The sequence below is a fragment of the Micromonospora sp. NPDC004551 genome (assembly GCF_040609975.1).
Lineage (GTDB): Bacteria > Actinomycetota > Actinomycetes > Mycobacteriales > Micromonosporaceae > Micromonospora.
In genome coordinates, this window is record NZ_JBEXLM010000004.1 from 1 (window position 1) to 115343 (window position 115343).

The 115343-nt window shown below is 72.8% G+C and carries 95 protein-coding genes and 1 pseudogene (1 of these 96 running past the window's edge); 59 read left to right on the forward strand and 37 right to left on the reverse strand.

Features of this window, described 5'->3' with window-relative positions; genetic code table 11:
- The first annotated feature begins 1145 nt into the window (after positions 1-1145).
- Positions 1146-1514, forward strand: a complete 369-nt coding sequence (locus ABZW14_RS06785; protein WP_355340947.1) for an ArsC/Spx/MgsR family protein — start codon at positions 1146-1148, stop codon at positions 1512-1514.
- A gap of 12 nt (positions 1515-1526) precedes the next feature.
- On the opposite strand, the gene ABZW14_RS06790 is transcribed toward ABZW14_RS06785, so the two are convergent.
- Positions 1527-1721, reverse strand: a complete 195-nt coding sequence (locus ABZW14_RS06790; protein ID WP_355341622.1) for a hypothetical protein — start codon at positions 1719-1721, stop codon at positions 1527-1529.
- Between ABZW14_RS06790 and ABZW14_RS06795 the strand changes: the two genes are divergently transcribed.
- Together ABZW14_RS06795 and ABZW14_RS06800 are read left to right on the forward strand one after the other, a co-directional pair.
- Positions 1720-2382 carry a hypothetical protein gene (locus tag ABZW14_RS06795; protein ID WP_355340950.1) on the forward strand — a complete coding sequence of 221 codons (663 nt, stop codon included), beginning with the start codon at positions 1720-1722 and terminating at the stop codon, positions 2380-2382. The two genes, ABZW14_RS06790 and ABZW14_RS06795, sit on opposite strands and share 2 nt — an antisense overlap.
- Positions 2383-2422: 40 nt before the next feature.
- Entirely contained in the window at positions 2423-2812 is a 390-nt protein-coding gene (locus ABZW14_RS06800) for a hypothetical protein (protein ID WP_091259936.1), read from the forward strand.
- 47 nt (positions 2813-2859) lie between these two features.
- Here the strand turns inward: ABZW14_RS06800 and ABZW14_RS06805 are convergent, their stop codons facing one another.
- On the reverse strand, positions 2860-4044 hold the full coding sequence (locus tag ABZW14_RS06805) for a histidine decarboxylase (protein WP_355340954.1): 1185 nt from the start codon (positions 4042-4044) through the stop codon (positions 2860-2862).
- A 243-nt stretch (positions 4045-4287) separates the two neighbouring features.
- On the opposite strand from ABZW14_RS06805, the gene ABZW14_RS06810 reads away from it, so the two are divergent.
- Complete coding sequence (locus tag ABZW14_RS06810; RefSeq protein ID WP_355340957.1) at positions 4288-5724, forward strand: hypothetical protein; 1437 nt, start codon at positions 4288-4290, stop codon at positions 5722-5724.
- Between the two features lie 81 nt (positions 5725-5805).
- On the opposite strand, the gene ABZW14_RS06815 is transcribed toward ABZW14_RS06810, so the two are convergent.
- Positions 5806-7266: an APC family permease gene (locus tag ABZW14_RS06815; protein ID WP_355340960.1), complete on the reverse strand. Its 1461-nt coding sequence runs from the start codon at positions 7264-7266 to the stop codon at positions 5806-5808.
- Positions 7267-7573: 307 nt separating this feature from the next.
- Here ABZW14_RS06815 and ABZW14_RS06820 point away from each other — a divergent pair, with 307 nt between their 5' ends.
- The 3 genes from ABZW14_RS06820 to pulA all read left to right on the forward strand — a co-directional run bounded on the left by ABZW14_RS06820 (position 7574) and on the right by pulA (position 14667).
- Positions 7574-8245 (forward strand): cellulose binding domain-containing protein, encoded by a 672-nt coding sequence (locus ABZW14_RS06820; protein ID WP_355340963.1) that lies wholly within the window; start codon positions 7574-7576, stop codon positions 8243-8245.
- 86 nt (positions 8246-8331) lie between these two features.
- Positions 8332-9027, forward strand: coding sequence for a cellulose binding domain-containing protein (locus ABZW14_RS06825; protein WP_355340966.1), 696 nt, complete (start codon positions 8332-8334; stop codon positions 9025-9027).
- Between the two features lie 141 nt (positions 9028-9168).
- Positions 9169-14667 carry a pullulanase-type alpha-1,6-glucosidase gene (gene pulA / locus ABZW14_RS06830; protein ID WP_355340969.1) on the forward strand — a complete coding sequence of 1833 codons (5499 nt, stop codon included), beginning with the start codon at positions 9169-9171 and terminating at the stop codon, positions 14665-14667.
- 80 nt (positions 14668-14747) lie between these two features.
- Here the strand turns inward: pulA and ABZW14_RS06835 are convergent, their stop codons facing one another.
- The 3 genes from ABZW14_RS06835 to ABZW14_RS06845 form a co-directional block, all read right to left on the reverse strand.
- Complete coding sequence (locus tag ABZW14_RS06835) at positions 14748-16718, reverse strand: hypothetical protein (RefSeq protein ID WP_355340972.1); 1971 nt, start codon at positions 16716-16718, stop codon at positions 14748-14750.
- A gap of 363 nt (positions 16719-17081) precedes the next feature.
- Positions 17082-19085 carry a hypothetical protein gene (locus ABZW14_RS06840; RefSeq protein WP_355340975.1) on the reverse strand — a complete coding sequence of 668 codons (2004 nt, stop codon included), beginning with the start codon at positions 19083-19085 and terminating at the stop codon, positions 17082-17084.
- A gap of 153 nt (positions 19086-19238) precedes the next feature.
- Positions 19239-20717 carry an aminopeptidase P family protein gene (locus tag ABZW14_RS06845; protein ID WP_355340978.1) on the reverse strand — a complete coding sequence of 493 codons (1479 nt, stop codon included), beginning with the start codon at positions 20715-20717 and terminating at the stop codon, positions 19239-19241.
- 111 nt (positions 20718-20828) lie between these two features.
- Between ABZW14_RS06845 and asnB the strand changes: the two genes are divergently transcribed.
- Complete coding sequence (asnB, locus tag ABZW14_RS06850) at positions 20829-22790, forward strand: asparagine synthase (glutamine-hydrolyzing) (protein WP_355340981.1); 1962 nt, start codon at positions 20829-20831, stop codon at positions 22788-22790.
- Positions 22791-22848: 58 nt separating this feature from the next.
- Here the strand turns inward: asnB and ABZW14_RS06855 are convergent, their stop codons facing one another.
- Positions 22849-23958 carry a lytic polysaccharide monooxygenase gene (locus tag ABZW14_RS06855; protein WP_355340984.1) on the reverse strand — a complete coding sequence of 370 codons (1110 nt, stop codon included), beginning with the start codon at positions 23956-23958 and terminating at the stop codon, positions 22849-22851.
- A gap of 333 nt (positions 23959-24291) precedes the next feature.
- Between ABZW14_RS06855 and ABZW14_RS06860 the strand changes: the two genes are divergently transcribed.
- A complete protein-coding gene (locus tag ABZW14_RS06860) occupies positions 24292-25221 on the forward strand; it encodes a carbohydrate kinase (protein ID WP_355340987.1) in 930 nt (309 codons plus the stop codon).
- A 10-nt stretch (positions 25222-25231) separates the two neighbouring features.
- On the opposite strand, the gene ABZW14_RS06865 is transcribed toward ABZW14_RS06860, so the two are convergent.
- Positions 25232-26452: a multidrug effflux MFS transporter gene (locus tag ABZW14_RS06865; RefSeq protein WP_355340990.1), complete on the reverse strand. Its 1221-nt coding sequence runs from the start codon at positions 26450-26452 to the stop codon at positions 25232-25234.
- Between the two features lie 81 nt (positions 26453-26533).
- Between ABZW14_RS06865 and ABZW14_RS06870 the strand changes: the two genes are divergently transcribed.
- Positions 26534-26980 carry a MarR family transcriptional regulator gene (locus ABZW14_RS06870; RefSeq protein WP_355340993.1) on the forward strand — a complete coding sequence of 149 codons (447 nt, stop codon included), beginning with the start codon at positions 26534-26536 and terminating at the stop codon, positions 26978-26980.
- Positions 26981-26995: 15 nt separating this feature from the next.
- On the opposite strand, the gene ABZW14_RS06875 is transcribed toward ABZW14_RS06870, so the two are convergent.
- Together ABZW14_RS06875 and ABZW14_RS06880 are read right to left on the reverse strand one after the other, a co-directional pair.
- Complete coding sequence (locus tag ABZW14_RS06875; RefSeq protein ID WP_355340996.1) at positions 26996-27826, reverse strand: MBL fold metallo-hydrolase; 831 nt, start codon at positions 27824-27826, stop codon at positions 26996-26998.
- Complete coding sequence (locus tag ABZW14_RS06880) at positions 27823-28227, reverse strand: hotdog domain-containing protein (RefSeq protein ID WP_355340999.1); 405 nt, start codon at positions 28225-28227, stop codon at positions 27823-27825. The genes ABZW14_RS06875 and ABZW14_RS06880 overlap by 4 nt, the downstream gene beginning before the upstream one ends.
- A 149-nt stretch (positions 28228-28376) precedes the next feature.
- Between ABZW14_RS06880 and ABZW14_RS06885 the strand changes: the two genes are divergently transcribed.
- Positions 28377-29489, forward strand: a complete 1113-nt coding sequence (locus ABZW14_RS06885) for a phosphatase PAP2 family protein (protein ID WP_355341002.1) — start codon at positions 28377-28379, stop codon at positions 29487-29489.
- Between the two features lie 22 nt (positions 29490-29511).
- Here the strand turns inward: ABZW14_RS06885 and ABZW14_RS06890 are convergent, their stop codons facing one another.
- The 3 genes from ABZW14_RS06890 to ABZW14_RS06900 form a co-directional block, all read right to left on the reverse strand.
- Positions 29512-30819, reverse strand: coding sequence for a PH domain-containing protein (locus ABZW14_RS06890; protein WP_355341573.1), 1308 nt, complete (start codon positions 30817-30819; stop codon positions 29512-29514).
- A 359-nt stretch (positions 30820-31178) separates the two neighbouring features.
- Complete coding sequence (locus ABZW14_RS06895) at positions 31179-31706, reverse strand: PH domain-containing protein (protein WP_355341005.1); 528 nt, start codon at positions 31704-31706, stop codon at positions 31179-31181.
- 21 nt (positions 31707-31727) lie between these two features.
- Positions 31728-31958: a hypothetical protein gene (locus tag ABZW14_RS06900; RefSeq protein WP_355341008.1), complete on the reverse strand. Its 231-nt coding sequence runs from the start codon at positions 31956-31958 to the stop codon at positions 31728-31730.
- A 240-nt stretch (positions 31959-32198) separates the two neighbouring features.
- Here ABZW14_RS06900 and ABZW14_RS06905 point away from each other — a divergent pair, with 240 nt between their 5' ends.
- The 7 genes from ABZW14_RS06905 (at position 32199) to ABZW14_RS06935 (ending at position 39225) form a co-directional block, all read left to right on the forward strand.
- Entirely contained in the window at positions 32199-33305 is a 1107-nt protein-coding gene (locus ABZW14_RS06905; RefSeq protein ID WP_355341011.1) for a MoxR family ATPase, read from the forward strand.
- Positions 33284-34276, forward strand: a complete 993-nt coding sequence (locus ABZW14_RS06910; protein ID WP_355341576.1) for a DUF58 domain-containing protein — start codon at positions 33284-33286, stop codon at positions 34274-34276. The genes ABZW14_RS06905 and ABZW14_RS06910 overlap by 22 nt, the downstream gene beginning before the upstream one ends.
- Positions 34273-35223, forward strand: a complete 951-nt coding sequence (locus ABZW14_RS06915) for a VWA domain-containing protein (protein ID WP_355341014.1) — start codon at positions 34273-34275, stop codon at positions 35221-35223. Before ABZW14_RS06910 ends, ABZW14_RS06915 begins: the two co-directional genes overlap by 4 nt.
- A 595-nt stretch (positions 35224-35818) precedes the next feature.
- Positions 35819-36523 carry a 3-oxoacyl-ACP reductase FabG gene (fabG, locus tag ABZW14_RS06920; RefSeq protein WP_355341017.1) on the forward strand — a complete coding sequence of 235 codons (705 nt, stop codon included), beginning with the start codon at positions 35819-35821 and terminating at the stop codon, positions 36521-36523.
- A gap of 23 nt (positions 36524-36546) precedes the next feature.
- On the forward strand, positions 36547-37314 hold the full coding sequence (gene fabI, locus ABZW14_RS06925; RefSeq protein ID WP_355341020.1) for an enoyl-ACP reductase FabI: 768 nt from the start codon (positions 36547-36549) through the stop codon (positions 37312-37314).
- Positions 37315-37378: 64 nt separating this feature from the next.
- Positions 37379-38410: a ferrochelatase gene (locus ABZW14_RS06930; protein WP_355341023.1), complete on the forward strand. Its 1032-nt coding sequence runs from the start codon at positions 37379-37381 to the stop codon at positions 38408-38410.
- Entirely contained in the window at positions 38359-39225 is an 867-nt protein-coding gene (locus ABZW14_RS06935; protein ID WP_355341579.1) for an HAD-IIA family hydrolase, read from the forward strand. The genes ABZW14_RS06930 and ABZW14_RS06935 overlap by 52 nt, the downstream gene beginning before the upstream one ends.
- 7 nt (positions 39226-39232) lie before the next feature.
- Here the strand turns inward: ABZW14_RS06935 and ABZW14_RS06940 are convergent, their stop codons facing one another.
- Positions 39233-40027, reverse strand: coding sequence for a hypothetical protein (locus ABZW14_RS06940; RefSeq protein ID WP_355341026.1), 795 nt, complete (start codon positions 40025-40027; stop codon positions 39233-39235).
- Positions 40028-40187: 160 nt separating this feature from the next.
- Between ABZW14_RS06940 and ABZW14_RS06945 the strand changes: the two genes are divergently transcribed.
- The gene (locus tag ABZW14_RS06945) at positions 40188-41000 is read left to right on the forward strand and encodes a DUF3097 domain-containing protein (RefSeq protein ID WP_355341029.1); all 813 of its coding nucleotides are present in this window, start codon (positions 40188-40190) and stop codon (positions 40998-41000) included.
- 242 nt (positions 41001-41242) lie between these two features.
- On the opposite strand, the gene ABZW14_RS06950 is transcribed toward ABZW14_RS06945, so the two are convergent.
- A complete protein-coding gene (locus tag ABZW14_RS06950; protein WP_355341032.1) occupies positions 41243-42556 on the reverse strand; it encodes a serine hydrolase domain-containing protein in 1314 nt (437 codons plus the stop codon).
- Positions 42557-42645: 89 nt separating this feature from the next.
- Between ABZW14_RS06950 and ABZW14_RS06955 the strand changes: the two genes are divergently transcribed.
- The 4 genes from ABZW14_RS06955 to ABZW14_RS06970 all read left to right on the forward strand — a co-directional run bounded on the left by ABZW14_RS06955 (position 42646) and on the right by ABZW14_RS06970 (position 47469).
- Positions 42646-43119: an NfeD family protein gene (locus ABZW14_RS06955; RefSeq protein ID WP_355341035.1), complete on the forward strand. Its 474-nt coding sequence runs from the start codon at positions 42646-42648 to the stop codon at positions 43117-43119.
- A 4-nt stretch (positions 43120-43123) separates the two neighbouring features.
- Entirely contained in the window at positions 43124-44230 is a 1107-nt protein-coding gene (locus ABZW14_RS06960; RefSeq protein ID WP_355341038.1) for an SPFH domain-containing protein, read from the forward strand.
- Between the two features lie 139 nt (positions 44231-44369).
- The gene (locus tag ABZW14_RS06965) at positions 44370-45164 is read left to right on the forward strand and encodes a hypothetical protein (protein WP_355341040.1); all 795 of its coding nucleotides are present in this window, start codon (positions 44370-44372) and stop codon (positions 45162-45164) included.
- A gap of 94 nt (positions 45165-45258) precedes the next feature.
- Positions 45259-47469, forward strand: a complete 2211-nt coding sequence (locus ABZW14_RS06970; RefSeq protein ID WP_355341043.1) for a transglycosylase domain-containing protein — start codon at positions 45259-45261, stop codon at positions 47467-47469.
- Positions 47470-47484: 15 nt separating this feature from the next.
- Here the strand turns inward: ABZW14_RS06970 and ABZW14_RS06975 are convergent, their stop codons facing one another.
- Positions 47485-48090 (reverse strand): thymidylate kinase, encoded by a 606-nt coding sequence (locus ABZW14_RS06975; RefSeq protein WP_355341046.1) that lies wholly within the window; start codon positions 48088-48090, stop codon positions 47485-47487.
- A 129-nt stretch (positions 48091-48219) separates the two neighbouring features.
- Between ABZW14_RS06975 and ABZW14_RS06980 the strand changes: the two genes are divergently transcribed.
- On the forward strand, positions 48220-48777 hold the full coding sequence (locus ABZW14_RS06980; protein ID WP_355341049.1) for a dihydrofolate reductase family protein: 558 nt from the start codon (positions 48220-48222) through the stop codon (positions 48775-48777).
- Between the two features lie 69 nt (positions 48778-48846).
- Entirely contained in the window at positions 48847-49656 is an 810-nt protein-coding gene (locus ABZW14_RS06985) for an RNA methyltransferase (RefSeq protein ID WP_355341052.1), read from the forward strand.
- Positions 49657-49693: 37 nt separating this feature from the next.
- Here the strand turns inward: ABZW14_RS06985 and ABZW14_RS06990 are convergent, their stop codons facing one another.
- Positions 49694-50968: a serine hydrolase domain-containing protein gene (locus ABZW14_RS06990; protein ID WP_355341054.1), complete on the reverse strand. Its 1275-nt coding sequence runs from the start codon at positions 50966-50968 to the stop codon at positions 49694-49696.
- Between the two features lie 55 nt (positions 50969-51023).
- On the opposite strand from ABZW14_RS06990, the gene ABZW14_RS06995 reads away from it, so the two are divergent.
- A complete protein-coding gene (locus tag ABZW14_RS06995) occupies positions 51024-52997 on the forward strand; it encodes a PucR family transcriptional regulator (protein ID WP_355341056.1) in 1974 nt (657 codons plus the stop codon).
- Positions 52998-53010: 13 nt separating this feature from the next.
- Here the strand turns inward: ABZW14_RS06995 and ABZW14_RS07000 are convergent, their stop codons facing one another.
- The gene (locus tag ABZW14_RS07000) at positions 53011-54360 is read right to left on the reverse strand and encodes a hypothetical protein (RefSeq protein ID WP_355341059.1); all 1350 of its coding nucleotides are present in this window, start codon (positions 54358-54360) and stop codon (positions 53011-53013) included.
- Between the two features lie 90 nt (positions 54361-54450).
- On the opposite strand from ABZW14_RS07000, the gene murD reads away from it, so the two are divergent.
- Together murD and ABZW14_RS07010 are read left to right on the forward strand one after the other, a co-directional pair.
- Positions 54451-55797 (forward strand): UDP-N-acetylmuramoyl-L-alanine--D-glutamate ligase, encoded by a 1347-nt coding sequence (gene murD, locus ABZW14_RS07005; RefSeq protein WP_355341062.1) that lies wholly within the window; start codon positions 54451-54453, stop codon positions 55795-55797.
- A 54-nt stretch (positions 55798-55851) separates the two neighbouring features.
- Positions 55852-56217 carry a hypothetical protein gene (locus ABZW14_RS07010; RefSeq protein WP_355341065.1) on the forward strand — a complete coding sequence of 122 codons (366 nt, stop codon included), beginning with the start codon at positions 55852-55854 and terminating at the stop codon, positions 56215-56217.
- Between the two features lies 1 nt (position 56218).
- Here ABZW14_RS07010 and ABZW14_RS07015 read toward each other — a convergent pair whose 3' ends face one another.
- The 3 genes from ABZW14_RS07015 to ABZW14_RS07025 all read right to left on the reverse strand — a co-directional run bounded on the left by ABZW14_RS07015 (position 56219) and on the right by ABZW14_RS07025 (position 58380).
- On the reverse strand, positions 56219-56779 hold the full coding sequence (locus ABZW14_RS07015; RefSeq protein WP_355341068.1) for a DUF6114 domain-containing protein: 561 nt from the start codon (positions 56777-56779) through the stop codon (positions 56219-56221).
- Between the two features lies 1 nt (position 56780).
- Positions 56781-57410, reverse strand: a complete 630-nt coding sequence (locus tag ABZW14_RS07020; protein WP_355341071.1) for a DUF6230 family protein — start codon at positions 57408-57410, stop codon at positions 56781-56783.
- A gap of 205 nt (positions 57411-57615) precedes the next feature.
- A complete protein-coding gene (locus ABZW14_RS07025) occupies positions 57616-58380 on the reverse strand; it encodes a TetR/AcrR family transcriptional regulator (RefSeq protein WP_355341074.1) in 765 nt (254 codons plus the stop codon).
- Positions 58381-58768: 388 nt separating this feature from the next.
- Here ABZW14_RS07025 and ABZW14_RS07030 point away from each other — a divergent pair, with 388 nt between their 5' ends.
- Positions 58769-59455 carry a Tat pathway signal sequence domain protein gene (locus ABZW14_RS07030; protein ID WP_355341077.1) on the forward strand — a complete coding sequence of 229 codons (687 nt, stop codon included), beginning with the start codon at positions 58769-58771 and terminating at the stop codon, positions 59453-59455.
- Positions 59456-59507: 52 nt separating this feature from the next.
- Here ABZW14_RS07030 and ABZW14_RS07035 read toward each other — a convergent pair whose 3' ends face one another.
- Positions 59508-60485 carry a hypothetical protein gene (locus tag ABZW14_RS07035; RefSeq protein WP_355341079.1) on the reverse strand — a complete coding sequence of 326 codons (978 nt, stop codon included), beginning with the start codon at positions 60483-60485 and terminating at the stop codon, positions 59508-59510.
- Between the two features lie 104 nt (positions 60486-60589).
- On the opposite strand from ABZW14_RS07035, the gene ABZW14_RS07040 reads away from it, so the two are divergent.
- The 4 genes from ABZW14_RS07040 to ABZW14_RS07055 all read left to right on the forward strand — a co-directional run bounded on the left by ABZW14_RS07040 (position 60590) and on the right by ABZW14_RS07055 (position 65155).
- Complete coding sequence (locus tag ABZW14_RS07040) at positions 60590-61447, forward strand: hypothetical protein (protein ID WP_355341082.1); 858 nt, start codon at positions 60590-60592, stop codon at positions 61445-61447.
- Positions 61448-61452: 5 nt separating this feature from the next.
- Complete coding sequence (locus ABZW14_RS07045; protein ID WP_355341085.1) at positions 61453-62256, forward strand: hypothetical protein; 804 nt, start codon at positions 61453-61455, stop codon at positions 62254-62256.
- A 104-nt stretch (positions 62257-62360) separates the two neighbouring features.
- Positions 62361-63668: an aspartate aminotransferase family protein gene (locus tag ABZW14_RS07050; protein WP_355341088.1), complete on the forward strand. Its 1308-nt coding sequence runs from the start codon at positions 62361-62363 to the stop codon at positions 63666-63668.
- Entirely contained in the window at positions 63665-65155 is a 1491-nt protein-coding gene (locus ABZW14_RS07055) for a CoA-acylating methylmalonate-semialdehyde dehydrogenase (protein ID WP_355341091.1), read from the forward strand. The genes ABZW14_RS07050 and ABZW14_RS07055 overlap by 4 nt, the downstream gene beginning before the upstream one ends.
- Here the strand turns inward: ABZW14_RS07055 and ABZW14_RS07060 are convergent.
- Entirely contained in the window at positions 65127-66500 is a 1374-nt protein-coding gene (locus ABZW14_RS07060) for an acyltransferase (protein ID WP_355341094.1), read from the reverse strand. The two genes, ABZW14_RS07055 and ABZW14_RS07060, sit on opposite strands and share 29 nt — an antisense overlap.
- Before the next feature lie 209 nt (positions 66501-66709).
- On the opposite strand from ABZW14_RS07060, the gene ngcE (ABZW14_RS07065) reads away from it, so the two are divergent.
- The 7 genes from ngcE (ABZW14_RS07065) (at position 66710) to ABZW14_RS07095 (ending at position 71837) form a co-directional block, all read left to right on the forward strand.
- Positions 66710-68128 carry an N-acetylglucosamine/diacetylchitobiose ABC transporter substrate-binding protein gene (ngcE, locus tag ABZW14_RS07065; RefSeq protein WP_355341097.1) on the forward strand — a complete coding sequence of 473 codons (1419 nt, stop codon included), beginning with the start codon at positions 66710-66712 and terminating at the stop codon, positions 68126-68128.
- Between the two features lie 61 nt (positions 68129-68189).
- Entirely contained in the window at positions 68190-69098 is a 909-nt protein-coding gene (locus tag ABZW14_RS07070) for a sugar ABC transporter permease (protein ID WP_355341100.1), read from the forward strand.
- A gap of 128 nt (positions 69099-69226) precedes the next feature.
- Positions 69227-70000, forward strand: a complete 774-nt coding sequence (locus ABZW14_RS07075) for a carbohydrate ABC transporter permease (protein ID WP_355341582.1) — start codon at positions 69227-69229, stop codon at positions 69998-70000.
- Positions 70001-70086: 86 nt separating this feature from the next.
- The gene (locus ABZW14_RS07080) at positions 70087-70629 is read left to right on the forward strand and encodes a hypothetical protein (RefSeq protein WP_355341103.1); all 543 of its coding nucleotides are present in this window, start codon (positions 70087-70089) and stop codon (positions 70627-70629) included.
- Between the two features lie 90 nt (positions 70630-70719).
- Positions 70720-71097 carry a glyoxalase superfamily protein gene (locus ABZW14_RS07085; protein ID WP_355341106.1) on the forward strand — a complete coding sequence of 126 codons (378 nt, stop codon included), beginning with the start codon at positions 70720-70722 and terminating at the stop codon, positions 71095-71097.
- 1 nt (position 71098) lies between these two features.
- The gene (locus ABZW14_RS07090) at positions 71099-71413 is read left to right on the forward strand and encodes a metalloregulator ArsR/SmtB family transcription factor (protein ID WP_154227616.1); all 315 of its coding nucleotides are present in this window, start codon (positions 71099-71101) and stop codon (positions 71411-71413) included.
- Entirely contained in the window at positions 71406-71837 is a 432-nt protein-coding gene (locus ABZW14_RS07095) for an SRPBCC domain-containing protein (protein WP_355341109.1), read from the forward strand. The genes ABZW14_RS07090 and ABZW14_RS07095 overlap by 8 nt, the downstream gene beginning before the upstream one ends.
- A gap of 72 nt (positions 71838-71909) precedes the next feature.
- Here the strand turns inward: ABZW14_RS07095 and ABZW14_RS07100 are convergent, their stop codons facing one another.
- Positions 71910-72902, reverse strand: coding sequence for a BadF/BadG/BcrA/BcrD ATPase family protein (locus ABZW14_RS07100; protein WP_355341112.1), 993 nt, complete (start codon positions 72900-72902; stop codon positions 71910-71912).
- A 153-nt stretch (positions 72903-73055) separates the two neighbouring features.
- Between ABZW14_RS07100 and ABZW14_RS07105 the strand changes: the two genes are divergently transcribed.
- From ABZW14_RS07105 to ABZW14_RS07145, 9 genes are all read left to right on the forward strand, one after another.
- Entirely contained in the window at positions 73056-74018 is a 963-nt protein-coding gene (locus ABZW14_RS07105; protein ID WP_355341115.1) for a MurR/RpiR family transcriptional regulator, read from the forward strand.
- Positions 74015-74764, forward strand: a complete 750-nt coding sequence (locus ABZW14_RS07110; RefSeq protein WP_091259558.1) for an SIS domain-containing protein — start codon at positions 74015-74017, stop codon at positions 74762-74764. The genes ABZW14_RS07105 and ABZW14_RS07110 overlap by 4 nt, the downstream gene beginning before the upstream one ends.
- A 25-nt stretch (positions 74765-74789) precedes the next feature.
- Positions 74790-76205, forward strand: coding sequence for an N-acetylglucosamine/diacetylchitobiose ABC transporter substrate-binding protein (gene ngcE / locus ABZW14_RS07115; protein ID WP_355341118.1), 1416 nt, complete (start codon positions 74790-74792; stop codon positions 76203-76205).
- A 22-nt stretch (positions 76206-76227) separates the two neighbouring features.
- Positions 76228-77169: a sugar ABC transporter permease gene (locus ABZW14_RS07120; protein ID WP_355341121.1), complete on the forward strand. Its 942-nt coding sequence runs from the start codon at positions 76228-76230 to the stop codon at positions 77167-77169.
- A 13-nt stretch (positions 77170-77182) separates the two neighbouring features.
- Positions 77183-78136, forward strand: a complete 954-nt coding sequence (locus ABZW14_RS07125) for a carbohydrate ABC transporter permease (protein WP_355341124.1) — start codon at positions 77183-77185, stop codon at positions 78134-78136.
- Positions 78137-78169: 33 nt separating this feature from the next.
- On the forward strand, positions 78170-79873 hold the full coding sequence (locus tag ABZW14_RS07130) for a bifunctional 3'-5' exonuclease/DNA polymerase (RefSeq protein ID WP_355341585.1): 1704 nt from the start codon (positions 78170-78172) through the stop codon (positions 79871-79873).
- 143 nt (positions 79874-80016) lie between these two features.
- Positions 80017-80610 carry a nucleotidyltransferase family protein gene (locus ABZW14_RS07135; protein ID WP_355341127.1) on the forward strand — a complete coding sequence of 198 codons (594 nt, stop codon included), beginning with the start codon at positions 80017-80019 and terminating at the stop codon, positions 80608-80610.
- 58 nt (positions 80611-80668) lie between these two features.
- Positions 80669-81436 (forward strand): hypothetical protein, encoded by a 768-nt coding sequence (locus ABZW14_RS07140; protein WP_355341131.1) that lies wholly within the window; start codon positions 80669-80671, stop codon positions 81434-81436.
- Positions 81437-81472: 36 nt separating this feature from the next.
- Positions 81473-81805, forward strand: coding sequence for a TfoX/Sxy family protein (locus ABZW14_RS07145; protein WP_355341134.1), 333 nt, complete (start codon positions 81473-81475; stop codon positions 81803-81805).
- Positions 81806-81812: 7 nt separating this feature from the next.
- On the opposite strand, the gene ABZW14_RS07150 is transcribed toward ABZW14_RS07145, so the two are convergent.
- Positions 81813-82688, reverse strand: a complete 876-nt coding sequence (locus ABZW14_RS07150; protein WP_355341137.1) for a LysR family transcriptional regulator — start codon at positions 82686-82688, stop codon at positions 81813-81815.
- Positions 82689-82761: 73 nt separating this feature from the next.
- Here ABZW14_RS07150 and ABZW14_RS07155 point away from each other — a divergent pair, with 73 nt between their 5' ends.
- Positions 82762-84126, forward strand: coding sequence for an MFS transporter (locus ABZW14_RS07155; protein ID WP_355341140.1), 1365 nt, complete (start codon positions 82762-82764; stop codon positions 84124-84126).
- Here ABZW14_RS07155 and ABZW14_RS07160 read toward each other — a convergent pair.
- The 8 genes and pseudogenes from ABZW14_RS07160 to ABZW14_RS07195 form a co-directional block, all read right to left on the reverse strand.
- Complete coding sequence (locus ABZW14_RS07160) at positions 84018-84926, reverse strand: amidohydrolase family protein (protein ID WP_355341143.1); 909 nt, start codon at positions 84924-84926, stop codon at positions 84018-84020. The genes ABZW14_RS07155 and ABZW14_RS07160 overlap by 109 nt on opposite strands.
- Positions 84927-84997: 71 nt before the next feature.
- Positions 84998-86146 (reverse strand): transposase, encoded by a 1149-nt coding sequence (locus ABZW14_RS07165; protein ID WP_355341146.1) that lies wholly within the window; start codon positions 86144-86146, stop codon positions 84998-85000.
- Between the two features lie 58 nt (positions 86147-86204).
- Entirely contained in the window at positions 86205-87014 is an 810-nt protein-coding gene (locus ABZW14_RS07170; protein WP_355341149.1) for a metal-dependent hydrolase, read from the reverse strand.
- 200 nt (positions 87015-87214) lie between these two features.
- The gene (locus tag ABZW14_RS07175) at positions 87215-88771 is read right to left on the reverse strand and encodes a protein kinase (protein ID WP_355341151.1); all 1557 of its coding nucleotides are present in this window, start codon (positions 88769-88771) and stop codon (positions 87215-87217) included.
- 61 nt (positions 88772-88832) lie between these two features.
- Positions 88833-88991 (reverse strand): annotated as a pseudogene (locus ABZW14_RS07180) (serine/threonine protein kinase); the annotation flags it as partial.
- 69 nt (positions 88992-89060) lie between these two features.
- Positions 89061-89198, reverse strand: a complete 138-nt coding sequence (locus ABZW14_RS07185) for a hypothetical protein (RefSeq protein ID WP_355341154.1) — start codon at positions 89196-89198, stop codon at positions 89061-89063.
- Between the two features lie 78 nt (positions 89199-89276).
- Positions 89277-90602 carry a glycosyltransferase family 4 protein gene (locus tag ABZW14_RS07190; RefSeq protein WP_355341157.1) on the reverse strand — a complete coding sequence of 442 codons (1326 nt, stop codon included), beginning with the start codon at positions 90600-90602 and terminating at the stop codon, positions 89277-89279.
- 131 nt (positions 90603-90733) lie between these two features.
- Positions 90734-92677, reverse strand: coding sequence for an amylo-alpha-1,6-glucosidase (locus ABZW14_RS07195; RefSeq protein WP_355341160.1), 1944 nt, complete (start codon positions 92675-92677; stop codon positions 90734-90736).
- A 42-nt stretch (positions 92678-92719) separates the two neighbouring features.
- On the opposite strand from ABZW14_RS07195, the gene ABZW14_RS07200 reads away from it, so the two are divergent.
- On the forward strand, positions 92720-95422 hold the full coding sequence (locus ABZW14_RS07200; protein WP_355341163.1) for a glucosidase: 2703 nt from the start codon (positions 92720-92722) through the stop codon (positions 95420-95422).
- Between the two features lie 37 nt (positions 95423-95459).
- On the opposite strand, the gene ABZW14_RS07205 is transcribed toward ABZW14_RS07200, so the two are convergent.
- On the reverse strand, positions 95460-96797 hold the full coding sequence (locus ABZW14_RS07205; RefSeq protein ID WP_355341166.1) for a hypothetical protein: 1338 nt from the start codon (positions 96795-96797) through the stop codon (positions 95460-95462).
- Between the two features lie 203 nt (positions 96798-97000).
- Between ABZW14_RS07205 and ABZW14_RS07210 the strand changes: the two genes are divergently transcribed.
- From ABZW14_RS07210 to ABZW14_RS07240, 7 genes are all read left to right on the forward strand, one after another.
- Complete coding sequence (locus ABZW14_RS07210; RefSeq protein ID WP_355341169.1) at positions 97001-97699, forward strand: HAD family hydrolase; 699 nt, start codon at positions 97001-97003, stop codon at positions 97697-97699.
- A 22-nt stretch (positions 97700-97721) separates the two neighbouring features.
- Complete coding sequence (locus ABZW14_RS07215; protein WP_355341172.1) at positions 97722-98513, forward strand: DUF4184 family protein; 792 nt, start codon at positions 97722-97724, stop codon at positions 98511-98513.
- 379 nt (positions 98514-98892) lie between these two features.
- The gene (locus ABZW14_RS07220; RefSeq protein WP_355341175.1) at positions 98893-99531 is read left to right on the forward strand and encodes a L,D-transpeptidase family protein; all 639 of its coding nucleotides are present in this window, start codon (positions 98893-98895) and stop codon (positions 99529-99531) included.
- A gap of 32 nt (positions 99532-99563) precedes the next feature.
- A complete protein-coding gene (locus tag ABZW14_RS07225) occupies positions 99564-100496 on the forward strand; it encodes a rhomboid family intramembrane serine protease (RefSeq protein WP_355341178.1) in 933 nt (310 codons plus the stop codon).
- Positions 100497-100589: 93 nt separating this feature from the next.
- On the forward strand, positions 100590-101372 hold the full coding sequence (locus ABZW14_RS07230; RefSeq protein WP_355341180.1) for a trypsin-like serine protease: 783 nt from the start codon (positions 100590-100592) through the stop codon (positions 101370-101372).
- 168 nt (positions 101373-101540) lie between these two features.
- A complete protein-coding gene (locus ABZW14_RS07235) occupies positions 101541-110231 on the forward strand; it encodes a DNRLRE domain-containing protein (RefSeq protein ID WP_355341183.1) in 8691 nt (2896 codons plus the stop codon).
- Positions 110232-111102: 871 nt separating this feature from the next.
- A complete protein-coding gene (locus tag ABZW14_RS07240; RefSeq protein WP_355341186.1) occupies positions 111103-112893 on the forward strand; it encodes a BTAD domain-containing putative transcriptional regulator in 1791 nt (596 codons plus the stop codon).
- A 97-nt stretch (positions 112894-112990) separates the two neighbouring features.
- Here ABZW14_RS07240 and ABZW14_RS07245 read toward each other — a convergent pair whose 3' ends face one another.
- The 3 genes from ABZW14_RS07245 to ABZW14_RS07255 form a co-directional block, all read right to left on the reverse strand.
- On the reverse strand, positions 112991-113266 hold the full coding sequence (locus ABZW14_RS07245) for a hypothetical protein (protein ID WP_355341189.1): 276 nt from the start codon (positions 113264-113266) through the stop codon (positions 112991-112993).
- Between the two features lie 47 nt (positions 113267-113313).
- Complete coding sequence (locus tag ABZW14_RS07250; protein WP_355341192.1) at positions 113314-113745, reverse strand: hypothetical protein; 432 nt, start codon at positions 113743-113745, stop codon at positions 113314-113316.
- A 183-nt stretch (positions 113746-113928) separates the two neighbouring features.
- Complete coding sequence (locus ABZW14_RS07255; protein ID WP_355341195.1) at positions 113929-114606, reverse strand: VOC family protein; 678 nt, start codon at positions 114604-114606, stop codon at positions 113929-113931.
- 267 nt (positions 114607-114873) lie between these two features.
- Between ABZW14_RS07255 and ABZW14_RS07260 the strand changes: the two genes are divergently transcribed.
- A protein-coding gene (locus tag ABZW14_RS07260; RefSeq protein WP_355341198.1) for an ABC transporter substrate-binding protein crosses the window boundary here: on the forward strand, positions 114874-115343 show its 5' portion. 817 nt of this gene lie beyond the right edge of the window; only the first 470 of its 1287 coding nucleotides appear in the window; its start codon is at positions 114874-114876; its stop codon lies off the right edge, out of view.

The following is a 115343-nucleotide window of genomic DNA, read 5'->3' on the forward strand; positions in this document are numbered from 1 at the left end:
TCGCGGCGATACCGGCAGCGGTCAGAACGGTGTTACGCAGCATGGTGTTGGTACGCATGATGAATCACGCCTTCCAATCGGGGGTTTCGCAGCACACGCCAGGGGGTGCGGGTGCCGCGGGGAAAGTCTGTGAAGGTGCCCGGCGATCAGTGACCTGCTCGGGCGGTCCGGGGGTGTAACCACCGGCGGCGGGGAAGGATTCCCTCGGCCTGATCCGGTGTCCCGGGGGATGTAACGACCGGCGGCCGGGGGTCATTCCCCGCTCTGCCGGCTCGGGCCGGTGGTGCGCGGCCCAGGGGATGTAACGACCGGCCGGGGCCGGCCATTCCGACCGGCACTACCTCGCCCGGGGGCGGGCTGCTGCGCCGGTCTGCCATGTACAACGACCCCGCCCCCGGCATGATTCCGCCGTGGCGGTGGCGCCGACCACCCGGCCGAAACCAGACACCGCACGCGAAAGTGTCACCACAAACCGGACACGCCCCGGGCTGAGGACCGGCGGGGCCTGGCGGGCCCACAAGGCCCATGGGGCCCACGGGGGGCCGGCTGCGCCCAGAAGGCCCACAGGCCGGCGGCCCCGGCGGCACCCACGGAGGCCATGCAAACCATGCGAGCGCGTGGGACTTATGGGGCCGGCGGGCGCCTACGGAACCACCGGGCCAGCCGGGACCAGTCGGGTCGGCGGGGCCGGCGGGGTCGCCTGGGCAGGCAGGCAGGCCTGCCGGGCCGGTGGCGGGGGCCCCGGGCCGGTGGCGAGGACCTGCTGGGACGGCGTGGGCCTGCGGGGCCACTGGCCACCGACCACCGTGTTGATCAAGAAGTTTGCGTCACGGCACCGCCGAATCCCGACGCAAACTTCTTGATCAACACCGAGCGGGTCGAGGCGCCAGGGCGGCGACCGAGGGCATCGGAGGGGCATGAGGGACATTGCTGACGCCGGCCATGCCGCCCGTCGGCCAATCCGTGTGCCGCTGCCCAGGCCGCCCGGACCGGAATGCGCCGCTGGTCGGACGGGGATCCGGTGGGTGGAACGTCATGGAGGTCTCCGGTGCCGGGATACCTCCATGGCGTTCCACTCGTGGCGAGGTCGACCGGGCGGGTCGGCTCCCGCCGGGTTCCACAGTGGGCGTGCCACCATGTCGGGCATGGAGATCTGGAACAACCCGTCCTGCTCGAAGTGCGCCGGCGCCCGGGCGTCGCTCGACGAGGCGCGGGTGCCCTACCGGCTGCGGGCGTACCTCACCGAGCCGCCGACTGCGGATGAGTTGACCGAGGTGCTGCGTCGGCTGGACGCCCGCGCCTGGGAGATCTGCCGCACCGGCGAGCCCGCCGCGACCGCGCAGGGCATGGCGGACTGGCCCCGTGACGACGCCACCGAGGCGCGCTGGGTCGCCGCGATGGTCGAGCACCCCGAGTTGATCCAGCGCCCGATCCTGCTGCTGGACGACGGCGGCGCGCTGGTCGGTCGTACCCCCGAGGCCCTGGACGAGGCGGTGCGCCGCAGCGGCCGGTGAGCCCCGTGCGGGTCAGAAGGACCGCTGGCCGGCCTTCGCGTGCCGCTCGCGCAGCCGGTCCCGGATCTCCTCCGGGGTGTACGCCCGGCGCCGCCGTTCCGCCCGCGCCACGACCACGCCGGTCGCCGCGACCCCGGCGAGGCCGGCCAGGCCGAGCAGCTTCCACCACCGCATCCGTTGCCGCTTCGGCATAAGGTGATCCTCCATGAGCATCAGCCTGGACGAGGCGGTGGAGCTGACCCGCACCGGTGACCTGTGGGTGTTCCGCGGGCGCAGCGTGCCGGACCGCGCCATCCAGCTCACTACCAACAGCCCAGTCAACCACGTGGGCATGGCCGTGGTGCTGGACGACATGCCGCCGCTGATGTGGCACGCGGAACTGGGCCGTTCGCTGCCGGATATGTGGACGGGCACCCACCAGCGCGGCGTGCAGCTGCACGACCTGCGGGACGCGGTGTGCGTATGGGCGAACCGGTACGGCCAGCGGGCCTGGCTGCGCCAGCTCGAACCGCCGGCCGGCGCCGCCATGGAGGAGGCGGTGCTGCGCACGGTGGCCCGCCTCGACGGCACCCCGTTCCCGTCCACCGCGCAGCTCGCCTGGCGCTGGGCCCGGGGCCGGGTGCCGAACCTGCGGCGCGGCCGACCCTCCATCGCCGACGGTGGCGGCGTGCCGGTCCGCGACCGGGCGCTGGAGACCGCGTACTGCGCGGAGGTGGTGGCCGTGACCTACGAGGCCATGGGGCTGCTGCCCGCCGGCCGGCGCCCCAACTGGTACGACCCGGGCCGGTTCTGGAGCGGCGACGACCTCGACCTGACGGGTGGCGCCCTGCTCGGTTCCGAGATCGAGGTACGCATCCCGCCCCGCTGACCAGGTTTGCCGGAGCCGCCGTCCGGCAATGAGGACCGGCGTGACGGCTTCCACAGACCTCGACACACTCGCCGACTTCTTCGACCGGTACGGCGTGGCGCTGACCACCGCCGACGTGCCCGCCATCGCCGGCTGCTACGCGCTGCCGGGGCTGGTGGTCGCCGACACGTACAGCTTCTCGTTCACCTCGCCGGCCGCCGTGGCGCTGAGCTTCGTCGGCGCGGCCCCCGACTACCAGGAGCGGGAACTGGTCGCGGCCCACGCGCTCATCGAGGACGTGCAGCAGGTGTCCGCGCTGCTCACCGAGGTGGCGGTGCGCTGGGAGTTCCTGGACAGCCAGGGTCGGGCGGTGCCCGGCGAGCGCTACCGCTACCTGCTGCGCGCCACCGACGACGGCCCGGCCATCTGCACCGTCATCCGGACCGCCTGAGGGTGCCGGTCGGCGCGCCCGTGCCGGCGGCGAGCCACGCCGTCGGCTCAGCGGACCAGCTCCCGACGGAGGCGGGGCAGGGCGTCGAGCCGCGTGCCGCCGGCCGCCACGTCGGCCACGAAGTCGTCGATGACCTCCTGGGTCACGCCGGGCATGCAGATCAGGTGGCTACGGCCGGCACTGCTGGCCAGCACCCACTTCGCCGTCACCGCCGGGGGCGGGGTCGGGAAGACCACGGTGAAGGCGTGCTCGTGCCGCCAGGCCGGCCAGCCCGCCTCGTTGAGTCGCTGCACCGCGTACGCGGCCAGCTCGCGGGCCCGCTCGGCGCGCTCCCGCAGGCCGTCGTGACCGAGGCTGCGGATCGCGTACCAGAGCAGCAGCGCCGGGTGACCGCTGCGCGAGCCGCTGATCGTGGTGTCCAGCGTGCCGGTGTAGTTGGCGGAGCGGGCGAGCTGCTGCTGGAGGCTGCGGCGGGTCAGCACCACCCCGCACGGCACCGGCGTGCCGAGGAACTTGTAGCCGGAGATGGAGAGGCTGTCGACGGTGGCGTCCAGCCGCAGCGTGGCCCGCCCGTCGGCCAGAGCGAGGGGGACCCCGGCCAGCGCCCCGTCGACGTGCAGGTGGTGGCGCACCGGCGTGCGGGCGAGCAGTTGCCGGATCCGTGGTACGTCGTCGGCGGCCTCGGTCATCGTGGTGCCGCAGGTGGCCACCACGATGGCCGGCCGGTCCCGGTGCCGGTCGACCATGCGGGCCAGGTCGTCGTAGTCCATCTCGCCGCGCTCGTCGGCGCGGACCACCACCGAGTCGAGGCTGAGGATGTCGACGGACTTGGGCAGCGAGTAGTGGGCCTCGGCGGAGTGGTAGACGAGCGCCCTGGGCAGCCGGGCCCGGGCCAGCCAGAGGCCGTAGAGGTTGCCCTCGGTGCCGCCGGAGGTGAGGTAGCCCCAGCGGTCGTCGGACGGGGCCCGGAACAGGTCGGCGAACCAGTCCAGGACCTCCCGCTCGTACCGTTTGGTGTGGTTGGCGCCGGCCGGGTCGGTCCACGGGTCGCCGATGTTGTTCAGCAGCGAGCCGAACAGGGGCGCCAGCGGGCTGTAGTCGATGTCGGTGGCGACCGGGAAGCCGACGTGCGTCGGCCGGCCGGCGGCCGCGGCCGAGCGGACCGCGGCGAGTTCGGCGAGGAGCTCCTCGGGACGCGAGACGGAACCGTCACGGCCTGGGTCGGCTGACAACACGGCGCTCCCTCGTCGTCCTCGGTGGACGCACAGAGTGGACCATGAGTTACGGAGAGCGGGCAAGCGTTACCAGCATGGTCACCAATTGTCCACAATCCGCCGGTGGCACCACTGTGGAGGGATTAGTTGACTGAGCGACCAATCAGTGGGCAGAGGTCGGAAATGCTTGCGGACAGTTGATAACCCGTGCACTCAGTGAAATCATCGGCCGGGCGAATTCCCGCTAGCCAGGAGCTGCCAGTGTCGCAGGATCACCCGTCTACGCCGTCGCGTCCGTCCTATGAGGACCCCTGGGCCGGCGGCGCGGCGGACCGGCCGGCGTACCCGCCGGCACCGCCCGCACGATGGGGCAGCCGCCGGCTCGCCGACGGCGCGGCCACCTCGGCGCCGCCCGGCCGGAGCAAGCCGGCCTACGGCCCGCCCGCCCCGCCGCCCCACGACTACGGCGTCCCGGACGCCGGCCGCTTCGTCGCCGGAACCGACCCCCTGTCGACGGCGACGACCGGCGGATACGGGCGGCCCGGCGCCCCCGGCCAGGGCACCGCCCCGGCCGGCGGCTTCGGCGGCCCCCCGGCCGGCGGCCCCCCGGCCGGCGGCCCCCCGGCCGGCGGTCCGACGGCCGGTGGTCCGGTGGGCGGTGGTCCGGTGGGCGGCGCCTACGGCACCCCGCCGGCCGGCGACTTCGGCGGACCAGCCCGCGGAGGCCGGTTCGCGCCGCCGGAGGCCCCGGGCCACGGCGCGGACGCCCGCAGCTTCCGGCTGGGCGCCCCGGTGGCTCCGGTCCACGGCAGCCCCGCGCCAGTGGCTCCCGTCCACGGCGGCCCCGCGCCCGCGGGTCCGGTCCACGGCGGCACCCCGTCCGCGGCGCCGGGCGGCTACCACGCGCCGGACACCTCCGGGTACGGGGTGGCCGGACCCGCCCGGGCGGCCTGGTCGCCGGGCGACGCGCCCGAGCCGACCACCGACGGCTCCCCGAACCCGGCGGTTCACCAGCAGATCCGGCAGGCGGTGGTGCACCGGGTGCAGTACGCGAACGCCCTGCACGCCTCGCACTTCTGGGACCTGCGCCGGACCAGTCCGGTCGGGCCGCACGCGTTGGTCTTCCTCTACGCCAGCCTGGACCCCCGGTTCGCCGACCCGCGCCGCCCCTACTACGAGATCAAGGCGGCCTCCCGGTTGTTCCGGGACGGCGAGGAGGTGCAGGACCTGCCGGCGCTGCTCGCCGAGCTGTGCGAGATCGCCGAGGGCTACCTGGCCGGAGGCAAGGTCTTCGACCCGGTGGCCCAGATGACCCAGGCCGGCGAGCCGATGCCCGCTGAGGCGCGCTATGTCGGCGTCTCGGTGTCCTCCCTGCTGGGTGGCGCCGACGAGGCCGGCGCCGCCCTGCCCGGCGTCGGCGGGATGGGCATCCCCGGCCGGAACCTGGTGGTCATGTCCGACGACAACCTGCTGGTGGTCGAGCGCCCGGCCCGGGCGCACGAGCAGGTCGTGGTGCACTCCACCGCCCCGCATTTCAGCGGCGGGGGCGTGGAGGTCCGCACCTGGCTCCCGCTCACCGGGGAGCAGCAGGTCAACCCCGCCTGGCGGTCGTTGCGGCACCTCAACCAGCTGGTCCTGGCCGGCCAGGAGCGCAAGGCCGCGGTGGTCGCGTCGATGGTCGGCCGGCGCCGCCGCTGAAGACGCCGGCGGCCCGTACCCGCACCACGCCGGCGGCCCGCCCCGGTCCTCGAGGGCGGGCCGCCGGCGTGTCCGGGAGTCCTACAGGGAACGGCCGACCAGGTCCTGCTCGATGACCGCGAGCGGGCGTGGCTGGCCCTGCCCGACGTTCTCCAGGACCTCCGGGCGGGTGGCCCGGAGGACCGCCGCCCAGACCAACCCCACCGCCGCGGCGGCCACCACCGCGCCGGGAACCAGCCACTTCGTGGTGGAGCCGGCGGGCGTCCCGAGGACGGCGGAGAGGTTCACCAGCGTGGTGAGCAGGGCCGCGCCGACCAGCACCGCCCCGATGGACGGCGCGATCGCGCGCTGCCAGGCGCTCTCGTGGCCGCCGCCGCCCCGGCGGAAGAAGGCGATCGTGGCGACGGAGGTGACCGCCATCATGAACAGCAGCGCGATGGCCGCCACGCCGGAGAGCCAGCTGAACATGATGGCGACCGGATCGGCCCCGGTCAGCGCGAAGACTCCGATGGCCGGCAGGGCGATCGCCGACTGGAGCACCGAGCCGGCGACCGGAGCGCCGCCCCGGCCGACCCGCTCGAACACCGCCGGCAGCACCCGCTCCCGACCGAGGCTGAAGGCGTACCGGGCGATCGAGTTGTGGAAGCTGACCATCGCGGCGAAGACGCTGGTCACCACCAGGATGGTCGCGACGCTGCCGAGCACCGGGCTGACGTACGTCTCCAGGATGGCGAAGGGCAGCCCGGCGCCCGGGTCCCGGGACCGGTCGACGACCTGGTCCGGCCCCACGGCCACGGCCATGGCCCAGGCGGCGAGCGCGTAGAGGACGCCCAGCAGGATCAGCGCCGAGTAGGCCGCGCGGGACACCGCCCGTGGCGACCGGGACTCCTCGGAGTAGACCGCGGCGGACTCGTAGCCCACGAACGAGGCGGCGCAGAAGGCGACCACACCGCCGATGCCGGGGACCAGCAGGTTGCCGGGGTCCAGCGGCGCGAAGCTCACCGACCCGCCGGCCGGGTGGGTGAACGAGGTGACCACGAAGAGCAGGATCACCGCGACCTCGACGGCCAGCACCGCGCCGAGCAGGCCGACGCTGATCCGCGCCTTCAGCACGCCGATCAGGGCGACCCCGGCCCAGGCGAGCAGCGCCCAGGCCCACCAGGCACCGCCCAGGCTGCCGGCGGCCACCGCGCCGAGCAGCCCGTAGAGGCAGATCTGGATGGCGTTGTAGCCGAGCAGCACGACGGGCGCGGCGACCACGCCCCAGAACCGTCCGAAGCCGGCGGCCAGGGCCGCGTAGAAGACGCCGGCGCTGGAGACGTAGCGGGCCATGGCCAGGTAGCCGACGGAGAAGAAGAGCAGGGCGGCGGCGATGACGAGGAAGCCGAGCGGCGTGCCGGTGACGCCGGTCGAGGCGTACGTGGCGACGATCGCGCCGGCGAGCACGGCCATGGGGGAGGACGCGGTCGCGCTGAACACCAACAGGGCGCCGGTGCCGAGGGACTTGCGGATGAGCCCGGTTGGCGCGCTGGCAATCTGCATGGAGTCGCTCCGAGTGGGGGGAGGGGGTTGTCGGGGCGGGCGCCCGCCGAGCGGAGCTCCATGATGGACAGTACGGCCGTTCCGGAGTCCCCGTCGCCGAGCCCGGACAGCGTAGCCGACGACGCGCTGCGACGTGTCGCGTGCGGCCCGTGGCGGTGGGGACGGCTGGCGGAGTCCGATCCGCCAACCGTGGTCACCCGTTCCGCGCATCGGAGGTGCCCGGACGGTCGGAACGCTCCACGTGCGCTGCGCGCCTCGGCGTGCCCTGGCTAGGCTGGCCCGTCGGGGATCACGAGAGGGGCACCTGATGAGCGGCGGGCCGGTCCGGCCGTCCGGCGCACCGGCGGCGCCGCGGGTGCTCACCTCGATGCCGTGGATCGTGGTGCTGCTCGGCGCCGTCCTGATCGTCTGCCTGCTGGTGGTCGTCCTGCTCTCCCTGCGGGGACCGGAACGCGCGCCGGTGCCGGCGCCCGCGCCGCCGATGTACCTGCCGACTCTCGGGTTGGAGCCGACCACCACCGCGACTCCGACCGACGGGGCCACCGCCTCGCCCACGGTGTCGGTGACCCCGTCGCCCAGTGCGAGCGCCTCGCCCACCGCCGGCGTGTCCCGGTCGGCGACGCCGCCGCCGAGCGCCTCGATCCGGGCGGTCCCGCCGGGTGCGGTCACCGCCCGCTACGAGGCCACCGCGCGTGACCGGGCCGGGTTCGAGGCCCGGCTCACCGTGGTCAACGGCTCCGGAGGCGCCCAGGGCTGGGAGGTCGAGCTGTTCTTCACCGGTAACGTGAAGACCGTCCAGGCCTCGTCCACCTCAGGGCTGTCGGTCAGCACACAGGGCAGCGGGGTGTTCGTGCTGCGCGGCACCGGGCCGCTGCCGTCCGGGCAGAGTGCCACCGTGAATCTGCAGTTCGGCCGTACGGGCACCGGTGACCGGCCGGGCCGGTGCACGGTCAACGGCGCGGACTGCGTCATCGACTGAGGCGCGGCGCGCGGGGCGGAGCGGCCGCTTTCCGGCCCTGCCTCCGATCGTTACGCTCGCCCGACGGGACCGACAGGGGAGGGGTCATGCCCGGCATGCGACGCGTACGCCCGTCACCCGGCGCCGCCATCACCTCCTCGCCCTGGATCGTCGTGTCGATCGGCGTGATCGTCATGGTGGTGCTGCTGGCCGTGGCGCTGGGTTCGGTGCGCGGGCGCCGGACGTACGCCGAGGCCCCGCCACCGGCCCCGACCATGTCGCTGCCCCCGGTGCCGGTGACCACGCCCACCGCGCCGGATGCCACGACGGCCCGGCCCCCCACGTCGGCAGCCGGGCCGGTGGTCCCCGGGCTGTCTCCCCGGTCCACCGCGTTCCCCGCCCGGCCGACGCCGCGGGCGTCGTCCGACGCGGGCGGTCCCGGCAGCCGGCCGGCGGCACCGCCGTCCGCCCCGCCGACCACCCCGTCCCCGGTCACCGGCCGCTACGGCGTGGTCAGCAGCTTCGACGGCGGTTTCGTCGGCGAGGTACGGCTGGTCAACACCGCCGGCGCGGCGCGCGGCTGGACCGTGCGGCTGACCTTTCCGCGGGGCCGTCTCGTGGCCGCCTGGGTGAGCGGCGCCCCGCAAGGCAGCGGCGGCTTCACCGACGGCGTCTTCAGCTACCGCAGCGGGGTGGACCTGGCGCCCGGTGCGTCGGTGGCGCTGCAGTTCCACTTCGAGCAGACGGGCACCACTCGCCCGACGACCTGCGCGGTCGACGGCGCACCCTGCTCCGGCCTCTGATCCTGGCCCCGCCTCACCCCTCCACGCTCTGCCGGGTTTCGCAAGACTGCTGCTTTGTTGCGACTTGGTTTGCAAGGTATTGCAGAATGTTTCGGCGAGGGCTAGCGTGCGGGCGAATCAGCGACCAGAGAAAGGCCGTCGATGAAACCCCCGCCGATATCTCTCAAGGCGCTGGCCGCCTTGGCCACCTCCCTCGTGCTCACCCTCGTCGGCGTGCCGGTGGCCCTCCACCAGCTGGGTGCCGACGGCAGCGGGCGGCCCACCGCCCCCGACGTGCTGGCTGCGGCCGGTGCGGCGCAGTGGGCCCGGGAGCCGTCCGCCGAGGCGCTGCTCAAGGCCGGCAGGAACAGCGCGAAGGCCGAGCAGTTCTACTTCGTCCTGCCGGACCGCTTCGCCAACGGCGACAAGCGCAACGACACCGGCGGGCTGACCGGCGACCGGCTCAGCACCGGCCTGGACCCCACGGACAAGGGCTTCTACCACGGCGGTGACCTCAAGGGGGTCATCGACCGGATGGACTACATCCAGGGCCTCGGCACCACGGCCATCTGGCTCGCCCCGATCTTCAAGAACCGGCCCGTGCAGGGCACCGGCGCGGACGTCTCGGCCGGCTACCACGGCTACTGGATCACCGACTTCACGCAGGTCGACCCGCACTTCGGCACCAACGCCGAGCTGAAGAAGCTGGTCGGTCTCGCCCACCAGCGGGGCATCAAGGTCTACCTGGACATCATCGCCAACCACACCGCGGACGTCATCCGGTACGCCGAGGACAGGTACGGCTACGTCGACAAGAAGACGTCCCCCTACACCGACACGCAGGGGCGGGCCTTCGAGGACCGCAACTACGCCGACGGCACCCGGGCGTTCCCGCAGGTCGACAGCACGTCGTTCCCGTACACCCCGACCTACGCCACCCCGGCCGACGCCAAGGCGAAGGTGCCGGCGTGGCTGAACGACCCGACCATGTACCACAACCGGGGTGACTCCACCTTCGCCGGCGAGAACAGCGAGTACGGCGACTTCTTCGGCCTCGACGACCTCTGGACCGAGCGTCCCGAGGTGGTGCGCGGCATCACCGACATCTACGCGGAGTGGATCGGCAAGGCCGGCGTGGACGGCTTCCGCCTCGACACGGTCAAGCACGTCAACCTCGACTTCTGGCCGCAGTTCACCCGCGGCATCGACGCCGCCGCCGCCAAGGCCGGCAAGCCGGACTTCTTCATGTTCGGCGAGGTCTACAGCGCCGACCAGGAGATCGAGTCGACCTACGTGCGGCAGGGCGGCCTGCCGGCCACCCTCGACTTCTCCTTCCAGGAGGCCGCGCGGGGCTACGCCGCCGCCGACGGCTCGGCCAAGGCGCTGGCTGACCTGTACGCCAAGGACGACCTCTACGCCGCGCGGGACACCGACGCCAACCGGCTGACCACCTTCCTGGGCAACCACGACATGGGCCGGATCGGCTCGTTCATCGCGGCCGCCGGCGGGGACGACGCCAGCCAGCTCCGCCGCGACCAGCTCGCGCACCAGCTGATGTTCCTCACCCGCGGCCAACCGGTCGTCTACTCCGGTGACGAGCAGGGCTTCACCGGCCCGGGCGGGGACAAGGACGCCCGGCAGGACATGTTCGCCAGCCGGACGGCCGACTACCTCGACGACGACCTGATCGGCACCACCCGCACCCACGCCAGCGACCAGTACGACACCACCCACCCGCTCTACCGGACCATCGCCGAGCTGGGCGAGCTGCGGCAGAACCACCCCGCGCTGCGCGACGGCATCCAGGTCACCCGGTACGCGGCGGACGGGCCGGGCGTCTTCGCCTTCTCCCGCGTCCTGCCCAAGGACCGCACCGAGTACATCGTCGCGGTGAACAACGCCGCCACGGCGCAGACTGTCACCGTGGACACCTGGTCGGCCGGCGCCACCTTCACGGGAGTGTACGGCGGCGCGGCCAGCGCGAGCGCCGGCGCCGACGGCAAGCTGGGCGTCACGGTTCCGGCCATGTCGGCCGTGGTGCTCAAGGCCGACCGGGCGATCCCGCAGGCCGGCGCGGCGCCGACGATCACCCTCACCGAGCCGGGTGACGCCCCGGTCGCCACCAAGACCGCGGTCACCGCGCAGGTGACGGGCGACCCCCTGGCGACCGTCACCTTCGCCGCCCGGGTTCCCGGCGGCAAGTGGACGCTGCTGGGCAGCGCGCACCGGGCGCCGTACACCGTGTATCACGACCTGACCGGCCTGGCCGGCGGGACGAAGGTCGAGTACAAGGCGGTGGTGCGCGACGGCAAGGGCCGGGTGGCCGCCGCGCGTACCACCGGCGTGGTGGGCACCCCCGCGCAGAGCGCGTCCCGGGACTGGGCGGTCGTGCACTACCAGCGGCCCGCCGGGGGGTACGCCGACTGGGGTCTCTACGCCTGGGGCGACATCGACCCGGCCTACCAGACCGAGTGGCCCAAGGGGCAGCCGTTCGCGGGGGAGGACTCCTACGGCCGGTTCGCCTGGGTCAAGCTGAAGCCGGGCGCGAAGTCCGTCGGGTTCCTCGTGGTCGACAAGGACGGCAACAAGGACGTCGCGAACGACCGCGCCATCGACGTGACGCAGACCGGCGAGGTGTGGGTCAAGCAGGGCGACCCGACCCTCTACCCGACCCGGCAGGCCGCCACCGGCGAACCCGACCCGCCGGTCGACCAGGACACCGCGGTCATCCACTGGCGCAAGGCGGACGGGAACTACGACGGCTGGGGCCTGCACCTCTGGGACGGCGCCGCCACCCCGACCGACTGGGGCAACCCGCTCAAGCCGGAGAAGATCGACGCCTACGGGGCGGTCTTCCGGGTGCCGCTCGCGGCCGGTGCCACCGGTCTGAACTACATCGTGCACAAGGGCGATGAGAAGGACCAGCCCGACGACCAGCGGCTCGACTTCGCCACCGCCGGGCACGAGGTCTGGCTGCTGGCCGGGGTCAAGGGCCGGCTGCTGCCGCCCACCTCCTCCGGCGTCGCGAAGGACCTCGACATCACCAAGCAGAAGGCGCAGTGGATCGACCGGTCCACGGTGGCCTGGCAGACCGGGCCGACCGACGGCAAGCGGTACGCCCTGGTGGCCGCCCCGGCCGGCGGGCTCGGCATCGCCGACGGTGAGCTGACCGGGACGTACACCACCCTGCCGCTGCGGGCGGCGCGCAACGGGCTGACCGAGGCGCAGCGGCAGGCGTACCCCCAGCTCTGGGCCTATCACGCGTTCACGCTGGACCGCGCCGACCTGGCCAAGGTGCCCGTGACGCTGCGCGGCCAGCTCGTGGTGACCGAGCGGGACGCCGAGGATCACCTGCTCGGCGCCACCGGGGTGCAGATCCCCGGCGTGCTCGACGACGTCTACCGGGCCGCGACCGCCGCGAAGCTCGGCCCGACGTTCGCCGGCAAGGTGCCGACCCTGGCCGTCTGGGCACCGACCGCCCGGAAGGTCTCGCTCCAGCTCTTCGACGCGCCGGCGGCCGAGCCGACGACCGTGTCGATGAGCCGCGACGACACCACCGGCGTCTGGTCGGTGCGCGGCACGAAGGGCTGGACCGGGAAGTACTACCGGTACCAGATCGAGGCGTGGCAGCCGGCGGCGCAGAAGATGATCACCGCCGCCGTGACCGACCCGTACTCGCTGGCCCTCGCGCCGGACTCGACGCACAGCCAGATCGTCGACCTGGCCGACCCGGCCCTGGCCCCGGCCGGTTGGGCGAACCTGCGCAAGCCGGCGGCCGTGCCCCCGGCGAAGGCGCAGATCCAGGAGGTGTCGGTCCGCGACTTCTCCATCGCCGACACCACCGTGCCGGCCGAGCGGCGGGGCACCTACCTCGCCTTCACCGACCCGGCCACGGCCGGAATGAAGCACCTGAAGGCGCTCGGCGACGCCGGGGTCAACTACCTGCACCTGCTGCCGGCGTTCGACTTCGCCACCATTCCTGAGAAGCGTGCCGACCAGGCCCAGCCCGCCTGCGACCTGGCCGCGCTGCCGCCGGACTCCGACGAGCAGCAGAAGTGCGTCGCGGCGGTGGCGGAGAAGGACGGCTACAACTGGGGGTACGACCCGCTGCACTACACCGTGCCGGAGGGCGGCTACGCCGTCGACCCGGCCGGGGCGAAGCGGACCACCGAGTTTCGGCAGATGGTCGCCGGGATCAACCAGGCCGGCCTCCGCGTGGTGATGGACGTCGTCTACAACCACACCTCGGCCGCCGGCACCGACCCGAAGTCGGTGCTCGACCAGGTGGTGCCCGGCTACTACCAGCGGCTACTGGAGGACGGCACCGTCGCCAACTCGACCTGCTGCGCCAACACCGCCCCGGAGCACGCCATGATGGGCAAGCTCGTGGTGGACTCGCTGGTCACCTGGGCGAAGGCGTACAAGGTGGACGGCTTCCGGTTCGACCTGATGGGTCACCACCCGAAGGCGAACATCCTGGCCGTCCGCGCCGCCCTGGACAAGCTGACCCCGGCCCGCGACGGCGTCGACGGGAAGAAGATCCTGCTCTACGGCGAGGGCTGGAACTTCGGCGAGGTCGCCAACGACGCCCGGTTCGTGCAGGCCACCCAGGCCAACATGGCCGGCACCGGGATCGGCACCTTCAACGACCGGCTCCGCGACGCGGTGCGCGGCGGCGGCCCGTTCGACGGCAACCCGCGGATCCAGGGCTTCGCGTCGGGGCTCTTCACCGACCCGAACGGGGACGACGTCAACGGCTCGGCCATCGAGCAGAAGGCCCGGCTGCTGCACCAGCAGGACCTCATCAAGGTCGGCCTGACCGGCAACCTGCGCGGCTACCGGTTCACCGACTCCTCCGGCCGGCCGGTCACCGGCGCGCAGGTGGACTACAACGGCTCGCCGGCCGGCTACACGGCGGCGCCGGGCGAGGCGGTCACCTACGTCGACGCGCACGACAACGAGATCCTGTACGACGCGCTGGCGTACAAGCTGCCGCAGGGGACCCCGGCGCAGGACCGGGCCCGCATGCAGGTGCTCGCCTTGAGCACCGTGGTGATGGGGCAGGGGACCGGGTTCGTGACGGCCGGCTCGGAGCGGCTGCGCTCCAAGTCGCTGGACCGCAACTCCTTCAACTCCGGTGACTGGTTCAACCAGATCCGCTGGGACTGCGCCCAGGGCAACGGCTTCGGCGCCGGCCTGCCACCCGAGCAGGACAACAAGGACAAGTGGCCGTACGCGAAGCCGCTGCTGGCCGACCCGAAGCTGGTGCCGGACTGCGCCGCGATCGACCTGGCCGACGCCCGGTACGCGGAACTGCTGACCATCCGGCGTTCCTCCCCGGTCTTCGGGCTGGCCACCGCTGACCAGGTGCAGAAGCGGGTCGCCTTCCCGCTGTCCGGCGACCGGGAGACCCCGGGCGTGATCACCATGACCCTCGACGCCCGCGAGCTGGGCGGGGCGTGGAAGTCGGTCACCGTGGTCTTCAACGCCACCCCGGCGACCGCGACGCAGACCGTCACCGGCCTGCGCGGGGCGAACGTGGCGCTGCACCCGGTGCTGAGGAACTCCGCCGACCCGGTCCTCCGGACGGCGTCCTTCGACCGGGCCGGCGGCACGTTCACCGTGCCGGCCCGCAGCGTGGCGGTCTTCGTCCAGAACTGACCCGCGACAACGATCCGACCCCCTGCCACGTCAGTGGCAGGGGGCCGGACGCTTGCGTCGATCCGTGCGCTGACCGTCGGTCAGTTGAAGCAGTCCTTGACGGTGCCGGCGCAGTTGGTGGGGTCGTTGTTGGTGACGGTGGACTTGTCGTCGAGCTTGACCTTGCCCTCGTTGTTGAGGATGCCGCCGGCGACGCGGTGGAGCTTGGCGGTGTCGGTGGCGGTGTTCTTGGTGACGCGGGTGTTGGTCAGGGTGACCTTGCCCTTGTTGTTGAAGATGCCGCCGCCGTTGAGGGCGGTGTTGTTCTTGATGTCGGTGTCGCGCAGCGTCAGGGTGGCGTTGTCGTCCTTGCCGTGCTCGGGGTCGTCTCCCTTGAAGCCTTCCTCGACCTTGACATCGGTGTCGCCGTTGAAGATGCCGCCGCCGAAGCGGTTGGCGGTGTTGTCGACGATGGCGCTGTCGGAGATGGTGGCGGTGGCGTCCGACTCCCTGTTGTCGCGGTCCTTGTTGTCGCCGCCGTTGGAGGACCAGTCCTTCTTCTTGTCCTCACCGCCGGTGTTGACGATGCCGCCACCGTCCTTGTCGGCGTGGTTCTTGGCGACGATGACCTTGTCGAGCTTGAGGTCCGTGTCGACCGCGTAGATGCCGCCGCCACTGTCGCAGGCGGTGTTGCTCTTGATCACGGTGAGAGTGATCGTGACGGTGCCGCCGGAGCTGAACAGGCCACCGCCGTTCTTGCCGGCCTTGTTGTCCTCGATGGTGCTCTTGGTGCTTTCCTTGCCGTGGTCGGAGCCGGTGATCTCGACGGTGCCGGCCTCGTCGTGGTCCTTGCGGTCCTTGTCGTAGCTGCTGTTGCCGTAGCTCTCGTGGCCGTTCTTGTCGTGGTCGTCCTTCTTGCCCTTGCCGTTGGCGATACCGCCGCCGTTGCCGCCGGCGGTGTTGTTGCTGACCTGGGAGTCCTTGACCTTGAGGATGCCCTCGTTGAAGATGCCGCCGCCGTCCTGCTGGGCGTGGTTGTTCTCGACCTTGCTGTCCTCGAGGTCGACCCGGCCGAAGTTGGCGATCGCACCGCCGTTGTTCTCGGCGTTGTTGCCGGTCAGCTTCACGTCCTTGAGGTGGGCGCTGCCGCCACGCTCGACCAGCAGGCCGCCGCCGTCCCCCTCGCCCTCGTCCTTCTTGCGGTCGTCCTTCTTGTCCTTGTCGCCCGACCACGAACCCGAGCCCTGCGCGCCCGGCGCGGCCAGGGCCACCGGCGCGGCCTGCACGGCCACTCCGGTCTGGGCGGCGGGCGCCGTCTGCACGCCCGGCGCGCCCTGGGCGGCGGGGGCAGCAGCGGCGCCCGGCGCGCCAGCGGGCGCCCCCGCGACACCCGGCGCACCGCCTGGCGCGCCGGAGCCCGGCCAGCCGGAGCCCGAGCCGGAGTCCGACTCCGAGCCGTACTTGAACTCGGCGGCGTTGCCGTCCTTGATGGTGAGGTCCTTCAGCTTCAGGTCACCACCGTCGGCGACCCGGAAGATCCGGAACGCGTCCTCGGAGTCCCGCTTGATCGTCGAGCCGTTGCCCTTGATCGTGATGTCCTGCTCGATCGTCGGCAGACCCGTGCCGGACTTCTTGTCGGCGAAGCTCAGCTCGTAGGTGCAGCGCTCGGCCAGCTTCAACGTGCCGCCGTGATCCCGGTTCGCCAGATCGACCGCCTCGATCAGCTCCTCGTCGTCACACGGCACCTCCCGGACCTTCCCGTGATCCGCGCCGTCGGCGTCCCACTCACCACGGTCCCGGGCGTCCTTGTCCTTGTCCTTGCCGTCCTTGCCGTGCTCGTCGTCCCGGGCCTCCGAACCCTCGGCGTCGTCGCTGGTGAGCTGGGCGGTCGACCACTTCACGTCGGCGAGCCGGTGGGGGCCGGTGACCCCGGTGGTCGCGTAGGCCACGCCCGCGAGGCTGACCGCTCCCGTCAGGCCCACAACGCCGGTGGCGAGCCACAGCCGGCGGCGCCGGAGCGGGGAGATCGTCTCACGGGAGGCGTCATCGTTATTGCGAAGGTAGTTGGACATCGGAGCTCTCTGCCCTCTCCTTGTACCCGACAAGGTCGCTTCGCCACAGCGAGGCGGCCTCCGCTACAAATCGGTTGTAGCTGCTGAAGACCAACGTATGAGAAGGTTCTTCACCTCGTGCCCATATACGAAAAAAACCCGCAAACGGGGGTGGGTCGCGCGGTGGGGCGCAGAGGGCACCGCAGGTGCGGGAGGGCGTCCGGTCGGCGAAGAGGGTTCGGGGAGGCGTAAGGGCGCCGATCGCGTTGGAGAGCCCGTACCGGACGGGACCGCGACGAACCACGCGGGTGGTGACGGCGGGGGCAGGGGAGCCCCTCCCCGCCGTGGCGCGGCGGAAAGGGACTCCCCGGGTTATGTGGTGGTTCAGTTGAAGCAATCCTTGACGGTGCCGGCGCAGTTGGTGGGGTCGTTGTTGGTGACGGTGGACTCGTCGTCGAGCTTGACCCTGCCCTCGTTGTTGAGGATGCCGCCGGCGACGCGGTGGAGCTTGGCGGTGTCGGTGGCGGTGTTCTTGGTGACGCGGGTGTTGGTCAGGGTGACCTTGCCCTTGTTGTTGAAGATGCCGCCGCCGTTGAGGGCGGTGTTGTTCTTGATGTCGGTGTCGCGCAGCGTCAGGGTGGCGTTGTCGTCCTTGCCGTGCTCGGGGTCGTCTCCCTTGAAGCCTTCCTCGACCTTGACGAGCCATTCACCGTTGAAGATGCCGCCGCCGAAGCGGTTGGCGGTGTTGTCGACGATGGTGCTGTCGGAGATGGTGGCGGTGGCTTCCTGCTTGTCGTTGGGGTAACCCCAGTGCTTGCCGCCGGTGTTGACGATGCCGCCGCCGTTCCCGTCGGCGTGGTTCTTGGCGACGAGGACATGGTCGAGCTTGAGTTCGGTGTTCTCGGCGTAGATGCCGCCGCCGTTCTCGCAGGCGGTGTTGCCGGTGATGGCGGTGAAGCTGATGGTGACGAAGCCTTCGGAGCTGAACAGGCCGCCGCCGCTCTTGCCGGCGCGGTTGTCCGACAGGGTGCTCTTGACGGCGTCCTTGCCGTGCTCGGAGCCGACGATCTCGACGGTGCCGGCTTTCTCGTCGGGCTTGTTCTTGTCGTAGGGGTTCTCGATGCTGTTCTGGCCGTACGGGTCGTGCTTGGTGTTGTCGCCCTTGCCGTTGGCGATGCCGCCGCCGTTGGCGCCGGCGGTGTTGTTGTCGATGTGGGATTCCTCGACCTTGAGTACGCCGCGGTTGAAGATGCCGCCGCCGTCCTCGCGAGCGTGGTTGTTGGTGACCTTGCTGTCCTCGAGGCGGACGCGGCCGAAGTTGGCGATGGCGCCGCCGTTTTCCTCGGCGTTGTTGTCGGTGAGCTTGACCTTGATCAGGTTGGCGCTGGCGCCCCGCTCGACCAGCAGCGCACCGCCGTCACCCTCGCCCTGCTTGTCCTTGTCCTTGTCCTTGTCCCACGAGCCCGAGCCCTGCGGACCGTCCTGAACCGGCCCACCCTGAGCCACCGGCGCACCCTGAGCCACCGGCGCACCCTGAGCCACCGGTGCGCCCTGGGCGAGCGCCGGGGCGGCGGCCGCGGTGGGGGCGCTCATGACGGCCGGCGGGGTGGGGCTCTGCGGGCCGCCGCCGCCGTACTTGAAGGCGGTGGCGTTGCCGCCCTTGACCGTGAGGTCCTTCAGCGTCAGCTGGCCACCGTCGACGACCCGGAAGATCCGGAACGTGTCCTCGGAGTCCCGCTTGATCGTCGAGCCGTTGCCCTTGATCGTGATGTCCTGCTTGATCTCCGGCAGGGCCGCACCGAACTTGCGGTCCTTCACGTTCAGCTCGTACGTGCAGTTCTCGGCCAGCTTCAACGTGCCGCCCTGGTCCCGGTTCGCCAGATCGACCGCCTCGACCAGCTCCTCGTCGTCACACGGCACCTCCCGGACCTTCCCGTGATCCGCACCGTCGGCGTCCCACTCACCACGGTCCCGGGCGTCCTTGTCCTTGTCCTTGTTCTTCTCGTCCTCGCGGGCGCCCTTGTCGGCGTCGGCGGCGCTCTGCGGCGCGGCCACGCGGTTCTCGGCCACCCGTTCCGGCGCGCCGGACTTGTCGTTGTCCCGGGCCGCCAGGCCACCCAGCGCCGCCAGCCCGACGACGCCGGTCAGTCCGGCCACGCCGGTGGCGACCAACAGGGCCCGCCGCCTGCCTCCCGACGGGGTCATCGGGGCCCCGCCGTCGCTTTTCGTTACGTCGTTGGACATCAGAGCCTTCCGCCCTTTCGGTCTACCTAAAGGGGTCGCACCGCCCCAGGTCGAGCGACCAGCTACAAATCGGTTTGCAGCCTCTGATCGCCACCGTATGAGAAGGATCCTCGCGACGCGGACGGATCTGAAGAAATCGCGCATTCGGCTCACATCTGGCCCGACGGCGCCAGCCGGGGCCGGGGGCCACCAGGGCGGGCGCGAGCGCGCAAACGACGACGGGCCCGGCACCGGCGTCGTTACCGCGAGGAACCTCGCAGACGCCGGCGGCGGGCCCGCCGGGGGTCGTGCCGGTTGTCAGCCGGGCAGGCGGGGGCCGGCCTCACGCTGCTCGGCCAGCCAGGTCTCCACCTCGTCGGAGCGGCGCGGCAGGCCGGCCGACAGGTTCACCGGCCCGTCGGCGGTGACCAGGATGTCGTCCTCGATCCGCACGCCGATGCCGCGCAGCTCCTCGGGGACCAGCTCGTCCTCCGGCTGGAAGTAGAGCCCCGGCTCGACGGTGAGCACGTAGCCCTCGCCGAGCGGCCCGTCCCGGTAGGTCTCCTTGCGGGCGTTGGCGCAGTCGTGCACGTCGATGCCGAGCATGTGGCTGGTGCCGTGCAGCGTCCAGCGGCGGTAGACCGTCGACGCCGGGTCCATCGCCTCGTCGACGCTCACCGGCAGCAGGCCGAGATCCTTCAGCGCCTCGGCGAGCACCCGCATGGCGGTCAGGTGCACCTCGCGGAACGCCACGCCCGGCTTGATGACGTCGATGCCGGCCTGCTGGGCGGCGTAGACGGCGTCGTAGACCTGACGCTGGAGCGGGGTGAACCGGCCGTCGACCGGGAGCACCCGGGTGACGTCGGCGGTGTAGAGGTTGCGGTTCTCCACACCCATGTCCATGAGTAGCAGCTCGCCCGGGCGGGTCGCGCCGTGGTTGTGCACCCAGTGCAGGATCGTGGCGTGCTCGCCGGCGCCGACGATCGAGCCGTAGCCGACGTCGTTGCCGTCGTGCCGGGCGCGCAGCGCGAAGACGCCCTCCAGCAGCCGCTCGGAGACCGCCCGGTCGGCCGGGAGCGCCCGGGCCACGTCCTCGAAGCCGCGGACGGTGGCGTCGCACGCCTCCTGGAGCTGGGCGATCTCCCACTCGTCCTTGACCAGCTTCAGCTCCGAGATCGCGATGGCCAGCTCGCGGTCACGGCCCGGCTGCCCCTCGGCCCGCGCCCCGTCGTACGGCCGGACCGCGGCGTCCACCCGCGCGTCGAAGCCGCGCAGCACCCGGGTGCGGCCCGGGGCCAGCTCGGCCAGCGCCGCGTCCAGCTCGCTCAGGTCCGCCGTGGGCAGGCCCAGCTCGGTCGACTTCTCCTTCAGCGTGGGCCGCCGGCCGACCCACAGCTCGCCGTGCCGGCTGCGGAAGAACTCGTCGGTCGCCCGGGACGACCGGGGCCGCATGTACAGCGTGGTCTCGCCGCCCGGCCGGAGCACGAGCACGCTGTCCGGCTCCAGGTCGCCGGTCAGGTACGCGAAGTCGCTGCCCGGCCGGAACCGGTGGTCGGTGTCGTTGGCGCGTACCTTCTCGGTGCCGGTGGGGATGACCAGCGTCTCGCCCGGGAAGGCCTCGGCCAGCGCGGCCCGCCGCTTGGCGTGGTTGGGCACCTCCGGCCGGGGGCCGACCGGCAGTTCCGTGTCCCGCCAGCCCTGCCGCATGAAGGACAGGAACGCCTCCGGGAAGTCCGGGTCGTGCGATTCGGTCCCGTCCGCCGGCTTGCCCTGTTGCTGTGCCCGCTCCTCGGCCATGATCCGCCTCCTTGCGCCTCGCCGCTGGTGCAGACGGTACCGCGCGCGGGAGAGCGTGGAGTGCCTGCGGTGCCGCGACGGCGGCTTCCGCCGCGTGGGAAGATGATGACCATGTGCGGACTCCTGGCCTTCTTCAGCGCCCGCGGTGACGCCGGCGCTCACCGCGACCACATCGCCGGCGCACTGGAGTGCCTGCACCACCGCGGCCCGGACGAGACCGGTGTCGAGGTGGTCGGCGACGCCTCCGGCCGGTACGCGGACGGGGTGTTCGCGCACAAGCGGCTGGCGATCATCGACGTGGCGCTCAGCCACGAGCCGCTGCCCTACGCGAACGGCCGTTACCTGCTCACGTTCAACGGCGAGATCTACAACTACATCGAGCTGCGCGACGAGCTGATCCGCGACTACGGCGCCCAGTTCGCCACCAACGGCGACGGCGAGGTGATCGTCGCCGGCTACCACTACTGGGGTGAGCAGGTGCTCACCAAGCTGCGCGGCATGTTCGCCTTCGTGATCTGGGACCGGCAGGAGCGGCGGGCGTTCGGCGCGCGGGACTACTTCGGCATCAAGCCGCTGCACTACCTGGAGACCCAGGACGGGCTCTACCTCGCCTCGGAGAAGAAGGCGCTGCTGCCCTTCGCGCACTCGGCCTACCAGGGCGACGCGGGCATCGACCCCGCCAACCTGAGCCACTACCTGACTCTCCAGTACGTCCCGGAGCCGGGCACGCTGCACCGGGGCATCAACCGGATCGGGTCGGGGGAGTACCTGACCTGGACGCCGGGCGGCCGGATCGAGGTGCGCCGCTGGTACCGGCCGGTGTTCCACCCGGCCCCGGTCGCCGACGAACAGAAGCTCTACCACGAGATCCGGGAGACGCTGCGGGAGAGCGTCCGGATGCACATGCGCTCGGACGTGCCGGTGGGCTCGTTCCTCTCCAGCGGCATCGACTCGACCGCCGTGGTGGCCCTGGCCCGCGAGTTCAACCCCAACATCCTCACCTTCACCGTCGGCTACGACGTGCCGGGCTACTCCGAGATCGACGTGGCCCAGGACTCGGCCCGGCACCTCGACGTGACCACGATCCCGACCAAGATCGGGCCGCAGGACATGATCGAGGCGCTGCCGAAGATCGTCTGGCACCTGGACGACCCGGTGGCCGACCCCGCGCTGGTGCCGCTCTACTTCGTGGCGAAGAAGGCCGCCGAGCACGTCACCGTGGTGCTCTCCGGCGAGGGTGCCGACGAGTTCTTCGGCGGCTACACGATCTACCGGGAGCCGCTCTCGCTCAACGCCGTCAACAGCCTGCCGGGCGGCGTGCAGAAGGGCCTGCGGGCGGTCTCCAAGGCCATCCCGCAGGGCGTGAAGGGCAAGAGCTTCCTGGAGCGGGGCACCACCCCGATCGAGGAGCGCTACTACGGCAACGCCCGGATGTTCACCGAGGAGGAGAAGCAGCACCTGCTGCGCCGCTACGACCCCTCGGTGCGCTACACCGACGTCACCGCGCCCATCTACGCCGAGTGCGCCGAGCTGGACGACGTCACGAAGATGCAGTACGTCGACCTCTACACCTGGCTGCGCGGCGACATCCTGGTCAAGGCCGACCGGATCTCGATGGCGCACTCGCTGGAGGTCCGGGTGCCGTTCCTCGACCGCGAGGTGTTCAACGTCGCGGCGGGCATCCCGGTCGACCTGAAGCTGCCGCCGCGCTCCGAGGCCACCAAGTACGCGATGCGCCAGGCGTTGCAGGGTGTGGTGCCGCCCGCCATCGTCAACCGCAAGAAGCTGGGCTTCCCGACCCCGACCCGGGTCTGGCTGCGCGGTGAGATGTACGAGTGGGCCCGGCACGTGCTGGCCACCTCCGGTGCCGGCGACCTGATCGACCTGTCGTACGCCATGCGGCTGCTGGAGGAGCACAAGCGGGAGGAGGCGGACCACTCCCGCAAGGTGTGGACCGTGCTGATCTTCTGCATCTGGCACGCCATCTTCGTGGCGAAGACCCTCGACCCGGGCATCCAGCGCAACCAGTCGGCCCTGCTCACCAAGCCGGTGGTCGGCAGCATGGTCCGCTGACGCGGGTGTGCGGAAGGGCCCCCGGGGTACGTCCCCGGGGGCCCTTCTCACCTCTGGGTCACCGGCCGGTGCAGGTGACCGTGGGCAGGGCGTTCGTGCCGGAGACGTTCGCCGTGAAGCCGAACGTCGTGGTGCCCTCCGGTGGGACGCTCCCGTTGTAGGGGGCGTTGGCGACCGTCACCGCCGCCCCGCTGGTGCTCACCGTGCCGTTCCAGAGCTGGGTGATGCTCTGGCCGCTCGGCCAGGTCCAGTTCGCCGTCCAGCCGCTGTAGGTCCGGGTGCTGTGGTTCATGATCATGACCTCGCCCTGGAAGCCGCCCTGCCAGGCGCTGACCACCTTGTACACCGCCATGCAGGCGCCGGACGGCATGGTCGGGGTCGGGGTCGGCGAGGTCGGGGTGGGGGTCGGGCTGGTGGGGCCCGGCGTCGGCGTGGTGGGGTTCGGCGACGGCGTGCCGCCCGAGCCGATCCCGGTCACCTCACCGTTGCCGCCGTCGAAGGTCACGTCGGAGCAGCCGAAGAAGTTCTCCTGGCTGTCCGAGCGGACCCAGCGGGAGTAGATGATGTGCCGGCCGCTCTTGTTGGCCGGCAGCGAACCGGTGAAGTAGTAGTGCCCGTCGTTCGTGCCGGGCGAGCCGATCGACGGCGGGTTGGTCACCTGGAGGAACGGCTGCTCCTCCAGGTCGCTCCAGGCCAGCGGCCGGGTCGGGCTCCAGCTGTCCTTCGTCACGTAGAAGTAGAAGGTGCCCGGGTGGTGGGCCCAGTTGCTGTAGCGGAACTCCATCGACCGCCCGGCGGTCAGGTGGGTGACCGGCCAGTCGGTGCGGGCCAGGTCGTAGCCGGCGAAGTTGGCGTTCCCGCCGCTGCACAGCTTGCCGTCGGGAATGAACCCGACGGTCCGGCCGCCCGCGTCGGAGCGCAGCACGCTGAACCAGTTGTAGAGCGAGTTGGCGCCGCTCTGGGCGACCGCCGCCGCGCAGGCGGGGTTGGTCGGCTTGATCTCCCCGGTCGGGGTGAGACCGTCCTTCCAACACAGGTAGGTCCGGGCGCCCGGCGTCATCGCCGCGCCGTGCGCGGCGGCCGGGTCGGGGCCGGTGACCAGGGCGAACGCGCCCAGGGCCAGGGTGGCGGCCGCGGTGAGCAGCGCGGCCGTACGGGATCGGTGCACGGGATCTCCTGACTCGCGGGGCGCGACCGCACCGGCCCGCCCCGCTGCGACGAGCGGATGCGACGATCGCGGTGCCACGCCCGGCGGTCGGAGAGCGGCCGGGGCCGTCGGGGGACGCGCACCGCCTGCGGTCCGTGCCACGGACCGGTGAGTGCCCTCGCGTCGGCTCGACCCGGCGGCCGGCGGCGCGGCAGCCCCCGCGCCCTCCCGGCACGCGCAATCCCATCACGTCCGGGCATCCCGCGCAATAGCCGCCCGTCGATGCGGGCGTCTCGTCGCGCCGGGCCCCGCCATGCGCCAGGATCGGGGGTACGACGGACGGAGGGAGCCGGGATGGGCTACGCGGTGGTGCTCGGCGAGGCGTTGGTGGACCTGCTGGACGCCGAGCACGACGGGGAACCCGTCTACCGGCAGGCGATCGGCGGCGGGCCGCTCAACGTGGCCGTGGCGGTGGCCCGGCTCGGTGGCGAGGTCCAGTTCGTCGGGTCGCTCGGCGACGACGCGCTCGCCACGCGGATCCGCGCCTTCCTGGGCGCCGCCGGCGTCGGGCTGGAGGGGGCGGTCACCGTGCCGGCGCCGACCGCGCTGGCGGTGGCCACGTTCGCCGGGGCGGAACCGGACTTCCGCTTCTACGGCGAGCCCCGGTCGTACGCCCTGCTCACCGCCGACGACCTGAACGTGGCCCTGATCGAGGGCGCGCAGGTGCTCTACTGCGGCTCGATCGTCCTGCTCGCCCCGCCGGTGCTGGCCGCCGCCCGCCGGGCCTGGGCGATGGCCGGGGCGCTGCGGGTTTTCGACCCGAACGTGCGCCCGAGCCTGCTCACCGGCCCCGGCGCGCTGGACGACCTGCGCGCGGTGGTCGCCGAGTTCGCGGCGAGCGCCCACCTGGTCAAGCTGAGCGCCGCCGACGCGCGCCTCCTCTACCCGAAGGAGCCGGTCGAGGGTGTCGCCGCGTACCTGCGGGAACTGGGCGCGGCGACCGTGGTGGTCACCCTCGGCGCGGACGGCGCCCTGGTCGCCGCCGCCGACGACGTGGTACGCGTCCCCGCGCCGAAGGTCGACGCGGTGGACGCCACCGGCGCGGGCGACTCGGTGATGGGCGCCCTGATCGCCGACCTGCTGCACGCCGGCGAGCCGGTGGACCCGACGGGCTGGCGGGACCGGGTGGCCTTCGCCCTGCGGGTGGCCGGCCTGGTCTGCGAGTCGCCCGGGGGGGCCAGCGCCATGCCCACCCGGGAGGCGGTGGCCGAGCGGTTCCGTTGACCCGTCGGGGTCAGCGCGGGCGGGCGAGGGCGAGCACGGCGGTCAGGGAGAGGGCGGCGGCGACGGCCAGCACGACGGCCATCGGCACGGCGCTGCCCTCGCCGCCGAGACCGACCAGGGGCGCGGCGAGCGCGCCGACCACCGACTGGACGCCGCCCAGCAGCGCGGCGGCCGTGCCGGCGTGCCGCGCGTGTGCGTCGAGCGCCAGCGCGGTGCTGTTCGGCGTCACCATGCCCAGCGAGCCGACGAACGCGAACAGCGCCACGCCGACCACGGCGAGGCTGCCGGCCAGCGCCCCGGTGAGCACGCCGGCCGCCGCGACCGCGCCGACCAGGAGCGCGGTGACCAGCAGCCGGCGCGGGGTGAACCGGTCGAGCAGGCGGGCGTTCGCCTGCCCGGTCGTCACCAGGGCGAGCGCGTTGAGCCCGAAGATCAGGCTGAACGCCGCCGCGGAGACGCCGAAGACGTCCTGGAACACGAACGACGACCCGGAGATGTACGCGAACAGCCCGGCGAACGCGAAGCCCTGGGTCAGCGCGTACCCGAGGTAGACCCGGTCGGTGACCAGCGACCGCATGGTCCGGGCGGTGGCGGCCAGCCCGCCGGTGCTGCGGCGCTCGGCCGGCAGCGTCTCCGGCAGGCGCAGGGCGACCGCGACGGAGAGCAGCAGTCCGATGGCGGCCAGGGCGAGGAAGACCGCCCGCCAGTCGCCGAACCGCAGCACGAGGCTGCCCACGCTCGGCGCGGCCACCGGCGCCACACCGAAGACCAGGGTGAGCCGGGAGAAGTACTTCGCGGCCGCCCGGCCGGAGTAGAGGTCGCGGACCACCGCCCGGGCGACCACCACCCCCATGCCGCCGGCCAGGCCCTGGGCGAACCGCGCGGCGGCCAGCATCGGCGCGCTCGGCGCCGCCGCGCAGGCGAGCGCGAGCAGGGTGTACGCGACGACACCAATCAGCACCGGCCGGCGCCGCCCCCACCGGTCGCTGAGCGGGCCGGTGACGAACTGCCCGACGGCGAGGCCGATCAGGCAGGTGGTCAGCGAGAGCTGGATGCCGGCCTGGTCGGCGCCGAGGTCGCGGGTCATCGCCGGGAACGCCGGGAGGTACATGTCCAGCGAGAGCGGGCCGATCGCGGTGAGCGTGCCGAGCAGCACCAGCAGCGTCGCGCCACCCCCGGCGGCGGGCGGTCGAGCGGTCGGGCGCGCGGCGGTCCGCACGGTCTGGCTCACGAAGGTTCCCCCCGGGTCGGTGATCTCCGGGTAACCTTAGCTCTGTACCCAGAACTATTGCGATGTGAAGCAGGTGACTCCGTGGCGAGGGAAGAGGCCACCGCCTGGTTCGGAGCCGTCGTGGGCGAGCTGCACCGGCTGCTGCGCCGCAAGGTCGTCGCCCGGGCCAACCGGGACGCGCTGCCCGAGGCGCAGGTGGAGCTGCTGCACCTGGTCCGCGCCGAGCCGGGGATCAGCGGCAAGGAGGTGGCGCGGCGGCTGGGCACCGCGCCGAACACGGTGAGCACCCTGGTCCACGACCTCACCGCAGCCGGGCTGCTGGCGCGCGACCGCGACCCCGCCGACCGCCGGGTGGTGCGGCTCACCCTCACCGACGCCGCCCGCACCCGGATGGACGACCACGCGGCCCACCGCAGCGCCCTGCTCACCGAGGCCCTGGACAGCCTCGACCCCCCGGCCCGCGACGCGATCCTCGACGCGGCCCCGCACCTGGACGCCCTGCTCGACGCCCTGCGCGCCCGCCCCTGACCCCACCGGGGACGGTCAGGCGGTGCCGTCCAGCTCGGCGTAGCCGCGGCGGGCCGCGATGAGACCCGGGCGGGCGCCGAACGGCGACTCGGCGGCCACCCGCTCGGGCGGGGCGCTGCCGGTGTGGCCCGCCCGGATCAGCCACGCCTGCCGGGCGAGCTCGGCGTGCTGGGCCCGGACGAACCCGACGTCGACCGGCGCGCCGTGCCCCGGCACCACCACCGTGGCCGGTGTGGTCAGCCGGAGCAGCGCGGCCACCGCGTCCGGCCACTGCACCGGGTAGGACTCCTCGAAGGCCGGCGGCCCGCTCTGCTCCACCAGGTCGCCGGCGACCAGCACGTCCGCGTCCGGCACGTGCACCACGAGGTCGGCGTCGGTGTGCCCGTGCCCGGGGTGGAGCAGCACCACCCGCCGGCCGCCGACGTCCAGCACCGCCTCGCCCTGCACCGGGTGGGTCGGGGCCAGCAGCTCGGTCCGGGCCAGCTCGGCGGCCAGCTCCGGCTGCTCCGCGCGCATCTCCTCGGACGCGGCCCGGCGCAGGTCGTCGGGGTGGTCGCGGAGCACCGCCGCAGCCTGTGCGTGCGCGTAGACCGGGCGGGGCGGGTCGGCGGCCAGCGTGGCGTTGCCGAAGCAGTGGTCGAAGTGGTGGTGGGTGTTCACGATCGTCCACGGGTGCGGCGTGACCGCCCGCGCCGCCTCGGCCAGCTCCCGGGCCTGCCCGGCGGTAGAGAGGGTGTCCACCAGCAGCGCCGCCCCGTCGCCCACCACCAGCGTCACGTTGACGTGCAGCAGCGGGTCACGCAGCACGTGCACCCGGTCGGCGATCTCGACGAACCGGCCGGTCATGACGCCCGCACGGCGCGCTCGACGAAGCGCTGCCGGTCGACCAGCGCCCGCTCGACCCGCCCGGTCGCCACAACCTCGTTCCCATCGGTCACGACCACCTCGAAGGCCAGCCGCCGGCCGTCGACCTTGACCAGCTCGGCCCGGGCCGCCACCGTACGCCCGACCGGCGTGGCCGCCCGGTGCTCCAGCTCGACGCGGGTGCCGACGGTCGTCGACCCGGACGGCAGCCGGGTCGCGGTGGCCGCCACGGTGGCCGCCTCGGCCAGTGCGAGCACCCGGGGCGTGCCGAGCACCGGCACGTCGCCCGAGCCCACCGCCTGGGCGGTGTCCGTGTCCGTGACGGTCAGCTCGACCCGGGCGGTCAGGCCCGGGACGAAGGGCGACTCCGGCTGCTCCTGCATGGGCCGAGCCTAGTGCAGCGGCCCCGGGGCCGGAGGGCGTCCGGACCGCCCGCAGCGGCCCGTCCGGCGGCCTCAGGCGCGGGCGACCGGCCCGGCCGGCGGGCGGTCGGCGTCGGCGGCCCCGTCGCACGCCGTTAACCTTGTCCGCGATGGCCGTGCTGACTGATCCCCCGCCCCCCGCCCCCGCCGGACCGACCGCGTCCCCCGACGGCGGGCGCCGTCGCGTGGTGGCGATGGCGATCTGGGGGATCGCCTTCGTGGCCGCCTGGCTCGCCATCGGCCTGCCGACCGACCCGGCGTACGCGTTCCTCTGGATCTGGGCGGGCACCATCGCCTGGCACTCGTCCCGCCCGTGGCGCAGCCACCTGCGCTTCGCCCGGGACTGGATCCCGGTGGTGCTGCTGCTGGCCGCGTACAACCTCTCCCGGGGGTTCGCCGACAACGGCGCGACGCCGCACGCCATGGAGCTGATCGTCGCCGACCGCTTCCTCACCGGCTGGGCCACCGGCGGCGAGGTGCCCACCATCTGGCTCCAGCAGCACCTCTACCGGCCCGACCAGGTGCACTGGTGGGACGTGGCGGTCAGCTGGATCTACTTCTCGCACTTCGTGGCGACGCTCGCCGCCGCCGCGGTGCTCTGGCTGCGGGACCGCGGGCGCTGGGGCGCGTACATGCGGCGGTGGGGCTTCCTCTGCGCGGCCGGGCTGGCCACCTACTTCCTCTACCCGGCCGCCCCGCCGTGGTGGGCCGCCCAGAACGGGCTGCTCGGCGACGTGGCCCGAATCTCCACCCGCGGGTGGAAGGAGATCGGCATGCACGGCGCGGGCAACCTGCTCAACGCCGGGCAGATCGCCTCCAACCCGGTGGCCGCCATGCCGTCGCTGCACACCGCCTTCGCCCTGTTCGTGGTCCTGTTCTTCCTCCGGGCGACGCGGAAGCGCTGGTGGCCGCTACTGCTCGCCTATCCGCTGGCGATGACCTTCACGCTGATCTACAGCGGCGAGCACTACCTGATCGACGTGCTGGTCGGCTGGGCGTACGTCGGGCTGACCTTCCTGGTGGTAGGGCTGGCCGAGCGCTGGTGGGCGGCCCGCCGGACGCGCCGCGCCGCGCTCGCCCCGGCCGGGAAGGCCGCCCCCGCCGACGCCTCGACCCGGGCGGCCAACCCGCCTGCCCCCGCGCCCGCCGCCGGATCCTCCGCCGCGGGTCCGGCCGGTGCCGCGCCCGCCGCCGACCCGGCCACGGTGCCGGCCGAGCGCTGACCGTCCGGGCGATCGACCCGGCTCAGCCCGGTCGGCCCTGACCGGCCCGCCGGGCGGCGTGCGCCCGATCGGTCAGCTCCGCGGCCAGCTCCCACGCCTCGGCCAGGTCCCGGTCCAGCGCCGCCGCGCCCGAGCCGCCGGCCGTGTCCGCGTGCACCGTGGCCAGCCGCAGCCGCCGCTGCGCCGGCCCCTGGGTCACCCGCACGCTCTGGATCCGCGCGTACGGGACCAGCGTCAACCGGCGGGTCAGCAGCCCGGAGCGGGCCACGAAGACCTGCTCGTCGAGGCCGGCGCCGACCCGCGCCCGGCTCAGTGGGCGCAGCCAGCGGGCCCGCCGGGGCGGCAGCGTGGCGGGCAGCGCCGCCAGCCGGACGCCGGGAAGCACCTCCGCGACGACCAGCTCGCCGGTGCGCGCGTCGCCGACCGGCAGCAGCCGGTCCGGGCGGTTGCGGTCGTCCGGCTCGGCGGCCGAGTAGCCGGCCACCTCCAGGCGCAGCCGCAGCCAGCCCTTCATCCGCCAGAGCAGCGGCCAGGTCACCCCGACGGTCTGCACCCGGTGCAGCGGCACGGTCTGCATCCGGGTCTCCAGCAGCCCGTTGCGCACCCGCAGCGCGTCGCCGTCCCGGTCGAGCCGGAAACTCCAGTCGTCGAGCACCCGGCGGACCGGTTGCAGCACCACGCCGGCCATCGCGGTCAGCGTGCTGGCCACCGCGATGAACGACCAGGACCCCTCGGAGAGGAACTGTGCCACCACGAAGGCCAGGCCGAACGGGAGCAGGAACGCCTGCGGGGTGAGCAGCTGGCTGACCAGCAGGTCCTGGTTGCGGACGCTGTGCAGCCGGCGGCCCGCCGGTACGGGCGCGGGCGGCGCTCCGGCGGCGGGCGTGCCGGCGGCGGGCGGGACGGCCTCCGGGGCGCGGCCGGCCACGGCCAACAGCCGCTGCCGCAGCGCGGTCGCCTCGGCCACGCTCAGGTACGCCAGCGGCGCCTCGGTCTTGCCCCCGCCGACGACCTCCAGCCGCAGCTCGGCCAGCCCGGTGAGCTGCGCGAGCAGCGGCCGGACCACCTCCACGGCCTGCAGACGCTCCAGCGGGATCGCCCGCGTACGCCGCCAGAGCAGCCCCTCGTGCACCCGCAGCTCGCGCCCCACGACGTGGTAGCCGGTGTTCCACCAGCTGATCACCGACAGCACGGTGGCGCCGAGGGCGAAGACCGCGACCAGCACGGCGAACCAGCCGAAGCCGACGCGGGACAGCGTCGACCAGGAGAGCCCGGCGATCACCACGACCAGCGACTTCGCGCCGTGCAGCGCCGGGCTCAGCGGGTGCAGCCGCTGCCGCGGCTCCTCTCCGGCCGGCGGGGGTGCTCCCGGCCCACCCGGCGCAGGCGGCCCCCATGGGCCGGGTCCCGCCGCCGGGGGATGACCCGCCCCTGGCCAGGGCGGCGCGGGTGGGCCGTACCCGGGCGGGGGCCCGGGCGGGCCGTAGCCGGGCGGCGGCGCGGCGTGCCCGTAGCCGGGCGGTGGTGCGGGCTGCGCGTTCCCGGGCCACGGGCCGGGCGGGTGGGCGTACCCCGGTTGCGGTGGCCACGGGTGACCGTTCCGGGGCGGCTCGGCGCCGGCCGGCGGCGGCGCGGCGGCGGGCGGGTGCGGCGGCGGACCGCCGGGCTCCGGTTCGGCCGGGCCCTCGCTCACAGTCCCTCCGCCCGGTCCTCGCCGAGCGCGGTGAGCCGGTCCCGCAGCCGGGACGCCTCCGCCGGTCGCAGGCCCGGCACCCGGGCGTCGCTCGCCGCCGCGGCGGTGTGCAGTTGCACGGTGGCGAGGTCGAACGCGCGCTCCAGCGGCCCGGCGCTCACGTCGACGAACTGCATCCGGGAGTACGGCACGATGGACAGCCGCCGCACCAGCAGGCCGTGCCGGACGAGCAGGTCGTCGGCGCGTTCGGCGTAGCCCCAGGCGCGCACCGCGCGGACGATGGTGACCGCCCGCCAGGCGGCCAGCAGCAGCGCCACGCCCAGGGCGGCGCCGAGCAGCCAGTGGCCGGCGATCGCCCAGGCCACGCCGAGGGCCACCAGTGCCACGGCGAGCACGATGCCGAGCCGGATCAGCTCCACCCAGATCAGGTCGCGGGAGATCGGCTGCCACCGGACGGTGTCCGGCCAGGGCTCCAGGGGGCCGGTCGGGGCCGGCGGCCGGCCGGCGAGGTCGTCACCGTTCACCGGGTGATCCGCTGCGCTCGCTCACGATTCGAGCGTAGGCGATCCGGGCACCGGTACGACCTCGCGCAGGAAGCCGCGCGCGTCGAGGAAGTCGCCCAGGGATCCGCGGTGCGCGGGACAGGCCAGCCACGTCTTGCGCCGCTCGGGCTGATGCAGGCGGGGATTGTTCCAGCGCAGCTCCCACACGGCGGGTGCACGACAACCCCGCGCCGAGCAGATCAGCGCGTCGTCGGGGGGAGTGGGAGTGGTCACCGGGGCGAGTCTAGGGCCGCACGCCGGGAGCTTTAGCGCCGGGCGGCCACGGGGGGAGCCGCCCGGCGACGGGGTGAATCGTACACACGCCGGACCCCATGTTGTCCACCCGTGTTCAGGGTTTTCCGTGCCAGGGGACGGCGCGGCGAAATTCGTCCCTCTCCCACCCTCGGCTCTCAGCTGGGCATGACAGTCTTGATACGCACCACGCCGCGACGACGACCATGCTGTGGAGGACCGGTGGCCCAGCCGACCACGCCCGACGCCCCGACCCCGACCGAGGCCGCGCCGGACGCGCCGCCCCCGGCGACCACCACCCCGGCGCAGGACGCCACCCTGCTGGAGCGGGCGTTGTTCGAGATCAAGCGGGTGATCGTCGGCCAGGACCGGATGGTCGAGCGGATGTTCGTGGCGCTGCTCGCCCGGGGCCACTGCCTGCTGGAGGGTGTGCCCGGCGTCGCCAAGACCCTCGCCGTGGAGACCCTGGCCCGGGTGGTCGGCGGGTCGTTCGCCCGGGTGCAGTTCACCCCGGACCTGGTGCCGGCCGACATCATGGGCACCCGGATCTACCGGCAGTCCAGCGAGAAGTTCGACGTCGAGCTGGGGCCGGTCTTCGTCAACTTCCTGCTCGCCGACGAGATCAACCGGGCCCCGGCGAAGGTGCAGTCGGCGCTGCTGGAGGTGATGAGCGAACGCCAGGTGTCCATCGGCGGCGAGACCCACCGGGTGCCCGACCCGTTCCTGGTGATGGCCACCCAGAACCCGATCGAGCAGGAGGGCGTCTACCCGCTGCCGGAGGCGCAGCGGGACCGGTTCCTCATGAAGATCGTGGTGGGCTACCCGACCGACGCCGAGGAGCGGGAGATCGTCTACCGGATGGGCGTCGCCCCGCCCGAGCCGGCCCGGGTGTTCGACACCCCGGACCTCATCGCGCTCCAGCACAAGGCCGACCAGGTCTTCGTCCACAACGCGCTGGTCGACTACGCGGTCCGGCTGGTCCTCGCCACCCGGGCCCCCGCCGAGCACGGCATGCCCGACGTCGCGCAGCTCATCCAGTACGGCGCCAGCCCGCGCGCCTCGCTCGGCCTGGTGCGAGCCACCCGGGCGCTGGCGCTGCTGCGCGGCCGCGACTACGCCCTGCCGCAGGACGTGCAGGACATCGCCCCGGACATCCTGCGGCACCGGCTGGTGCTCAGCTACGACGCGCTCGCCGACGACGTGCCGGCCGACCACATCGTGCACCGGGTGATGTCGACCATCCCGCTGCCCGCGGTCGCGCCGCGCCAGCAGGCCACGCCGCCGCCACCGGCCGTCCCGCACGGCGGCTGGCCCGGGCAGCGGCCGTGACCCCACCAGCCCGGCTGCCGGCCAGCGGCGAGCGCTCCGGCGCCGTCCTCGCCCGGTTGCAGCTCATGGTCACCCGGAAGCTCGACGGGCTGCTCCAGGGCGACTACGCCGGGCTGCTGCCCGGCCCGGGCAGCGAGGCGGGGGAGTCGCGTGAATACCGCCCCGGCGACGACGTACGCCGGATGGACTGGCCGGTCACCGCCCGCACCACGATGCCGCACGTCCGGCGTACGGTGGCCGACCGGGAGCTGGAGACCTGGCTGGCGGTCGACCTCTCGGCGAGCCTGGACTTCGGCACCGGGCGGTGGCTCAAGCGGGACGTGGTGGTCGCCGCGGCGGCCGCCCTGGCCCACCTGACCGTGCGGGGCGGCAACCGGATCGGCGCGGTGGTCGGCACCGGCGCGCCCGTGCCGGCGGGTCGCCGGCGGGGCGGCTCCCCGCCCGCCGGGCCGGGGACCCTGCAACGGCTGCCCGCCCGCGCCGGCCGCAAGGAGGCGCAGGGGCTGCTGCGGGCCATCGCCGGCACGGAGGTCCGGCCCGGCCGCAGCGACCTGGGCGTCCTCGTCGACATGCTCAACCGCCCGCCGCGCCGGCGGGGCGTGGCCGTGGTGATCTCCGACTTCCTCGCGCCGCCGCAGCAGTGGGGCCGGCCGATCCGTAAGCTGCGGGTCCGGCACGACGTGCTGGCCGTCGAGGTGGTCGACCCGCGCGAGCTGGAACTGCCCGACGTGGGGGTGCTGCCGGTGGTCGACCCGGAGACGGGCGAGCTGCACGAGGTGCAGACCGCCGACCCGCGCCTGCGCCGCCGCTACGCCGAGTCGGCGGCCGCCCAGCGCGCGGCGATCGCCGCCGAGCTGCGCACCGCCGGCGCGGCCCACCTGCGACTGCGTACCGACCGAGACTGGCTGCTGGACATGGTGCGTTTCGTGGCCGCGCAGCGGCACGCCCGCACCCGAGGGACGACTCGATGATCCGTTTTCTGCAACCGTGGTGGCTGCTGGCCGTGCTGCCGGTGCTCGCCCTCGCCGCCGCGTACGTCTGGCGGCAGCTGCACCGCCGGCACTACGCCATGCGGTTCACCAACGTGGACCTGCTGCGCACCCTGGCGCCGAAGGGGCTGGGCTGGCGGCGGCACGTGGCGGCCACCGCGTTCCTGCTCTGCCTGCTGGTGCTCGCCACGGGGCTGGCCCGGCCGGCGATCGACACCAAGGAGCCCCTCGAACGGGCGACCGTGATGCTCGCCATCGACGTGTCGCTGTCGATGCAGGCCGACGACGTGGCGCCGAACCGGCTGGAGGCGGCGCAGGAGGCGGCCAAGCAGTTCGTCGGCGAGCTGCCGGAGAGCTACAACCTCGGGCTGGTGTCCTTCGCCAAGTCGGCCAACGTGCTGGTGCCGCCCACCAAGGACCGCGGCGCCGTGACCACGGCCATCGACGGGCTGGTGCTGGCCGAGGCGACCGCCACCGGTGAGGCGGTCTTCACCTGCCTGGAGGCGATCCGCTCGGTGCCGGCGGACGGCGCGGCCGGCATCCCGCCGGCCCGGATCGTGCTGCTCTCCGACGGCTACCGCACCTCGGGCCGCTCGGTGGAGGAGGCGGCCGCGGCGGCGCAGGCGGCCAACGTGCCGGTCTCCACCATCGCGTTCGGCACCGACTCGGGCCAGGTGGACATCGGCGGTCAGCTCCAGCGGGTGCCGGTGGACCGGATGGCGCTGTCGCAGCTCGCGGAGACCACGCAGGGCTACTTCTACGAGGCGGCCTCGGTCAGCGAGCTGAAGCAGGTCTACCAGGACATGGGCAGCTCGATCGGGTTCCGGACCGAGCCGCGGGAGATCACCCAGTGGTACGCGGGGATAGCGCTGCTCCTCGCGCTCTGCGCGGGGGCGTCGAGCCTGCTCTGGTCGTCCCGCCTGATCTGAGGCGGGGCGGCCGGGGCCCGGCCGGTGGTGGTCAGTGACCGCCGCCGGCCAGGACGAAGAGGACGGCCACCCAGACGGCGGCGAGGGTGAAGCCCAGCGGGGCGACGTAACGGCTCATGGGACTGCTCCGTGGCGACGGCGGTCCGGGGCGGGGCGGACCGCGGGGGTGGATCAGGGCGTACGCGCACGAAGTCGTGACCGGGGTGCTCCGCCGGACCGCGCAGAACAGTCGCCCCGGCGGGAGCGCCGAGGAGAGCGGGGCGGTGCGGAGGGCGGGAAGCGGGGTCAGCGCTGCCGACTGAGTCGTGGCTCAGCGGGGCTGACGGTCGGCCCGGCCACGACTGGGAGGATCGCTATCTCGCACAGCGATCACCTCCTGCGGTCGGCGGGGCCCGGCACGCGGGCGATCCACTGCCCGCAAACGTCGATCATCGTACACCCGGCGCCCCCGCGGCACGCACTCGGCCGACCGGTCCGCCGGCCCGGGCCGACCGGGTCGCCGGGCAGGCCGCCGACCTGGCACGGGTTAGCGCTTACCCCCGGGTAACCCCTAGGCTCCGACCGACCGAGAGATCAGCTGAGCAGAGGGGGAACCGTGGCCCGTACCGTGCTGGTGACCGGCGGAAACCGGGGAATCGGCCTGGCCATCGCGCAGGCCTTCGCCAAGCAGGGCGACCGGGTGGCGGTGACCCACCGCAGCGGCGAGGCCCCGGCGGGGCTGTTCGGCGTGAAGTGTGACGTGACCGACGCCGAGGCGGTCGACGCCGCGTTCGCCGCCGTCGAGGCCGAACTCGGCCCGGTCGAGGTGCTGGTGGCCAACGCCGGCATCACCGACGACACGCTGCTTCTGCGGATGTCCGAGGAGCAGTTCACCCGGGTGCTCGACACCAACCTCACCGGCGCGTTCCGCTGCGCCAAGCGGGCCTCGACGAAGATGCTCCGGGCCAAGTGGGGCCGGATGATCTTCATCTCCTCGGTCGTCGGCCTCGCCGGCGGCGCGGGCCAGGTCAACTACGCGGCCAGCAAGGCCGGCCTGGTCGGCGTGGCCCGGTCGATCACCCGCGAGCTGGGCACCCGCAACATCACGGCGAACGTGGTGGCGCCCGGCTTCATCGACACCGACATGACCGCCGGGCTGCCCGAGGAGCGCAAGGCGGAGATCCGCAAGTCGATCCCGGCGGGCCGGATGGCCAGTCCGGAGGAGGTCGCCGCGGCGGTCACCTGGCTCGCCTCGGACGCGGCCGCGTACGTCTCCGGCGCCGTCATCCCGGTCGACGGCGGCCTGGGCATGGGTCACTGAGAAAGTACGGAGGGAACTGCACTATGTCCGGACTCCTGGCCGGTAAGCGGCTGCTGGTCACCGGCGTCATCACCGACGCCTCGATCGCCTTCTCGGTGGCGAAGCTCGCCCAGGAGAACGGCGCGCAGGTCGTGCTCACCGGCTACGGCCGGCTCTCCCTGGTCGAGCGGATCGCCAAGCGGCTGCCCGAGCCGGCGCCGGTGATCGAGCTGGACGTCACCAACGCCGAGCACCTGGCCGGGCTGGCCGACAAGGTGCGCGAGCACGTCGACGGCCTCGACGGGGTGGTGCACTCCATCGGCTTCGCCCCGCAGAGCTGCCTCGGCGGCGGCTTCCTCGACGCGCCCTGGGAGGACGTGGCGACCGCCCTTCAGGTCTCCACCTACTCCTACAAGTCCCTGGCCATGGCGGCGCTGCCGCTGATGTCCGAGGGTGGCGCCGTGGTGGGCCTCACCTTCGACGCCACCAAGGCCTGGCCGGTCTACGACTGGATGGGCGTGGCCAAGGCCGGGCTGGAGTCCGCCTCCCGCTACCTGGCCCTGCACCTGGGCAAGCGGGGCATCCGCAGCAACCTGGTCGCCGCCGGGCCGCTGCGCACCATCGCCGCCAAGTCCATCCCCGGCTTCGAGCAGTTCGAGGACGCCTGGGCCGAGCGCGCCCCGCTGGGCTGGAACCTGACCGACCAGGAGCCGGCCGCCCGGGCCTGCCTGGCGCTGCTGTCCGACTGGTTCCCGGCCACCACGGGCGAGATCGTCCACGTCGACGGCGGCTACCACGCCATCGGCGCCTGAGACCCGGACCCCACGTCCCGGGGTGGCCGCCGGATCGTCCCGGCCGTCGGGGGAGAATGACACCATGGCGTACGACGCGTTGGTGCTGGTCTCCTTCGGCGGCCCGGAGCGGCCCGAGGACGTGCTGCCCTTCCTGCAGAACGTGACCCGGGGCCGCGGCGTGCCGCCCGAGCGGCTCGCCGAGGTCGCCGAGCACTACCAGCACTTCGGCGGGGTGTCCCCGATCAACCAGCAGTGCCGTGACCTGCTCGCCGCCATCCGGGCGGATTTCGCGGCGAACGGCCTCGACCTGCCGCTCTACTGGGGCAACCGCAACTGGGACCCGATGCTCGCCGACACGGTGGCGCAGATGCGCGACGACGGCGTCCAGCGGGCCCTGGCCTTCGTCACCAGCGCCTACGGCGGCTACTCGTCCTGCCGGCAGTACCAGGAGGACATCGCCGCGGCCCGGGCCGCGGTCGGCCCGGACGCCCCGCTGATCGAGAAGCTGCGCCAGTTCTGGGACCACCCGGGCTTCGTCGAGCCGCACGCCGACGCGGTCCGGGCCGCGCTGGCGCAGCTCGACCCGGCCCGGCGGGAGAGCACCCGGCTGGTGTTCACGGCGCACTCGGTCCCGGTGTCGGCGGCCGCCACCGCCGGCCCGCACGGCGGCCGCTACACCGCCCAGCTCGCCGAGACCGCCCGGCTGGTGCACGCCGCCGCCGCGCCTGACCTGCCCTACGACCTGGTCTGGCAGAGCCGCTCCGGGCCGCCGCAGGTGCCGTGGCTGGAGCCGGACATCAACGATCACCTGGCCACGCTGGCCGGCCAGGGCGTGACCGGCGTGGTGGTCAGCCCCATCGGGTTCGTCTCGGACCACCTGGAGGTGGTCTGGGACCTGGACACCGAGGCCCTCGACACGGCCAAGCAGCTCGGCCAGGACTTCGTCCGCGCCGGCACGCCGGGCACCGACCCGCGGTTCGTGGCGATGGTCCGCGAGCTGGTGCTGGAGCGGCACGCCCCGGACGGGGAGCGCTACTTCCGCCGCCTCGGCGAACTGCCCACCTGGGACACCTGCCCGGCGCTGTGCTGCGTGCCCCCGGCCCGCCGGCCCTGAGCCGGACCACCTCCGACACCCCGTGGGGACGACACATGCATGACCGCAAGCCGGTGCAGAGCTGGCTCACCGACATGGACGGTGTGCTGGTGCACGAGGGGCAGCCGGTGCCCGGCGCACCCGAGTTCGTCAAGAGGCTGCGCGCCTCCGGCAAGCCGTTCCTGGTGCTCACCAACAACTCGATCTACACGCCGCGCGACCTCCAGGCCCGGCTGGCCCGGATGGGGCTGGACGTGCCGGAGGAGGCGATCTGGTCCTCGGCGCTGGCGACCGCCCAGTTCCTGGCCGACCAGCGGCCGGGCGGCACCGCATACGTGATCGGCGAGGCCGGTCTCACCACGGCGCTGCACGCGGTGGGCTACGTGCTCAGCGACTTCGCCCCCGACTACGTGGTGCTGGGGGAGACCCGCACCTACAGCTTCGAGGCGATCACCAAGGCGATCCGGCTGATCAACGACGGGGCCCGGTTCATCTGCACCAACCCGGACGCCACCGGCCCGTCGGTGGAGGGCGCGCTGCCGGCCGCCGGTTCGGTGGCCGCGATGATCTCCAAGGCGACCGGGGTGGAGCCGTACTTCGTGGGCAAGCCCAACCCCATGATGATGCGCTCAGCGTTGAACACCATCGACGCGCACTCCGAGTCCACCGCGATGATCGGCGACCGGATGGACACCGACATCCTCTGCGGCCTGGAGGCCGGGCTCGAGACGATCCTGGTGCTCACCGGGATCAGCAGCCGGGCCGAGGCCGAGCGCTACCCCTACCGGCCGTCCCGGATCGTCAACTCCGTGGCCGACCTGATCGACGAGGTCTGAGCCGGGCTCAGGGGCGCAGCGGGGCGTTGCAGGCGGCCACCAGGGCCTGCCGGCAGGCGGTGGTCAACGGCCGCAGCGCCGCGTCCCGCTGCTGCGCCTCGAAGGTGTTCACGGCCCCGCCCGGGGCGCTCTCCCCGGCCAGGGCGAGCACCCGGTCCAGCACGGCCGCGCGGGCGAACAGCCGGCGGGACCGCGGGTCGAAGCCGGGGGGCAGGTCCGTACCGCTGTCCGGGCGGCGCAGCGCGGCGAGCGCGCCGGCCAGCTCGGGCCGCCACTGGGCCACGTCGAGCCGGGTCAGCGCGGCGGTCGTCTCCGCCAGCGCGGTGGCCAGTTCGGCCTCCGCCTCGGCGGCGCCGGGCGCGATCAGCGACGCCTTCGGCGCGTCGGCCGGCAGCGGGTAGACCCGCCAGAGCACCGTCTCCCAGGTCATCCCCGAGCCCGAGGTGTGCGTGCGCACCTCCGGGACGAAACCGAGCCCGCTGGCCACCACGGCCTCGCCGGCCAGCAGCGCCGCGCCGGTGAAGTCGCCGGGACCGGGCAGCCCGCGCGGGTCGCCCGGCGCGGGCAGCACCAGGCGGATCTCGTCCGGCGAGAGCTTGGCCAGGCTGGGCAGCGCCTCCCGCAGGGACACGTCGGTCCAGGTGCCGGGGGCGTCGGCGACCAGGTGCTCCTCGTCGCCGGCGATCTCGTCGGCGACCTCGTCGAACGGCACCAGGCCGGCGCGCCAGGCGCGTACCCAGGCGACGAAGCGGCTCGACCGGCGCGGAGCCAGCGTGGCCGCGCCCGTTGCGGGGGAGGACATGCCGAAAGGGTACGTGCTCGCCGCCGTCGCTGTCTCGGCTGCCGCTCCGGCGGCGTGACCTGCCCCCAACTACCCCCTTCGCCCCTTTCTGTGCCGCCGGTGGGGCTCCTGGTCGGCGCGTCGCCGGGCGGCGCGCCGGGCCGGTGGCTAGCGTGATCACATGGCGGGGCGATACGACGGCGACGTGCTGGCGGGCGACTGGCGGCGGCGGAAGGTGATCCCGGAGGTCGACGCCGAACCCGACCTGGTGGTCGAGGACGCCGACTCCGGGTTCTGCGGCGCGGTGGTCGGGTTCGACTCCGGCGCCGTGGTCCTGGAGGACCGGCACGGCCGGCGGCGCAACTTCCCCCTGCTGCCCGCCGCGTTCCTGCTCGACGGCCAGCCGGTCACGCTGCGCCGCCCGGCCCGCGCCCCGGTGCCCGCCGCCCGGCGGCGCACCGCCTCCGGCTCGATCGCCGTCGACAACGTCCGGGCGCAGGTCGCCAAGGCCAGCCGGATCTGGGTCGAGGGCGTGCACGACGCGGCGCTGGTCGAGCGGATCTGGGGCGACGACCTGCGGATCGAGGGCGTCGTGGTGGAACCCCTCGACGGCATCGACGACCTCGCCGCCGAGGTGCGCGCCTTCGAGCCCGGCCCGGGCCGCCGGCTCGGTGTGCTGGTCGACCACCTGGTGCCCGGCTCGAAGGAGAGCCGGATCGTCGCGCAGGTCACCTCGCCGCACGTGCTGGTCACCGGGCACCCGTACGTCGACGTGTGGCAGGCCGTGAAGCCCCGGGCGCTGGGCATCCCGGCCTGGCCCGTGGTGCCGCCGGGGCGGCCGTGGAAGGAGGGCGTCTGCGCGGCGCTCGGGGTGGGCGAGCCGGCGGAGATGTGGCGGCGCATTCTGTCCCGGGTGGACAGTTTCGCTGATGTGGAGACGCCGTTGATCAACGCGATGGAGCGTCTGATCGATTTCGTGACGTTGCCTTCGTGAGTGGTTGCGGTTCAGGCCCCCGGCCCGTCGTGCGCGGGCTGCGCGGGTCGGTGCCGGCAGTCGGTGGGTGGGAACCTTTGGGGGCGCTACGAACTTGATGACGCGGACGGATCGCGGGGTGACTCATCTGCGTCATCAAGTTCCGCGGGATGAGTCACCTGCGTCATGGTTCCGCGGGATGAGTCACCTGCGTCATCAAGTCTGTAGCGGCTGGAAGGGATCTGGTTGGCCGCTCGGGGCGGTCAGGGCTCCTCGTCGGGGTTTCGGGTGAAGACGAAGGTGGCGATGTCCAGGGCCACCGGGTGGCCGCTCTCGTCGCGGATGACGGTGAGGAGTTCGCCGTCCTGGGAGCCGGAGCGGCCGCGCCAGCGGTCGGGCGCCTCCGGCGTGAAGCGGAGCAGCGGGCGGCCCACCTGGCCGCCCACCAGGTCGCCGGCGGGGTCGATGCGGAACTCGTACTCACCGCCCATCCACCACCAGCGGCCGGTCAGGTCGGCAAGCTCGGCGGGCGGCGCCTCGGCGGGGCGCCACGGGGTGGGGGCGGCCGGCTCGGCGTCGAGCACCAGGGTGACGATCTCCCGGGCCAGGGCGACGACGTGGTGGCCGGCGCGCAGCCCGTACGAGTTGGCGAAGTCGACCACGGCGGTGCGGGTGGGGCGGTGCACGGCCAGGCCGGCGACGTATCCGGGCATCGAGCCGCCGTGGCCCACGTACACGCGGTCACCGACGCGGTAGAGCTCCACGCCCAGGCCGTGGCCGCCGGTCCAGGCGTCCAGGTCGCTGATCACCACGGGCGCGCACATCTCGGTCAGCGTCGCCGGGGCGAGAACGTCGGGAGCCGGGTCGGCCAGGAAGGCGGCCCAGCGGGCCAGGTCCTCGACCGTCGACCAGAGCTGGCCGGCCGGCGCCATCGCCCCGGTGTCGGTACGCGGCTCCTCGCGCAGCGTCTCGTGCCAGGGGTGCACCACGTAGCCGCGGGCGTAGGGCTCGGTCGGGTGGTAGGTGGTGCGGCGCATGCCCAGCGGTTCGAGCAGCCGCTCGCGGAGCAGGTCGGCCCAGGGTGTGCCGGTGATCCGCTCCAGCACCCCGCCGAGCAGCCCGTACGCCAGGTTCGAGTAGTGGTAGACGTGGTGGGGCGGGTGGGCGATCTTCGCCGGGGTGAGCCCGGCGAGCAGGGTCTCCAGGTCCGTGCCCGCGGCCCGCTCCCACCACTGCCCGTCCGGCTCCCGCTGGAGGCCGCTCGCGTGCCCGAGCAGCTGGCGCAGGGTGAGCGCGCCGACCGGAGTGCCGGGCAGGTGCTTGTCCAGCGGGTCGTCCAGGGCCAGCCGGCCGGCGTCGCGCTGCTGCATCACCAGCACGGCGGTCATGGTCTTGCTGATCGAGCCGATCCGGTACTGGAGGTCGGCGTCGGGGCGGGGCTGCTCGCCGGCGAGCGCGACGTGCGCCAGGGCGCCGTCCCGGACCACGCCGAGGGCGAGGGAGGGGCCGCGCCCCTCCGCCTGCGCCCTGGCGACCAGCAGGTCCACCTGTCGGGCGGTCTCGGGCAGCAGGGTCATGGCGTCCTCCTCGGCGTCGTCGGCGCGCTGCCGAGCTTAGATGATCATGCGGGTCGTTGCGGGGTGCGTCGGCGTGTCACGATTCAAGGGTGGACGCCGTGTTCTGGATCGTGCTGGGTGTGCTGCTGGCGGTCGCCGAGATCTTCACGACGACGCTCTTCCTGATCATGTTCGCGGCCGGTGCGTTCGCCGCCGCCGGCGCCGCCGCGCTCGGAGCGCCGGTCGCCCTCCAGGCGCTGGTCTTCGCGGTGGTCTCCGCGCTGTCGGTGGCCCTGGTCCGGCCGGTGATCAAGCGGCACGCCATGCCGGCGCTGGAGAGCGGCGACCAGCCGTTCGGCGTCGAGGCGATCGAGGGGTCCACGGCCGTGGTGCTGGAGGCGGTGGACGCCGACCGCGGGCTCGTCAAGATCGACGGTGAGCTGTGGACGGCCCGCTCGTACGACGCGACGCGCAGCTACGCGGCGGGTGAGCGGGTGCAGGTGATAAAGGTCCGGGGCGCGACCGCCCTGGTCTGGCAGGACGAGATTTCCACCCCGGGCGGGCTGCCCCAAGGGGAAAGGTGAGGATATGGAGTTTGCAGCGATCGTTCTGATCGCCGTCGCCGTGATCGTCGTGGTGACGCTCGTGAAGGCCGTGCGCATCGTGCCGCAGCAGCGCCAGGACGTGGTGGAGCGGCTGGGCAAGTACAAGCGGACCTTGAACCCGGGGCTCAACCTGCTGGTGCCGTACATCGACGCGGTGCGGACCAAGGTCGACATGCGGGAGCAGGTGGTCAGCTTCCCGCCGCAGCCGGTGATCACCTCGGACAACCTCGTCGTCTCGATCGACACGGTGCTCTACTTCAAGGTGGTCGACTCGGTCCGGGCCACCTACGAGATCTCCAACTTCCTCCAGGCCATCGAGCAGCTCACCGTCACCACGCTGCGCAACGTGATCGGCTCGCTCGACCTGGAGCGGGCGCTGACGAGCCGCGAGGAGATCAACCGGCACCTATCCGGGGTGTTGGACGAGACCACGGGCCGCTGGGGCATCAAGGTGACCCGGGTCGAGATCAAGGCGATCGAGCCGCCGCCGAGCATCCGCGACTCGATGGAGAAGCAGATGCGCGCCGAGCGGGACCGCCGCGCCGCCATCCTCAACGCCGAGGGGCACAAGCAGTCGCAGATCCTCACGGCCGAGGGTGAGAAGCAGGCCGCCGTGCTGCGCGCCGACGGTGACCGGCAGGCCCGGATCCTCCAGGCGGAGGGCCAGGCCAAGGCGATCCGTACGGTCTTCGACGCGATCCACCAGGCCAACCCGAGCCAGAAGGTGCTCGCCTACCAGTACCTTCAGGCGCTGCCGCAGATCGCCAACGGCACCGCCAACAAGGTCTGGATCGTCCCGACCGAGCTGACCAAGGCCCTGGAGGGCATGGGCGGCGCGCTCGGCGGCCTGGCCAACATGGTCGGCGACGTGCCGTCGCCGGAGGCCACCAAGAGCGCCGGCGAGGTCGAGCGGGAGGCGGCCGAGGCCGCGCAGGCCGCCGCCACCGCGGCCCAGGAGATCCACGACGAGGTACGCGTCGCCGAGGCGCAGGCCACCGGCGGCAACGCCCCGCAGGGGCTGCCGGCGCCCGAGCCGGTCTCCCCGCAGAGCCTGCTCAACGACCCGTCGGATCAGCGCGAACGGGGCTGACCGGCCCCCGCCGACAAATCCGAGAATCGCTCATACGGCGCCCCGGCGCCTGCCACCATCGGTCTCAGGACGGGTGGAGGGCAGGGCCGGGGCGCCGTCGCGCGTCCCCCCGCCGCCCGCGTGTGGAGCGAGGTGACGCATGAAGGATCCGGCGAACCGGCTTTTCTCCAGGACCCCGGTCCCCGGCGCGCACGACCCGGCCGGGCCGCTCGGCACCCGGCGAACCGGGGGCGGGTTCGGGGTGCTGCCGTTCGTCTCCGAGCCCGGGCCGGCCGCCCCGGCCACCGACGCGAGCTGGGCCTGGTCGGTCCGCCGGTTCGCCCGCGCGGCGGTCTGGCTGCTGCCCGCGTACGCGGTCCTCTACGGCCTGGTGGCGATGGCCAGCGACGGCGGGGTGGGCAACGACCCCTATCCGGCCGACGGCCAGCCGGTCTACCTCATCGGCTGGGTGGCCGCGGTCTGGCTCGGGCTGCTCGCCCTGCTGGCGCTGACCGGCCTGCTGGCCGCGACCCGGTGCCGGCGGATCGCCCTCGTCGGGCTGCTGGCCAGCATCGGCGGGATGGTGCTCATGCTGCCGTTCGCCGGGCTGGCCGAGGAGGCACCGGTCTTCGGCACCACCGCGCGCAGCCTCGTGCTGGTCGGCGCCACCTTCTACAGCCTGGGCTGGTTCCTCACCGGCTGGTCGGTCGCCCGGTCCGGGATGTTCTCCTACGGCGACGGGATCATGCTGATGATCGCCGCCCCGCTGCTCGGCCTGGGCGGCGCGCTCATCGGCTCCCTGCAGACCTTCGGCGCGATCTTCGTGCTGATCGCCGGCATCGGCATCGGCTACCGCTCCGGCCGCCTGGTGCCGGCGGTGATCGCCCAGGACGCGCTGGCCGCCAGCGTGACGGCCACCCCGCCCGCCCCCACGAGGGGCCCCCGCCCCACCTGAGGCGGGGAGAAGTGGCTGGGAAGTCGCCGTGAGGTAACTGACAGTTGCCTGGCGGGGTGGCCGAATCGCCGTATTCGCGGTAATCCTGGGGTGCATGCCGTCTCCCCGGTCGCCGCTGTCGCGGCTCTTCACCGTGCTCCTCGCCGGCGTTCTCGCCGGGCTCGTCCTCGCGGTCGCCGCGCTTCCCAGCGGCCTGCTCGGCGGGCTCGCGGCCAAGGCCGGCCTGGGGGCGTACGCGGAGCTGCCCGACGCGCTGCGCACCCCCGCGCAGCCGCAGCGCTCGTACCTCTACGCCAACGACGGCAAGACGCTGATCACCACGTTCTACGACGTGAACCGCACCGACGTCCCCCTCGCCGAGATCGCCCCGGTGATGCGGCAGGCGATCATCGCGGCCGAGGACCGCCGCTTCTACTCGCACGGCGGCGCGGACCTGCGCGGCATCGCCCGTGCCCTGGTCGCCAACGTCAAGGGTGGCGGCACCGAGCAGGGCGGCTCGACGCTGACCATGCAGTACGTCCGCAACGTGCTCAAGACCGACCCGACCCGCACCGCCGAGGAGCGGCAGGCCGCCACCGAGCAGACCGTCGGGCGCAAGCTCCAGGAGATCCGGTACGCGAACGCGCTGGAGCAGACGCTCAGCAAGGACGAGATCCTCAACCGCTACCTCAACATCGCGTACTTCGGCTCCGGGGCGTACGGCGTCGCCGCGGCCAGCCAGCGCTACTTCGGCAAGGCCCCGGCCGACCTGACCGTGGGCGAGGCGGCGCTGCTCGCCGGCCTGGTCCAGTCGCCCGACGAGTACAGCCCGATCGACGGCGACAAGGACCAGGCGCTCGCCCGCCGGGTGTACGTGCTCGACTCGATGGCCGAGACCGGCGCGATCACGGCGCAGCAGGCCGCCGCCGCCAAGGCGCAGCCGCTCACCCTGCACCCGACCGCCCAGCCCAACGGCTGCACCGCGGTCGCCCAGGGCCACGACGACTGGGGCTTCTTCTGCGACTACCTGCGCCAGTGGTGGCTCGCCCAGCCGGCCTTCGGCAACACCGTGAAGGAGCGCGAGCAGGCCCTGCGCCGCGGCGGCTACAGCGTGGTCACCACGCTCGACCCGAAGATCCAGCAGACCGCCCAGAAGCAGGCCACCGCCGTCTACGGCTACGGCAACAAGCGCGCCCTGCCGATCGCCGCCGTCGAGCCGGGCACCGGCCGCGTGCTCGCCATGGCGGTCAACCGGCACTACAGCCTCGCCGACAACCCGGCCGGGCAGGCGAACCACCCGAACACCGTCAACCCGCTGATCTCCGGCGGCGCCAGCGTCGACGGCTACCAGGCCGGCTCGACGTTCAAGATGTTCACCATGCTCGCCGCGCTGGAGGCGGGTAAGCCGCTCGCCACCGGCTTCGACGCCCCCGCGAAGCTGCCCACCCGGTACGGCTCCGACGCCGAGGGCAACTGCGACGGCAAATGGTGCCCGGCCAACGCCAACCCCGAGTGGATGGACGGCTACCGGATGATGTGGGACGGCTTCGGCCGCTCCGTGAACACCTACTTCGTGTGGCTGGCCGAGCAGGTCGGCGAGGACAAGGTCGTGGAGATGGCGCAGCGGCTCGGCATCACCTTCCGGGCCGACTCCGACGCCGCCTTCGCGAAGGACGACGCGGAGAACTGGGGCGCGTTCACCCTGGGCGTCGCCGCCACCACCCCGCTCGACCTGGCCAACGCGTACGCCACCGTGGCCGCCGAGGGGACGTACTGCACCCCGCTGCCGGTGGTGTCGGTGACCGCGGCCAACGGCGACAAGGTCGACGTCGGCCAGCCCTCCTGCAAGAAGGTGCTCGACGCCGACGTGGCCCGGGCGGCGACCGACGCGGCCCGCTGCCCGGTCGGCCAGCAGTCGGCGTACGGGCAGTGCAACGGCGGCACCGCCACCTCCGTCGACCGGATCGTCGGCCGCCCGGTGGCCGGCAAGACCGGTAGCTCCGAGCAGAACGCCACGGAGACCTTCGTGGGGTTCACCCCGCAGGTGGCCGTGGCCGGCATCGCCGCCAACCCGGACGACTCGACCGACCTGGTCGGCTCGGCCGTGCAGGCCCGGGTGATCGACGCGGTCGCCCGGGTGATCAAGACGGCGGTGGACGGCAAGCCGGTGAAGGACTTCACGGCGCCCAGCCGCGAGCTGGCCGGTAACCCGCAGCGCCCGCAGCCCCGCCCCACGCCCACCCCGCAGCCCGACCGGCGCCAGCAGGACCAGCAGAACCTGCCCTCGGACCTGCTGCGCTGGCTCCAGGGCCGCGGCCGCGGCTGACCACGACCCGCGGTGTCACCCCGCCACCAGCAGGGGTGACACCGCCCGGTCGAGCGCCGCGGCCACCTCGTCGGGGGTGGCGTCGCCGTCGAGCACCACGAACGTCGTGAACTCGGGCAGCGCCCGGTAGGCGGCGTCCAGCGCCCGCAGGTGCGCCAACTCCTCGGTGTCGATGCCCCGGGCGGCCACCCGCCGCTGCGCCACCTCGGGCGCGGTGGCCAGGAAACAGACCACGGCGGGGCGCGGGAAGACCGCGTACGCGGCCCGGACCGCGCGCCGCCCACGGTCACCCCGGGCGGCCATGATCACGTCCTGGCACCAGGTCCAGCGGTCCAGCACCGCCGTGCGCCCGGTCAGCCGGGCCACCAGCACGGTGCGGGCCATGGCCAGCGCGCGGACCGTCGCCTCCAGCGCCGGATAGAGGGTACGGCCGAACAGCGCCACCCCGTCTCGCCGGCCGAGCGCGCGGGCCAGCCGGTTCCACAGCGGCCGGCCACCGGCGTTCTCGAAGTAGGTCGCCGGGACGCCCCGGGCCGTCAGCCGGGCGGCGAGCGCCCGCGCCTGGGTGCTCTTGCCGGAGCCGTCGACACCGACCAGGGCGATCATCACGGGGCGGGCCACGGACCGGACCATAGCCGCCCCGGGCAAATCCTCCGAAGAAAAACCGGGCCGGTTGTCGGATCCGGCCGGCCGGATCCGACCCACCGGTGAGCGCGCCCGCCCAGGGCGCCACCGGAAGCGGAGGACACCATGCGCAGGCTCGTCTACTGGGTGCACCAGTCGGTCGACGGCTTCATCGAGGGGCCGAACGGAGAGTTCGACTGGGCACAGATGGGGCCGGAGCTGTCCGGGTACTCCATCGAGCTGACCGACCGGGCCGACACCTTCCTCTACGGCGCCAAGGTGTGGGGGTTGATGTCCTGGTACTGGCCGCGAGCCGAGCAGATCTCCCAGGACCCGCACGACGTGCAGTTCGCCCCGATCTGGGCCCGCACCCCGAAGATCGTCATCTCCCGCACCCTGGAGAGCGCCGAGTACGGCGCCCGGGTGATCGGCCGCGACCTGGCCGCCGAGATCGCCGAGCTGAAGGCGCAACCCGGCAAGGACCTGCTGCTCACCGGCGGCTCCGGCGCCGCGGCGGCGCTGACCGAGCTGGGGCTCATCGACGAGTACCAGGTGGCGGTGCACCCCGTGGTGCTGGGCGGCGGCACGCCGGTCTTCCCCGGCAAGGACCGCCTCGACCTGCGGCTGACCGGGACCCGGGGTTTCGACGGCCGGTCCGTGCTGCTGCGCTACGAGCGGGCGTGACGGCCCGCCGGCGGTGACGGAGGGGCGGCCCGCGCCGGACGCGCCGGGCCGACCAGGCAGAATCGTCCGGTGCCCGTCCACGAGATCACCGACCCCGACGACGACCGGATCGCCGACTACCGCGCGCTGACCGACGTGGAGCTGCGGACCCGCTGGGAGCCCCCGCACGGGCTGTTCATCGCCGAGGGGGAGCTGGTGCTGCGGCGGGCGCTGCGGGCCGGCTACCCGGCCCGGTCGTACCTGGTCGACGCCAAGCGGGTGGACCAGCTCGCCGACCTCGACACGGGGGAGACCCCGGTCTACGCGGCCACCCCGGAGGTGCTCCAGCGGGCCACCGGCTTCCACGTGCACCGGGGCGTGCTCGCCTCGTTCCGCCGCAAGCCGCTGCCGTCCGCCGCCGAGGTGCTGGCCACCGCCCGGCGGGTGGTGATCCTGGAGGACGTCAACAACCACACCAACCTGGGTGCGATCTTCCGGGCCGTGGCGGCGCTCGGGGTGGATGCCGTGCTGCTCTCGCCGACCTGCGCCGATCCGCTCTACCGGCGCAGCGTCCGGGTCAGCATGGGCGAGGTCTTCGCCATCCCGTACGCGAAGCTGGAACCCTGGCCGGACGCGCTCGCCCAGGTCCGGGCGGCGGGCTTCACGGTGCTGGCCATGACGCCCGCGCCGGACGCGGTCCCGATCCAGCGGCTGGACGCCGGGCAGCGCGCCCGGGCGGCCCTGCTCATGGGGGCCGAGGGCGCCGGCCTGACCGGGGCCGCCATGGCGGCCAGCGACGTCCGGGTGGTGATCCCGATGCGGCGCGGGGTGGACTCGCTCAACGTCGCCGCGGCCACCGCGGTGGCCTGCTGGGAGCTGGGCCGCGACGACCCGCTGTGAACGCCGGGAGCGGCGCGTGCCGCCCCCCGGCGCCCGCTCAGGCGAAGTACTTCGACCAGAGGTTGTGCGTCGGCCAGCTGGTCACCGCCCGGGAGGCGGTCCACAGCGCCGAGTCGATCGGGGCGTAGCTGAGCCCGGACTCGTCGTCGCGCTGGTTGAACACCGCCGCCCAGCTCATCCCGTGGTAGGTGCGCACCAGGATGCTGTACGTCCCGGCGAAGCTGCCGGTGTGCCACGTGTTGCGGCCGGTGCCGCCGGTGACCGGGCGGACCGCCCAGCCGAGGCCGTAGTACCAGCCGTCGGCGTTGACCCCGGTCGGGCTGGGCACCGCGAAGACCCGGCCGGTCGAGGTGCTGTTCAGCACGGGGCTGCCGGTGTCGAATGCGGTCGCCCAGCGGACCAGGTCGACGGCCGAGGCGAGCCAGCCGCCGTTGGCGTCGTGGATGCGCATGCTGAACGTGCCGTACGGGGCGTCGACCACCGTGCCGGAGTTGTCCAGCACGGTCGGGCCCGTGTACTGCGACCGGTAGCCGACCTCGCCGGCGTGCCGGCTGACCGTCCAGCCCAGTCCCATCCGGGTGATGCCGAGCGGCGTGAGCAGCTTCTGCTTCACGTACGTCTCGTAGGGCAGGCCGCTGACCTTCTCGACGATCCGCCCGGCGAGCAGGTAGCCGTAGTTGCTGTAGGACACCGTCGAGCCGGGGTCGTGCATCAGCGGCTGGCCGGACATGAACCGGATGACGTCGGCGTGGGTCAGCTCCATCGGCACGCCCAGCGCGTTGGCGATGATCCGGTCCTTGAACACCGGGTCGAACGCGGTGAGGTCCCGGTCCCAGCCACCGGTGTGCTGGAGCAGCCGCCACAGCGTGACCTTGGCGAGCCGGGGGTCGGCGGTCTGCCCGGCCGGCGGGTTCAGGTCGAGGAACTTGGTGATCGGGTCACCGAGGCTGAGCTTGCCGTCCTGGGCGAGCCGGACCAGCGCCGCCGCCGTCAGCGACTTGGACAGGCTGGCCACCCGGAACAGCGAGGTGGGCTGGATGAGCATCGGCGAGTTGTGGCCGTAGCCCCGGGCCAGCACCAACCGGCCCTGGTAGGTGACCGCGAGCTGGCCGGCGTCGATGTTCCGGGCCTGCATGAAGCTCTTCATCGTGTCGTCGAACGCGCTCAGCGCGCTCACCGCGGTGCCGGTGGTCGTCCAGGTGTCCACCGCGGCCGCTGCCGGGGCCGCCACCGCTCCCGCGCCGAGCGCCCCCGCCCCCGCGGCGGTGACCAGCTTCGCGAACGCCCGTCGGCTGACCGTCGTCCCGTCCATGCCTCCCCTTCCGATTGATCACGATCACCCGCACGCTACGGGACGTGATCGAGACGTGGGGGACCGCCCGGCACGCTCGGAATCGGCGGTGACGCAGGGTAGCGTGTCGCCCGTGTTCCCTACCGTCCGTGAGGTGCTCGCCCTGGTGCCGGTGCGCCACGGCGCGCCGCGCCTGGTCGCCGGGGACGCGGGCCTGGACCGTCCGGTCCGCTGGGTGCACGTGGCCGAGGTGCCCGACATCGCCACCCTGCTCGGCGGTGGTGAGCTGGTGCTCACCACCGGGATCGGGCTGCCCGCGGACGACGCCGGGCTCAGGGCGTTCATCGGCGACCTGGCCGACGTCGGGGTCTCCGGGCTGGTGGTGGAACTGGGCCGCCGCTACGTCAGCGGGGTGCCCCGGGTGATGGCGGCCGCCGCCGAGCGGCGCGGGCTGCCGCTGGTCGAGCTACGCCGGGCCACCCCGTTCGTGCGGATCACCGAGGCCGTGCACGCGCTGATCGTGGACGCCCAGCTCACCGAGCTGCGCGCCACCGAGGAGATCCACCAGCGGTTCACCGACCTGTCCGTGGAGGGCGCCGAGCCGGCCGAGGTGGTGCGGCAGGCCGCCGAGCTGGCCGGCTGCCCGGTGGTGCTGGAGAACCTGTCCCGGCAGGTGCTCGCGTACGACCCGGCGGGGGAGAGCGCCGAGGTGCTGCTGGACGGCTGGGAGCAGCACTCCCGGCGGATCCGGCCGGCCGGCCGCACCGCGTACGACCCGGACAGCGGCTGGCTGGTGACCACCGTCGGCGCCCGCGGGCAGGACTGGGGGCGGCTGCTGCTGCGCTGGCCGGCAGGCGCCGAGCTCACCACGCGCGGCCCCGACCGGACCCCGGCCCAGGCGCACCCGGACCCCGTGGACGCCGCCGAGGCGGCCGACCCGGCGACCGATCCCACCGACAGCGCCCCGGCCGACGACGGCCCGGCACCGCAGCGGGGCCCCGCGACGGGCGCCACCCCACCGACCCGGCTCACCATCCTCATCGAGCGGGCCGCCTCCACCCTGGCCCTCGGCCGGTTGATCCGCCGCGACGCCGAGGGGCTGGAACGGCAGATCCACCGCACCCTGCTCACCGCCCTGATCGACCACTCCCGCCCGGTCGACGAGGTCGCGCTGCGAGCCAAGGCGCTCGGCGTCACCCTGGACCGCCGCCACCTGGTCGGCGTGGTGGTCCGGCACCGGGCCGACGACCCGGCCGAGGGCGGCGGCCCCGGCCCCGACACCGGCCCGGAGGCCGGACCGGCCCGGCTGCGCGACCTCGCCGAGGCCGTCGGCCAGGCGCTGCGCGAGGCCAAGCTCACCGCGTTGACCAGCGCCGTCGACGACCAGGCGGTGGGCGCGCTGCTGGCGCTGCCCGACCCGGCCGCCGAGGAGAAGGCACTCGCCGCGTTCGCCGCCGCGCTGCGCCGGGTACGCCTCGACGCCGACCCCGCCCGTCCGCCCGCGCCCCGGTCGGCCCGCCCCGCCGACCCGGCCACCCGGACGGTGGCGGTCGGTGCCGTGCGGGCCGCGGATCCGGTGTCCCGCCCGCGCCCGGCCGGCCCGGCCGTGATCGTGGCGGCCGGTTCCGGGGTGGGCAGCCTGCGGGAGGCGCGCCGGTCGCTGGTGGAGGCGCGGCAGGTCGCCGAGGCGGCCCGCCGGGACCGGCGGGACCTGCCCTACTTCCGGCTGCCGCACGTCGGGCTGGCCGGCCTGCTGCACCTGCTCCGGGACGAGCCCCGCCTGCAGACCTTCGTCGAGCGGGAACTCGGCGGGCTGCTGGCCTACGACGCGCAGCACCCGAGGGAGCAACTGCTCGGCACCCTCCGGGCGTACCTGGAGCAGGGCCGCAACAAGTCCGCGGCGGCCGCCGCCGCCCACCTGTCCCGGCCGGCCTTCTACGAGCGGCTGGCCCGCATCGGCCGCATCCTCGACGTCGACCTCGACTCCGTCGAGCAGTGCCTGTCGCTCCACGTGGCCCTGCTGGCCCTGGACGCCGTCCGCACCCCCTGACGGCTCCAGCCGGTCAGGTCAGGGCGGTCAGGGCCTTGGCGTAGGGGGCGGGGACGTAGGTCGGGCCGCCGGGGGTGAAGACGTCGGAGGTGGCGGCCGTGGACCAGGCCGTCGCCGGCACCGCGTCGACCAGGGCACGGACCACCGGGGCGTCGCGCCACTGCTCCTGCTCCGCGAGCAGGCTCAGCGCGACCACCGACTCCTCCACCTCGCCGACGCACTCGAACGGCTTGTGCCCGTCCACCCCGAGCAGCTCCCGGTAGCCGGGGATCTGCGACTCGTCGGCCAGCAGGTCGCCGCCGAAGATCGTGGTGATCCGCTCCCGGGACATGAACGGGGCCATGGCCAGGAAGACGAACCGGCACTTCGGGCAGTCGCGGCACCAGCGCTCGCTCGCGTCGCGCAGCTTGAACGCGGCGTTGCAGCTCGTCACCACGGCGTCGTACCGGTCGGTCTCGGCGAAGAGCCGGGCGATGTGCAGCTCCGACAGCGACCGCAGCAGCGAGAAGTACGGCTCGGTGAGCCCGGCGTGCTCGGCCAGCGCGGCGCGCAGCAGCCCCTCGGCCTCGACGCCCTTGGACCACTGGTGGTTGATCTCGTGGCCGTGCCAGACCAGGTTCGGGTCGGACGCCGAGCGCTCGTTGGACATCACCACCGGCCCGAGGCCGTGCAGCACGGCCGTGGCGACCGCGATCAGCGAGTTGATCGCGGTGACCGGGATGTGCCCGTTCAGCGCGCCGGCGGCGTTGAGGTCGAACAGCACCGGGTCGATCCGCCGGCGGGCGGCGAGCGGCACCAGGTCGGACGCCTCGTTGACCGAGACGATGACGTGGTTCGGGTTGACCGAGAAGGGCACCGGGTCGAAGCCGGCCCGGCGCAGGGCCTCCAGCGTGACGATGGAGTCCTTGCCGCCGCCGACGGCCGACAGCGGCCGGCGGTCGGAGTCGTCGTACACCCGGGGCGGGGTGACCTCACCGGCCGGCACCTCCGGGCGCAGCTCCAGCACGTGGGGCAGCCGGTTGCGGTACGCGTACTCGGCGAGGCCCTTCGTGTAGACGGCCGTGACGAGGCCGGCGGCGGCCGCGCCCAGCGGCGCCGGCAGCACCAGCCGGGGCGGCGCGGCGGTCTTGTAGTAGCTGACGCCGGCGACCACGTGCAGCAGTTCGAGGACCCGGGCGAGGGTGGCCGCCGTCTCGTCGGACACCGGCTGCGCGGGCAGGGGCAGGGTGACCACCTCGGTGAACCGCTGCTCGCCGTCGGGGCCGGTCAGGGCGTAGTCGAACAACACCTCGCCGGTGGCGAAGTCGATCGAGTAGGACGGGAAGGTGAAGGCGTCCATCCGCCGCAGCTGCTCGTTGGGCACACGCCATACTAGGCCCTGGTCTGTCCTGCCGTGTCCGGCTGTGCCGGACCGCACCCGCCGACCCGCCGATCCGACCATCGAGGAGAGCCTGTGCGCCTGTCTGATCTGCGCGGACGCCATGTCGCCGTCTGGGGCGCCGGCCGGGAGGGTCGGGCCGCGGTGATCGCGATCGCCGCGCACGGCCCGGCCGGCCTGGTGGCCGTCGACGACAGCGCGAACTTCCTCACCCTGCCCTGGGAGGGCCCGCTCGCCGCGGCCGCGCCGCTGGTGACCGGGGAGGACGGCTTCGCCCGGCTGGCCGCCGCCGACGTCGTGGTCCGTTCGCCGGGCGTGCCGAACACCCATCCCTGGATGGTGGAGCTGCGCCGCCGGGCGGTCCCGGTGACCCAGGGCAGCGCGCTCTGGATGGCCGACCACGCGGACCGGACCATCGGGGTGACCGGCAGCAAGGGCAAGAGCACCACCTCCAGCCTCATCAGCCACCTGCTCACCGCCATGGACCGGCCGAACGTCTTCGGCGGCAACATCGGCGTGCCGCTGCTCGACCTGCCCGAGGCGGAGCTGTACGTGCTGGAGCTGTCCAGCTACCAGTGCGCGGACCTGGATGACTCGCCCCGGGTGGCCGTGGTGACGGCGCTGTTCCCCGAGCACCTCGACGCGCACGGCGGCGAGCGGGAGTACTACCGGGACAAGCTCAACCTGCTGGCGCACGGCCCGCACACCGTGGTGGTGAACGGCGCCGACCCGCGCCTGGCCCTCGAACTGGGGGACCGGGCGGCGGTGCGGGCCGGCTCGCCGGACACCACCCACGTGGCGAACGGCCCGGACGGCACCCCCTGGTTCCACCTGCGGGACACCCCGCTCTTCCCGCGCGCCGTGCTGCCCCTGGTCGGCAGGCACAACGAGGGCAACCTCTGCGTCGCCCTCGCGGTGCTCGACGCGCTCGGCGTCGACGTGGTGGCCCGCAAGGACAGCCTCGCCATCGCGGTCGCCGGGTTCCAGGGCCTCGCCCACCGGCTCACCGAGATCCCGGACCCGTCCGGGCTCACGTTCGTCGACGACACCCTGGCCACGAGCCCGTACGCGGCCATGCACGCGATCGACGCGTACGAGGGGCGGCCGCTGACCGTCATCGTCGGCGGGACGGACCGGGGGCTGGACTACACGCCGCTGCGTGACCACCTGGCCGAGCGGGACATCACCGTGATCGGCATCCCGGACAGCGGCCCCCGGATCGTCGAGGCCCTGGCCGGGCTGCCCGCGGTGCGGACCGAGATCGCGGAGGACCTGGTCGCCGCGGTGGGGCTGGCCCGCAAGCTGACCCCGGCCGGCGGGGTGGTGCTGCTCTCCCCGGCCGCGCCGAGCTACGGCCGGTTCCGCAACTTCGAGCACCGCTCCGAGGTCTTCGCGCAGGCGGTCGCCGACACCGCCCGCTGAGCCGGGCCGGTCGGCAACTGGTCGGCACCGGCCCGCCGGACTAACGTGGTGATCATGGCGGTGATGGTGGAGGTGGACCCGGAGCGGCTGGTGGTCCGGCCCAGCGGGGCCGACCGGTTCTGGGCCCTCGCGGCGGGGGTCGAGGTGCCCACCGGAGCGGTCACCTCGGTCCGCCCGGTCTCCCGCGCCGAGGCCTACCGGCGGGGCTCCGGCTTCCGGTTGCCGGGCGCCTACTGGCCCGGGCTGATCATGGCGGGCCGGTACGTCTCCCGGTCCAACGGGCGGTCGTTCTGGTGCGTGCACCGGGCCGACGAGGTGCTGCTGGTGGAGCTGGAGGGGCAGTCGTACGACAGGCTCGTCCTGGAGGTGGACGAGCCGGCCGAGGTCTCCCGGGCCATCGCGCGGGCCCGCTTCCGCTGACTCAGCGCCGGTCGCCGGGCGCCGCCTCCGGGGTGCCCACCCGGGCCTCCGCCTGCGCCGGACCGGTCTGCGCCGGCAGGCCCGGCGCCGAGTCGGTCTCGGTCGTGCCCGCCGGCGTCTCCTCGTGACGCGGCGCGGGCGCCGATCGCGCGGCCCGGGGCGGCCTGGCCGGGGTCCAGGCGAAGGCGAGCGCCCCGCCGACCAGGGCCAGCAGCATCCCGACGAGGAAGCCGCCCAGGTTCGAGGTCAGCCAGGAGACCAGCCCGAGCACGAGGGTGACCAGCGCGTAGAAGACCCGTTGCTGCGGCGTGGCGATCAGCAGCACGCCGCACAGCACCAGGACCACCGGCACCAGGTACGCGGCCAGCCCTTGCGGCCCGACGTGCAGCAGCACGCCGAGCGGGGCCCGCAGCGTCACGAGCATCTCCGCGCCGCCGAGCGCGACCAGCACCCCGGCGGTGAACGGGCGGCCCCGCCGCCAGCGGCGCCAGCGCCCGGCGGGGCGGTGGGCGGCCGGGGCCGCCTCCGCCGCCTCCGGCGCCTCGTGTCGTCCGGCGGTCATGTCAGCACCCGTCGGAGCTGAACGCCATGTGCAGGTTGGGCAGGGTGAAGACGGCGGCCGTGGTGGCGTAGTTGTTCTGCCGCAGGTTGGTGATGGTCACGGTGTCGGCCTGCTGGGCGAAGACGCCCGGGTTGCCGCGTACGCCGGGCACCTGGTCGACGGTGCTGGCGTCCTGCCCGACGTTGATGTTGCGGAACGACGCGTTGCCGGCGACCTCGTCGCCGTCGACGACGAGGGTCCGGGCGGTGACCGGCTTGCCGGCGTTGCCGGCGGTGATCCGCAGGTTGATGCCGCCCAGGCTGATGCTCTGGCAGAGGTTGGTGAGCTCGGCCTTGTCGATCGCCGAGACGATCACCACGACCTGCCCGCCGGTGTCGCCCTGGTTGGGGCTGTCCGGAATCATCTGGTCGAGGGTGGCGAACTGCTCGAACCCGGTGCCGGTGAGCTTGTCGGCGGTGACGGTGAACGGCATGCCCGAGATGGCGAACTGCGCGCCGAGCACGCCCTGGGCGGTCAGCACGATCATGCCGGCCGCGCCCGCCGCGACGGTGCCCATGGTGACGGCGAACCGGCGCCAGCGCACGCCGCTGCGCGGCGGCTCGGGCTCGTGCGGTGAGATCTGCTCCGACATGGCGGCTCTCCTTTTCGAGATCAATTCATCGGCGACGATGCGGGATGAGATCTGAATTGGTTCGCAGAATTTCTCGCGCCGAGGGCGCAGGCCGAAGTTACCGCTGGGTAAAGGTCGGGTCAACAGCCCGTAGCAGACAGTTGAGCGGCATCTGCGAATTGCGGCCAAAGTGAAAAACCGCTGCGGTTTTCGACCGCCTCGCCGGTCAGGAGTGGACGGTGGGCGCGCACGGGGCGGCCGCGCTCGGGCCGTCGTCCGGGCGGATCGGCCGGGTGGCGCGGGCCGCGCCGTCGGTGCCGAGGAACGGGGCGGTGGCCGCGTAGGTGAGCACCGGCAGCAGCGCGGGCAGGTCCGCTGCCCGGCCCCGGGCGACCTGCGCGCGGATGGTCGCGTGCAGGCCGCCGACCACGGTGGACACCAGCGTGTCCCGATCCACGCCGGCGGCGGCCGGGCCGGGGCCGGCGTCGGCGAAGAACCGGCGGAAGCTGCCCAGCAGGGCGTCCCGCTCCCGGCGCGCGTCCGGGCCGGCGGCGTCCACCTCGACCAGCGCCATCCGGGCGAACGCCGGCACGCTGGCGAGCACCTCCAGCAGGGTGCGCAGCGCGGCGCGGGCGGCGTCCGGCCAGGCCGGTCCCGCCTCGCGGTAGGCGCTCTCCATGAGCTGCGAGACCACGGCGATGCCGTGGCGGTAGGCGGCGAGGAACGCGTCCTCCTTGCCGGTGAAGAGGGCGTAGAAGGCCGGCCGGGTCACCCCGGCGGCGTGGCAGATGTCGCTGACCCGGGCGTTGTCGTAGCCCCGCGTGGCGACCTCCTGCACGAGCCCGTCGAAGAGGCGGTCGCGCTGGGTGGCCGCCACCACCTCGGCGGAGACCCGGCGCGGGCCGCGCTTGATGGCGCGGCCCGGGTCGCGGCCGGGGCGCGCGCCGGGCAGTGGGACCGGCGCCGGTTGCGGGCGGCGCTGCGTGGTCAACTTATCGACCTCCCTGTATGCATTGACTTTACGACCCTCCGGGGTTTACAACTGTCTGCACGCTGAGTTGACGCCCCGTCACGGTTGGTGATCTCACCCCTGGCTCATCGAAGGAGGGCTCGATGGCTGTCATTATCACCGAGCGCGGGTGCCCTCCCAAGACCGGAAAGGCGCAGGTGACGCGGCTCCGCCGCAGTGCGCCACGCCGGCCCGCCCGCTGACGTCGCGGCAGCTCTCGCCACCGCCCGGCCGGCCCCGATCGGCGGCCGCCGGGCACCCCACCGCGTCCGTCCAGGAGACGGTCGCGCCCGCCGCCCGGCCGTCCCGGCCGGGTGGGGACCGCCTGTGCGGTCCGATCGTCCCCGTCCCACCACCGGAAGGAAGAACCATGTCCAGGTACGGACGAATCGGCGCGGGCCTCGCCGCCCTGGCGCTGCTGACCGGTGTCGTCGGCGCCGCCCCCGCCGTCGCCGCCCCCACGTCGTCGCTCGCCAGCGCCGTGCTCACCTACCCGACCCCCGCCGGCACCGCCGTCGCCGTCAACGACGTCGTCCAGGCCAGCCTGAAGACCGGCACCAACGCCACCTTCTACTCCTCGACCACCGGCACCACCGGCATCAAGTGCGCCGCGTCCAGCTTCACCGCCAAGGTGATCACCAATCCGACCGCTCCGGGCACCGCCACCGAGAGTCTCACCGCGCAGACCTTCTCGAGCTGCACCACCAACGTGATCGGCACCACCGGGGTGCAGAGCATTACCGTGAACAACCTGCCGTACAACGCCTCGGTCACCAGCGCCGGCGTGGTCACCATCTCCGGCGGCGCCGCCGGGCCGTTCCAGAGCACGGTGGTGCTGAACAGCTTGCTCGGCCCGATGACCTGCGTCTACCGGTCCGCCACGAACAGCATCGTCGGCACGGCGATCAACGGCACCAACTCGATCGTCTTCACCAACCAGCCGCTGACCAAGTTCTCCGGGCCCGCCACCTGCTTCGGCACCGCGTACTTCTCCGCGACGTACTCGCCGGTGCGGGACACCAGCAGGACCGGCAGCCCGAGCGTCTACGTCAACTGACCACCGTCCACGGGCCGGTGCGCGGCGGTTCGCCGGGCGCCGGCCCCGCCGGTCAGCCGGCCGCCAGCGCCGTGTGCAGGGCGCGCATCGACCGGAGCGCCGAGCGGATCTCCTGCAGGTAGCGCCCCGGGGTGAGAGTGGGCTCCGGCACCCCGACCGGCGCGGCCAGCGCCGGGTCCACGCCGACCGTGTCGATCCCGCAGCCGAACGGCACCGCGAGGGTGCGCAGCGCGTCGCAGTGCTGGAACGGCACGTAGATGGGCGCGGTCACCATCAGCACCGGATCGCCCTCGCGCAGCCGGACGTGCCCGGCCCAGAACCGCTGGGTGTCGGCGGTGTGCGCCCGGCGGCGGTCCGGCTCGCCGGAGGGGGCGGCGAGCACCCGGACCGGGGGCAGCCCGGCCGGCCGGTACGTGCGCGAGGACCAGGCCCGGTGCGGATGGTCCGCGGCCTCGCCGGTCTCCTCGCTCGGCGCGTCCACCCCGAACGCCAGGCGCACCCCGGCGTCCAGGGCGTCGACCTCGGTGGCGCAACCGTGCACCCCGGCATCGGCGAGCAGCCGCGACTCCACCGGGGAGAGGGCCCGGAAGCTGCCCAGCACCGCCACCTCGCCGGCCACCCCGGTGGCCGTCCGGGCCAGGTGCGCGGCGTACGCGGTGCGCCGCAGGCAGGCGTGCGCCAGGCCCCCGAGGACCAGCAGGTGCGCGTACCGGGGCAGGGTGGGCGGCAGGGACCGGACCAGGCCCAGCGCTGCCGCCACCTCGTGCACCAGCCCGACCGTGGCCGGGTCGAACGCCGGCTCCCGGGCCTCGGGGCGTTCCCGCCCGGCACGGAAGTCCCAGTGCCGGGCCGAGAAGCCGTCCAGCCCGGCCAGCACGGCGCCCAGGTCACCGGCCGGCCAGTCGCCGCCGAAATGCCCGACCAGGGCCCGCATCGGCGGCGAGCCCACCCAGGCACCGATCCCCGCCGTGAGTTCCGCCCGGGTCGTGCCCGCCGCGCCGGCCGGCAGCGCCACCTCCGTCGTCCGCACCCGGCGGATGCTACCGGCGGCGAGCGGGTGCCGACCGGCCGTTGTGGATCGTGGCTACCCTGGGCGCACCGAGTGACCGGGGGTGGCCGATGGCGGGTGCGGCGATGCGGCGACGGGCGCGGGGCCGGGCCGGCACGGGTGAGAACCTGGTGCGGCTGGTCGCACACGCCGACCCGGTGGCCCTGGTCGGCATCACGCTGTCCATCCTGCTGTCCGTGACGCTCGATCTGACGAACGCGGCCACCGGGGTCGAGTCGCTGCTGGCCGGCCTCATGGGCATCACGATCTCGCTGGTGCTCGACTCGCTGGCCCGGGCCGAGCGCCGGTTCCACCTGCGCACGCTGCTGGACGGGCCGCCCTGGCTGGTCGGCGCCACCCCGCAGCTCGCCGGTGCGCTGCGCGAGGCGGCCGAGCGGCACGCCGGTACCCGGGTCGCCGCCGAGGCGCAGCGCCGCTTCGAGGAGTTCCGCCGGGAGGCCGAGCAGCTCGCCGCGGGCCGGATCAGCCGGCCCGGCGATGACGCCGAGGACCTGATCGGCGCCACCCGGGACTGCACCCGCGAACTGGTCGGGCTGACCAACGTGATGCCCCGGGTCAGCGGCGAGCTGAGCTGGTGGCGCGGTGACGTGGGCCGCCGCTACTGGGAGGCCAACCTGGCCGCCCTCGCCCGGGGCGTACGGATCACCCGGATCTTCACGTACGCCACCCTGACCCCCGAGCTGTCCGAGCTGATCGAGACGCAACGGCGGGCCGGCGTCCGGGTGGGGCTGCTGCCGATCGGCGGCGTCAGCCCGCACCTGCACGTCAACCTCGTGGTCTGGGACGGTTCGAGCTGCTGGGAGGGGAAGATGACCGCGCACGGCGAGATCAGCGCGAACGAGTTCTCCGTCCATCCGGCCGACGTGGAGCGGCTGACCCGCGTCTTCCGGCACTGCGCCGACATCGCCACGTTCCCGGGCTGACCGCCGTGACGTGGACCGCGGTCCTGCTGGTGACCGCCGTGGTCTGGGCGGTCAGCGTGATCCGCTCGGTCCGGGTGCGCGCCTTCGTCTACAGCCTGCCGCTGCCGATGACCCTGGCCCTGGTCACCACCGGGCACCCGGTGGAGGGGGCGCAGGTGCTCGGCGTGGTCGGCCTCAACCTCTTCTTCGTCACGGTGGCGGTCACCCACCGCCGGCTGCGCTGGCCGATCCTCCTGGCCGACCTGGCCGGCATCGCGGTCTACGTGGCGCTCAGCGCCGGTGTGCTGGCGGTGCCTGTGCCGTTCGAAGCGGCGCTGGCCGGCGCCGTGGCGCTCTGGGCGCTGGCCATGGTGCTGCTGCGCCGCCGGGCCGCGGGCGCGCCACCCCCGGAGCCGGCGGAGGCCCGGCGGGACGGTCTCGCCGCGCCGGTCAAGCTCGTGGTGATCTTCGTCGGCGCGCTGGTCACGGGGCTGCTCGGCGAGCTGCTGCGCGGCATGGTGGTCACCTTCCCGTACTCCGGGGTGCTGGTCGCCGTCGAGGCCCGCCGCCAGCTCGCCGAGTTCAGCCGGCACTTCGCCCGCAACAGCCTGGCCCTGGTCGGCTTCCTCGCCGGTCACCACTACCTCCAGGACACCTCGCCGGGCCTCGCCCTGGCCGCCGGCTGGGCCGCCTTCGCGCTGGTCGCCGCCGCCCTGCACCTGCCGCGCCCCGGCGCGCTGCTGCGGATCGCGTCGCCGATGAGCCGACCGACCAGCGGAAGGGTGGGCCTCGACCGGATTTCACTCCGGAAACCGCAGCAGGGCGGTTGACGTGGTGTCAGGCGGGCGGCCCCGCTGCGCTACACAGTGACAGTTGTCCCTGCCTCCGCGTGATGAGAGCGTGCGGGGACCAACCGCCGCTGAAGGGTGCGCCGATGACCTCCGACGACCTGCTGGCCCGGCACCGGGCCGTGCTCCCGTCCTGGATGCCGCTCTACTACGCCGAACCGCTCGAACTGGTCTCCGGCTCCGGCCGCCGGGTGACCGACGCGGCCGGACGCACCTACCTGGACTTCTTCGGCGGCGTACTGACCAACATGATCGGCTACGACATCCCGGAGATCCGGGAGGCGGTCGAACGGCAGGTGCGCACCGGCATCGTGCACAGCTCGACGCTCTACCTGATCCGCCAGCAGGTCGAGCTGGCCGAGAAGATCGCCCGGATCTCCGGCATCCCCGACGCCCGGGTCTTCTTCACCAACTCCGGCACCGAGGCCAACGAGGCGGCCCTGCTGGTCGCCACCAACCACCGCCGCTCGCACCAGGTCCTCGCCGTGCGCAACAGCTACCACGGCCGGTCGTACGCGGCCATGGGCGTCACCGGCAACCGGGGCTGGTCGGCCAGCGGGCTCAACCCGCTCCAGGTCGCCTGGCTGCACTCCGGCGAGCGGCTGCGCGGCCTGCTGGCCCGCCTCGACGAGAGCGACCGGATCGACGCGGCCGTGGAGGACCTGCGCGAGGTGCTCGCCACCCAGACCGCCGGCGACGTGGCCTGCCTGATCGCCGAGCCGATCCAGGGCGTCGGCGGCTTCGTGCACGGCCCGGACGGGCTCTTCGCCGCCTGGAAGAAGGTGCTCGACGAGCACGGCATCCTGCTCATCTCCGACGAGGTGCAGACCGGCTGGGGCCGCACCGGCGAGCACTTCTGGGGCTACGAGGCGCACGGTGTCACCCCGGACCTGCTCACCTTCGCCAAGGGCATCGGCAACGGCTTCGCCCTGGCCGGTGTCGTCGGCCGGGCCGAGGTGCTGGAGTCGGTGCCGGCGATCAGCTTCTCCACCTACGGCGGCAACCCGGTCTCCACGGCGGCCGGCAACGCCGTCGTCGACTATCTGCTGAACCACGACCTCCAGGCCAACGCCGCACGGGTCGGCGCGATCCTCGGCGACGGCCTGCGCGCCGCCACCGCGGACCTCGACGCCGTCGCCGAGGTGCGCGGGAAGGGCCTCATGCTGGGCGTCGAGTTCGTCCGGCCCGGCACCACCGAGCCCGATCCGGCGCTCACCGCCCGGGTCTTCGAGGCCTGCCGGGAGGGCGGCCTCCTGGTCGGCAAGGGCGGCCTGCACGGCAACGTGGTGCGGATGGGCCCGCCGCTGACCCTCACCGAGGACGAGGCCCGCGAGGGCCTGGCCATCCTGGTCGAGGCGATCCGCTCGTCCGTCGCCGCGGAGGTGGCCGCATGAGCTTCATCGGGCACTTCGTGGACGGGAAGCGGGTCGGCGGGGACTCCGAGCGGCGCGGGGACGTCTTCGACCCGGCGACCGGCCGGCGTACCGGGGAGGTGGCGCTGGCCTCCGCCGCGGACGTGGCGGGCGCGGTCGAGGCCGCCGAGCGGGCCGCCCGGTCCTGGCGGGACGCCTCGCTGGCCAAGCGGACCGCCGTCATGTTCGCCTTCCGCGAGCTGGTCAACGGCCGGCGCGACCGGCTCGCCGAGCTGATCACCGCCGAGCACGGCAAGGTGCTCGCGGACGCCGCCGGCGAGGTGCAGCGCGGGCTGGAGGTCATCGAGTACGCCTGCGGCATCCCCTCGGCGTTGCGCGGCGGCTTCAGCGAGAACGTCTCCACCGAGGTCGACTCGTACAGCCTGCGGCAGCCGCTGGGCGTGGTCGCGGTGATCTCACCGTTCAACTTCCCGGTGATGGTGCCGCTCTGGTTCGTCCCGGTCGCGATCGCCTGCGGCAACGCCGTGGTGCTCAAGCCCAGCGAGAAGGACCCGAGCGCGGCGCTGCTGCTGGCCGAGTGGTTCACCGAGGCCGGGCTGCCGGACGGCGTGCTCAACGTGGTCAACGGCGACAAGGAGGCGGTCGACGCGCTGCTCGACCACCCGGGCGTCAAGGCGGTGTCGTTCGTCGGCTCCACCCCGGTGGCCCGGTACGTGCACCAGCGCGGCTCGCTGGCCGGCAAGCGCGTGCAGGCGCTCGGCGGAGCGAAGAACCACATGGTGGTGCTCCCCGACGCCGACCTCGACCTGGCCGCCGACGCGGCGGTCAACGCCGGCTTCGGCTCGGCGGGGGAGCGGTGCATGGCGATCTCCGCGCTGGTCGCGGTCGAGCCGGTGGCCGACGCGCTGGTCACCCGGATCGCCGAGCGGATCGGCCGGCTGCGCACCGGGGACGGCCGGCGCGGCTGCGACATGGGCCCGCTGGTCACCGCCGCGCACGCCGAGCGGGTCCGCTCCTATGTGGAGTCCGGCATCGCGGCCGGCGCGGTGCCGGTGGTCGACGGCCGCGAGGTGACCCCGGACGGGGACGCCGACGGGTTCTGGCTCGGCCCGACCCTCTTCGACCACGTCACCCCGGAGATGTCGATCTACACCGACGAGATCTTCGGCCCGGTGCTCAGCGTGGTCCGGGTCGGTTCGTACGACGAGGCGGTCGAGCTGGTCAACGCCAACCCGTACGGCAACGGCACCGCGATCTTCACCAACGACGGCGGCGCCGCCAAGCGCTACCAGCACGAGGTGGAGGTCGGAATGGTCGGCGTCAACGTGCCGATCCCCGTGCCGATGGCCTACTACTCCTTCGGCGGCTGGAAGGCCTCCCTCTTCGGCGACCTGCACGCGCACGGCGCCGACGGGGTCGCCTTCTTCACCCGGGGCAAGGTGGTCACCAGCCGCTGGCTCGACCCGCGCCACGGCGGGGTCAACCTCGGCTTCCCCACCCAGACCTGAGCAGCCGCAGCACCCCCGCCCCGGCCAGGTACGCCACCAGCGCCGGGGCGGGCAGCCCCAGCGGCTCGGGCGCGGCCTTGCGGGTGAGGCTGTTCAGCAGCAGCCCGGCGACGAGCCCGGCGTACCCGAGGACGGCCAGCGCGGTGCGGAGCCGGCGGGCGCCCTCGCCGGCCGGGCCGGTCGCGGGCGGGCGGCGGGTGCGGGCCTCGATGGGGCCGAACACGGCGACCAGCGCGGCCAGCACCACGGCGAGGGCCAGCAGCCAGGGGATCCGCCAGCCCCACCAGGCGGCCGAGCCGACGCGGGGAGTGGGCAGCGCGCCGAGCGCGTCGAGGAGCCCGACCAGCAGCACCGCCGCGGTCAGGTGCCACAGGAAGACGGTGAGCACCACGGAGTTCACCGCGATCACCGCCCGCCAGGCGCGGGGCCGGCGCAGCCAGCGTCCGGCCGGCTCCCGCAGCAGCAGGATCAGGCCGAGCTGGGCGGTGGCCACGGCCAACAGTGCGAGGCTCGGTGGCGCCGCGTTGTCCAGGCGTTCGCCGGGCACGTTGAGCATCGCCACCGGGTACGGCCCGACCACCGTCAGCAGCACCACGGCGACCAGCCCGCCGGCGAACAGCACCGCCCCGGCGGTGCGGGAGAGCGGCAGCCGGCGCCGCCGCAGGCCCCGCGGCTCGGCCGCGTCACCCTGGGTGCGGTTGTCGTACCAGGCGAAGCCGAGCTGATGGATGGCCAGCCAACCGAACACGTAGTTGCCCGTCGCGAGCCCCGCCGGGCCCCAGATCCGGCCCAGGTCGCCGAGCGCCACCAGGCCGACCAGCACCACGGGCACGGTGAGGCCGAAGCGGCGGTGCAGCGCGTACATGGGCGGGGTCAGCGGCACCACGATCAGGTAGGCGACCAGGAACCACAGCGGGATGGTGGCGAACCAGACCACGGTGCGGACCTGCGCCGGGTCGGCCCCACGCAGTGAGGCCACCGCGGCGCCGGCCGCCAGCACCACGAGCAGCGCCGTGGTGGGCCGGGCCAGCCGGGCGCTGCGGTCCACCAGCCAGCCGGTGGCGGTGCCTCCGCGGCTCCGGCGGGCGGTCAGCGACGCGGCGTTGGCGTAGCCACCGACCAGGAAGAACACCGGTATCACCTGGGCCACCCAGGTCAGCGGCCACGCCCATGGCAGGTCACCGAGGGCGGAATGGCCTGCGGGGTGGCCAGCCCGGTCGTAGCCGATGACCGTCACGCCCCAGTGGCCGAGCACGACCATCGTGATGGCGAGCGCCCGGAGCAGGTCGACGTAGCGCTCCCGAGTGGCCGGCGTGCGCTCGGCGAGCTGCCGCAGGCGGCCCATGGGCCCAGGCTATGCCAGCCGCCGCCGGCCGGTACGGATAACGGTTCGGTCCACAGGTCTTGTGGTCCGCGCCGCGCTGCCGTAGAAATTCTTCAGCAACACCAACTGAATTGAAGACAAGCAACAGCTGACCACCCCAGAGCCTCGACGTCGCGGCCGCCGTCCCCCAGACTGCGGCGGGCCGCGCGTACCCGAACCGAGGAGATGCGATGAACAGGCGTGAGATCCTCCGGCGGAGCGCTGCCGCCGGCCTGCTGGCCACCCCCGCCGCCGGCCTTCTCGCCGGCTGCGCCACCTCCGGTGGCGACGACGACAAGGGCGACTCCGGCGCCTACAAGGGCACCAAGAGCGAGCAGAACCCGCTCGGCGTCAAGGAGGACGCACCGCTCGAGGTGGTGATCTTCAACGGCGGCTTCGGCGAGGAGTACGCCAAGGCCCACGAGGCCATGTATAAGGAGAAGCACCCGAAGGCGGAGATCAAGCACTCGGCCACGCAGGAGATCAACAAGACGCTCCAGCCGCGCTTCGTCGACGGCACCCCGCCGGACGTCGTGAACAACTCCGGCGCGGGCCAGATCGACCCCAACGGCCTGGTGTCCCAGAACGCCCTGGCAGACCTCGGCGACCTGCTCGCCGCGCCGAGCCTCGACGTCCCCGGCAAGACGGTCAAGGACACCCTGCTCCCCGGCGCCGTCGAGGTCGGCTCGTACGACGGCAAGTTCCTGGTGATGAACTACACCTACACGGTGTACGGCATCTGGCACTCCACCAAGCTCTTCGCCGACCGCGGCTGGCAGTACGCCAAGACCTGGGACGAGCACATCGCGCTCTGCAAGCAGATCAAGGCCGCCGGCATCGCCCCCTGGACGTACGCCGGCCTGCACCCTCGCTACATGAGCTGGCCGCTGATCTCCACCGCGATCAAGCTCGGCGGCCCCTCGGTGGCGCTGGCCATCGACAACCTGGAGCCCAACGCCTGGAAGTCCGACGCCATGAAGGCCGCCGCGGACGCGTGGCACCAGATCGTCAAGGACAAGTACATCCTGGAGGGCTCGCCCGGCCTGGACCACAAGCAGTCGCAGACCGCCTGGTGCCAGGGCAAGGCCGCCTTCATCTCCTGCGGCTCCTGGCTGGAGAGCGAGCAGAAGGACGTCACCCCGGCCGGCTTCAACATGACCGTGGCACCGACCCCGAGCCTGGGCAGCGGCGACAAGCTGCCGTTCGAGGCGATCCGGGGCACCGCGGGCGAGCCGTTCATCGTGCCGGCCAAGGCCAAGAACGTGGCCGGCGGGCTGGAGTACTTCCGGACCATGCTGTCCAAGAAGGGCGCCCAGGACTTCACCAAGAAGGTCGCCAGCCTCACCGTGGTGGCCGGCACGACCGAGGGCGTCGAGCTGCCGTTCGGGCTCAGCACCGTGGTCAAGGCGCTGGAGGCGTCCGGGTCCAACGGCTTCAACTGGGTCTACAACAACTACTACCGCAAGCTCGAGCGCAACCTGGTCGACGCCGCCTGCGGCGAGTTCTTCAGCGGCCGGATCGGGCCGGCCGAGTTCCTCGACCAGTGCCAGAAGGGCGCCGACTCGATCGCCCAGGACAGCTCGATCAAGAAGTACAAGCGGGCCGCGTGACGTGCCCCGGTGGGGGTGGGTCCGCCCACCCCCACCGGTCGAACCAGGGAGGGGTCGCCAGGTGCGACATGGCAGATACCCGCTGATCATCAGCTTCCTGCTGCCGCCGCTCGTGCTGTACGGCGTCTTCGTGCTCTCGCCGTACCTCCAGGCCTTTCAGATCTCGACCACCGACTGGCTGGGCTATTCCGCCCAGGCCGACCCGGTGGGCCTGGCGAACTTCCGCACGCTGCTGCACGACGGCTACGTCTGGAACGCGCTGACCAACAACGCGGTCCTGCTGCTCGTGGTGCCGGTGCTCACCATCGCGCTCGGCCTGTTCTTCGCCACCATGCTCACCATGGGCGGCCGCAAGGGCCGGGCCGGCGTGACCGGCGTCCGGGGCACCGCGGTCTACCGGCTGGTCTACTTCTTCCCGCAGGTGCTCTCGGTGGTCATCATCGCCCTGCTGTGGAAGGAGATCTACAACCCGCGCAGCGGCCTGCTCAACGGCACGCTGCACGCGCTCGGCCTGCCCACCCCGGCCTGGCTCGGCGACCCCCGGTTCGCCTTCTGGTGCGTGCTGGCCGTCATGGTGTGGAGCAACGTCGGCTTCTACGTCGTGCTCTTCGGCGCGGCGATGCAGGCCATCCCGCGCGACATCTACGAGGCCGTGATGCTCGACGGGGCGTCCCGGGCGGTGATGCTCCGGAAGATCACCATCCCGCTGCTCTGGGACACCATCCAGGTGGCCTGGATCTACCTGGCCATCGCCGCGCTGGACGGGTTCATCCTGGTCCAGCTCATGACCAACGGCGGCCCGAACTTCTCCAGCGACGTGATCGGCATGCGGATGTACGACACCGCGTTCGGCAGCGAGACCAAGTTCGGCTACGCCTCGGCGATCGGCGTGGTGATGTTCTTCCTGACCCTGTCGGTGGCGGTGCTGGCGCTGCGGGCCGCCCGGCGCGATCGGATCGAGTACTCATGACCAGTGTGGACGCCGGCACCCGGCCGGCCCCGGCGGCGCCCGCCGAGCCGACGACCGGCCGGCCGCCGCGCCGCGAGCTGGGCGTCGCGAACGTCTTCTCGCACAGCTTCCTGCTGCTGTGGGCGGCGATGACCCTGCTGCCACTGGCCTGGATGGTGCTCAGCTCGCTGAAGAGCAACGGGGAGATCCTCGCCGACCCGTGGGGGCTGCCCGAGGCGCTGCACGTGGACAACTGGGCGCGGGCCTGGACCAAGGCGCACATCGGGCGCTACTTCCTGAACAGCGCCGTGGTGGTGGCCGGCTCGCTGACCCTCACCATGCTGCTCGGCGCCGCCGCCGCGTACGTCTTCGCGCGCTACGACTTCCGCGGCCGGCAGGTGGTCTACTACCTGTTCGTCGGCGGGATGATGTTCCCGGTCTTCCTCGCCCTGGTGCCGCTCTTCTTCGTGGTCCGCAACGCCGGCCTCTTCGGCACCTGGACCGGCCTCATCCTGGTCTACACCGCCTACTCGCTGCCGTTCACGGTGTTCTTCCTGACCGCGTTCTTCCGCACCCTGCCGACCGCGATCGCCGAGGCGGCGCTGATCGACGGCTGCGGTCACTTCCGGCTCTTCTTCCGGGTGATGCTGCCGATGGCGCGTCCGGGACTGATCAGCGTCGGCATCTTCAACTTTCTCAGCCACTGGAACCAGTTCCTGCTGCCGCAGGTGCTCATGCAGGGCGACGAGTCGAAGTGGATGCTCGCCCAGGGCCTGAACGCGCTCGCCGTCAACCAGGGCTACGCCGGTGACTACGCCCAGCTCTTCGCCGGCCTGACCATCGCGGTGCTGCCGGTGCTCGTGGTCTACGTGGCCTTCCAGCGGCAGATCCAGGCCGGCCTCACCGCCGGGCAGCTCAAGTGAGGTCGTTGCCACAGGCAACGGGACAGCGCGATCGCTGACCGCCCCCTTATCGTGGGCCGGCACCTTCACCGATCGACAGGAATCACATGTTTGAACTTGTCTACGAGCTCCTCCTGATTCTGGGCGGCATCGCGATGGTCGCCATCGGCATCGCCATCAAGGAGCAGAGCACGGGCTCTCGGATCTTGAACGTCGTCGTGGGCCTGGCCTTCTTCGGCTACGGCTTCTACCTGATGTTCCTCGCGCCCGTGGGTTATGAGTACCGGATCTTCATCTACGTCTTCATCCTGCCGATCCTGCTCATCGTGCAAGCGGTGAAGGCCCGCAAGGCGGCCCGCGAGCAGGCCGCCTCGCACCAGTTCGCCGGCGCCGCACAGCCGGGCCAGTTCGCCCCGTCCGCGCCGGCCGCGTCCGGCCATCCGGGTCAGGGTTTCCCGGCCCCGCAGAACCAGCCGTACGGCCAGGCCCCGCAGAACCAGCCCTACGGCCAGGTTCCGCAGGGCCAGCCGTACGGCCAGGCGCCGCAGGGTCAGCCGGCTCCGCACCCCGGCTACCCGGCGCACCCCGGGCAGCCGGCCCCCCAGGGGCAGTACGGCCAGCCGCAGGGGCAGCCGTACCCGGGCGCCTGACGGTTTGACCTGGTAGCGGGCCGGTCGACGGTGTCGGCCGGCCCCCTACCGGCTTGACCCGTAGGAAATCTCCTACCTATTGTGGTGGCCATGACCGTGACCCACGTGCAACTCGTCTCCGTGCCCGTCAGCGACCAGGACCGGGCCCGCGACTTCTACCTCGACGTCCTCGACTTCGACCTGATCTTCGACAACCCGATGGGGCCCGACGGCAGCCGCTGGATCCAGGTGGCACCGAAGGGCGCGGCCACCGCGCTGACCCTGGTCACCTGGTTCCCGACCATGGCGCCCGGCTCGCTGAAGGGCCTGGTGCTGGAGACCGACGACCTCGACGCCGACGCCGCCCGGTTGCGGGAGCGGGGCGTGGACCTCCCGGACGGCGGCATCCAGACCGCGCCGTGGGGCCGCTACATCACCTTCCACGACCCCGACGGCAACGGCATCGTCCTGCAGTCCACCCGGGTCTGACGTGTCGGACGTCTTCGCGGCGCTGGCCAATCCCACCCGCCGGGAACTGCTGCGGCTGCTGCTCGAACGCGGCGAGCAGCCGGTGCAGCAGCTGGCCGACCACTTCGACATGCGCCGGCCCAGCCTGTCGGAGCACCTGCGGGTGCTCAAGGACGCCGGGCTGGTGACCGAGCAGCCGATCGGCCGGCAGCGCTTCTACGCGCTGCGCCCCGAGCCGCTGCGCGAGGTGGCCGACTGGCTCGGCCCGTACGAGCGGTTCTGGCGGGCGCGCCTCGCCGACCTGCGCGAGGTGCTGGACGGGCTTCCCGATGAGTGAGCCGGCGACGATCGAGGTGGACCAGTTCCTGGCCCACCCGCCGGCCAAGGTCTGGCGGGCGCTGACCGATTCTGATCTGCTGGCGCGCTGGTTGATGCCCAACGACTTCCGGCCCGTTCCGGGGCACGTGTTCACCTTCCGCACCTCCCCGCGGCCGGGTCAGGGCTTCGACGGCGTGGTGCACTGCGAGGTGCTGGAGCTGGACGAGCCGCGCCGGCTGCGCTGGGCCTGGCGGGGTGGCCGGCTGGACACGGTCGTCACGTGGACCCTGGTGCCGGAGGGGCGGGGCACCCGGCTGTTCCTGGAGCACGCCGGGTTCGACCCGGACGACCCGGTGCAGCGGCGCACCTTCACCCTGCTCGACGGCGGTTGGCGCAGCCACGTCTGGCCACGACTGTCGCAGGCCCTCGCCGACCTGAGCTAGCGGCCCGGCCGCGGCTCGACGGGTGGCCGCCGGCCGAGCCTCGGGGCTGTCGAGCTGAGCTGTTGGTGACTGTCAGCCGCGGTCCGCAGGCACCAGCAGGGCGTGCAGGGCGCCCGGGTCGGCGACCTCGGGCAGGTCGCGGGCGGCGAGCCAGGCCGCCGCCGCCGCGCCGTCGCCGGCGCTGTGCAGCGGGGCGTCCGGCCACCGGCGGGCCAGTTCGGCGCGTACCGCGGCCGCGAGGGGCGTGTCGCCGGTGAGCAGGCCGCCGCCGAGCACCACCGGGTCGGTGCCGCCGAGCGGCCGGATGCGCGAGACGCTCTCGGCCAGCAGCGTGGCCGCCTCCGCGACCAGCGCCAGGCCGGTCGGTTCGCCGTCCCGGGCCGCGGCCACGACCAGTGGCGCGAGCCGGGCCAGCTCGACCGGTGGCCGCCGGGTCACCGACTGCACCACCGCTTCCGCGGTCGCCCGGGGGCGGGCGGCTACCTCGGTGGCGCCGGTCAGGTCGGCGAGCACCCGGCGGGCCAGGTCGCCCGGCGCGTCGGCCCGGTCCAGGTCGGCGAGCAGGCGGCGGACCGCCTCCCGGCCGAGCCAGAACCCGGAGCCCGCGTCGCCCAGCAGCCAGCCGTGCCCGTCGGCGGTGCGGTCGAGGCGCAGGTCGCGCACCTGGGCGGCGATCGCGCCGGTGCCGGCGATGAGCACGGTGCCGTCGGGGGTCGCCGTGCCGGAGGCGTACGCGACGAGCGCGTCGCCGTGGACGGCGTAGGGGCAGCGCAGGCCGGCGTCGGCCCAGGCCCGGTCGAAGGCGGCCCGGCCCTGCGGGTCGGCGAGGAGCCGGCCGGCGCCGGCGAGCCCGATGACGCCGGCGCGCACCCGGCTCGGATCGATGTCGGCGAGTGCGGCGCGCAGCGCGGCGAGGAGTTCGGCCGCCGCCCGCTCGGCGCCGTGGCTGGTCGGGTTGCCACCGCCCGCGCGGCCGGTGCCGAGGCGTACCCCGTCGAGGCTGAGGGCGGTGGCGCGGGTGGACGTACCCCCGACGTCGAGGCCGACCACGACGGTGTCCGACATCCCTTCATGCTGGTCGGCCGCGCTGTCCGGCGCAAGATCCGGGCTGTGCGCCAGGTAACAGTTTGAAAACTTCGCCCACGGCCTTGACACGGAGGGGCCTTCAGTAAGAACTTTTACCACTAACAGTTAACACTCTTTTCCGAAAGGCGACCCATGGTTGATCACGAGGTGGACACCCCCGCGGGGACCGCGGTGGTCGACGCCGACGCGGTCGACCGGCGGGGTGCGCTGACCGTCTCCTCCGACGGGGTGCTGGCCAGGGTCCGGGCCGGGGCGGGGGAGCTGACGGGGGCGCTGCGCCGGGTCGCCGAGCACGTGCTCAGCGACCCGGAGGCAGCGGCCCGGGCCACCATCGTGGAGTTGGCCGAGCGTAGCGGCACCTCGCCGGCGACCATCACCCGGTTCTGCCGGGCCATGGGCTTCGAGGGCTACGCCGACCTGCGGCTCGGCATCGCGGCGGAGACCGGCCGGGCCCGGTCGGCCGGCTGGACGGTCGACATCGGCCGGGAGATCCAGCCCAGCGACCCGCTGTCCCGGGTGCTCGACCAGATCATGGCCGCCGACACGCGGGCCATGCACGACACGGCCGCGCTGCTCGACCTCGCCGAGGTGGAGCGGGCGGCGGTGGCCATCGCCGGGGCCAGCCGGGTGAACATCTTCGGCGCCAGCGGCAGCGCCCTGGTCGGCGAGGAGATGCAGTTCAGCCTGCACCGCATCGGGGTGGCCGCCTGGGCCTGGAGCGACGTGCACGAGGGGCTGGCCAGCGCCGCGCTGCTCGGCATCGGCGACGTCGCGCTCGGCATCTCGCACACCGGGCAGACCCGGGAGACCATCGAGATGCTCGCGGAGGCCGGCAGCCGGGGGGCCACCACGGTCGCGCTGACCGGCTTCCCCCGCTCGCCCCTGGCCGAGCTGGCCGACATCGTGCTGGTCACCGCCAGCCAGGCCACCACCTTCCGGCCCGACGCGCTCTCCGCGCGGCACCCCCAGCTCGTCGTGCTCGACCTGCTCTACATCGCGGTGGCGCAGCGCACCCACGACCGCGCCCACGCGGCCTTCCGGCGTACCGCCCAGGCCGTCGACGGGCACAAGGCCGAGAAGGGGGCCACCTCATGATCAGTGCCCAGCGGTACGCGGACGCCGTCCGCCCGGTGCTCGACCGGCTCGTCGACACCCAGGCGGAGGCGGTCGACCGGGCCGCCGACGTGATCGCCGGCGGGCTGCGGGCCGGCGGGGTGCTCCAGGCGTTCGGCGCCGGGCACTCCGAGGCGTTCGCCGCCGAGCTGGTGGCCCGGGCCGGCGGCCTGGTCCCGACCAACCGACTCTCCCTGCACGACCTCGTGCTGCACGGCGACGCGCCCCGCGACGTGCTCGCCGACCCCAAGCTGGAACGCGACCCGGCCGTGGCGCACCAGCTCTACGCTCTGGCGGCGCCGCAGCCGGAGGACGTGTTCGTGGTCGCCTCCCAGTCCGGCATCAACGGCTCGGTGGTCGAGCTGGCGGCGCTGGTCCGGGAGCACGGCCACCCGTTGATCGCGGTCACCTCGGTCGAGCACACCGCACGGGTCGCCCCGCGGCACCCGTCCGGCCAGCGGCTCGCCGACCTCGCCGACGTCGTGCTGGACAACGGCGCGCCGTACGGCGACGCACTGCTGCCGCTCGAGGGCGGCGGCGCGGTCTGTGCGGTCTCGTCGGTCACCGCGGCGCTGCTGGCGCAGCTGCTGACGGCCGAGGTCGTACGACGGTTCCACCAGGCCGGGGAGGTACCCCCTATCTACCTCTCCGCCAACGTCCCCGGTGGGGACGAGCACAACCTCGCCCTCGAGTCGCGGTATGCCGGGCGCCTCCGGCGGACCGCCTGACCCGACACCACAAGGAGAGAAAGAGATGTCGGTTACCCCCGAGAACCTCGGCGACCTCAGCCGCCGGACCCTGCTCCAGCGGGCCGCCGCGGCCGGCCTTCTCGCCGCCCCGGCGATGGGCCTGCTCAGCGCCTGCGCGGGCAGCGAGCCGGAGAAGAAGTCCGACACCGGCGGCGCGGCCAAGAGCAAGGACAACCCGTTCGGTGTGAAGGACGGCAGCGCCGTCAAGGTGGTCATCTTCAACGGCGGCCTGGGCGACCAGTGGGCCAAGGAAGACAAGGTCATCTTCAGCGCCAAGCACCCGAACGTCACGGTCAACATGTCGTCGACGCAGAAGATCAAGACCGAAGAGCAGCCGAAGATGGCGACGCAGCCGAGTGACCTGGTCATGAACTCGGGCGCCGACATGATGGACCGCAGCACCCTGATCAACGAGGGCGCCATCGAGCCGCTCGACGACCTGCTCACCGCGCCGGCCTGGGACAGCGAGGGCACGGTGGCGGACTCGCTGCTGCCGGGCACGGTCGGCGACGGCACCCAGAACGGCAAGTTCTACGTCGTGAACGTGGCGTACACGGTGTGGGGCAACTGGTACAACGCGGCGCTGTTCAAGAAGGAGGGCTGGCAGGCGCCGGCCACCTGGGACGAGTTCTTCGCCCTGGCCCCGAAGATTAAGGCCAAGGGCATGGCGCCGTACGTGCACGACGCGGTCCACGGCTACTACCCGCGCTGGGCGCTCATGGCGAGCATCTGGAAGACCGCCGGCAAGCAGGTCGTCGTCGACATCGACAACCTGAAGGAGAACGCCTGGAAGGCCGACGGCGTGCTCAAGGCGCTGGAGCCGTGGGAGAAGCTGGTCAAGGACAAGCTGCTCCTCCCGGGCAAGCTCGACCACACCCAGTCGCAGCAGGCCTGGCTCGACGGCAAGGCGGCGTTCATCCAGGTCGGCACCTGGCTGAAGAACGAGATGGCGGCGACCATCCCGCCGGGCTTCGAGCTGACCCTGTCCGACTACTGGCACAACGCCGACGACAAGGCGCCGAAGGACGTGTTCGCCGCGTCCGGCGAGGGCTTCGTCGTGCCGAGCAAGGCCCCGAACAAGGAGGCCGCGAAGGAGTTCCTGCGGGCGATCCTGTCCAAGGCCGGTTCGGCCAAGTTCGCCGAGCTGACCAAGTCGCTGGCCTCCACCAAGGGCTCCGGCGACAACGTGCAGGACACCGCGCTCTCCAGCGCCAACACTCTCATGAAGAACGGCGGCAGCGAGCTGATCTCCGTCAAGTTCCAGGACTTCTACGCCGACCTGGACAAGGAGAGCCAGAACCTGTCCGAGGAGCTGATGGCCGGCCGGCTCACCGCGCAGCAGTTCGTCGACAAGATGCAGGCGGCCGCGGACAAGGTCGCCAAGGACTCGTCGATCAAGAAGCAGACCCGCACCGCCTGATCCGACGGAGAGAGTGAGTCCAATGCGGCACGGAGTCGCGCGTTTCGTCACGGGCTTCCTGGCCCTGCCCGTCGCGCTGTACCTGTTCTACGTGGTGTGGCCGTTCGCGCAGGCGGCGGGATACTCGCTGACCGACTGGGGTGGGTATTCGGATTCCCAGAACTTCGTCGGGCTGGACAACTACGTCCGGCTGCTCTCCGACGAGCTGATCAGGAAGGCGTTCTGGCACAACGTCTTCTTCCTGGTCACCGTGCCGCTGTTCACCATCGCGCTGGCCCTGTTCCTCGCGTTCCTGCTCAACGTGGGCGGACGCGAGGACAGGGCCGGCATCCGCGGGGTGTTCGGCTCCGGCCTCTACAAGGTCATCTTCTTCTTCCCGCAGGTGCTGTCGCTGGTGGTCATCGCCGTCATGTGGCAGCAGATCTACCGGACCGACCAGCAGGGCCTGATCAACGGCCTGCTCATCAAGATCGGGCTGGTCGACGCGGACAACCCGATCGCCTTCACGGCCGACCCGGAGCCGTTCCTCGGCATCCCCGCGGTGCTGTGGTGGCTGCTGCTCATCGCCGTGTGGAGCGGCGCCGGCTTCTACATGGTGCTGTTCTCCGCGGCCATGCAGTCGATCCCGAAGGACATCTACGAGGCGGCGATCCTCGACGGGGCAGGCCGGTTCGACACGTTCTTCCGGGTCACCCTGCCGCTGCTCCGGGACACCATCTCGGTCGCGTGGGTCTACCTGGGCTTCATCGCCCTGGACATGTACGCCCTGGTCTTCGTCATGACGCCGAGCCAGGGCGGCCCGAACCACGCCAGCGAGATCTTCGCCTCGGTGATCCAGTTCAACGCGTTCCAGAAGGGCCAGTTCGGCTACGCCTGCGCGATCGCCGTGGCGCTGGCCATCTTCACCATCCTGCTGGCCGCCGTCCAGCTGAGGATCACCCGCCGTGACCGGATCGAGTTCTGAGGAGGCCTGGACGATGAGCACGGTGACCCACACCTCCGGCCAGAAACGGCCCGACGTCGCGCCGCCGGGCCGGCCGACGGGCCGACGGGCGGAAGCCGCCGGCAACGGCATCGGCGGCCGGATCTTCAACGGCTTCTCACACCTGTTCCTCGCGGTCTGGGCGATCATGGTGATCTACCCGCTGCTCTGGGTGGTGATGTCCGCGCTCAAGACCGACTCGGAGGTCATCCGCCAGCCGCTGTCGCTGTTCCCCAAGTCGCTGCAGTGGGACAACTTCGCCCGGGCCTGGACGGCCGGGATCGACAGCTTCTTCCTGAACACGCTCCTGGTGCTCGTCTTCAGCGTGACCCTGACGATGCTGCTGGGCTCGATGGCGGCGTACGCGCTGGCCCGCTACGAGTTCCGGGGCAACCGGCTGATCTACTGGATGTTCCTGTCCGGGCTGACCCTGCCGGTCTATCTCGCCGCGGTGCCGCTGTTCAAGGGCGTCTACAACATGAATGTGGTGTTCCCGCTGCTCGGCCCGAACAAGCATTTCACGCTGATCCTGGTCTACGTGGCGTGGTCGCTGTCGTTCACCGTCTTCTTCATGCACTCGTTCTTCCGGACGCTGCCGCACTCGATCGCCGAGGCGGCGATGGTCGACGGCGCCTCGCACACCCGGACCTTCTTCAGCGTCATGCTGCCGATGGCCAAGCCCGGCCTGATCAGCATCGGCATCTTCAACGTGCTCGGCCAGTGGAACCAGTGGTACCTGCCGACCCTGCTCATGCAGTCGGTGTCCGGTGAGCCGAAGCACCAGGTGATCGCCCAGGGGCTCATCGAGCTGTCGGTCAACCAGGGCTACAAGTCCGACTGGTCCGGCCTCTTCGCCGGGGTCACCATGGCGATGCTGCCGGTCCTGATCGTCTACGTCGTGTTCCAGCGCCAGGTGCAGTCCGGCCTCACGGCCGGCGTCGGCAAGTAACCCGCGCGACCCGCTGCCCGGCCGTTCCGGCATCTGTCGGAGGGGCCGGGCAGAATCGCGTCCGTGCTGGTGGCGGTGGAGTCGGACGAGCGGGGCGGCGGAGTGCTGCAACCGCTCGACGACGCCGGGCGCCCGGCCGGCCCGGCCGAGCCGGTGGCCGACCTGGCCGCCGCGGCGGCCGCCCGGGAGGCCGCCGACCGGCCCCGCTGGGTGTGGGCCACCGGCGCCACCGTCTACCCGGCGCTGCTGCGTGCCGGCGTCCGGCTCGACCGGTGCCACGACGTCGAGCTGACCGAGGCGCTGCTGCTCGGCCACGCCGGCCGCTGGGGTGAGCCGCGTTCGCTCGCCGCAGCCTGGGCCCGGCTCACCGGGGCGCCGGTCCCGCCGGACCCGGCGCCCCGCCCACCGGAGCCGCCCGGCCACGGCCAGGGCGCGCTCTTCGCCGCGCCGTCCGGCCCTCCCGGTCCGGGCATCACGGCGTTGACCAGGGTGTACGCGGACCAGCTCGCCCGCATCGCGGGGACGGAACACCCGGGCCGGTTCCGGCTGCTGGTGGCCGCCGAGTCGGCCGGCGCGCTGATCGCCGCCGAGATGGGCGCGGCCGGGCTGCCCTGGCGTGCCGACGTGCACGACGCGATCCTGGCCGACCTGCTCGGTGAGGCGTCCCCGGTGGGCGGGCCGCCCCGCCGGCTGGCCGAGCTGGCCGCGCGCATCGCCGAGGCGTTCGGCGTTCGCCAGTTGCACGCCGACTCCCCGGCCGAGCTGCTGAGGGCGTTCGCGAGGGCCGGCGTGGAGCTGCCGAACACCCGGGCGTGGGTGCTGCGCGGGGTGGAGCATCCGGCCGTGCCGCTCGTCCTGGAATACAAGGAGCTCTACCGGATCTGGACGGCGCACGGCTGGGCCTGGCGGGACGCCTGGGTCTCCGGCGGCCGCTTCCACCCGGAGTACGTGCCCGGCGGCGTGGTCTCCGGCCGGTGGGCCACCCGGGGCGGCGGGGCGTTGCAGATCCCGAAGGTGATCCGGCGCGCCGTGGTGGCCGACCCGGGCTGGACGTTCGTGGTGGCCGACGCGGGCCAGCTCGAACCACGGGTGCTCGCCGCGGTCTCCGGCGACGAGCGGCTGGCCGCGGCCGGCGGGGCGGGTGACCTCTACGCCGCGCTGGCCCGGGACGCCTTCGCCGGTGACCGGGCCCGGGCCAAGGTGGCCCTGCTCGGCGCCATGTACGGGCAGACCGGCGGTGCCGCGGTGCCCGCCCTGGCGGTGTTGAAGAAGAATTACCCGACCGCGTTCGGGCACGTCGAGGCGGCGGCCCGCACCGGCGAGGCGGGCGGCCTGGTCCGGTCGTGGCTGGGGCGCACCTGCCCGCCCGGATCGGTCGGCTTCGGCGACGGCGACGAGGCGATGGCCGACGCCGGGGCGGATCCGCAGAGCCCGCGGGCCCGGGCTGCCCGCTCGCGCGGGCGGTTCACCCGCAACTTCGTCATCCAGGCCACCGCCGCCGAGTGGGCCTCCACGCTGCTGGCCACGCTGCGCACCGAGCTGGCCGGCACCCCCGCCGAGCTGGTCTTCTTCCAGCACGACGAGGTGATCGTGCACTGCCCGGCCGAGACGGCCGAGGCGGTCGCCGCGGCGGTGACCGGGGCCGGGGCGCGGGCCACCCGGCTGCTCTTCGGCGAGACACCGGTGCGCTTCCCGCTCGACCTGTCCGTCGTGGACTGCTACGCCGACGCGGCATAGCCACGCAATTTTCCGTTTTGCCCCGCTACCCGCTCCCGGACGCACTCGTTGGGCCCGGTGTGCGTACGACGGGACGGACCGGGCGCGGCTGCCTCCGGTCCGTCCCCCAGGTCGAGGGGGCACCGCTGAACCGGATCGCAGGAATGATCATCGCCGCTGGTGGGGGCCGCCGGATCGGCGGGCCCGAGGCGCTGCTGCACCAGGGCGAGAAGCCCCTGGTCCGCCGGATGATCGACACGATGGCCGAGGCGGGCTGCGTGGAGGTCGTCGTCGTGCTGGGCGCGGCGGCCGACCAGGTGCGGCAGACCACCGACCTGACCGCCGCCACCGTGGTGGTCAACCGGGCCTGGGGGACCGGGGTCGGCTCCTCGATCCGGGCCGGGCTGGCCGCGCTGACCGACGAGACCATCGAGGCCGTGGTCGTGGTGCCCGTCGACATGCCCGGACTCACCGCCGTGGCGGTCCGCCGGGTCGCCGCCCTGCCCTACCCGGACGTGCTGGTCTGCGCCACCTACGACGGGCTGCGCGGCTACCCGATGCTGTTCGGTCGCCGGCACTGGTCCGGCATCGCCACCCTGGCCAGCGCCGACGTCGGCGCCCGGCCGTACCTGCTGGCGCACAAGGACCAGATCGTCGACATCGCCTGCGACTCCGTGGCCGACGGCAGCCGGATCGACAGCCCGGAACTGATGGCCCTCTACGGTCTCAGCATCCCGGAGCAGCGGGTCGGCGTCTGAGGTGGACTGAGTACCCGTACGGATGTGGCGGGCGCCCGCCCCGGCCAGACTCGTCGCCATGCGCCGACTCGCCATCGCCCTGCTGTGCCTCGCCGCGCTCGTGAGTTGCGCCCGGCCGGGCACGGTGCCGACCCCGGGCGACGCGCCGCCGGGCGACGCGGCCACCGAGTGGACCACCTACCAGGCCGACGTCACGGCGGTACGCCTCAGCGACGACCCGCGCTCGCTCGTGCTGACCGTGGCGCTGCTCGCCGACGCCGACGGGTGCTCCCGGAATCCCCGGGTGACCTACCTCGTCGAGGAGAACAACCACATCTACGCCAACGTGGTGCAGGACTCGCGCCTGTCCGGCGTGGTCGGCGCCTGCCCCACCCACACTCCGGGCGAGGTGACCCTGACCACGCCGGGACCGATCGCCGGCCGCCTCGTCGTGCTCAACCAGGAGCCGTGGAAACGCGACGGTGGCCAGTACCGCCGCTGCGATCCGACGTTCGGCTGTGACCCGATGCCGGCGGACCACTGCGACCCCGCCTGGATCAGCGTCGCCGTCCGGGGCATGGACGTGTCCCGGCACTCCGTCGGCACGCCCGAGGGCTGCGACGGCCGGTGGCTGGTCATGACGGTGCCGTTCGATCCGGTGCCGTGCGGTGCCGAGCCGAGGCCGGGCTGCGACGCGTCGGTCACCGTCCGCCGCTACTTCCTGCGCTGGGCCGGCGAGCACGGCTGGTCCACGATCGCTGGCTCGACGGAGGCCGGCTGCGGACGCGTCCACAGCGCGGAACCCGCGTTCCCGAGAAGGCTGTGCGCCGACCTGCCCAAGCCGTGACCCCGTCGGGTCCGCCCGGGATGCCAGGATGCGGGTATGGCGTATGACGAGCACCTCGCGGACCGGGTCCGGGAACTGGTCGAACGCGCGCCCGGGTTCGCCGAGAAGCGCATGTTCGGCGGCCTGGCCATGATGGTGAAGGGCAACATGGCGGTCGTCGTCCGCGGTGCCGGCGGGCTCATGGTCCGCGTCGACCCGGCGGAGTCCGAGCGGCTGGAGGCCGAGCCCGGCGCGCAGGCGACGGTGATGCGGGGCCGGCCCATGCGGGGCTGGATCACGGTGGATCCCTCGGCCTGCGCGGGTGACGGCGACCTGGCCCGGTGGGTCGATCGCGGCGTCGGCTACGCCGGGACGCTGCCCGCTAAGTAGGGGCGGGCTAGGACTCCCCGCCCGCCGGCTCCAGCCCCAGCCGGTCGGCGAGCCCGCCCACCACCGCCGCCAGCGCGGCCGGCACCGGCCGCCGGGTCACCAGGAAGAGCGTGAAGCGGCCCGGCACCGGCGCCGGCGTCACCTCCTCGCCCGGGGCCGCATACGCCAGCGCGAGCCCGCGCGGCAGCACGACCGGGCAGCCGAGCAGCCGGCCCATCCGCACCGCCGTCTCGCCCGTGGCCGCCGGCTTCGGCCGGGCGCCCAGCGCGGAGAGCCGCCGGTGCAGGGCCTCGGGCGACGGGTCGTAGCTGTGCGCCACCACGTCGAGCCCGGCGAACGGCCGGCGCCCCGACCCCACCCGCACCCCGGGCGGGGTGAGCAGAGCCAGCCGGTCCCGGGCCACGGGTGTCGCGGTGGCCGTGGCGGGCAGCCGCATCTGGTTGGCGACCGTCACGAACGCGGCGTCGAGCGAACCCTCGCCGACCCACTCGACCAGGCGGTCACCGTGGTCGGTGACCTGGTGCACCGTCGCGTCCCGGAGCAGGTCCGCCACCGCGGGAAACAGCCACGCCGCCAGGCTCGGAAAGGTGCCCACGCTCAGCACCTCGCCGCGCGCCGCCGCCCGGGTCCGATCGAAGATCGCCTCCAGGTGCCCCAGAACGTGGACCGCCTCGGCGACCAGCGCCCGCCCGGCCGGGGTCGGCCGCGCCCCCGTGGTGTCCCGGTCGAAGAGCCGCTCGCCGATCCGCCGCTCCAACGCGGCCAACCGGTTGCTCGCGGCGGGCTGGCTGATCCGCATCTCGCGGCCCGCCGCCCCCAGGGAGCCGTGCCGCGCCAGCGCCGCCACGAGCCGCAGATCCTCGACCGTCGGCAGGGAACTCATAAGCCCAGGTTATGAGCTGGGCGGCCGAACCACCAGCTACCGGCAGGTCCGGCGGGGCCACATCATCGAACCCGTGACACTCCGCCGGGACATCGCCGCCATGCTCACCACCACCTTCGTCACCTGGCTCGGGCAGCGCACCACCGCCGTGGCGCTGCCCCTGGTCGCGCTCGCCGAGACCGGCTCGGCCTGGACCACCGGCCTGGTCGGCGGCGCGGTCGGGCTGCCCATGCTCACCTCCGCCTGGTGGGCGCGCGGCCTGCGGCAGCGGCTCACCACCGGCCCGGCCCTCGCCGGGGTCCTCGCGATCCAGGTGCTCGGCCTGCTCGTCATCCCGGTCGGCGCGGCCCTCGGCACCGTCGGCCCACTCCATCTGACCGCCGCCGGGCTGATCACCGGTGCCGCCACCACGCTGAGCGGGCCGGGCCAGCGGGCGCTGCTCGCCGACCTCTGCACCGACCCCGGCGTAGCCACCCGGATGCTGGCCTGGCAGGACCTCGCACACCGCAGCACCATGATCCTGGCCCCGCCGCTGGCCGGCTGGGCGGTCACCGCCGGCGGGCCGCTCCGGCTGCTCTGGGCGGAGGCGGCCGGCGTCACCCTCGGCGCCGCCCTGCTGCTGGCCGTCCAGGGCACCGCCGCGCCCGCCACCGGCGAGGACACCACCGGCGCACCCGCGCTCCGGCACGTGCTGGCCCGGCATCCCGAGGTACGCCGCGCGGTGACCATGGCCGGCGTCGGCGGGCTCGCCTGGTTCGCCTTCACCCTCGGGCTGGCCATCCTCGGCGCCGAAACCGGCCGGCCCGGGCTGCTCGTCTCGGCCGGCATGACCGGCTACGGCGCCGGCTCACTCGCCGGTGCGCTGGCCGCCCCGGTGCTCGTACCCCGGTTGCCGCCACTGGCCACCATGGCAGCCGGCTGGATCCTGCTGGGCGCGACGTTCGCGGCGCTGCCCGCCGCCACCGCCTCGCTCCCGCTCATCGCGCTCGTGGCCGCCGCGGGCGGCCTCGCCATGCCGCTGGGCATCGGCGCGGTCAACCGCCTGATCACCACCCGCACCGAGGGCGCCGAACGGCGGGCCGCCTTCGCCGCGGAGAGCCTGGTGCACGACGGCGCCGTCTCTATCGGCCTCCTCGGCGGCGGGGCGGTGATCGGCCTGGCCGGCGCCGCCCCGACGCTGGTCGTCGCGGGCGCCGCCCAGATCGCCGTCGGGCTCCTCGCCGGACCCTGGCTGCTCCCGGTCCGCCGCCCCGGAGGGCGTTCCGTCCGGCCACAGCCGCTCGCCACCGGCGCGCCGGGACAGCTGAGCGCGCCCGAACAGCACCCGGCTCAATCCAGGTCGAACAGCGCGGCGGCGTTGCCCCAGCAGACCGCCCGGAGCCAGTCGTCGCCCAGATCGAGCCCGGCCAGCGCGGACAGCTGCTCGGCGTACGGGTAGGGGATGTTCGGGAAGTCGCTGCCGAGCAGCACCTTGCCGGCCAGTCCCAGCTCGCGCAGCCGCGGCAGCTCCGCCGCCGGGAACGGCACGAACCGGTCGAAGAACGAGGTGAACGCCATCGTCGTGTCCAACCGCAGGTGCCGGTACCGCTCCGCCAGGTCCAGGAAGGCCGCGTAGTCCGGGGCGCCCAGGTGCGCCACGATCGCGGCCAGCCCGGGGTGCCGGGCGAGCAGCGCGGCGAACGACGCCGGTCCGGTGTGCTCGGTGCCGACCGGCGCGTGCCCGGCGTGCACCACCACCGGCACGCCCGCCTCCGCCAGCAGCCCCCACACGGCATCCAGCGCCGGGTCGGCCGGCGCGAAGCCGCCCACCTGGACGTGCACCTTGAACACCCGGGCGCCGGCCGCGAGGGCGTCCGCCACGTAGCGCGCCGCCGCCGGCTCGGGGAAGAAGGTCGCCGAGGGCAGGCAACCCGGGGTACGCGCCGCGAAGTCCAACGTCCAGGCGTTCAGCGACTCCGCCATGCCGGGCCGGTGGGGGTACGCCAGCGCGCTGAACGCCCGCACGCCGAGCCGCCGCAGGTGCGCCACCCGCGCCTCGTCGCCCCACCGGTACCGGATCGGCCACTCGGTGCCGACCAGCGGCCCGGCCGCGTCGAAGTACGCCCACACCTTGCGCAGCATGCGCGGCGGCAGGAAGTGGGTGTGCACGTCGGCGAGCCCGGGCAACCCGAGCCCTCGCCAGAACTCCGGCACCGCCACGTCCTCGACCGGCGGCCCGGTGTGCTCCGCGGCGGTCACACCTCGATAATCAGCGGCTCGGCCCCGACGGGCTGAGCTTGCGGGTCGTTGCCCAATGCCGGCTGCATCGTTCACGCCGCGTTCGGCAGGCTGACAGCTGCCCAACCCGCGGCACCGCGTGCGGCGATGTTGCGGGCTGCATTCACGTCGGCATGCTCAGCGAAGCCGCACGACTTGCATCGGAAAGAGGATTGGTTAGGCCGGTTGGCCCTAGCGACATGCCCGCAGGCGGAGCAGCCCTGCGAGGTGTACGCCGGGTCGACGTAGACGCTCGCCACTCCGGCCCGCGCCGCTTTGTAGGCGATGAACTGGCCGAGCTGCTGGAAGGCCCACGAATGCAGCGTGACCCGCTGGGGCCGTCGAAGCCGTACCCGGCCATGGATGCCACTCAGGTTTTCCAGTGCGACACCACGGCTGGTGCGTTTGGCCTCGGTCACGATCTGCTTGGCAATGCGATGGTTCGTGTCGGCGGCGAACCTGGCCTCCTTGCGGCGGCGGGCCTTCAACAGCCGTTTGGCGGATTTGGTGCCGATGCGCTGCAGTTTGGCCCGCAGCCGCTGATTGCGGTGGCGCACGCGATTCAAACCCTTGCCGCAGTGCTGGGTGCCATCGCTGGTGGTGGCGATGTTCGCGATTCCCAGGTCGACGCCGAGGAACCCATTCGGTTCCGTCAGCTCGACGTCAGGTATGTCGCAGGTGGCATATAGGTACCACTTGCCGTCTCGGCACACCAGGTCGGACTCGCCCTTGCGGCGAGCGGACAGCATCGCGTGCTGCGCATCAGAGCATGCGAATCGAACGCCCGGCTGGCGGCCCGCCGTCGTCCAGATGGAGACCGTGCGGGACTGCATCTGCCAGGAAAGGCAGCGGTCGTCGAAGGGCTGGGCAGCGTCTCGGCGGAATACGATTGGCTTCGCCTCAGCCTTGCGGCGGCGCTCCGACCCCGGCTTTCCGAGGTTGCCAGCACGGATGTTGGCCTTCAGGGTGGCGTACGCGCCGGCAACCTTGCGAGCGACGTGGATCGCAGGCTGGGCCGACAACCCCATAGCCTTCAGCTGCGTGTAGGTCAGCCGCTGCAACGCCTGCTTGGCGAACACCCGTGCCTGATACGCCTCCGCGGAGGCCAGGTTCGCAGCGTTGTTGCACACCGTCAGGGTGTCACGCAACGCCGCCTCCTGGGCGCCGTCGGGAAACAGGCGCACCTGCACCACCAGTTTCACGTCCACAGCCTACCGTCTGGCCTTGCCACCCAGGACGGATGCGTAGCCCTGGGTGTGCTCAAACTTCGATGTTGAAGCGCTGCAGCACCGAGGGTGCGACCAGCCCCACCGCGGCGAGCACGGCGAGCACGGTCAGCGCCGTCCGCAGCACGATGGTTTCGGCCTTGCTGCCGGTGCGCAGGGCGATGCCGTTGGGCAGCCCGATCATCGTCCACATCCGCCGCTTGATGGGGATGGGCCAGAGGATCGGCACCCCCGCCTTGGTGATCATGTCGCCGAGGATGTGCACGAAGCAGCCCACGCCGACCGCCGTGCCGATGAGCGGATAGCCCCGGTCGCCGGGCAGGTTCGCGAAGGTGAACCAGGCCGCGGCAGCCGACAACAGGGTGACGACCACCCACCCGGCCCGCTCGGCCCACTCGTCGAAGAGCCCGCGCAGCGCCAGACCGATCATGAAGAAGAGGATGCTGACCACCGCCCACTTGCCGTACGCGGCACAGAGCGCGGTGGTGCCCCAGCCGACCAAAAGGGTGAACGGGATGGTGTGGGTGAGTGTGCGGTGCCCGTTGTTGCGGCGCGGATCCTTGCTCAGCTTGGTCGCGTAGTAGACGCCCAGCGAGATCTTCTCCATCACCTCGGCGATGAAGAGGCTGAACACCCCGAAGGTCCGGGCCACGGTGGCGCCGCCCTGGTTGCGGGTCACCTTGCCGGAGAGGTCGAGGTCGGGAAAGAGCGCTCCGCCCGCGCAGACCGCGGTGCCGACCGCCAGCGCGAGCGGCGTCTGGTGGTAGTCGGCGAACTGGTCCAGCGCCCAGGAGCCGGTCAGCCACACCGCCGCGCCGGACAGCGCGTGGGACGGTCCCATCATCTCGGCTCGCCCTCCCCAGAGATCTTGATCGACAAAACTACGCCACTGTAGTTAGGCATCGGGCCGCGGGGCATCACCCGGACGGTCCACTGGGGAGGGGGTCCACGGGCCGCCCGGCGGACGCCGCCGGATCACCAGGAAGTATGTGGTCCCGGGCCGGCGGGGCCGGAGCATCTGTCGGTGATGGGACGCCGGGGTTGTCAGCCGGCCGCGTGGGTGGACCGGGCCGGCTGGAAGCTGTCCCGGATCAGCGCCAGCTGTGCGGCCGCGGCGGACCAGTCGGCGTCGGAGGTGGTCCACCCGAGCGTCCATCCGCCGGTCCCGCCGGGCAGCACCCGCAGCGCGTGCATCCGCTCCCCGTACGGTGCGGTCCAGCGGCACTCCCACTCCGCGCCGTCGCCGGCGGCGGTGAGCCGTACCTGCTGGTAGCCGGGCAGCCGGCCGTCGGCGGTCAGCTCCCGCTCGGCCGCCCGCAACTGGTCGACCGGCTCACCTCCACCGGGGTACGGCTCGACGCCGAGGATCCGCCGGGTGGCGGGGTCCTGGAAGCAGGTGGTGCTGCCGGAGCGCAACTCCAGCCAACCGGCCGGCACCGCGACCCGGAAGCCGGCGGAGTCGGCGTACCAGACCCAGCCGACCGGAAGCGTGAACGCCGCGTCGGCGGGCGGGGAGCCGGCCCGCACCGGGTTGCCGGTCGCGTCGGGCCGGACGCACGGGAACGGCGGCGGCGGCACACCGGGCGGTGGGCCGCCGGGCGGGTGTCCCCAGGGCTCGTCCCGCGCCTCGCCCTGCGGGTCGCCGGCCGGCCGCCCGTCGTGGTCGCCGGTGACCGCGAGCGCGGTGCCGACCCCCGCCGCCACGGCGAGCACCGTGGCGGCCCCCGCGAGCGCCCAGCGCCGCAGGGCCGCCCGGCGCCGCCCGCTCGGCCCCTCGCCGCTGCCGCCCGCGGGCGGGCCCGATGGGCCGTCCCCGGCGTCGCCGGCGCAGGCCGCCCTGCTGCTGGCGGCGGTGGTGGTGGTGCCGGCCTGGCTCGCCGCCAGCGGCCGGGTGCCCTCGTCGTCAGCGTCTGGCTGCGGCGCCCACTCGCTCCGGCGCGCGGCGCGGCTCCATTCGCGGGCGGCGGCAGCCGGCGGCATCACGTCCGGATAGGCGCGTTCCGGCGGCGGCACGGCCATCGCGCCGCCGCTGTCCCAGCCCGATCCGCCACCGGGCGCGCCGTCGATCTCCCCGCCGGACCGGCCCGCCGTCCGTGGCGTGCGGTCGGCGACCCAGCCCGGCCCGCCGGCCGTGCCTGCCGCGCCGCCGCTGTCCCGGACCGGGCCGGTCGCGCGCGGTGCGGGTGCACCGGCCACCGGCCAGCCGGGCAGGTCGATGGTCGGCACGGTGGCGGCGGCCAGCAGCCGGGCCGTGTCGTCGTGGCCGAGGCGGTGGCGCGGGTCGCGACGCAGCAGCCCGACCAGCACCGGCGCCAGCGGGCCGGCGTGCGGTGCCGGGTCCGGCGGCTGGCTGGCCAGCGCGGCCAGCGTCGCCATGGCGGTGCTGCGGGCGTACGGGGACCGGCCCTCCACGGCGGCGTGCAGGGTGGCGCCCAGCGACCAGAGGTCGGCCTCCACACTCGACACACCCTCGGCGGCCCGCTCCGGGGCGACGTACTGCGGGGAGCCGAGGACCAGGCCGGGGCGGGTCGTCATTCCGTCGCCGCCGTCGAAGACGGCCAGCCCGAAGTCGGTGAGCAGCACCCGGCCGTCCCGGGCCACCGTTGGCGGGTTTCACGTCCCGGTGCAACACACCGGCCTCGTGCGCGGCGCGCAGCGCGGCCAGCACCGCGAGCCCGATCGTGGCGGCCCGGCGCGGGTCGACCGGCCCGTCCGTCTCGATGATCTCCTGCAACGACCGGGACGGGACGTACTCCATCACCAGCCACGGGTCGCCGTCGACCCGGACCACGTCGTAGACCCGGACCACGTTGGGGTGGCTGAGCCGGGCGGTCGCGCGCGCCTCGCGGAGGGTGCGGCCACGCGCCTCGTCGCGTTCGTGCGCGGCGAGTCAGCCCGGCGGCACCACCTGCTTCAGCGCCACCTCGCGGTGCAGCTCCTCGTCCCGGGCCCGCCAGACCCGGCCCATCCCGCCGCGGCCGACCAGATCGAGCAGGCGGTACCGGCCGGCGATCACTACCTGCTGCACCGCACTCCTCACCGCTGGTGGATGTCCACAATAGCCAACGGATCGGACAACACCTATCGCCCGTCGGGGCGGCGCGGCTCAGCTCGCGGCGCCGGCCAGCAGGTTTCCGTCCGGAATGGTGATGGCGGACCGGCCACCGGCCAGCAGCGCCGCCGCCCGCCGGGCCTGGAACGCGCCGTGCTCGCGGCGGGCCGTCGCGTAGCTGCCCGCGGTGCGGGCGGCGATGGCGGACCAGGCGTAGCGCGCGGCGACCACGGTGCGCGCCCGGCGGGCCAGCCGGCGGGCGAAGACCTCGTCGGCGAGCAGCCGGTCGACCGCGCCGGCCAGCGCGTCCGGGTCGCCGTGCGGGAAGGTCACCCCGGTCACGCCGGGCTCGACGATCTCGGCCAGGCCGCCGGTCTCCGCCACCGCGAGGGGCGCGCCGGCCGCGGCGGCTTCCAGGGCGATCATGCCGAACGGCTCGTAGAGGCTGGGGACCACGGTCGCGTCGGTGGCGCCGAGGACGGCGGGGAGCTGGGTGGCGTCCAGGAAGCCCGTGAACCGCACGGTGTCGGTGAGGCGCAGCCGCTGTGCCTGGTCGACCAGCTCGTCGCGGTACGGGCCGTCGCCGGCGATCACCACCCGCAGGCCGGGGTGCCGGTCCCGCAGGTACGGCACGGCGTGCACCAGGTGCTGCACGCCCTTCTCGTAGACCAGCCGGCCGGCGTAGCCGACCAGCGGGCCGTCGCCGGCGAACCGGGCCCGGGCGGCGGAGACCGCGCGGGGGCGGGCGTGCCAGGCCCGGTCGTCCACCCCGTTGGGGACCACGTCGATCCGCCCGCCCGGCACGTCGAACAGCCGCGCCACCTGGTCGCGCATGTAGCCGGAGCAGGCGATCACCCGGGCCGAGGCGTTGCTCAGCCAGTGCTCGACGCCGTGAATGGTGCGGTTCATCTCCTCGGGCAGCCAGCCCTGGTGCCGGCCGGCCTCGGTGGCGTGGATGGTGGTGACCAGGGGAAGGTCCAGGTGCTCGGCCAGGGTGACCGCGGTGTGCGCGACCAGCCAGTCGTGGGCGTGGACGACGTCGAAGCCGCCGGACTCGGCCGCCCGCAGGGCGGCCCGGGTGAGGGTGTGGTTGAACGCCATGGTCCAGGCCAGCAGCGAGCCGGTGGCGAGGGGGAAGGTGACCGGGTCCTCGGCGGCGCGGACGATCCGCACGCCGTCGGCGTACTCCTCCAGAGGGACGCCCTCGGCGTGCCGGGTGACGACGGTGACCTCGTGGCCGGCGGCGGCCAGGGCGACGGAGAGCGCGTGCACGTGGCGGCCGAGGCCTCCGACGAGCACGGGTGGGTACTCCCAGGAGAGGAGCAGCACCCGCTGGCGCCGGGCGGGCTGGATGTCGATCACTTCGGCGTCAGCTGGCATGCGGCCCCCTTGGAGTTGTGGTTCCCGCACCGCCCGACGGCACCCGGCCCGGGCGCGTCGTGGGGTCGCAGACCATCCTGCCCAGCGGTCGATAACCAGCGGCGACGCGCTGGTTGCCGGTCTGTAACGCGTTACCCCCGGAGCCGGCGGACGCGCAGCAGTTCGGCCACCGACCACGCCTGGAACGGGCAGCCGGTGGCGGCGTGCGGGGCGAGCGCGTCGGCGGTCTCGCTCACCGAGCCGAGGCCGTACTCGGTGAGGTGCCCTTCGAGGCCCACCAGCAGGTCGTCGGTGGGCAGGCCGGCCCGGCGGTACGCGTCGACGAACGGCCCGATGAGCCACGGCCAGACGGTGCCCTGGTGGTAGCCGGAGTCCCGCTCGGCCGGGCCGCCCCGGTGCCGGCCGACGAAGCCGGGGGAGCCGGGGGCGAGGCTGCGCGGCCCCAGCGGGGTGAACAGCTCCTCGGTGACCCGGCGCAGGGTGGCCTCGTCCGGTTCGAGGGGCGCGTACGGCAGCGACCAGGCGAGCAGCTGGTTGGGGCGGAGCAGGTCGTCGTCGTGGCGCGACGCCCCGCCGAGCGGGTACGCGGGCGCCGGCGCGTCCACCACGTCGTGCAGCCAGCCGGCCGGCGTGGGGAAGCGCTCCCGGAACGAGGCGGCGGCCCGCGCGTGCCGGGCCCGGAGCGCGCCGGCGTCCCCGCCGGCCAGCTCGGTCAGCTCGGCGAGCCCGGCCAGCCCGTTCACCCAGAGCGCGTTGACCTCGACCGGCTTGCCGGTGCGCGGGGTGACCGGCACCCCGTAGACGCGGGCGTCCATCCAGGTGAGCGCGACGTCGGGTGGCCCGCCCTGGGTGAGCAGCCCGTCGGCCGGGTCGACGCCGATGCCGTAGCGGGTGCCCGCCACGTGCGCGGCCACCACGCCCTCCAGCGCGGGCAGCAGTTCCGCGCCGAGGTCGGTGTCCCCGGTGACGGTCACGTGGCGGTGCACCGCGTGCAGGAACCACAGCGTCGCGTCGACGGTGTTGTGCTCCACCCGCCCGGTGTCGGCGGTGTTGGCGAGCATCCCCTCCGAGAGCGTGGCCGCGTACGCCCGCAGTAGCTCGCGGCCCTCGTCGGCGCGGTTGGTGCGGAGGAACAGCCCCTCGTAGGAGGTCATGGTGTCCCGCGACCAGGTCCCGAACCAGGGGTAGCCGGCCACCACGTCCGGGCCGGTGTCGGTGTGCACCACGAAGGCGTCGGCGGCCAGGGCGAGGGTCGCGTCGACGTCGTCGTCCGGCTTCGCCGCGGCCACCACCGCCCGGTGGCGCCGCCGGGCCGCCTCGACCAGCGCGGTGGCCGGTGGCGGCTCCTCGGCCAGGTCGTCGGCCCAGGCCAGCACGGACACCTCGGCGCCCGGCTCGTCGAGGGCGGCGGAGAACCGGCCCGCGTACCAGAGGTCCTCGTCGGGGTGCAGCCCGCGGGCCGCCTCCTCCCGGTGGCGCACCCCGAGCCACCACTGCCCGTCGGGCGTCCAGCCGGGCCCGGCCAGCCGGAACGCGCCCTCCACCACGGCCCCGCCGGCGACCTCCTCCAGGCTCGGGGTCGGGCCGTCCGCCCGCCGCTCGCCGTGCGCGTCCCGCCAGGTGCAGGCCGCGGCCAGGTCCAGCCGGACCGGGCCGCCGGAGACCAGCCGGTGCACCACCGCCACGCAGGGCCGGCCGTACGCCATGGCGATCTCCCGCTCGATCACCACGTCGCCGACCCGCCAGCGCCAGCGGGGTACCCCGTCGGTGAGGTCGAAGCGCTCCAGCAGCTCGTAGCCGCGCGGGTCGATCACGCCGGAGGACCACTCGTGCGCGCCGAGCCGCACCTGCCGCCCGGACGGCAGGGTGACCGCGGGGTCGAGGCTCACCAGGCCGACCCGGCGGGCGGCGGGCGTCTCCCCGGCCACCACGAGCAGCCCGTGGTAGCGCCGGGTGCGCAGCCCGGCGACCGTGCCCATGGCGTAGCCGCCGCGCCCGTCGGTGACCAGCCACTCCCGGGTCGACGAGGTGGACAGGTCCCCGCAGACCTGCGGCCCGAAGCGAATGTCGATCAACTTTCCTCCACCACCGGCGGGGTGTCACCCGCCACGACGACAATGGCCCCTGTGGAGAAGTACCCCGGGGGCGTCGAAGATGTGCAGGTGATCACTGACCGCCCGACCTCCGCGACTCCCGACCCCGAGCGGCACCGGCTCGCCCAGGCCGACGCCGGGGAGCAGGAGTGGCGCGCATGGGGTCCCTATCTGTCCGAGCGGGCGTGGGGGACGGTACGGGAGGACTACAGCGAACACGGCACGGCCTGGGACTACTTCCCCCACGATCACGCGCGGTCCCGAGCCTACCGGTGGAACGAGGACGGCATGGCGGGCGTCTGCGACGACCGGCAGACGTTCTGCTTCGCCCTGGCCCTGTGGAACGGGCGGGACCCGATCCTCAAGGAGCGGATGTTCGGCCTCGGCGGCGACGGCGGCAACCACGGGGAGGACGTGAAGGACTACTGGTGGTACGAGGACTCCACGCCGACCCACTCCTGGATGCGCTGGCGCTACCACTATCCGCAGGCCGCCTTCCCCTATGACGAGCTGGTCGCCGTGAACGCGCTGCGCGGCCGGGACGACACGGAGTACGAACTGGTCGACACGGGGATCTTCGACGACGACCGGTACTGGGCGGTCACCGTCGACTACGCCAAGGCGTCCCCGACCGACCTGTGCGTGCTGATCACGGTGGCCAACCGGGGCGACACCGACGACACCCTGCACGTGCTGCCGACCCTCTGGTTCCGCAACACCTGGGCGTGGGGGCTGCCCGGCGGCGACCGGGTGCCGAAGCTGACCGGCGCGGGGTCCCGGCTGGTCGGCGAGCACTGGGTGCTCGGCCAGCTCCTGCTGGAGGGCGACGGCGCGCCCACGCCGCTGCTCTGCGACAACGACACCAACGCCGAGCGGCTGTGGGGGCTGCCCGGGCGGTCGGCATACCCGAAGGACGGGATCAACGACCACGTGGTGGCCGGCGCGGCCACCGTCAACCCGGACCGGGAGGGGACCAAGGGCGCGCTGCACTACGTGCTGGACGTGCCGGCCGGCGGGCAGCGGCAGATCCGGCTGCGGCTGACCCGCACCGCCCCGCCGCCGGCGAGCATCCCGCCGCCCCCGGCTGACCTCGGCGACGGGTTCGACACGGTGCTCTGGGCGCGGCGCGCCGAGGCGAACCGGTTCTTCGACAGCGTCATCCCGGCCGCCGCGAGCGCCGACGAGGCGCTGGTCGCCCGGCAGGCCATCGCCGGGCTGATGTGGGGCAAGCAGTTCTACCACTTCGACGTGAAGCGCTGGCTGGAGGGCGATCCGGGCTCCACGCCGCCGCCAGCCGGCCGGCGGCACGGGCGCAACAGCGCCTGGTGGCACATGAACAGCTTTGACGTGATCTCCATGCCGGACCCGTGGGAATACCCCTGGTACGCCGCCTGGGACCTGGCCTTCCACTGCGTCACCATCGCCAGGGTCGACCCCGCCTTCGCCAAGGAGCAGGTGCTGCTCCTGCTCCGCGAGTGGTACCTGCACCCGAACGGGCAGATCCCGGCGTACGAGTGGGCGTTCGGCGACGTGAACCCGCCGGTGCACGCCTGGGCGGCGCTCAAGGTGTTCGAGATCGACGGCTCTCGGGATCACGAGTTCCTCGCCCGGGTGATGCACAAGCTGCTGCTCAACTTCACCTGGTGGGTCAACCGGAAGGACACCGGCGGCAACAACGTCTTCGAGGGCGGTTTCCTCGGGCTGGACAACGTCGGCCCGTTCGACCGCTCGGCCGCGCTGCCGGTGGCCGGGGTGCTGGAGCAGTCCGACGGCACCGGCTGGATGGCCATGTACGCGCTCAACCTGCTCGACATGGCCGTCGTGCTGGCCGAGCACGACCAGGCGTACGTGGACACCGCGACGAAGTTCTTCGAGCATTTCGCGTACATCGCCGCGGCCGCGTACGACCAGGGGCTCTGGGACGACGAGGACGCGTTCTTCTACGACGTGCTGCGGCAGGCCGACGGCACGAAGGTGCCGCTGAAGGTCCGCTCGGTGGTCGGGCTGCTGCCGCTGGCCGCCGTCACCCGGCTCACCGCGCGTACCGTGCACCGGCTGCCCGAGCTGGGCGCCCGGCTGCGCTGGTTCCTCACCAACCGCCCCGAGTACGCCGAGGTGATCGGTGCCCGCCGGCTCGGCCCGGACGGCCGGCAGCAGCGGTTGCTCTCCATGGTCGGCCCCGACCAGGTGGTGCGCCTGCTCGCCCGGATGCTCGACACCGACGAGTTCCTCTCCGAATACGGGCTGCGTACGCTCTCCCGCGCCCACCTGGACAAGCCGTTCACGGTCACCCTCGGCGGCCAGGAGTTCAGCGTCGGCTACGAGCCGGCCGAGTCGACCAGCGGCCTGTTCGGCGGCAACTCCAACTGGCGCGGCCCGATCTGGATGCCGACCAACTTCCTGCTGATCAGCGCCCTGCGCGACTACGCCGCGTTCTTCGGCGACGACCTCCAGGTGGAATATCCGACCCGGTCCGGGGTGAAGCGCACCCTCGACGAGATCGCCGACGACCTGTCGGCCCGGCTGATCTCGCTGTTCACCCGGGACGGGTGGGGGCGGCGGCCGATCTACGGGGCGGCCCAGCTCTTCCAGACCCACCCGGACTGGCGGGACCTGATCTGCTTCCCGGAGTACTTCCACGGCGACAACGGCGCCGGTCTCGGCGCCTGGCACCAGACCGGCTGGACGGCCCTGGTCGCCGACCTGATCCTCACCCTGCGGCGCTGACGGCGGGGCGCGACGGGATCGCCGCGCCCCGCCGGTCTCACGGGAGCGGGAGGAACGCCACCCGGGCGTGGTACTCGCCGGCCACCGTGACGGTGTCGCTGCCGACCCAGAGCCCCCGGTCGGTGGCGTACAGCTCCTGGGTGCCGACGCCCCGGTCCTTGGTCGGGTTCCAGGGCAGCGCCTTGCCGGTGGTCGGGTGGATCGCCCCGATCCCGGGCCGGGACACCGCGCCCGGTCCGGCCGAGTCGCGCCCGAGGGGGTTGTCCAGCCAGCGCTGGTGACCGCCGACGTAGACCGCCGCGCCGGTGATCGCCACCGACAGAAGCGTGTCGCCGCCGGTGTAGTTCGCCCAGGTCGGCTGCTTGCCGCCGGTCTCGGTGCCGAACTCGAAGCGGGACGCCGCGTCGCAGAGCGTGCCCGGGAACGCGGCGCCGGTGGTGACCGCCACGAACCAGGTGCCGTCCGCGGAGATGTCGACGCCCCGCAGGTAGGTGGGCATGGTCTTGGCGCACTGCGGCTGGTAGCGGTCGGTCGACCAGCCGGAGAGGGTGGCGCCCGCGTCGGTCAGGTTCGCCACCGCGAGCTGGTGGCGCGCCACGCCGGCGACCGAGCTGAAGTTGCCCACGAAGACGAGCCGGCGGCCGTCCGCGGACACGTCCAGCGCCTCGATCTTGACCGGTGCGGTGGCCCCGGAGCTGGTCTTCCGGGGACCTTCGACCCGCAGGTTGACCGACGCGTCGGCGGCGCCGGTGGTCGCGTTCAACGCGGCCAGGGCCCGGCGCGTCACCCCGCCGACGGTCTGGAACGCGCCGCCGAGGACCAGCCGGTTGCCGACCAGCCGCATGTCGTTGACCTGGTTGTTGAGCGCGGCGGGGGCGAACCCGGCGACCCGGGCGCCGGTGGCCGCGTCGATCCGGGCCACCCGCGGGGCGGCCACGCCGTTGACCGTGGTGAACGCCCCGCCGATGTAGAGCGAGCGGCCGTCCGGCGCGGCGGCGAGCGCTTTCACCGTGCCGTTGACCACGGGCCGGAACGTCGTGTCGATCCGGCCGGTGGTGGCGTCGAAGGCCACCAGCCGCGGCATCGCCAGCTGGGCGGTCTGCCCGGCGTTGCGGACCGTGGTGAACGAGCCGGCCAGGTACACGCGGTTGCCGATCTGCATGATCCGGTACACGGTCCCGTCGAGCGCGTGGGGGGTCCAGTCCACCGGGTTGGTACCCACCACCGTGGAGTGTGTGGCGTTGACCGCGAGGGCCGGGGACGGGGGGAGCGCACCGCCCGCGGCGGCGAGCGCGGCCAGGACGGCGGTGGCCGCCCTCCGGCGACGCCGGCGCCGGGCCGGGGTCGCGCGGGGATGATCGCGTGAGGTCGTCATCGCCGAAGCATGCCGCGCCGGCCCGGGTCGGCGCAGTCGGGTTCCCGCCGCTGGTCACCCGGCGTTCGGCCAGTCCGGACGGTCCGTCCGTCCGGTCTGGGATGATCTTGTCGGCCGATGCGGGGGGTGCCGGAAACCCGGCTGCCGTGGTGACCGGCAGGCAGTACCGTGTCCCGGTCCGGTACAAGGGGAGGGGTGCGCGAATGTCACAGCGCCGGGAGGCCGCGGTGCTGGTCTTCGATGCCGACGACACGCTCTGGGAGAACAACGTCCTCTTCGAGCGGGTGATCGACGACTTCCTCACCTGGCTGGACCATCCGACGCTGGACCGGTCGGAGATCCGGGCGGTGCTCGACGACATCGAGCGGGCCAACGCGGTCGCCCACGGCTACGGCAGCAAGGTGTTCCTGCGCAGCCTGGGGGAGTGCCTGGAGAAGCTGCGCGCCCGCCCGGCGACCGACCGGGAGCGCGCCGAGATCGACGACCTCGCGGCGGCGCTGGTCGGCCACCAGGTCGAGCTGATGCCCGGCGTCGCGGAGACCCTGGACGACCTGGCCACCCGCCACGAGCTGCTGCTGCTCACCAAGGGGGAGCGCGAGGAGCAGCAGCGCAAGCTCGACGCCTGCGGGCTGCTGCACCACTTCCGCGCCGCGCACATCGTGCCGGAGAAGAACGTCGACACCTACCGCTGGCTGACCCGGGAACACGCCTTCGACCCGGCGACCGCCTGGATGGTCGGCAACTCCCCGCGCTCGGACATCCTGCCGGCCCGGGCCGCCGGCCTGAACGCGGTCTTCATCCCCAACGAGAACACCTGGGTGCTGGAACACGACGAGCTGGACCCGTCCGACCCGGGGGTGATCCGGCTGGCCGCCTTCCCCGACCTGGTCCAGCACTTCTGATCCGGCCGGTAACGTCCCAGGCGTGCCGCTGACCTTCCCGTCGCACCTGGCGCCGGTGCTGCCGCTGAAGCTGTGGCGGCCGCACTGGTTCGACGGGGTGGCGCTGGCCACCGGCGCGGTCGCGCCGGACGTGGGTTACCTGTTCACCGGCACCGGGCTCGCGCTCGGACTGCGGACGCACACCCTCGGCGGGCTGCTCTGGTGGTGCCTGCCGGTCGCCCTCGGCTACGCCTGGATCGTCCGCCGGGTGATCGCCGGGATCGCCGTGCACCTGCCCGGCCAGCGGCTGTTCGGCTGGCCCGACCACGCCGCGCTGGGCGGCGTCCGGCACCCCTGGCAGGTCACCGTCTGCTCGGCGCTGATCGGCGCGTTCAGCCACGTCGTCTGGGACCGCATCACCCACAGCGACCGGTGGCCGCGCCTGCTCGGCATCGCCGACTTCCACGCCCTGACCGGGCTCTACTGGTGGCAGGTGGCGGACGTGGCGGGCACCGTCGGCGGCGGATTGCTGGTCGCCACCCTGGCGGTGCGCGCCGCGCGGCGGCATGAGATCTTCGACGGTGTACGACCGCCGGCGCCCCCGGCCCGGCCCGGCGTGTTCTGGGGGGTGGCCCTGGCGGTCACCGGCCTCGGGGCGGCGCTGCTGCCGGGCCTGCCGGCAGCCACCGTCGCGGCACCGGCCGGGGTGCGCCTGCTGCACCTCGCGGCGGTCGCGCTGATCGCCGGGGCGGCCGCCGCCGGAACCCTGACCGGGCCCCCGGCGGCCGGCGGGCGCAGCCGTCGCCTCGAACACCAACAGCGCTGGCCGGGCTGACCCTGTTACGCCGACATGCCGTATTTCAACGTTGGTATCAATCACATTCTCCCGGGCCCGCCGAACCTTGTCCGACCTGCGGGAACCTGCCTAACCTGAGCCCGCGTCCACGACTCTTCGGGGTGAGTCGGGGGCGCGCCGAAGTCCGGTAGTTGGGCACCGTGGAGCTGAGTGCAGGCGGGCCGGCTCGCCGTGTTGAGCCCGGCGTTGGCGGCGTGCCACGCCCGCCGTGCTCGCAACGGCGAAGACCGCTACCACACCGGACGGCTGGGGTCAGGACCGGGGAGTTGCGGACCCGGTCCTGACCCGTCCGGCCATCCCTTGAAGATCACCCGGGCGGGGCGGTGCGGACCATCGGCCACGTGCGAGGATCCTCCGCGTGAAGCCGACCAGGGCAGCCCGGCTGACCTCCCTGCCACCGCACGCGCGTCAGGTCGTCATCGTGACCGGCGAGGACTGGCGCACCACCCACGCCATGCTGGAGACGTACGACAGGGCCGGCGACGACTGGCGGCCGGCCCTGCTCCCGCTACCGGCCCGGATCGGCGCCGACGGGTTCAGCGACCGGCACGTCGAGGGCGTGCCGACCACCCCGACCGGCGTCTACGCCATCGGCCCCACCATGTACGGCATCGCCGCCGACCCGGGCGTCCGCCACCCCTACCACCGGGTGGCCGTCGACGACTGGTGGAACGCCGAGCCGGACTCCCCGCACTACAACAGCTTCCAGCGCTCGGCCGAGCAGTTGGGCGGGCAGAGCGAGGCGCTGTGGCGGGAGGACCCGGCGTACACCCACTTCGCGGTGATCACCTACAACATGCCGCCGACCGTCCCGGCCCCGGTGCCGCACGCCGGCAGCGGCATCTTCCTGCACCAGTTCAGCCGCGCCGAGGGCAACCCGACGGCCGGCTGCGTGAGCCTGTCCCACGAGCACCTGGTCGCGGTGCTCACCTGGCTGGACCCCGAGGCGGCGCCGCACGTCGTGCTCAGCCCGGCCGAGTGCCTCGACCGCTACTGACCCGCCCCCACGAGCCGCCAGGACCGCCTCCGATGGACACGATCAGCACCGGCCAGCCGCCAGCAGGCAACGACGCCAGCACCTGCTACCGGCACCCCAAGCGGGAGACCCTGCTGCGCTGCACCCGCTGCGACCGGCACATCTGCCCCGACTGCATGCGCGAGGCGCCGGTCGGCCACCGCTGCCCGGAGTGCGTCCGGTCGGACAACCGGACCGTCCGCCAGGCCCGCACCGTCTTCGGTGGCCGCCTGGTGGCCCGCCCGCTGGTGACGTACGCGCTGGTGGCCCTCATCCTGCTGGCCTACCTGGTCGAGCTGGTCCACCCGGCCGTCCTGGACCAGTTCGACAGCCTGGGCACCGGACTGGTCGACGACGCCGGCCAGCGCTACGTCGATGACGGCCTCGCCCACCCGGGGTACGAGCCGGTCGGGATCGCGCACGGCGAGTGGTATCGCCTGATCACCTCGGCCTTCCTGCACCTGCTGCCCACTCAGGGCGCCCTCGGCTTCCTGCACATCGCGTTCAACCTGTGGTGGCTGTGGGAGCTCGGCCGGGTGATCGAGGAGCGGCTCGGGCACGCGCGCTACCTCGCCGTCTACCTGCTCTCCGCGCTGGGCGGCGGGGTCCTGGGCTTCCTGGTCTCCCCGCACCAGGCGGCGGTCGGCGCGTCCGGCGCGGTCTACGGTCTGGCCGGCTGCTACGTGGTGCTCGCCCGTCGCCTGCACCACCATCCGATCGACCCGCAGCGGGTGCTCATCCCGTTCGTGATCTGGATGGTGCTCTCGGCCGGCTGGACCTCCTGGGAGGGGCACCTGGGCGGCCTGCTGGTCGGCGGCGTGGTCGGGCTCGGGTTCGCGTACGCCCCGGCCCGGCGGCGTACCGCCGTGCAGGTGGCGGTCACGGTGGCCGTCGCCGTGCTGCTCGTCGGGCTGGTCGTGCTGAAGTCGCTCGCCCTCACCGGCTGACGGCGCCGGTCCGTCCCGCAGTGGCGGCTGATCAGACACCGAAGTAGCCCGACGATAGCCGGCACCGTATCGGCCCTTCCTACCGTTCCCCGTATGAATCGTTCGTCCGTCCTTGCGCGGGTCCTCCGGGCCGGCGCTGCCACCGCGCTTCTTGGCCTGTCCGCCGTGCTGACCGTCCCCGGCGCCGCTCACGCCGTCGCCAACGGGACCGATGTCGCCGAGGGGCAGTACCGGTTCGCCACCAAGCTCACCATGACCGACATCCCGCGCGCCGACGGCACCACCTACGACAGCGCGTGCTCCGGGGCGCTCGTCGCCCCGCAGTGGGTGATCACCGCGGGCCACTGCTTCCACAACACCTCGGGCGCCCGGGTCAGCGGTGCGGTGCCGTACGCGACGACCGCCACCCTGGGCCGCGCCGACCTGTCCGCCACCACCGGGCACGTCGTCGACGTGGTGGAGGTCCGCCAGGCGTCCCGGCAGGACGTGGCGCTGGTCAAGCTGGCCACCCCGGTCACCGACATCGCGCCGCTCCCGGTGAGCACCACCGCACCCAGGACCGGCGCGATCCTGCGGATGACCGGCTGGGGTGCCACCAGTTCCGTCGACGCCACCCCGGCCACGCACCTGCAGACCGGCCAGTTCAAGATCAACAGGGTCGCCGGCTCGGCGGTGATGGTCGTGGGTTATGCGCCGGCGGCGAACACCAGCGCCTGCCTGTGGGACTCCGGCGCACCGTACTTCGTGGAGAACGCCGACGGCACCGAGGCGCTGGTCTCGGTGGAGTCCGACGGGCCGGCGTGCCCGCACTCCCAGGAGGAGACCACCGAGCGGGCCGACCGGCTCGCCGACTGGATCCACCAGACCGCGGCCTGACCCTCCGCTCGAACGACGCCGGTGGCGACCTCGCCACCGGCGTCGTTTCCGTTCATACGCCCCAGCGAGCGCTCCGAGCCAGCGTGACGTATCCGAAACATAGCTGCGCGTGTATGGCTCGTCCCTAGTTTCCTACCCACATGCTCCAGAGGACGGGGAGGACGACGGGTGAGACAGAGATTGCGAGGGCCACTGCTGGTGGCCCTGGTGCTGGCCCTGGTGGCCACGCTCGGCGGAATGGAGGCGCTCCGCCGATCCGCCCCGGAGCGGTCGTCGACCGCCTCGGCCGGCAACGAGGAGAGCTTCCTGGACCGGCTCGGCCGGGGCGCGCGGCAGCTGGTCAACGGCGGCCGCGCCAACGCCCCGGCCGAGGCGGTCAGCGCCGGCCTCTACGTGGCGCAGAAGCCCCCCGCCGGCGTACGCAAGAAGCCCGCCAAGCGGGTGAAGGAGCTGACCGGTCGGCGGACCGCCACCACCCGCGTCTTCGCGATGTCCGACGGCCGGCTCCAGGCGGAGATCTCCGCCGCGCCGCGCCACTACCGGGACGCCAAGGGCAACTGGCAGCCGATCGACACCACCGTCTCGCCCTCGACGGCGGCCGGTTTCGCCGCGGCCAACACCACCAACACGTTCCGCAGCCGGTTCGGTGCCTCCACAGCCAAGCTGACGCGCTTCGAGCTCGACGGCGAGCAGGTCACCCTCGGCCTGGCCGGCGCGCCGCGCACGGTGAAGCCGGTGCTAAGCGGCGACACCGTCACCTATCCCGGCATCGCCGACGGCGTCGACCTCGCATACGACGTGACCGCCACCGCGCTGAAGGAGCGGCTGGTGCTGCGCGGCCCGTCCGCGGCATCGGCTCTGACGTTCACCCTTGACGCGGGCGCGCTCAGGGTGGCCCAGCGCGACGACGGCTCGATCGAGTTCCGGTCCCCGGTCGACAACCGGGTGCTGCTGGTGATGCCGGCACCGTTCATGTTCGACTCGAAGGCCGACGCGGGCTCTCCGTACGGTTTCGCCTACAGCCAGAAGGTGACCCAGTCCCTGCGCGCTGACGGTGGCCGCTGGGCCATCGACGTGACGGCGGACAAGGGCTGGCTGGCGGACCCGAAGCGGGTCTTCCCGGTCACGGTGGATCCGACCATCAAGATCCAACCAACGCCGTCCCAGTCGATGGACGCGATGATCACCTCCGACTCGCCGGGGACGAACTTCGACGGCAACTGGCGACTGTCGGTGGGCACCACCACCTCGTCCAAGGCCCGCAGCCTGGTCAAGTTCGACCTGACCGGCATCCCGTCGAACACCACCATCGACACGGCGTCGTTGCAGATGTATTTCGACCAGACACACACGTCGGACGCCTATGACGTGCCGATCGAGGCGCGGCAGGTGACCGCACCGTGGCAGGAGGACGACGTCACCTGGAACTCGATCAACACGAGCATGGGCATCGGGGCGGCCACCAGTGTCACCGTGGACGACACCGACACGGCCAAGACGGCGATCAACGGGGACTGGCCGGCCTCCGGGAACACCGCCTACACCAAGTACGGCATCAACGGCACCTACAAGTCCAACAAGAACAACGTGGCGGGGGAGACGTTCACCTGGGTGCCCACCGTGCCCGAGGACGGCAACTACACCGTCGACGCGCACTACGTGACGGGTACCGACCGGTCGACGGCCGCGCGGTACACGGTCCAGTACGCGGGCGGCAGTGCGCCGAAGGACGTCAACCAGCAGGTCCCCGGTACGGCGGACTGGGCCACCCTGGGCACCTTCCCGTTCACCGCCGGCACCACCGGCCGGGTGGTGCTCGGCGACGCCGGGGTGTCCACCCAGGTAGCGGTGATCGCTGACGCGGTACGGCTGACCAAGGCCGGCGCGGTGAAGAAGGCCAACGAGTCCAGTGTCTGGCACAGCTACCCGGTGACGAACCTGGTGCAGTCCTGGGTCAACGGCACCGCCAACAACGGGTTCATGTTGAAGGCGGCTGACGAGACGAACCTCGGCCGCGGCGGCCCCCGATACGAGGCCGCCGAGTACGCCTACAACGGCGAGAACGAGAACACCCCCAAGCTGGTCGTCAACTACGGCAAGCCCGGGGTGACCCTGGAACCACCCACCAAGATCTACTCCACCGGCGCCCAGCTCAAGTGGTCCGGCTACACCGGTAACGACATCGTCGAATACCAGGTGCACCGGTCGATCTACCAGAACTTCACCCCATCGGCGGCCACCCTCGTCGCCCCGGTGGCGAAGAACGTCACCTCGTACACCGACACCACGGCCACCCCCACGCCGGTCGATTCGACCGACCCCTTCGGGCAGGTCTACTACTACCAGGTCGCGGTGAAGGCCGCGGACGGGTCGCTGATCGGCGCCCCCACGCAGATCGTCCGGTTGCCCCGCGCCGGCCGGGTGGTGCAGCTCATTCAGGGAGACGCCCGGGACACCACGCTGTCCTCCAGCGAGCCGAACACCGGGCACGACGTGCTTGCCGGCAACCCGTGGCTGATGGTGGGCAACAACTCGGGCACGTACGGCAAGAGCCGGGCGGCGGTGGCCTTCCCCGACGTGTCCACCATTCCCGCCGACGCCCAGGTGCTGGATGCGGAGTTCGACATGTGGTCGGTGACGACCCCGACCCCGGCCGGCGCCACGTACGAGGTGCACACCCTCAACACGCCCTTCGACGAGGCGACAGCCTCCTGGTCGAAGGCCGACGCCGCCACTTCCTGGACCGCGGGCGGTGCCTACGATCCCGCCGTCCCGGACACCGTCACCGGTAACACGGACGACCCGGCGTGGCGGCTGTGGCGTGTCAAGGACGCCGTGCAGAGCTGGGTCAACGGCACCAAGGCCAACAACGGCTTCCTGGTGAAGGTAGCCAACGAGACCAGCCCGGCCGAGCGGACCATCTTCCTGTCCAGCGAGGCCGCCGAGCCGCAGCTGCGACCGAAGCTGGTGGTCACCTACATCGAACCGACGCCGGCGAGCACCTACTACGCCCCGGACCTGCCGCAGGGGCTCGCCCCGGGCAGCACCAACACGGTCCCCGTCACGGTGACCAACCCCACCACCGGCACCTGGCGGGCCGGCGACTGGCAGCTGTCGTACCGGTGGGCGCGGGCCGACGGCACCCGGACCGACGAAACGGCGCAGGCGGTCACCGCCCTGCCCAAGGACGTTCTGCCAGGCGAGGCGGTCACCGTATCGGCGGCGCTGACCGCGCCGGCGTCCACCACCGAGGGCAACAAGCGCACCGACTACGTGCTCCGGTGGGAGCTGTACAACAAGACCAGCAGCAAATGGCTGTCCGAGGTGAGCCCGATCGCCTCGCTGGACCAGAACGTCGCCGTCGTCGAACCCACCTCCGACCAGCTCGGCCTGGAGAAGTTCTACTCCTACGCGGGCAAGAACACCGGCGCCGGCGGCACGCTCATGAACAACCTGTACGCCGGCAACAGCGTCTGGTCGTACAACGCGTTCAGCAACCCGGGACGCGGCCTGTCGACCTTCGTCCGGCTGGCCTACAACTCCCTCGACACCAGCGACACGGTCGCCGGGTACGGCTGGTCGCTGCAGGCCTCGTCGATGATGCGGCTGGGCAGCCCGCTGGACTTCCACCCGAACCCGAACCCGAGGACGGTCACTCTCACCGACGGTGACGGCACCACCCACCGCTTCACCCTGAACGACCAGACGGGGGAGTGGACCAGCCCGAAGGGCGTACACCTCTACCTGCAGAAGGTCACCAGCCTCGACTGCAAGCCGAACACCGAGGAGCCGCGGGCCTGGCGCCTGACCAAGCCGGACCGCACGCAGTTCTACTACGACTGCGAGGGCTTCCTCACCAGCACGGTCGACAACAACGGCAACGAGATGTCCTTCACGTACGAGGAGCGGCGGTCGAACAACAAGCCGACCAAGTTCCTGAAGTACATCACCGACCCGGCCGGCCGGACGACGCTGACCCTGGACTACTACGCCAAGGGCCAGACGTACGACTACATCGACGACACCACGTGGGCCAAGGTCCGGGCCACCGGCGGCCTGACCAATCCCAAGATCATCGACCACGTCTCGCAGATCACCGACATCTCCGGGCGGAAGCTGACCTTCACCTACACCGACAAGGGTCTGCTCGGTGAAATGATCGACGGTGCCGGCTCGACCAACGGTGCGCCGAAGACGTTCAGGTTCGCCTACGACATGACCCAGGGCAACAAGAACGTCAAGCTCGTCAAGATCACGGACCCGCGCGCGAACGCTGCCCAGTCCTCCTACGCCACCACGCTGTCGTACAACTATCCGCAGGCCGGTGACGACCCGAAGTTCCACTGGACCACCAAGTCCTACACCGACCGGCTCGGCAAACTGACCCAGTTCGGCTACGTCGACCCGGACGGACCGCAGGGTACCGAAATCAACACCACGGTCACGGACGCCGAGAACCACACCACCCGTTACCAGCAGGACGGCTACGGCCGCCCGTACCAGGCCACCAACGCGAAGAACCAGGTCACGAAGCTGGGCTGGGACGGCGAACACAACGTCACCACGCTGACCGAGGACAACGGCGCGGTGTCGACGTGGAACTACGACGCCAAGACCGGTTACCCGACCGAGATCAAGGACGCCGAGGCGGTCAGGAACGGCTGGCCGGGCACGACGCTGACCTACCAGTACCAACTGAATGGATACGTCGCCGACCTGGTCAGCAAGACCAGCCCGAAGGGCCGCAAGTGGACCTTCGGCTACGAGGCCGACGGTGACCTGTCCTGGGTGGTCGACCCGATCGGCAACACCACGACTGACCCGGACGACTACAAGACCACCTACACGTACGACGCCTGGGGTCAGATGCTGACGGCGACCGACGCCAACGGCAACGGCACCAGCTACGACCGCTTCGACCCGAACGGCTACCCCCAGACGATCGCCGACGCGGACCAGAAGCAGACGACGTTCGTCTACGACGCACGCGGCCAGGTCCTCAAGGTGACCGATGCGCTCACCCACGACACCACGCAGACCTACGACACGTTCGGCCGTCCGCTGGAGAACAAGGTCGGCAGGAATCAGGGCGCCGATGACTGGATCATCACCCCGGCGCCGACGTACGACGCGAACGACAACGTCACGGCGTCGACCGCGCCGAACGGCGCCGTCACGACGGCCTCCTACGACGAAGCCGACCAGCTCACCTGGACCAAGGCCCCGGTGGACGTCGCCGGCGACCCGGAGCGGAAAACGTCGTTCACCTACGACAAGGTGGGCAACCTGCTCACCACCACCGAGCCCAAGGGCAACCTGACCTCGGACGCCGGTGACTACGTCACCACCAACGGCTACGACGAGGTCTACCAGCTCACCTCGGTGACCAACGCCAAGAACCAGAAGATCACCTACGAGTACGACAACGTGGGCAACGTCGTCACGGTGGTCGACCCGCGCAAGAACGCCACGGCCGACACCACCGACTACACCACCAAGCTGGCGTACGACTGGGCGCACCGGGTTACCAAGAGCACCGACGCGCTGGGCAAGTCCACCAGCAGCACCTACGACCGTGACGGGCTGGTCACCGCGACCACGGACCAGCTCGGCAACACCGCCGAGGTCACCCTCGACCCCCGTGGCAAGCCGACCGAGGTCAAGGTGCCGCACAAGAACCTCAACGGCACCATCACCTACCGCATCACCCAGTACGAGTACGACGAGGTCGGCAACCAGACCAAGGTAATCAGTCCGCGGGGTGTGGCGACGCCGGCCAACGAGGACGCGAACGACTTCGCCACGGTGACCGTCTACGACAAGCTCAACCGGGTCAAGGAGACCCGGAGCGCGTACGACCAGGACGACAGCCGTTACAAGACGGCGGATGTCACCACCTACCAGTACGACGCGGTGGGTCGCCTGACGACCCTGTCGGCGCCCCCGTCGGCCGGGCAGACGGTCCGCAACGACACCACGTACACCTACTACGACAACGGCTGGACGAAGTCCTCGTCCGACCCGTGGGACATCGTCACCTCGTACGACTACGACGATCTCGGGGCCCAGACGGCCCGGACGGTCACCTCGGCCGGCGGGTCGTCGAACAGGACGATGAGCTGGTCGTACTTCCCGGACGGCAAGCTCAAGTCCCGCTCAGACGACGGCGTGCCGGTCGGCAAGCAGGTCGTCCTGGTCGACAACTCCGAGTTCAACAACGCATCGGCGACCGGGACGTGGACCGTCGCCAATTCGGCCACCGGCAGGTACGGCACCGACTACGCCACCCGGCCCGCAGGGACCGGTGCGAACACGTTCACCTGGAAGTTGAACGTGCCGCAGTCGGGCACGTACGAGGTGTTCGCCCGCTACCCGCAGGTGACCGGGGCAGCCACCGACGCGAAGTACACGATCAGCCACGGCGGCGGCAACACCCCGAAGACGGTCAACCAGAGCACCAACACCGGGACCTGGGTGAGCCTCGGCTCGTACAGCTTCACCGAGGGCAACAGCCACAAGGTGTCGCTGTCCGACCAGGCGACCGGCACGGTCGTCGCCGACGCCGTGAAGCTCGTGCGGGACAACACGGGCGAAGCCGACAACGAGAAGCACGACTACCGCTACCGCTACGACCCGAACGGCAATCTGAAGACGATCACGGACGCCTCGCCCGGCGCCCGGGTGGACGACTACTCGGTGGTCTACACCGACCTGAACCAGGTGCAGACCGTCACGGAGAGCAAGGGCGGGACGCTCACCAACACCACCTCGTTCACCTACAACGAGAACAGCGCTCCGCTGACCACCACCCACGACAAGCAGTACGCCGGCTACACCTACGACCCGCGTGACCTGGTGTCGGAGGTGGTGAACGGCAAGTCCGCCACGGACCCGGGCAGGAAGACCAGCACCTTCACCTACACCGATCGCGGCGAGAAGCTGCGGGAGACCAAGGGCAACCGCAACACCGTCGACTACACCTACTACCTCGACGGCCTGCTGAACACCCAGGTGGAGAAGAAGCCCAACGCGACGGTCGTGTCGGAGCACACCTACACCTACGACCTGAACGGCAACCGCACCCGCGACGTCGCCAGGAAGATGAACGCCGACAACCACTCGGCGTACCTCAACACCACCAGCGACTACACCTACGACCCGCGGGACCGCCTGGCCACCCTGACCAAGACGGGGGACGGCGCGGGCACGGAAACCTACGTCCACGACGCCAACAGCAACGTCATCGAGCAGACCCTCAAGGGCACCACGACGACGTTCAACTACGACCGGAACCGGCTCCTCACCGCCAGTGCGGGTGGCGCGACCTCGTCGTACAACTACGATCCGTTCGGGCGCCTCGACACGGTGACCGCCGCGGGCACGGTTCTCGAGCGCAACGTCTACGACGGGTTCGACCACGTCATCGAGAACCGCAAGAACAACGGCACGAGCACGTCGACGACGAAGTACACGTACGACCCGCTGGACCGGACCGCCACCAAGACCACCGACGCCGGTGGCGCGAAGGCGAAGACCACCACCTTCAACTACCTCGGCCTGTCAGGCGAGGTGCTGGATGAGGAGGTCGCCGGCAAGCTCACCAAGTCCTACCAGTACTCGCCGTGGGGTCAGCGCCTGTCCCAGATCACGCACAAGGACGACGGCACCCAGGAGAACGCCTACTACGGGTACGACCCGCACACCGACGTCGAGCAGCTGACCGACGACACCGGTGACACGAAGGCCACCTACGGATACACCGCGTACGGCAAGAACGACGACGCCCAGTTCACGGGCATCGACAAGCCGGACGCGCAGGATCCGACGAAGGAGCCGTACAACGCGTACCGGTTCAACGCCAAGCGGTGGGACCAGAGCTCCCAGTCGTACGACATGGGGTTCCGCGACTACAGCCCCGGGCTGAACCGGTTCCTGTCCCGGGACAGCTACAACGGCGCCCTGGATGACATCGGACTGAGCCTCAACCCTTGGACGGGCAATCGCTACGGCTTTGGCGGTGGCAACCCAATCAGTGCCATTGAAATCGACGGCCACAACTTCCTGACTGATGCCGCTAGTGGAGCGTGGGGGGCGATCAAGGGCTTCGCTAGCGATACATGGAGTGGGCTCCAAGGGGCAGCCACTTACATAGGAGATAATTACAAAGAAGCCGGTGGCGCCGTAAAGGATGCCGCGAACGGTGACTTGGAGAGCGCTGCGAAGCGTGGTGGTGGTGTAGTCCTCAACACGGTGACTACCCCCTACAAGACCGCGTGGGGGCTGTTGTCTGACGTTGGCACCACCTGGTGGGGTGGAGTGCAGGCTGCAGCCAACGGGGACGTCGAAGGGGTCGCTCACGCCGGCACGAAGAATGGCTTGACCCTTCTCTCGACGTTCGTTGGCGCTAAGGGAGCGGGCAAGCTTGCTGGAGGGCGCGCCGCCGCCGGAGATCTGGCCCGTGAGGGTGTCCAAAGACCTTCGATGCCTCGCACCATGGGAAACGCGCCAAGTCTCAACCCTCAAGCGTATGTGGAAGGTATAGCGCGGCATTTCCGCATCAACCTTCGCGGATCCGGCCAGCGGATCTCCGTCCTGTACGACGAAAGCCTTCCCGCCGGGCAGTTCGGTGTGACAAGGCCTGCGGAAGGCGGAAGGGTGGTTAGGATTGGGCCAACGGCGATCATGGGAGGAGATGCGGCAACGGCGAACACAATCGCCCACGAGGTCAGCCATGCCAGAGACTTCCTCAGGGGTGGGCCTCACAAGCCGCACGGCGATGATCGTCCCTTTGATATAGGGAACCAGACCCCCTATGGTTCTGGCAACGCCTTGGAGGCTTGGTGGTTGGGATTGCTATGAAGGAATGGTCTGACATCAAGGATCCACACTGGAGCGAATGGCGGAGGGCGTTTAACGAGGCAAGAACCGTAGATGTTGACGGGAATTGTCCGGTCTGCGGCGAGGCTTGTCTGCACCTGTTCTATGTCCTCGGCAGGGAGTCCGAACGTTCGCTCGGAGGAGAGAGGTTCGTAGGAACTGGAGCACGTTGGGAGTGGTGTTCCAACTGTAAGAGCTATGCCTACATGCCAGATGGATTGGTGCCTGCGTGGTGGCAGCCGCCCTTTGAGGTTTCCCGGTCGGCGCTGAATTACTATCCGGATCCGAACCCTGGTCCCCTCGAGGAGGCGAGGCGCCGGTACATCGGAACTGATCGCTAAGTGCTGCACGTCTGGGGGTGGTGCCGATGGCGCCACCCCCAGTTTGGCTACCTCGTGTTCACCTTCAGACCGGGCCAGTGGGCTGAGCCTGGCCTGCCGCCGAATTGCAGTGCCGGACGTTTGCCCGGTGCCCAGGGCGGAGGCGGCTGCGCCTCGGATGCCCACCACATCGGCCGCATGGCTGCCCGCCGATGAACCGTTGGCTGATCACAGCACGCCAACCACTTCTTAGGATTCGCAGCGAGAATGGTTCGACCTGATGGGTGATCGCCTGGCTGAATCGCCGCCGCTCCGCAGCGTCGGCGTCCTTCTTTTCATTACGGGGACACGCTGTCCCACGAATTGACCTTCCTCACTTTCTCTGCAATGCAGTCCTCCTTGTTGCGTACATGGACAGTCGCCTAGCGTGAGCAGCGCTCGTGGCCGACGGGGAGGCGCACATGGAGATTGAGGTCCGGTTACTTGGCACGATGGAGCTGTGGGTCGACGGCCAACAGCTCACACCTGGCGCGATGAAACGCCGTACAGTCCTTGCCGGCCTGGCCCTGGAGGCCAACCGGCCCGTGTCCCTGCCCGGCCTTGCCGGCATGGTGTGGTCCGACCCGCCCTCGTCCGCGGTGGCGAACCTTCGCTCGCACGCCGCCGCCCTCCGCCAGGCGGTGGGGGACCGGCTGCTCGCGCGGCCCCAGGCGTACGAGCTGCGACTCGGGCCGGGCGAGCTCGACGTGACCGACTTCCAGCGGCTCGCCGAGGCGGGCCGTTCCAGGTTGGGAGAACGCGACCCGGCTGGCGCCATCGACGCGCTGACCGCGGCGATGAACCAGTGGCGCGGGACGGCCGGTGACGGGCTGTCTCGCGGCACCCTGCTGGACAATCACTGGGCGACCCTGGAGGAGCAGCGGCTCCAGGCCTCCGAGGACCTCGTGGACGCCCAGCTCGCGATCGGCGCACACAGCGAGGTGCTGCCTCAGCTCCGCCGCCTGCTCTCGGCTCACCCGCTGCGGGAACGGAGCTGGGGGCACCTGATCGTGGCGCTCTACCGCCGAGGCGATGTGCCCGCGGCGCTCGTCGCCTACCGGGATGCGCGAGCGGCCCTGCGGGACCAACTGGGCATCGAGCCGGGGGAGGAGTTGCAGCGCCTGCACCGTGCGGTCCTCGACCGTTCGCCTGAGCTGTCGCAGGAGACGCCGTCCGCCACGGTGACGGTCCGGAGGGATGTGCAGCGGTGGGACCGCCACGCTGTGCCTCGCGAGCTGCCGCCGGCTCTGGGGGCGTTCGTCGGACGGACGAGGGAGCATGCGGAGGTGATGGCCGCCCTGTCCGGTCGGGCCTCGGCCGCCACGGTCGTCAGCGGAGCGGCCGGCAGCGGCAAGACCGCGCTCGCGGTCCGGGCAGCGCACGACATTGCCGCCCACTTCCCCGACGGCCAAGTCTACGTCGACCTGCACTACCAGCCGTCCTTCAGCGGGGACGAGGTGCTGGCTCGGGTGCTCCGGGCGCTCGGCGTCGACGGTGCGGCGATCCCTGAACGGGCCTGCGAACGGGCCGGCCGCGTGCGGTCGATCATGGCGGAGCGCCGGATCCTGATCGTGGCGGACGGCGTCGCCCACGCCGCCCAGGTACGCGGGCTCGTCCCGGCCGGGCCCGGCTCGGCGCTCATCGTGGTGACTCAGCGCCATCTGCGCAGCCTGGATGGCGTACACCGGGTGGATCTCGGTCCCATGCCGCTCGAGGACGGGCGGGCGTTGCTGGTTGCGCTCGGTTGCGCTGAGCGGCTGGCGGCTGCGCCCGTCGCCGCCGGCGAACTGCTCCGGCTCTGCGGCGGGTCACCGTTGGCCCTGCGTATCGTCGCGTCCCGGCTGGCCGCGCGGCCGGCGGTCGCCCTGGCCGCTCTGGTGGCGGAACTGCGCGATCCCCGCCGCCGGCTGGACCTGCTGGCCGACGACGACCTGTCGATGCGGCAGCGGATCGACCTCGGATTCGCGGCCGCCCGCGCCGACGACGAGCTGGTCGGACACGTGTTCGCGCTACTGGGCGGCGAGCCGGAGACGGTGCTGCCGCCGGAGTGCACCGCGGCGCGGCTGGGCGTACCGCCCGAGCGGGTGTGGCAGGCGCTGGAGCGGCTGCTCGACGCCCACCTGGTCTACCTGGACGTCTCCGGCGGGTACCGGCTTCCCCCGTTGGTCCGGGACTACGCGGCCGAGCTGGCTGAGATGCCCGCGCTGCACCCGTTGCCGACGTGGCGGGTGGAGCCGACGGCGGACCCGATGGCGGCGGGGGGCCGGCGGGCGGTGCCGTGCTGAGCCGACGGCCGGTCGTCTCGATCGCATTGCGGCGGAGTTGAACCGGACAGACGGAACCGACCGCGCCGGCTGGCCGGCGCGGTCGGTTCCGCGTGCCTCAGGAGACCTCGCCGCGGACGATCGCCACGGCGACCCGGCAGAACTCGTCCATGTCCGGGTTGAACCCGGCGGCGATGTCGGGGTGGAGGCCGGACCGCGTCTCGTCGAGCAGCCGGCGGCACACCTCCTCCACGGGCTCGCCCGCGTAGCTGCCGCGGACCCGGTCGGCGGCCGCCTGCAAAGCCGAGGTCAGCTGATCCTCCAGCGGGCCGCGCAGCTTCTGCTGCACAGGATCGAGCCCGCTCGGGTCGAGCGTGACATGTGGCTCCGACATCGGCGCTCCCTTCGTCGGCGACCGCGGTACCCCACCGCGGTCGTCGGTCAAACCATCCTCGGTATTGCCGCCACCCGGACCTGGTATGAGAAGTCCTCTGCGGGCTCCTCGACGTAGGACAACCGGCGGATCTGCCGGTCGTCGGACCAGAGGGCGACGTCGACCAGCACCCCGAGGTGGGCCAGGCCGATGTTCGCGACCCGCTTCTTGTCCTGGAGCACGGCGCAGACCCCGCCCAGCAGGGTGCTGGCGTCGGAGGTGCGATGCCCGGACGGGCAGCGCAGGGTCACGTCCACCTCGATGGGACCGGCGAGCGGGGTCCACCCCGTGCGCTGAGCCGCCGTGCAGGCGGCCTGGAGCAGGGCGCGGACCCTCGTCGCCTGCCGGTGCCCGGCGGCGAAGATGGACAGGGCCTCGGTCTTGACCGGGGGCAGGCCGCTCACCTCGAACGTCAGGGCGAGAGCGCGGGTGTCCTGCACGACGGCACCTCCTTGTGGGGATCCTGCCCAACCGGTGGGATCGCAGAAGGGGGTTCGCGCGAGAACCAACCGATCGGACGGGCTGGGGGTCGGCCGGAGGCGTATCGACTTCGACGGCGACGCGCTGGCTGCGGAGCTACGGAAACGCTAGTCCACCGGGCGCACGCTGGGTAGTCTCGCCGCTCACGGAGTGGGACGGGCCGGGAAGGCGCAGAACTCGTTGCCCTCCGGGTCGGCCAGCACCCACCAAGACGTCGCCGGGGTGGGCTCGCGCAGCAGGGTGGCCCCGGCGGCGATCAGCGGCGTGACCTCGGAATCGGTCAGCTCCACGTCCCAGTGCACCCGGTTCTTCACCCGCTTGCGCTCGGGCACGGGGTCGAAGACCCAGTGATCCCACGGGAAGCCCGCGGCGCCCACCACCGACGTGGCGCCCTCGGCGTCGGTCTCGACCCGGCCGCCGACCACCCGCGCCCACCAGGCGGCCTGCGCGGCCGGGTCGGCGCTGTCCACCACCAGCTCGAACACGCCGGGCCGGGCGCCCTCGCGCGGCGCGAACGCGCAGAACTGGTTGCCCTCCGGGTCGGCGAGGACCCACCAGCTGATCTCGGCGTCCGGCTCGCGGACCAGGCGCGCGCCGGCGGCCAGCAGCACCTCCGGCTCCGGGGCGGTGAGCCGCAGGTCGAGGTGGACGCGGGTCTTGCCGGTGCGCGGCTCGGGCACCGTGTTGACCCAGATCGACTCGGCCTTCGACGCGGCGGTCCGGGGGTCGATGCGGGCGTCGCCGTCGCCGGTGTCGACCAGCTCCCCGTCGAGGATGCCGGCCCAGAAGCCGCCGAGCCGGCGGGCGTCGGTCGCGTCCATGCAGAGATCCTTGAAGCGCGCGATCATCCGGCCATCATGCCCGCTGGATCGGACGTTCACGGAAGCGCCGCGGCCAGTGAGCCGCCCCACAGCGGCCACCGTCGTATCCGTCTCGTGACCGTCAGGTTTCGCAGCGTCGCAGGCAGGGCACTGTCTGGCCCACGAAACGTCCCGGGCGCCAGGCCGACCGCCGGCGCCCCGACCGTCTCGCCGTGCGCCGGGGCACGGGTGACTCCCCGGTTCTTCGCCGAGGAAAGGGGGAGGGCGATGACGACGGACCCCGGCGCGGCCGCACGGCGGCGGCCGGCCCGGCGTGCGGCGGCGGCAGCCGCCGCACTCGCATTGGTGGCCCCGCTGGCCGCCTGCGGATCGGACGGTGAGGGTGGCACGCCCACCATCAACCTGTACTACCCGCCGGAGCAGAACCTGCAGAAGGTGGTGGACGACTGCAACGCCCAGGCCCAGGGGCGCTACAAGATCGTCTACCGGGTGCTCCCGCGGCAGGCCGACGACCAGCGGGTGCAGATGGTGCGGCGGCTCGCGGCCCAGGATCCCGGGATGGACGTGCTGGGCCTCGACGTCACCTGGACCCAGGAGTTCGCCAGCGCCAAGTGGATCCGGGAGTGGACCGGCCAGGACAAGGCCGAGGTGGAGCAGGGCACCCTGGCCGGCCCGCTGGACACCGCCCGCTACGAGGACAAGCTCTACGCCGCGCCGAAGAACACCAACGTGCAGCT

Excerpts from the sequence above, each read along its gene's own strand:
- ABZW14_RS07110 (WP_091259558.1), top strand. The coding sequence starts at position 74,015 with ATGATCAGTGCCCAGCGGTACGCGGACGCCGTCCGCCCGGTGCTCGAC.
- ABZW14_RS06860 (WP_355340987.1), top strand. The coding sequence starts at position 24,292 with ATGGGCTACGCGGTGGTGCTCGGCGAGGCGTTGGTGGACCTGCTGGAC.
- ABZW14_RS07030 (WP_355341077.1), top strand. The coding sequence starts at position 58,769 with ATGTCCAGGTACGGACGAATCGGCGCGGGCCTCGCCGCCCTGGCGCTG.
- ABZW14_RS06970 (WP_355341043.1), top strand. The coding sequence starts at position 45,259 with ATGCCGTCTCCCCGGTCGCCGCTGTCGCGGCTCTTCACCGTGCTCCTC.
- ABZW14_RS07080 (WP_355341103.1), top strand. The coding sequence starts at position 70,087 with ATGTTTGAACTTGTCTACGAGCTCCTCCTGATTCTGGGCGGCATCGCG.
- ngcE (WP_355341097.1), top strand. The coding sequence starts at position 66,710 with ATGAACAGGCGTGAGATCCTCCGGCGGAGCGCTGCCGCCGGCCTGCTG.
- ABZW14_RS06880 (WP_355340999.1), bottom strand. The coding sequence starts at position 28,227 with ATGCAGGAGCAGCCGGAGTCGCCCTTCGTCCCGGGCCTGACCGCCCGG.
- ABZW14_RS06930 (WP_355341023.1), top strand. The coding sequence starts at position 37,379 with ATGGCGTACGACGCGTTGGTGCTGGTCTCCTTCGGCGGCCCGGAGCGG.
- ABZW14_RS07170 (WP_355341149.1), bottom strand. The coding sequence starts at position 87,014 with ATGATGGGACCGTCCCACGCGCTGTCCGGCGCGGCGGTGTGGCTGACC.
- ABZW14_RS07140 (WP_355341131.1), top strand. The coding sequence starts at position 80,669 with ATGCGCCGACTCGCCATCGCCCTGCTGTGCCTCGCCGCGCTCGTGAGT.
- ABZW14_RS06820 (WP_355340963.1), top strand. The coding sequence starts at position 7,574 with ATGAGCGGCGGGCCGGTCCGGCCGTCCGGCGCACCGGCGGCGCCGCGG.
- ABZW14_RS07020 (WP_355341071.1), bottom strand. The coding sequence starts at position 57,410 with ATGTCGGAGCAGATCTCACCGCACGAGCCCGAGCCGCCGCGCAGCGGC.
- ABZW14_RS07240 (WP_355341186.1), top strand. The coding sequence starts at position 111,103 with ATGAAACGCCGTACAGTCCTTGCCGGCCTGGCCCTGGAGGCCAACCGG.
- ABZW14_RS07135 (WP_355341127.1), top strand. The coding sequence starts at position 80,017 with ATGATCATCGCCGCTGGTGGGGGCCGCCGGATCGGCGGGCCCGAGGCG.
- ABZW14_RS06795 (WP_355340950.1), top strand. The coding sequence starts at position 1,720 with ATGAGCATCAGCCTGGACGAGGCGGTGGAGCTGACCCGCACCGGTGAC.
- ngcE (WP_355341118.1), top strand. The coding sequence starts at position 74,790 with ATGTCGGTTACCCCCGAGAACCTCGGCGACCTCAGCCGCCGGACCCTG.
- ABZW14_RS07055 (WP_355341091.1), top strand. The coding sequence starts at position 63,665 with ATGAGCTTCATCGGGCACTTCGTGGACGGGAAGCGGGTCGGCGGGGAC.
- ABZW14_RS07150 (WP_355341137.1), bottom strand. The coding sequence starts at position 82,688 with ATGAGTTCCCTGCCGACGGTCGAGGATCTGCGGCTCGTGGCGGCGCTG.
- ABZW14_RS07105 (WP_355341115.1), top strand. The coding sequence starts at position 73,056 with ATGGTTGATCACGAGGTGGACACCCCCGCGGGGACCGCGGTGGTCGAC.
- ABZW14_RS06840 (WP_355340975.1), bottom strand. The coding sequence starts at position 19,085 with ATGCGCGATTTCTTCAGATCCGTCCGCGTCGCGAGGATCCTTCTCATA.
- ABZW14_RS07085 (WP_355341106.1), top strand. The coding sequence starts at position 70,720 with ATGACCGTGACCCACGTGCAACTCGTCTCCGTGCCCGTCAGCGACCAG.
- fabI (WP_355341020.1), top strand. The coding sequence starts at position 36,547 with ATGTCCGGACTCCTGGCCGGTAAGCGGCTGCTGGTCACCGGCGTCATC.
- ABZW14_RS06845 (WP_355340978.1), bottom strand. The coding sequence starts at position 20,717 with ATGGCCGAGGAGCGGGCACAGCAACAGGGCAAGCCGGCGGACGGGACC.
- ABZW14_RS07095 (WP_355341109.1), top strand. The coding sequence starts at position 71,406 with ATGAGTGAGCCGGCGACGATCGAGGTGGACCAGTTCCTGGCCCACCCG.
- ABZW14_RS07200 (WP_355341163.1), top strand. The coding sequence starts at position 92,720 with ATGGCCCCTGTGGAGAAGTACCCCGGGGGCGTCGAAGATGTGCAGGTG.
- ABZW14_RS07190 (WP_355341157.1), bottom strand. The coding sequence starts at position 90,602 with ATGCCAGCTGACGCCGAAGTGATCGACATCCAGCCCGCCCGGCGCCAG.
- ABZW14_RS06835 (WP_355340972.1), bottom strand. The coding sequence starts at position 16,718 with ATGTCCAACTACCTTCGCAATAACGATGACGCCTCCCGTGAGACGATC.
- ABZW14_RS07010 (WP_355341065.1), top strand. The coding sequence starts at position 55,852 with ATGGCGGTGATGGTGGAGGTGGACCCGGAGCGGCTGGTGGTCCGGCCC.
- ABZW14_RS06945 (WP_355341029.1), top strand. The coding sequence starts at position 40,188 with ATGGCGGGGCGATACGACGGCGACGTGCTGGCGGGCGACTGGCGGCGG.
- ABZW14_RS06940 (WP_355341026.1), bottom strand. The coding sequence starts at position 40,027 with ATGTCCTCCCCCGCAACGGGCGCGGCCACGCTGGCTCCGCGCCGGTCG.
- ABZW14_RS06950 (WP_355341032.1), bottom strand. The coding sequence starts at position 42,556 with ATGACCCTGCTGCCCGAGACCGCCCGACAGGTGGACCTGCTGGTCGCC.
- ABZW14_RS06965 (WP_355341040.1), top strand. The coding sequence starts at position 44,370 with ATGAAGGATCCGGCGAACCGGCTTTTCTCCAGGACCCCGGTCCCCGGC.
- asnB (WP_355340981.1), top strand. The coding sequence starts at position 20,829 with ATGTGCGGACTCCTGGCCTTCTTCAGCGCCCGCGGTGACGCCGGCGCT.
- ABZW14_RS07060 (WP_355341094.1), bottom strand. The coding sequence starts at position 66,500 with ATGGGCCGCCTGCGGCAGCTCGCCGAGCGCACGCCGGCCACTCGGGAG.
- ABZW14_RS07145 (WP_355341134.1), top strand. The coding sequence starts at position 81,473 with ATGGCGTATGACGAGCACCTCGCGGACCGGGTCCGGGAACTGGTCGAA.
- ABZW14_RS06875 (WP_355340996.1), bottom strand. The coding sequence starts at position 27,826 with ATGACCGGCCGGTTCGTCGAGATCGCCGACCGGGTGCACGTGCTGCGT.
- ABZW14_RS07120 (WP_355341121.1), top strand. The coding sequence starts at position 76,228 with ATGCGGCACGGAGTCGCGCGTTTCGTCACGGGCTTCCTGGCCCTGCCC.
- ABZW14_RS07075 (WP_355341582.1), top strand. The coding sequence starts at position 69,227 with ATGACCCTGCTGCCACTGGCCTGGATGGTGCTCAGCTCGCTGAAGAGC.
- ABZW14_RS06980 (WP_355341049.1), top strand. The coding sequence starts at position 48,220 with ATGCGCAGGCTCGTCTACTGGGTGCACCAGTCGGTCGACGGCTTCATC.
- ABZW14_RS06785 (WP_355340947.1), top strand. The coding sequence starts at position 1,146 with ATGGAGATCTGGAACAACCCGTCCTGCTCGAAGTGCGCCGGCGCCCGG.
- ABZW14_RS07255 (WP_355341195.1), bottom strand. The coding sequence starts at position 114,606 with ATGGACGCGACCGACGCCCGCCGGCTCGGCGGCTTCTGGGCCGGCATC.
- ABZW14_RS07125 (WP_355341124.1), top strand. The coding sequence starts at position 77,183 with ATGAGCACGGTGACCCACACCTCCGGCCAGAAACGGCCCGACGTCGCG.
- ABZW14_RS07225 (WP_355341178.1), top strand. The coding sequence starts at position 99,564 with ATGGACACGATCAGCACCGGCCAGCCGCCAGCAGGCAACGACGCCAGC.
- ABZW14_RS07015 (WP_355341068.1), bottom strand. The coding sequence starts at position 56,779 with ATGACCGCCGGACGACACGAGGCGCCGGAGGCGGCGGAGGCGGCCCCG.
- ABZW14_RS06885 (WP_355341002.1), top strand. The coding sequence starts at position 28,377 with ATGGCCGTGCTGACTGATCCCCCGCCCCCCGCCCCCGCCGGACCGACC.
- ABZW14_RS07100 (WP_355341112.1), bottom strand. The coding sequence starts at position 72,902 with ATGTCGGACACCGTCGTGGTCGGCCTCGACGTCGGGGGTACGTCCACC.
- ABZW14_RS06990 (WP_355341054.1), bottom strand. The coding sequence starts at position 50,968 with ATGGACGGGACGACGGTCAGCCGACGGGCGTTCGCGAAGCTGGTCACC.
- ABZW14_RS07050 (WP_355341088.1), top strand. The coding sequence starts at position 62,361 with ATGACCTCCGACGACCTGCTGGCCCGGCACCGGGCCGTGCTCCCGTCC.
- ABZW14_RS06815 (WP_355340960.1), bottom strand. The coding sequence starts at position 7,266 with ATGCAGATTGCCAGCGCGCCAACCGGGCTCATCCGCAAGTCCCTCGGC.
- ABZW14_RS06825 (WP_355340966.1), top strand. The coding sequence starts at position 8,332 with ATGCCCGGCATGCGACGCGTACGCCCGTCACCCGGCGCCGCCATCACC.
- ABZW14_RS07230 (WP_355341180.1), top strand. The coding sequence starts at position 100,590 with ATGAATCGTTCGTCCGTCCTTGCGCGGGTCCTCCGGGCCGGCGCTGCC.
- ABZW14_RS07245 (WP_355341189.1), bottom strand. The coding sequence starts at position 113,266 with ATGTCGGAGCCACATGTCACGCTCGACCCGAGCGGGCTCGATCCTGTG.
- ABZW14_RS07040 (WP_355341082.1), top strand. The coding sequence starts at position 60,590 with ATGCGGCGACGGGCGCGGGGCCGGGCCGGCACGGGTGAGAACCTGGTG.
- pulA (WP_355340969.1), top strand. The coding sequence starts at position 9,169 with ATGAAACCCCCGCCGATATCTCTCAAGGCGCTGGCCGCCTTGGCCACC.
- ABZW14_RS07205 (WP_355341166.1), bottom strand. The coding sequence starts at position 96,797 with ATGACGACCTCACGCGATCATCCCCGCGCGACCCCGGCCCGGCGCCGG.
- ABZW14_RS06960 (WP_355341038.1), top strand. The coding sequence starts at position 43,124 with ATGGAGTTTGCAGCGATCGTTCTGATCGCCGTCGCCGTGATCGTCGTG.
- ABZW14_RS06915 (WP_355341014.1), top strand. The coding sequence starts at position 34,273 with ATGATCCGTTTTCTGCAACCGTGGTGGCTGCTGGCCGTGCTGCCGGTG.
- ABZW14_RS06790 (WP_355341622.1), bottom strand. The coding sequence starts at position 1,721 with ATGGAGGATCACCTTATGCCGAAGCGGCAACGGATGCGGTGGTGGAAG.
- ABZW14_RS07210 (WP_355341169.1), top strand. The coding sequence starts at position 97,001 with ATGTCACAGCGCCGGGAGGCCGCGGTGCTGGTCTTCGATGCCGACGAC.